The 115,343-nt window shown below is 37.8% G+C and carries 117 protein-coding genes, 1 tRNA gene and 1 pseudogene (2 of these 119 running past the window's edge); 37 read left to right on the top strand and 82 right to left on the bottom strand.

What is annotated here, in order from left to right; genetic code table 11:
• From CZ487_RS27855 to CZ487_RS06035, 6 genes are all read right to left on the bottom strand, one after another.
• Nucleotides 1-392: the 5' portion of a UGSC family (seleno)protein gene (locus CZ487_RS27855; RefSeq protein ID WP_273701393.1), read on the bottom strand. It extends 136 nt beyond the left edge of the window; the window shows 392 of its 528 coding nt (coding positions 1-392); the start codon lies at nt 390-392; the stop codon falls past the left edge of the window.
• Nucleotides 393-446: 54 nt separating this feature from the next.
• The gene (locus CZ487_RS06060) at nt 447-1,487 is read right to left on the bottom strand and encodes a hypothetical protein (protein ID WP_077211232.1); all 1,041 of its coding nucleotides are present in this window, start codon (nt 1,485-1,487) and stop codon (nt 447-449) included.
• Between the two features lie 149 nt (nt 1,488-1,636).
• Nucleotides 1,637-1,709 (bottom strand) — tRNA-Val (locus CZ487_RS06055).
• Nucleotides 1,710-2,204: 495 nt separating this feature from the next.
• Complete coding sequence (locus CZ487_RS06045) at nt 2,205-4,163, bottom strand: TRAP transporter permease (protein ID WP_077211230.1); 1,959 nt, start codon at nt 4,161-4,163, stop codon at nt 2,205-2,207.
• Complete coding sequence (locus CZ487_RS06040; RefSeq protein WP_077211229.1) at nt 4,153-4,677, bottom strand: DUF1850 domain-containing protein; 525 nt, start codon at nt 4,675-4,677, stop codon at nt 4,153-4,155. Before CZ487_RS06040 ends, CZ487_RS06045 begins: the two co-directional genes overlap by 11 nt.
• A 138-nt stretch (nt 4,678-4,815) precedes the next feature.
• Nucleotides 4,816-5,844: a TAXI family TRAP transporter solute-binding subunit gene (locus CZ487_RS06035; RefSeq protein WP_077211228.1), complete on the bottom strand. Its 1,029-nt coding sequence runs from the start codon at nt 5,842-5,844 to the stop codon at nt 4,816-4,818.
• A gap of 188 nt (nt 5,845-6,032) precedes the next feature.
• On the opposite strand from CZ487_RS06035, the gene CZ487_RS06030 reads away from it, so the two are divergent.
• The 4 genes from CZ487_RS06030 (at nt 6,033) to CZ487_RS06015 (ending at nt 8,681) form a co-directional block, all read left to right on the top strand.
• A complete protein-coding gene (locus tag CZ487_RS06030) occupies nt 6,033-6,764 on the top strand; it encodes an alpha/beta hydrolase (protein ID WP_077211227.1) in 732 nt (243 codons plus the stop codon).
• Nucleotides 6,765-6,944: 180 nt separating this feature from the next.
• Entirely contained in the window at nt 6,945-7,460 is a 516-nt protein-coding gene (locus CZ487_RS06025) for a YjcG family protein (RefSeq protein ID WP_077211226.1), read from the top strand.
• A gap of 2 nt (nt 7,461-7,462) precedes the next feature.
• A complete protein-coding gene (locus CZ487_RS06020; RefSeq protein WP_077211225.1) occupies nt 7,463-7,903 on the top strand; it encodes a GNAT family N-acetyltransferase in 441 nt (146 codons plus the stop codon).
• Nucleotides 7,904-8,006: 103 nt separating this feature from the next.
• On the top strand, nt 8,007-8,681 hold the full coding sequence (locus tag CZ487_RS06015; RefSeq protein ID WP_077211224.1) for a DUF421 domain-containing protein: 675 nt from the start codon (nt 8,007-8,009) through the stop codon (nt 8,679-8,681).
• Between the two features lie 22 nt (nt 8,682-8,703).
• Here the strand turns inward: CZ487_RS06015 and CZ487_RS06010 are convergent, their stop codons facing one another.
• Nucleotides 8,704-8,979, bottom strand: a complete 276-nt coding sequence (locus CZ487_RS06010; RefSeq protein ID WP_077211223.1) for a hypothetical protein — start codon at nt 8,977-8,979, stop codon at nt 8,704-8,706.
• Between the two features lie 123 nt (nt 8,980-9,102).
• Between CZ487_RS06010 and CZ487_RS06005 the strand changes: the two genes are divergently transcribed.
• A complete protein-coding gene (locus tag CZ487_RS06005) occupies nt 9,103-11,430 on the top strand; it encodes a UvrD-helicase domain-containing protein (RefSeq protein ID WP_077211222.1) in 2,328 nt (775 codons plus the stop codon).
• A 20-nt stretch (nt 11,431-11,450) separates the two neighbouring features.
• Here CZ487_RS06005 and spoVIF read toward each other — a convergent pair whose 3' ends face one another.
• The 12 genes from spoVIF to CZ487_RS05945 all read right to left on the bottom strand — a co-directional run bounded on the left by spoVIF (nt 11,451) and on the right by CZ487_RS05945 (nt 19,665).
• Entirely contained in the window at nt 11,451-11,705 is a 255-nt protein-coding gene (spoVIF, locus tag CZ487_RS06000; protein ID WP_077211221.1) for a sporulation-specific transcription regulator SpoVIF, read from the bottom strand.
• A 179-nt stretch (nt 11,706-11,884) separates the two neighbouring features.
• Complete coding sequence (locus tag CZ487_RS05995; protein ID WP_077211882.1) at nt 11,885-12,664, bottom strand: enoyl-CoA hydratase/isomerase family protein; 780 nt, start codon at nt 12,662-12,664, stop codon at nt 11,885-11,887.
• Nucleotides 12,665-12,719: 55 nt separating this feature from the next.
• On the bottom strand, nt 12,720-13,496 hold the full coding sequence (locus tag CZ487_RS05990; RefSeq protein ID WP_077211220.1) for an SDR family NAD(P)-dependent oxidoreductase: 777 nt from the start codon (nt 13,494-13,496) through the stop codon (nt 12,720-12,722).
• A 128-nt stretch (nt 13,497-13,624) separates the two neighbouring features.
• Complete coding sequence (locus CZ487_RS05985; protein ID WP_077211219.1) at nt 13,625-14,032, bottom strand: acyl-CoA thioesterase; 408 nt, start codon at nt 14,030-14,032, stop codon at nt 13,625-13,627.
• A gap of 22 nt (nt 14,033-14,054) precedes the next feature.
• Complete coding sequence (locus CZ487_RS05980; protein WP_077211218.1) at nt 14,055-14,621, bottom strand: TetR/AcrR family transcriptional regulator; 567 nt, start codon at nt 14,619-14,621, stop codon at nt 14,055-14,057.
• 53 nt (nt 14,622-14,674) lie between these two features.
• Complete coding sequence (locus CZ487_RS05975; protein WP_077211217.1) at nt 14,675-15,445, bottom strand: SDR family oxidoreductase; 771 nt, start codon at nt 15,443-15,445, stop codon at nt 14,675-14,677.
• Between the two features lie 254 nt (nt 15,446-15,699).
• Nucleotides 15,700-15,837 (bottom strand): YjcZ family sporulation protein, encoded by a 138-nt coding sequence (locus CZ487_RS05970; RefSeq protein WP_077211216.1) that lies wholly within the window; start codon nt 15,835-15,837, stop codon nt 15,700-15,702.
• A 118-nt stretch (nt 15,838-15,955) separates the two neighbouring features.
• Nucleotides 15,956-16,312 carry a stage V sporulation protein AE gene (spoVAE, locus tag CZ487_RS05965; protein ID WP_077211215.1) on the bottom strand — a complete coding sequence of 119 codons (357 nt, stop codon included), beginning with the start codon at nt 16,310-16,312 and terminating at the stop codon, nt 15,956-15,958.
• Nucleotides 16,313-16,358: 46 nt separating this feature from the next.
• Complete coding sequence (gene spoVAD, locus CZ487_RS05960) at nt 16,359-17,375, bottom strand: stage V sporulation protein AD (protein ID WP_077211214.1); 1,017 nt, start codon at nt 17,373-17,375, stop codon at nt 16,359-16,361.
• On the bottom strand, nt 17,375-17,848 hold the full coding sequence (spoVAC, locus tag CZ487_RS05955) for a stage V sporulation protein AC (protein ID WP_077211213.1): 474 nt from the start codon (nt 17,846-17,848) through the stop codon (nt 17,375-17,377). The genes spoVAD and spoVAC overlap by 1 nt, the downstream gene beginning before the upstream one ends.
• Nucleotides 17,849-17,861: 13 nt before the next feature.
• Nucleotides 17,862-18,335 carry a sporulation protein gene (locus CZ487_RS05950; RefSeq protein WP_077211212.1) on the bottom strand — a complete coding sequence of 158 codons (474 nt, stop codon included), beginning with the start codon at nt 18,333-18,335 and terminating at the stop codon, nt 17,862-17,864.
• 976 nt (nt 18,336-19,311) lie between these two features.
• Nucleotides 19,312-19,665, bottom strand: coding sequence for a DUF1360 domain-containing protein (locus CZ487_RS05945; protein ID WP_077211211.1), 354 nt, complete (start codon nt 19,663-19,665; stop codon nt 19,312-19,314).
• A 138-nt stretch (nt 19,666-19,803) separates the two neighbouring features.
• Here CZ487_RS05945 and CZ487_RS05940 point away from each other — a divergent pair, with 138 nt between their 5' ends.
• On the top strand, nt 19,804-20,298 hold the full coding sequence (locus tag CZ487_RS05940; RefSeq protein ID WP_077211210.1) for a CotY/CotZ family spore coat protein: 495 nt from the start codon (nt 19,804-19,806) through the stop codon (nt 20,296-20,298).
• 79 nt (nt 20,299-20,377) lie between these two features.
• On the opposite strand, the gene CZ487_RS05935 is transcribed toward CZ487_RS05940, so the two are convergent.
• The 4 genes from CZ487_RS05935 to mgtE form a co-directional block, all read right to left on the bottom strand.
• Nucleotides 20,378-20,965 (bottom strand): CotO family spore coat protein, encoded by a 588-nt coding sequence (locus CZ487_RS05935; protein WP_077211209.1) that lies wholly within the window; start codon nt 20,963-20,965, stop codon nt 20,378-20,380.
• Between the two features lie 149 nt (nt 20,966-21,114).
• Nucleotides 21,115-21,885 carry an enoyl-ACP reductase FabI gene (gene fabI / locus CZ487_RS05930; RefSeq protein ID WP_077211208.1) on the bottom strand — a complete coding sequence of 257 codons (771 nt, stop codon included), beginning with the start codon at nt 21,883-21,885 and terminating at the stop codon, nt 21,115-21,117.
• A 162-nt stretch (nt 21,886-22,047) separates the two neighbouring features.
• On the bottom strand, nt 22,048-23,907 hold the full coding sequence (locus CZ487_RS05925; protein WP_077211207.1) for a monovalent cation:proton antiporter family protein: 1,860 nt from the start codon (nt 23,905-23,907) through the stop codon (nt 22,048-22,050).
• 70 nt (nt 23,908-23,977) lie between these two features.
• Nucleotides 23,978-25,351, bottom strand: coding sequence for a magnesium transporter (gene mgtE / locus CZ487_RS05920; protein ID WP_077211206.1), 1,374 nt, complete (start codon nt 25,349-25,351; stop codon nt 23,978-23,980).
• A 206-nt stretch (nt 25,352-25,557) separates the two neighbouring features.
• Between mgtE and prpE the strand changes: the two genes are divergently transcribed.
• Nucleotides 25,558-26,298, top strand: a complete 741-nt coding sequence (prpE, locus tag CZ487_RS05915) for a bis(5'-nucleosyl)-tetraphosphatase PrpE (protein WP_077211205.1) — start codon at nt 25,558-25,560, stop codon at nt 26,296-26,298.
• A 53-nt stretch (nt 26,299-26,351) separates the two neighbouring features.
• Here prpE and CZ487_RS05910 read toward each other — a convergent pair whose 3' ends face one another.
• The 4 genes from CZ487_RS05910 to CZ487_RS05895 all read right to left on the bottom strand — a co-directional run bounded on the left by CZ487_RS05910 (nt 26,352) and on the right by CZ487_RS05895 (nt 29,215).
• Nucleotides 26,352-27,254 (bottom strand): RluA family pseudouridine synthase, encoded by a 903-nt coding sequence (locus CZ487_RS05910; RefSeq protein WP_077211204.1) that lies wholly within the window; start codon nt 27,252-27,254, stop codon nt 26,352-26,354.
• Nucleotides 27,255-27,280: 26 nt separating this feature from the next.
• The gene (locus tag CZ487_RS05905; protein WP_077211203.1) at nt 27,281-28,075 is read right to left on the bottom strand and encodes an NAD kinase; all 795 of its coding nucleotides are present in this window, start codon (nt 28,073-28,075) and stop codon (nt 27,281-27,283) included.
• Nucleotides 28,076-28,119: 44 nt separating this feature from the next.
• Nucleotides 28,120-28,752, bottom strand: coding sequence for a GTP diphosphokinase (yjbM, locus tag CZ487_RS05900; RefSeq protein ID WP_077211202.1), 633 nt, complete (start codon nt 28,750-28,752; stop codon nt 28,120-28,122).
• A gap of 94 nt (nt 28,753-28,846) precedes the next feature.
• Nucleotides 28,847-29,215, bottom strand: a complete 369-nt coding sequence (locus CZ487_RS05895; RefSeq protein ID WP_077211201.1) for a UPF0738 family protein — start codon at nt 29,213-29,215, stop codon at nt 28,847-28,849.
• A 182-nt stretch (nt 29,216-29,397) separates the two neighbouring features.
• Between CZ487_RS05895 and CZ487_RS05890 the strand changes: the two genes are divergently transcribed.
• The 4 genes from CZ487_RS05890 to CZ487_RS05875 all read left to right on the top strand — a co-directional run bounded on the left by CZ487_RS05890 (nt 29,398) and on the right by CZ487_RS05875 (nt 32,159).
• The gene (locus CZ487_RS05890) at nt 29,398-29,979 is read left to right on the top strand and encodes a CYTH domain-containing protein (protein ID WP_084783134.1); all 582 of its coding nucleotides are present in this window, start codon (nt 29,398-29,400) and stop codon (nt 29,977-29,979) included.
• A gap of 12 nt (nt 29,980-29,991) precedes the next feature.
• Nucleotides 29,992-30,612 carry a lytic transglycosylase domain-containing protein gene (locus CZ487_RS05885; RefSeq protein ID WP_077211200.1) on the top strand — a complete coding sequence of 207 codons (621 nt, stop codon included), beginning with the start codon at nt 29,992-29,994 and terminating at the stop codon, nt 30,610-30,612.
• A gap of 267 nt (nt 30,613-30,879) precedes the next feature.
• Nucleotides 30,880-31,287, top strand: coding sequence for a globin domain-containing protein (locus CZ487_RS05880; protein ID WP_077211199.1), 408 nt, complete (start codon nt 30,880-30,882; stop codon nt 31,285-31,287).
• The gene (locus CZ487_RS05875) at nt 31,284-32,159 is read left to right on the top strand and encodes a ClpXP adapter SpxH family protein (RefSeq protein ID WP_077211198.1); all 876 of its coding nucleotides are present in this window, start codon (nt 31,284-31,286) and stop codon (nt 32,157-32,159) included. The genes CZ487_RS05880 and CZ487_RS05875 overlap by 4 nt, the downstream gene beginning before the upstream one ends.
• A 520-nt stretch (nt 32,160-32,679) precedes the next feature.
• On the opposite strand, the gene pepF is transcribed toward CZ487_RS05875, so the two are convergent.
• The 5 genes from pepF to CZ487_RS05845 form a co-directional block, all read right to left on the bottom strand.
• Entirely contained in the window at nt 32,680-34,500 is a 1,821-nt protein-coding gene (gene pepF, locus CZ487_RS05865; RefSeq protein WP_077211196.1) for an oligoendopeptidase F, read from the bottom strand.
• Nucleotides 34,501-34,614: 114 nt separating this feature from the next.
• The gene (locus CZ487_RS05860; protein ID WP_077211195.1) at nt 34,615-35,808 is read right to left on the bottom strand and encodes a competence protein CoiA; all 1,194 of its coding nucleotides are present in this window, start codon (nt 35,806-35,808) and stop codon (nt 34,615-34,617) included.
• A gap of 120 nt (nt 35,809-35,928) precedes the next feature.
• The gene (gene mecA / locus CZ487_RS05855; RefSeq protein WP_077211880.1) at nt 35,929-36,588 is read right to left on the bottom strand and encodes an adaptor protein MecA; all 660 of its coding nucleotides are present in this window, start codon (nt 36,586-36,588) and stop codon (nt 35,929-35,931) included.
• A gap of 388 nt (nt 36,589-36,976) precedes the next feature.
• A complete protein-coding gene (spxA, locus tag CZ487_RS05850; protein WP_077211194.1) occupies nt 36,977-37,372 on the bottom strand; it encodes a transcriptional regulator SpxA in 396 nt (131 codons plus the stop codon).
• 397 nt (nt 37,373-37,769) lie between these two features.
• Nucleotides 37,770-38,345 carry a GNAT family N-acetyltransferase gene (locus CZ487_RS05845; RefSeq protein ID WP_077211193.1) on the bottom strand — a complete coding sequence of 192 codons (576 nt, stop codon included), beginning with the start codon at nt 38,343-38,345 and terminating at the stop codon, nt 37,770-37,772.
• 165 nt (nt 38,346-38,510) lie between these two features.
• Between CZ487_RS05845 and CZ487_RS05840 the strand changes: the two genes are divergently transcribed.
• The gene (locus CZ487_RS05840) at nt 38,511-38,696 is read left to right on the top strand and encodes a hypothetical protein (protein ID WP_077211192.1); all 186 of its coding nucleotides are present in this window, start codon (nt 38,511-38,513) and stop codon (nt 38,694-38,696) included.
• A gap of 150 nt (nt 38,697-38,846) precedes the next feature.
• Here the strand turns inward: CZ487_RS05840 and CZ487_RS05835 are convergent, their stop codons facing one another.
• The 9 genes and pseudogenes from CZ487_RS05835 to CZ487_RS05790 all read right to left on the bottom strand — a co-directional run bounded on the left by CZ487_RS05835 (nt 38,847) and on the right by CZ487_RS05790 (nt 49,169).
• The gene (locus CZ487_RS05835) at nt 38,847-40,301 is read right to left on the bottom strand and encodes an IS1182 family transposase (protein WP_077210323.1); all 1,455 of its coding nucleotides are present in this window, start codon (nt 40,299-40,301) and stop codon (nt 38,847-38,849) included.
• A gap of 136 nt (nt 40,302-40,437) precedes the next feature.
• Complete coding sequence (locus CZ487_RS05830; protein ID WP_077211879.1) at nt 40,438-41,364, bottom strand: ABC transporter ATP-binding protein; 927 nt, start codon at nt 41,362-41,364, stop codon at nt 40,438-40,440.
• 21 nt (nt 41,365-41,385) lie between these two features.
• Complete coding sequence (locus CZ487_RS27670; RefSeq protein WP_272914192.1) at nt 41,386-41,742, bottom strand: oligopeptide/dipeptide ABC transporter ATP-binding protein; 357 nt, start codon at nt 41,740-41,742, stop codon at nt 41,386-41,388.
• A gap of 39 nt (nt 41,743-41,781) precedes the next feature.
• Nucleotides 41,782-43,239, bottom strand: a pseudogene (locus CZ487_RS27050) (transposase); the annotation flags it as partial.
• 136 nt (nt 43,240-43,375) lie between these two features.
• The gene (locus CZ487_RS05810; protein WP_077211879.1) at nt 43,376-44,302 is read right to left on the bottom strand and encodes an ABC transporter ATP-binding protein; all 927 of its coding nucleotides are present in this window, start codon (nt 44,300-44,302) and stop codon (nt 43,376-43,378) included.
• 21 nt (nt 44,303-44,323) lie between these two features.
• A complete protein-coding gene (locus tag CZ487_RS05805) occupies nt 44,324-45,364 on the bottom strand; it encodes an ABC transporter ATP-binding protein (protein WP_077211191.1) in 1,041 nt (346 codons plus the stop codon).
• Nucleotides 45,365-45,381: 17 nt separating this feature from the next.
• Entirely contained in the window at nt 45,382-46,407 is a 1,026-nt protein-coding gene (gene opp3C / locus CZ487_RS05800; protein ID WP_077211190.1) for an oligopeptide ABC transporter permease, read from the bottom strand.
• The gene (gene opp3b, locus CZ487_RS05795; RefSeq protein WP_077211189.1) at nt 46,407-47,336 is read right to left on the bottom strand and encodes an oligopeptide ABC transporter permease; all 930 of its coding nucleotides are present in this window, start codon (nt 47,334-47,336) and stop codon (nt 46,407-46,409) included. The genes opp3C and opp3b overlap by 1 nt, the downstream gene beginning before the upstream one ends.
• Before the next feature lie 153 nt (nt 47,337-47,489).
• Nucleotides 47,490-49,169, bottom strand: coding sequence for a peptide ABC transporter substrate-binding protein (locus CZ487_RS05790; protein WP_077211188.1), 1,680 nt, complete (start codon nt 49,167-49,169; stop codon nt 47,490-47,492).
• Between the two features lie 245 nt (nt 49,170-49,414).
• Here CZ487_RS05790 and CZ487_RS05785 point away from each other — a divergent pair, with 245 nt between their 5' ends.
• Entirely contained in the window at nt 49,415-49,774 is a 360-nt protein-coding gene (locus CZ487_RS05785) for a DUF3899 domain-containing protein (RefSeq protein ID WP_084783132.1), read from the top strand.
• Between the two features lie 53 nt (nt 49,775-49,827).
• On the top strand, nt 49,828-50,820 hold the full coding sequence (gene trpS, locus CZ487_RS05780; RefSeq protein ID WP_077211187.1) for a tryptophan--tRNA ligase: 993 nt from the start codon (nt 49,828-49,830) through the stop codon (nt 50,818-50,820).
• Nucleotides 50,821-50,873: 53 nt separating this feature from the next.
• Here trpS and CZ487_RS05775 read toward each other — a convergent pair whose 3' ends face one another.
• The 4 genes from CZ487_RS05775 to CZ487_RS05760 form a co-directional block, all read right to left on the bottom strand.
• Entirely contained in the window at nt 50,874-51,623 is a 750-nt protein-coding gene (locus CZ487_RS05775; RefSeq protein ID WP_077211186.1) for a YjbA family protein, read from the bottom strand.
• Nucleotides 51,624-51,776: 153 nt separating this feature from the next.
• Nucleotides 51,777-51,980, bottom strand: coding sequence for a YuzI family membrane protein (locus tag CZ487_RS05770; RefSeq protein WP_077211185.1), 204 nt, complete (start codon nt 51,978-51,980; stop codon nt 51,777-51,779).
• Between the two features lie 140 nt (nt 51,981-52,120).
• Nucleotides 52,121-53,362 carry a beta-ketoacyl-ACP synthase II gene (gene fabF, locus CZ487_RS05765; protein ID WP_077211184.1) on the bottom strand — a complete coding sequence of 414 codons (1,242 nt, stop codon included), beginning with the start codon at nt 53,360-53,362 and terminating at the stop codon, nt 52,121-52,123.
• Nucleotides 53,363-53,425: 63 nt separating this feature from the next.
• Complete coding sequence (locus tag CZ487_RS05760; protein WP_077211183.1) at nt 53,426-54,358, bottom strand: beta-ketoacyl-ACP synthase III; 933 nt, start codon at nt 54,356-54,358, stop codon at nt 53,426-53,428.
• A gap of 221 nt (nt 54,359-54,579) precedes the next feature.
• On the opposite strand from CZ487_RS05760, the gene CZ487_RS05755 reads away from it, so the two are divergent.
• Complete coding sequence (locus CZ487_RS05755; protein ID WP_077211182.1) at nt 54,580-54,936, top strand: hypothetical protein; 357 nt, start codon at nt 54,580-54,582, stop codon at nt 54,934-54,936.
• 363 nt (nt 54,937-55,299) lie between these two features.
• On the opposite strand, the gene CZ487_RS05750 is transcribed toward CZ487_RS05755, so the two are convergent.
• From CZ487_RS05750 to CZ487_RS05735, 4 genes are all read right to left on the bottom strand, one after another.
• On the bottom strand, nt 55,300-55,488 hold the full coding sequence (locus tag CZ487_RS05750; RefSeq protein ID WP_077211181.1) for a ComZ family protein: 189 nt from the start codon (nt 55,486-55,488) through the stop codon (nt 55,300-55,302).
• A 15-nt stretch (nt 55,489-55,503) separates the two neighbouring features.
• Nucleotides 55,504-56,463: a BMP family ABC transporter substrate-binding protein gene (locus CZ487_RS05745; RefSeq protein WP_077211877.1), complete on the bottom strand. Its 960-nt coding sequence runs from the start codon at nt 56,461-56,463 to the stop codon at nt 55,504-55,506.
• Between the two features lie 110 nt (nt 56,464-56,573).
• Nucleotides 56,574-57,398 (bottom strand): hypothetical protein, encoded by an 825-nt coding sequence (locus tag CZ487_RS05740; RefSeq protein ID WP_139339525.1) that lies wholly within the window; start codon nt 57,396-57,398, stop codon nt 56,574-56,576.
• A 78-nt stretch (nt 57,399-57,476) separates the two neighbouring features.
• Nucleotides 57,477-58,217, bottom strand: coding sequence for a lipase family protein (locus CZ487_RS05735; protein ID WP_077211179.1), 741 nt, complete (start codon nt 58,215-58,217; stop codon nt 57,477-57,479).
• 285 nt (nt 58,218-58,502) lie between these two features.
• Here CZ487_RS05735 and CZ487_RS05730 point away from each other — a divergent pair, with 285 nt between their 5' ends.
• On the top strand, nt 58,503-58,694 hold the full coding sequence (locus tag CZ487_RS05730; protein ID WP_077211178.1) for a YjzD family protein: 192 nt from the start codon (nt 58,503-58,505) through the stop codon (nt 58,692-58,694).
• Between the two features lie 73 nt (nt 58,695-58,767).
• On the opposite strand, the gene clpB is transcribed toward CZ487_RS05730, so the two are convergent.
• Both clpB and CZ487_RS05720 read right to left on the bottom strand, forming a co-directional pair.
• Nucleotides 58,768-61,389 (bottom strand): ATP-dependent chaperone ClpB, encoded by a 2,622-nt coding sequence (gene clpB, locus CZ487_RS05725; RefSeq protein ID WP_077211177.1) that lies wholly within the window; start codon nt 61,387-61,389, stop codon nt 58,768-58,770.
• A 132-nt stretch (nt 61,390-61,521) separates the two neighbouring features.
• Complete coding sequence (locus CZ487_RS05720; RefSeq protein ID WP_077211176.1) at nt 61,522-61,701, bottom strand: YjzC family protein; 180 nt, start codon at nt 61,699-61,701, stop codon at nt 61,522-61,524.
• A 160-nt stretch (nt 61,702-61,861) separates the two neighbouring features.
• Between CZ487_RS05720 and CZ487_RS05715 the strand changes: the two genes are divergently transcribed.
• Nucleotides 61,862-62,674: an undecaprenyl-diphosphate phosphatase gene (locus tag CZ487_RS05715; RefSeq protein ID WP_077211175.1), complete on the top strand. Its 813-nt coding sequence runs from the start codon at nt 61,862-61,864 to the stop codon at nt 62,672-62,674.
• 52 nt (nt 62,675-62,726) lie between these two features.
• On the opposite strand, the gene argF is transcribed toward CZ487_RS05715, so the two are convergent.
• From argF to CZ487_RS05665, 10 genes are all read right to left on the bottom strand, one after another.
• A complete protein-coding gene (gene argF, locus CZ487_RS05710; protein ID WP_077211174.1) occupies nt 62,727-63,686 on the bottom strand; it encodes an ornithine carbamoyltransferase in 960 nt (319 codons plus the stop codon).
• A complete protein-coding gene (locus CZ487_RS05705; protein WP_077211173.1) occupies nt 63,683-66,781 on the bottom strand; it encodes a carbamoyl phosphate synthase large subunit in 3,099 nt (1,032 codons plus the stop codon). The genes argF and CZ487_RS05705 overlap by 4 nt, the downstream gene beginning before the upstream one ends.
• Complete coding sequence (locus CZ487_RS05700) at nt 66,774-67,853, bottom strand: carbamoyl phosphate synthase small subunit (RefSeq protein ID WP_077211172.1); 1,080 nt, start codon at nt 67,851-67,853, stop codon at nt 66,774-66,776. The genes CZ487_RS05705 and CZ487_RS05700 overlap by 8 nt, the downstream gene beginning before the upstream one ends.
• A gap of 76 nt (nt 67,854-67,929) precedes the next feature.
• Nucleotides 67,930-69,087, bottom strand: a complete 1,158-nt coding sequence (locus CZ487_RS05695; RefSeq protein WP_077211171.1) for an acetylornithine transaminase — start codon at nt 69,085-69,087, stop codon at nt 67,930-67,932.
• A complete protein-coding gene (gene argB, locus CZ487_RS05690) occupies nt 69,084-69,857 on the bottom strand; it encodes an acetylglutamate kinase (protein WP_077211170.1) in 774 nt (257 codons plus the stop codon). The genes CZ487_RS05695 and argB overlap by 4 nt, the downstream gene beginning before the upstream one ends.
• 12 nt (nt 69,858-69,869) lie before the next feature.
• A complete protein-coding gene (gene argJ, locus CZ487_RS05685; RefSeq protein ID WP_077211169.1) occupies nt 69,870-71,105 on the bottom strand; it encodes a bifunctional ornithine acetyltransferase/N-acetylglutamate synthase in 1,236 nt (411 codons plus the stop codon).
• 14 nt (nt 71,106-71,119) lie between these two features.
• Nucleotides 71,120-72,154 (bottom strand): N-acetyl-gamma-glutamyl-phosphate reductase, encoded by a 1,035-nt coding sequence (gene argC / locus CZ487_RS05680; RefSeq protein ID WP_077211168.1) that lies wholly within the window; start codon nt 72,152-72,154, stop codon nt 71,120-71,122.
• Between the two features lie 242 nt (nt 72,155-72,396).
• The gene (locus CZ487_RS05675; protein WP_077211167.1) at nt 72,397-73,113 is read right to left on the bottom strand and encodes a YwiC-like family protein; all 717 of its coding nucleotides are present in this window, start codon (nt 73,111-73,113) and stop codon (nt 72,397-72,399) included.
• Nucleotides 73,114-73,238: 125 nt separating this feature from the next.
• A complete protein-coding gene (mobB, locus tag CZ487_RS05670; RefSeq protein WP_077211166.1) occupies nt 73,239-73,754 on the bottom strand; it encodes a molybdopterin-guanine dinucleotide biosynthesis protein B in 516 nt (171 codons plus the stop codon).
• Complete coding sequence (locus CZ487_RS05665; protein ID WP_077211165.1) at nt 73,742-75,007, bottom strand: molybdopterin molybdotransferase MoeA; 1,266 nt, start codon at nt 75,005-75,007, stop codon at nt 73,742-73,744. Before CZ487_RS05665 ends, mobB begins: the two co-directional genes overlap by 13 nt.
• A gap of 242 nt (nt 75,008-75,249) precedes the next feature.
• On the opposite strand from CZ487_RS05665, the gene ric reads away from it, so the two are divergent.
• The gene (gene ric / locus CZ487_RS05660; protein ID WP_077211164.1) at nt 75,250-75,951 is read left to right on the top strand and encodes an iron-sulfur cluster repair di-iron protein; all 702 of its coding nucleotides are present in this window, start codon (nt 75,250-75,252) and stop codon (nt 75,949-75,951) included.
• Nucleotides 75,952-76,084: 133 nt separating this feature from the next.
• On the opposite strand, the gene moaA is transcribed toward ric, so the two are convergent.
• Nucleotides 76,085-77,101, bottom strand: a complete 1,017-nt coding sequence (moaA, locus tag CZ487_RS05655; protein ID WP_077211163.1) for a GTP 3',8-cyclase MoaA — start codon at nt 77,099-77,101, stop codon at nt 76,085-76,087.
• 538 nt (nt 77,102-77,639) lie between these two features.
• Here moaA and CZ487_RS05650 point away from each other — a divergent pair.
• Nucleotides 77,640-78,338, top strand: coding sequence for a Crp/Fnr family transcriptional regulator (locus CZ487_RS05650; protein ID WP_077211162.1), 699 nt, complete (start codon nt 77,640-77,642; stop codon nt 78,336-78,338).
• 50 nt (nt 78,339-78,388) lie between these two features.
• Here CZ487_RS05650 and CZ487_RS05645 read toward each other — a convergent pair whose 3' ends face one another.
• The 3 genes from CZ487_RS05645 to CZ487_RS05635 form a co-directional block, all read right to left on the bottom strand.
• Nucleotides 78,389-79,513, bottom strand: a complete 1,125-nt coding sequence (locus CZ487_RS05645; protein WP_077211161.1) for a TIGR04053 family radical SAM/SPASM domain-containing protein — start codon at nt 79,511-79,513, stop codon at nt 78,389-78,391.
• 188 nt (nt 79,514-79,701) lie between these two features.
• Nucleotides 79,702-80,010: a metal-sulfur cluster assembly factor gene (locus CZ487_RS05640; protein ID WP_077211160.1), complete on the bottom strand. Its 309-nt coding sequence runs from the start codon at nt 80,008-80,010 to the stop codon at nt 79,702-79,704.
• Between the two features lie 78 nt (nt 80,011-80,088).
• The gene (locus tag CZ487_RS05635) at nt 80,089-80,904 is read right to left on the bottom strand and encodes a prolyl oligopeptidase family serine peptidase (RefSeq protein ID WP_077211159.1); all 816 of its coding nucleotides are present in this window, start codon (nt 80,902-80,904) and stop codon (nt 80,089-80,091) included.
• Nucleotides 80,905-81,119: 215 nt separating this feature from the next.
• On the opposite strand from CZ487_RS05635, the gene CZ487_RS05630 reads away from it, so the two are divergent.
• From CZ487_RS05630 to CZ487_RS05625, 3 genes are all read left to right on the top strand, one after another.
• Nucleotides 81,120-81,938, top strand: coding sequence for a Cof-type HAD-IIB family hydrolase (locus tag CZ487_RS05630; RefSeq protein ID WP_077211158.1), 819 nt, complete (start codon nt 81,120-81,122; stop codon nt 81,936-81,938).
• Between the two features lie 116 nt (nt 81,939-82,054).
• Nucleotides 82,055-82,207: a hypothetical protein gene (locus CZ487_RS27045; protein ID WP_202617790.1), complete on the top strand. Its 153-nt coding sequence runs from the start codon at nt 82,055-82,057 to the stop codon at nt 82,205-82,207.
• Nucleotides 82,208-82,393 carry a DUF3813 domain-containing protein gene (locus CZ487_RS05625; RefSeq protein WP_077211157.1) on the top strand — a complete coding sequence of 62 codons (186 nt, stop codon included), beginning with the start codon at nt 82,208-82,210 and terminating at the stop codon, nt 82,391-82,393. It abuts the gene before it with no gap.
• 32 nt (nt 82,394-82,425) lie between these two features.
• On the opposite strand, the gene CZ487_RS05620 is transcribed toward CZ487_RS05625, so the two are convergent.
• A complete protein-coding gene (locus tag CZ487_RS05620; RefSeq protein ID WP_139339523.1) occupies nt 82,426-83,262 on the bottom strand; it encodes a YitT family protein in 837 nt (278 codons plus the stop codon).
• A gap of 122 nt (nt 83,263-83,384) precedes the next feature.
• Between CZ487_RS05620 and CZ487_RS05615 the strand changes: the two genes are divergently transcribed.
• Entirely contained in the window at nt 83,385-84,251 is an 867-nt protein-coding gene (locus tag CZ487_RS05615; RefSeq protein WP_077211156.1) for a DegV family protein, read from the top strand.
• A gap of 93 nt (nt 84,252-84,344) precedes the next feature.
• The gene (locus CZ487_RS05610; protein ID WP_019153283.1) at nt 84,345-84,476 is read left to right on the top strand and encodes a DUF3941 domain-containing protein; all 132 of its coding nucleotides are present in this window, start codon (nt 84,345-84,347) and stop codon (nt 84,474-84,476) included.
• Between the two features lie 60 nt (nt 84,477-84,536).
• Here the strand turns inward: CZ487_RS05610 and CZ487_RS05605 are convergent, their stop codons facing one another.
• The gene (locus CZ487_RS05605; protein WP_077211155.1) at nt 84,537-85,406 is read right to left on the bottom strand and encodes a CvfB family protein; all 870 of its coding nucleotides are present in this window, start codon (nt 85,404-85,406) and stop codon (nt 84,537-84,539) included.
• Between the two features lie 143 nt (nt 85,407-85,549).
• On the opposite strand from CZ487_RS05605, the gene CZ487_RS05600 reads away from it, so the two are divergent.
• A complete protein-coding gene (locus CZ487_RS05600; protein ID WP_077211154.1) occupies nt 85,550-86,041 on the top strand; it encodes a YajQ family cyclic di-GMP-binding protein in 492 nt (163 codons plus the stop codon).
• Nucleotides 86,042-86,131: 90 nt separating this feature from the next.
• On the opposite strand, the gene CZ487_RS05595 is transcribed toward CZ487_RS05600, so the two are convergent.
• Nucleotides 86,132-87,619, bottom strand: coding sequence for an alpha-amylase family glycosyl hydrolase (locus CZ487_RS05595; RefSeq protein WP_077211153.1), 1,488 nt, complete (start codon nt 87,617-87,619; stop codon nt 86,132-86,134).
• Nucleotides 87,620-87,781: 162 nt separating this feature from the next.
• On the opposite strand from CZ487_RS05595, the gene CZ487_RS05590 reads away from it, so the two are divergent.
• The gene (locus tag CZ487_RS05590; protein ID WP_077211875.1) at nt 87,782-89,539 is read left to right on the top strand and encodes an alpha-glycosidase; all 1,758 of its coding nucleotides are present in this window, start codon (nt 87,782-87,784) and stop codon (nt 89,537-89,539) included.
• A 27-nt stretch (nt 89,540-89,566) separates the two neighbouring features.
• On the opposite strand, the gene asnB is transcribed toward CZ487_RS05590, so the two are convergent.
• Entirely contained in the window at nt 89,567-91,417 is a 1,851-nt protein-coding gene (gene asnB, locus CZ487_RS05585; protein ID WP_077211152.1) for an asparagine synthase (glutamine-hydrolyzing), read from the bottom strand.
• 168 nt (nt 91,418-91,585) lie between these two features.
• Between asnB and CZ487_RS05580 the strand changes: the two genes are divergently transcribed.
• Entirely contained in the window at nt 91,586-92,149 is a 564-nt protein-coding gene (locus CZ487_RS05580) for a DUF2777 domain-containing protein (RefSeq protein ID WP_077211151.1), read from the top strand.
• A gap of 41 nt (nt 92,150-92,190) precedes the next feature.
• Here the strand turns inward: CZ487_RS05580 and ppdK are convergent, their stop codons facing one another.
• From ppdK to CZ487_RS05550, 6 genes are all read right to left on the bottom strand, one after another.
• Nucleotides 92,191-94,827, bottom strand: a complete 2,637-nt coding sequence (gene ppdK, locus CZ487_RS05575; protein ID WP_077211150.1) for a pyruvate, phosphate dikinase — start codon at nt 94,825-94,827, stop codon at nt 92,191-92,193.
• A gap of 2 nt (nt 94,828-94,829) precedes the next feature.
• Entirely contained in the window at nt 94,830-95,645 is an 816-nt protein-coding gene (locus CZ487_RS05570) for a pyruvate, water dikinase regulatory protein (protein ID WP_077211149.1), read from the bottom strand.
• Complete coding sequence (locus CZ487_RS05565) at nt 95,635-96,324, bottom strand: transcriptional regulator CcpN (RefSeq protein ID WP_077211148.1); 690 nt, start codon at nt 96,322-96,324, stop codon at nt 95,635-95,637. The genes CZ487_RS05570 and CZ487_RS05565 overlap by 11 nt, the downstream gene beginning before the upstream one ends.
• A 192-nt stretch (nt 96,325-96,516) precedes the next feature.
• A complete protein-coding gene (locus tag CZ487_RS05560) occupies nt 96,517-96,861 on the bottom strand; it encodes a YisL family protein (RefSeq protein WP_077211147.1) in 345 nt (114 codons plus the stop codon).
• An 88-nt stretch (nt 96,862-96,949) separates the two neighbouring features.
• Nucleotides 96,950-97,852, bottom strand: a complete 903-nt coding sequence (locus tag CZ487_RS05555; RefSeq protein WP_077211146.1) for a fumarylacetoacetate hydrolase family protein — start codon at nt 97,850-97,852, stop codon at nt 96,950-96,952.
• Between the two features lie 50 nt (nt 97,853-97,902).
• The gene (locus CZ487_RS05550) at nt 97,903-99,069 is read right to left on the bottom strand and encodes a DUF418 domain-containing protein (RefSeq protein ID WP_237562807.1); all 1,167 of its coding nucleotides are present in this window, start codon (nt 99,067-99,069) and stop codon (nt 97,903-97,905) included.
• Nucleotides 99,070-99,216: 147 nt separating this feature from the next.
• Between CZ487_RS05550 and CZ487_RS05545 the strand changes: the two genes are divergently transcribed.
• The 6 genes from CZ487_RS05545 to CZ487_RS05520 all read left to right on the top strand — a co-directional run bounded on the left by CZ487_RS05545 (nt 99,217) and on the right by CZ487_RS05520 (nt 101,181).
• On the top strand, nt 99,217-99,438 hold the full coding sequence (locus tag CZ487_RS05545; RefSeq protein WP_077211145.1) for a spore germination protein: 222 nt from the start codon (nt 99,217-99,219) through the stop codon (nt 99,436-99,438).
• Nucleotides 99,439-99,452: 14 nt separating this feature from the next.
• Nucleotides 99,453-99,692 (top strand): spore germination protein GerPB, encoded by a 240-nt coding sequence (locus CZ487_RS05540; RefSeq protein WP_077211144.1) that lies wholly within the window; start codon nt 99,453-99,455, stop codon nt 99,690-99,692.
• Nucleotides 99,693-99,729: 37 nt separating this feature from the next.
• Nucleotides 99,730-100,335, top strand: coding sequence for a spore germination protein GerPC (gene gerPC / locus CZ487_RS05535; protein WP_077211143.1), 606 nt, complete (start codon nt 99,730-99,732; stop codon nt 100,333-100,335).
• Nucleotides 100,336-100,341: 6 nt separating this feature from the next.
• On the top strand, nt 100,342-100,521 hold the full coding sequence (locus CZ487_RS05530; protein WP_077211142.1) for a spore gernimation protein GerPD: 180 nt from the start codon (nt 100,342-100,344) through the stop codon (nt 100,519-100,521).
• A 4-nt stretch (nt 100,522-100,525) separates the two neighbouring features.
• On the top strand, nt 100,526-100,900 hold the full coding sequence (locus CZ487_RS05525; protein ID WP_077211141.1) for a spore germination protein GerPE: 375 nt from the start codon (nt 100,526-100,528) through the stop codon (nt 100,898-100,900).
• Nucleotides 100,901-100,962: 62 nt separating this feature from the next.
• Entirely contained in the window at nt 100,963-101,181 is a 219-nt protein-coding gene (locus tag CZ487_RS05520) for a spore germination protein (RefSeq protein WP_077211140.1), read from the top strand.
• A gap of 70 nt (nt 101,182-101,251) precedes the next feature.
• On the opposite strand, the gene addA is transcribed toward CZ487_RS05520, so the two are convergent.
• Nucleotides 101,252-105,010 carry a helicase-exonuclease AddAB subunit AddA gene (addA, locus tag CZ487_RS05515; RefSeq protein WP_077211139.1) on the bottom strand — a complete coding sequence of 1,253 codons (3,759 nt, stop codon included), beginning with the start codon at nt 105,008-105,010 and terminating at the stop codon, nt 101,252-101,254.
• The gene (gene addB, locus CZ487_RS05510; RefSeq protein WP_077211138.1) at nt 104,979-108,491 is read right to left on the bottom strand and encodes a helicase-exonuclease AddAB subunit AddB; all 3,513 of its coding nucleotides are present in this window, start codon (nt 108,489-108,491) and stop codon (nt 104,979-104,981) included. Before addB ends, addA begins: the two co-directional genes overlap by 32 nt.
• A gap of 209 nt (nt 108,492-108,700) precedes the next feature.
• Between addB and CZ487_RS05505 the strand changes: the two genes are divergently transcribed.
• Together CZ487_RS05505 and CZ487_RS05500 are read left to right on the top strand one after the other, a co-directional pair.
• A complete protein-coding gene (locus tag CZ487_RS05505) occupies nt 108,701-108,985 on the top strand; it encodes a hypothetical protein (RefSeq protein WP_077211137.1) in 285 nt (94 codons plus the stop codon).
• Between the two features lie 88 nt (nt 108,986-109,073).
• The gene (locus CZ487_RS05500; protein WP_077211136.1) at nt 109,074-110,231 is read left to right on the top strand and encodes an MFS transporter; all 1,158 of its coding nucleotides are present in this window, start codon (nt 109,074-109,076) and stop codon (nt 110,229-110,231) included.
• A gap of 57 nt (nt 110,232-110,288) precedes the next feature.
• On the opposite strand, the gene lepB is transcribed toward CZ487_RS05500, so the two are convergent.
• The 3 genes from lepB to CZ487_RS05485 form a co-directional block, all read right to left on the bottom strand.
• A complete protein-coding gene (gene lepB / locus CZ487_RS05495) occupies nt 110,289-110,843 on the bottom strand; it encodes a signal peptidase I (protein ID WP_077211135.1) in 555 nt (184 codons plus the stop codon).
• Between the two features lie 18 nt (nt 110,844-110,861).
• Entirely contained in the window at nt 110,862-111,482 is a 621-nt protein-coding gene (locus tag CZ487_RS05490; RefSeq protein ID WP_077211134.1) for a TVP38/TMEM64 family protein, read from the bottom strand.
• A gap of 104 nt (nt 111,483-111,586) precedes the next feature.
• Nucleotides 111,587-112,519, bottom strand: a complete 933-nt coding sequence (locus CZ487_RS05485; RefSeq protein WP_077211133.1) for an LCP family protein — start codon at nt 112,517-112,519, stop codon at nt 111,587-111,589.
• A gap of 329 nt (nt 112,520-112,848) precedes the next feature.
• Between CZ487_RS05485 and CZ487_RS05480 the strand changes: the two genes are divergently transcribed.
• Complete coding sequence (locus tag CZ487_RS05480) at nt 112,849-113,241, top strand: YhjD family protein (protein WP_077211132.1); 393 nt, start codon at nt 112,849-112,851, stop codon at nt 113,239-113,241.
• 30 nt (nt 113,242-113,271) lie between these two features.
• Here the strand turns inward: CZ487_RS05480 and CZ487_RS05475 are convergent, their stop codons facing one another.
• On the bottom strand, nt 113,272-113,826 hold the full coding sequence (locus tag CZ487_RS05475; protein ID WP_077211131.1) for a competence protein ComK: 555 nt from the start codon (nt 113,824-113,826) through the stop codon (nt 113,272-113,274).
• Nucleotides 113,827-114,020: 194 nt separating this feature from the next.
• On the opposite strand from CZ487_RS05475, the gene CZ487_RS05470 reads away from it, so the two are divergent.
• Nucleotides 114,021-114,257, top strand: a complete 237-nt coding sequence (locus tag CZ487_RS05470) for an IDEAL domain-containing protein (RefSeq protein WP_077211130.1) — start codon at nt 114,021-114,023, stop codon at nt 114,255-114,257.
• Between the two features lie 107 nt (nt 114,258-114,364).
• Here the strand turns inward: CZ487_RS05470 and CZ487_RS05465 are convergent, their stop codons facing one another.
• On the bottom strand, nt 114,365-115,343 hold the 3' portion of the coding sequence (locus CZ487_RS05465) for a M48 family metallopeptidase (RefSeq protein ID WP_077211129.1). The gene runs 296 nt beyond the window's last position; 979 of the gene's 1,275 nt are visible here — the last part of the coding sequence; the start codon falls outside the window, past its right edge — the gene reads right to left on this strand; it ends in the stop codon at nt 114,365-114,367.

Here is a 115,343-nt window from a genome sequence, read left to right as displayed (position 1 = left end):
ATCGCTTGGCTAGAAGCTATAAATGGTTCAGTATTCACAACTGCAGTAGGTACACCTAACTTTTCCATAATAATTCCATCGAGCAAACTGCCCGAGCTGCAGGACCCTCAGTCACCGATGCCTGAAATGATAAAATCACATTGACTTGCTATTCTTTTTGCTTCAGCTTCATCAATTCCATGAGAAAACGAAGGCTTTTTATATGCATTGACTTCCTTCACGTTATAGTGTTTCTTTAACTTTTCTCCAATGAAGTTTAGGACATGATCAGAATTTTTCTTTCCGTTATCAATGATCGTGACAATGCTTCCTTCCAATGACTTACCTCTTTTTGCCATCTTTAATTCCTTCAAGCTCGGCCCGCTAGTCGGGTTATATACTGTAATTCCCATATATTCACCTCTATATTTTTTACCGCCAATAAACTATTGGCATTAGCAGTCTGCTCATGTAAAACCTGTTGCAACTGCAATCGATTTTGTTATAGCCCTGGACAGTTTTGAGCTAAACCAACCAGGCATACACGCTGAAAAACGCCCAGCTTCTCCTCCAGCCACGGTTAAAAGGATCTGCTCCGGAGATGAAACAACTTTCTTAAACTTTTGATCATCACCATCTTGAATCTGCTCTTCTATTAATCCACCATTCTTCATATCAGCAACAGATCGCTTTGCATGCTGAAATAGATATTGCTGAACGGATTCCTTTGTCCATCCCTGTTCTTTTAAGTCTTTATAATGCTCTGGACATATAGTAACAGCCATCTCTGTGTCGCTGGCCATATGAAAGGATCCTAACGCTGACATTCGGTCAACTAGTGTTCGCAAAATATTCTCTGCTTTTAAAGCACCATGATTTTGGAATTGATTAGGTCCTTCACATGCAAATACCGTAACAGTGCTATCATTTTTATCAAACCCGCGTTGTACATGTAATGGTGTCCATTCTGTCTCCTTTTCAGCAAAGCAGAAACTGTATTTACCTGGATGCCCCAATGTTGATCGGTCAAACTCAGGCGAACCGCCAGCATTCATTAATAAAAGCCGGACGGCTCTGCCAATGGTAGCGTTTGCACGATTCCCCGGACCAAAGGCATTTTCCCCATCATTCATTCCAATTTGCTTGGCAATGGGTCCATTCACTATGATCATGATAGCTGCTCCATGCGTACTTGCCGTAGGTCCGTGAGCACCAAACTTTGGATCAGTGATTGCTTGAACAGCAGCCATTACAACTGGAAAATACCCAGGTAAACAGCCAGCCATCACAGCATTAATAGCGATAATTTCAGCTGTAAAAGCACGGTCACGTTCAGGAATAGATCCGACTACCGTATCAGGTGACATATTAACACTTTCTAACATTGCTTGTATTTTTTCTCCTGTCGGAGGTACAACCGGCAGACCATCTGTCCACCCTTTTTGAAAATAATATTCAATTGCTTCTAATGCGTCCTTCATCTCAATTTTTTCTGCAGAAAAGCTCATACTTTCACCCCTTTCACTTTTCTCTTACCATAAAATATATATTCGACTGTCGGGGTTGTATACCTTCTTGTTTTTTCGATTCAAGATCGTTTTAACATGACAAAAAAAGCATCAATTCCTAACGCTTTAAGGAATTGATGCTTTTGCGATGACCTGTGAGGGACTTGAACCCCCGACCCCCACCCTGTCAAGGTGATGCTCTCCCAACTGAGCTAACAGATCGTATTTACTAAGTACAAATTTAATTATACTTATTTTATGTAAGAAGTCAAGGTAATATATAAAAATTATCAGTATCTTCAATTGGAAACAAAAAACAGAACAAACGTTTGTGTATCTGTGGTATAAAGAACGTATGTTTGTATATAATAGTAAAAACTAAACAAAGTTGGTGAACATAAATGATTAAACTTCTGCAGCGATCTATAAATGAAAAAATACCTTTAGAGATGATGTATCTCTCATCCCGAAATCAAATTACCCATCGCAAAGTGTTAATTCATGAAATAAAAGGTTCCTCCTTTCGGGCCTACTGTTATGTAAGGAAACAACCTCGACTATTTTCTATCGAAAATGTGCTAGCCTTATCGGTACCTGGTACCAGAGAAAGACAGTTTTCTGCAAATTGTGTGTATGGGATGGACATGGATGTGATGGCAAGCCAATAAAGAAGTTCTCACCTAACAGGTGAGAACTTCTTTTTGATCATCTTTATGTTTAATTAGCCGTCTGCGGTTTAGCTGTGTCTTTTCTTTTGATTACATATTGAAGTGCAACTAAGACAATAAAGACAACTAAGCCGATGATGTCCGAGGCTCCTTCTGGATAAATTAGTAAGAGACCTCCAACAATACCTGCAATACGTTCAAACCAGTATAGCTTTCTCACCCAATAGCCAATGACACCTGCTCCGATCGCCATCATTCCTGCCAGCGCAGTAAAGACGACCCATATGAGGTAGGTCCAGGTTGTATCGATCATGAGCAATTCAGGTGAAAGCACAAACATATATGGAATAATAAAGGCCGCAATGGCGAGCTTCGCTGAATTAACACCTGTCTTAATCGGTTCACCGCCCGACACCCCTGCGGCAGCAAATGCTGCAAGTGCAACCGGTGGTGTGATATCAGCAATAATTCCAAAATAGAATACAAATAAATGAGCTGACAGATCAGGCACTCCTAGCAAAATAATTGCTGGAGCAGCAATGGTTGATGTGATAACATAGTTTGCTGTCGTTGGTGAGCCCATTCCTAAAACAATAGCTGCTACCATTGTCAGCATTAACGTTGGAATCAATACTCCTCCTGCCAAATCTAATAACCCATTTGCAAGCTTTAAACCAAGACCTGTTTTCGTCACTACCCCAACAATGATCCCTGCAGCAGCAGTAGCGGCAGCTACTCCTAGAGCAGTACGCGCACCGTCTACCAGTGCTTCAATCATCCCTCTGAAACCAATTCGTGTTTCTTTTCGAATCGCACTGACTAATATTGTGATGACAATCGACCATAATGCGGCACGAGTGACACTCATCCCCGACATAAGCAAGACGATAACAGCTAGAATCGGTGTTAACAGATAAATCTTTTTCAGTACTTCTTTACGATTAGGCATTTCTTCCTTCGTTAAGCCGCGCAGCCCAATCCGTTTTGCTTCAAAATGAGTCATAATCCAAATTCCTGCAAAATACAAGAGAGCTGGAATGGCAGCTGCTTTTGCGATTTCCCAATAGGTCACACCGCCAATAAACTCAACCATTAAGAATGCCGCTGCACCCATAATTGGAGGCATTAACTGTCCCCCAGTTGAAGCAGCAGCCTCAACGGCACCAGCAAATTCTTTTTTGTAGCCAAGCTTTTTCATCATCGGAATCGTAAACGACCCTGATGTTACCACGTTTGCTACAGAACTTCCGCTAATTGTTCCTTGAAGTGCACTGGAAAAAATAGCAACCTTAGCAGGTCCTCCTGTAGCTTTACCTGCTAAAGATACAGCCAAGTCATTGAAATATTGTCCTACACCAGTTTTCACAAGAAATGAGCCAAATAATAGGAACAAGAAAATAAATGTGGCCGATACTCCCAGCGGGGTCCCTAGTATCCCTTCAGTTGTGAAAAACATCGTTTGGATAAGACGTTCTAATGACAATCCGCGGTGTGCCAAGAACCCAGGCATTTGCTGTCCAAAGATGGCATACAGTAGAAACAGTGCGGCAATAATCGTGATCGGCATGCCAACAGCACGTCTTGTTGCCTCGAGGACCAGAAGCACCGCTAGTAATCCAATGTAAAAATCAACTTGTGTGATCACACCTGCACGCATCACCAGTTCATCAATCATCATCGGCCAGTATGCACCAACTACCACCGACGCGATGGCTAAGATAATGTCATACCATGCAGGCTTGTGTTTGACCCCTCGGTCCTTTTTTCGAGCAGGAAATAATAAGAAAATTAATGATAGCGCAAAACCTAAATGGATAGACCGCTGTAATTGCGCTGTAAGCATACCAAAGATGCCCGTATATAATTGAAATAACGAAAAAGATAAAAGACCTAGAAAAACAATCCAGCCTAATATACCAGTCAGCTTTCTCGTCCCTGCTTCGGGGTCATATTTTTCTAATAATTTCTGCTGTTCTTCTTGAGATAACGTTTCCCCATTATTGCTCAAGGATATTCACTCCCTTCAACTGTTGAAAGAAATTAAGTTTAACAATTTTAATGCGCACCCATGTGCCCGGTTCCATATACTCTGATAGCGCGTATTCACGATTCTTATAGATTACAGTATGATTAGCTACAACCTGGCCGATTCGCAGATCAAAGAATGGGAAAATACGCTTCATATTTTTTATATAGTACTTCCCATCTTTTTGCTCAAATATTTCACCCTCTGAGGCATTAGAAGGCATACCTATTCCATAGTCCTCATACATAAGTTCATACTGCTGTATTTGTTCATCCTTTGTAACGACATAGCTTTCTACTACATCAGAAAGATGGATAGAATGAATATATTTAATTTTAAATTTGTGTTCCTCCGAAAAGGGGATATAGGCAAGAATCTGCTCAGTATTTTGATATTCAAATACTAAGGCATGCTTAAAAGGGATGAATGCAAGGATGATGAATAAAGCCACGAGGGGTACCAAAAAGATAATCGTGTAACGCTTTTTCTTTTTCATTTAAACCCCGCCTAGAAATTGGTGTTTACTATTTTCTATTAATTGAGAAAAAAAGCCTCTATTAAAGGAATTTGACCGGCGTAAATACCTAATTCAGGTCTTACAGCCGGTCATATTTTTTGTGGTTATACCGCAAATTTATTGTGCAGGAGTAATACCTTTTTCATCATAGTATTTTTGTGCACCTGGATGAATGTCGATTCCAACTCCATTTACTGCATTTTCAGCTTTAATTACTTCACCTTTAGCATGTGTTACTTTATCAAGGTTTTCAAAGATAGCCTTTGTAATTTCGTAAACAACATCTTCTGAAAGTGAATCAGTAACTACTAGCATCGCTTGAACTGCTACAGTTGTTACTGCTTCTTCTAATCCATATGTTCCAGCAGGAACTTCGTCTTTAACATAATAAGGATATTTTTCGATTAAAGCATCAATTTTTTCTTGTGTAATCGGTACAATCACAACATCTTCCGTAGCAGATAGTCCTTCAACAGATCCAGTTGGTGTACCTGCTGTAACGAATGCTGCATCGATGTTTCCATCTTGAATTCCCGCAGTAGACTCATCGAATGAAAGGTCTTGCTTTTCAATATCATCTAATGTTAAGCCGTGGATTTCTAAAATCTGTTCTGCGTTTGCCGCTGTGCCAGACCCTGGAGCACCAATAGATACTTTCTTACCTTTTAAATCTTCTACAGATGTGATTCCTGAATCTGCAGTTGTTACAATTTGGATTGTTTCTGGATATAAAGTACCAATTGCTTGAACATTCTCAACTGCATTGCCTTCAAACATTAATTTACCTTCTTTAGCATATGAAGCAATATCTGTTTGGCTGAATGCAATCTCTGCGTCACCATTTTTTAATGTCGTCATGTTTTCTGCAGAAGCACCTGATGTTTCAGCTGTTGTTTGAATACCTGTAGCATCAGTAACCATGTTAGCAAATGAACCGCCAAGTGGATAATATGTACCACCTGTACCGCCAGTTACAATACTAAGAAAATCTGGTTTTTCAGCAGTTTCTTCAGTACCTTCTGCTTCTCCACCGCCATTATCTGTGTTGGTGCCTTCCTCAGTTTCTGAACCGCCTCCACAAGCTGCCAAAAACATAGAAAGCGCTAGCAAAAGAGCAGTTACGAGAAGAAAATGTTTCTTTTTCATACTTTTTCCCCCTTTAAATTAATCTATTTGACCGTTATTAATTTTATACAAGTCTATAGTTAAATGTCAAATATTATGACTAATTACATATATTATGTTTTTTTCCTCAAAATCCCATTACATGCCATTTGTGGGAACGTATGCTAAAATTTTAACAGACCATTTATCTAAAACTTGGAGGGATGAATATGCCATTTCCAAAAGGCAGTATTAATGACAACAGTTTGTACAGCAAAGAATTAGATGAGGACATCCCTTTTCTTGTGTATCTTCCTGCTGCCTTTACGCCGCTAAAGAAATATAATCTTCTAATTGCTCAGGATGGACGGGATTATTTCCAGTTCGGCAGAATCGGGCGTGTGGCCGATGAGCTAATCTATAAAAATGAAATGGATGATGTGATTATCATTGGGGTCCCCTATAAAGATGTTCAGGACCGCAGAAAAAAGTATCATCCAAACGGAAGCCAAAATGATGCTTACATCCGCTTTTTAGCTCATGAACTAGTGCCCTTTTTAGATGAGCAATACCCAACTTATCAAATGGGAGGAGGACGTGCTTTAATAGGTGATTCCTTAGCTGCGACAGTATCTCTTATGACAGCACTTCGATACCCTAATACTTTCGGGAAAGTGATATTACAATCCCCTTTTATTAATGAAAAAGTCTTAGAAATGATTGAGGATTTTGATCAACCGCATTTAATCTCCATCTATCATACAATTGGGAAAGAAGAAACTGAAGTGAAGACAACCAATAATAGCATAGAAGATTTTCTTTCACCAAACCGAGAAGCGAATGTGGTTATCGAAAGCAAGGCTTTTCCTTATTTTTATGAGGAAATGGACGGAAATCACACTTGGAAATACTGGCAGCCAGATTTAAAACGTATTTTAAAAAAGATGATTTCAGTAAAATAGCTAGCGTTAGTATAAACTCTTCCCTTTGTTAAGAATGCTCCCTGTACATTTGGGGTAAACAAATATAGGATGAATCGCTTTCCAAATCCATATACAATATATTTAGAAAATTTGATATAATAACGATTAACTATTATCAGATTCAAGAAGTAAATTGTAAATAAAACAGGAGGTTACGCTATGAAATATGGAATTGTCATTTTTCCAACAAAACAATTACAAGATTTAGCTAACTCTTACCGAAAAAGGTATGACCCCCATTATTCCTTAATTCCACCCCATATCACTTTAGCTAATTCATTTGAAGCTGGGGAAATTGACGGGAAAGAAATAGCTAAAAAGTGTAATTTGGCAGCAAAAACAATTGAGCCTTTCCAAATACATGTAACCAAGTATAGTTCATTTCAGCCGGTTAACAACGTCATTTATATGAAAATTGAACCAACAAAGGAAATTATCAATTTACATGAGTCCATTTATGAATCATTAGGAGGTCAAAACCCTGAATATAATTTTGTTCCACATATTACTGTAGGGCAAAAGCTTTCAAATGATGAACACTCTGATGTATATGGTTCTTTAAAATTACAGCAGGTTGATCATTACGAATTAGTTGACCGTTTCCATCTGCTGTATCAATTAGAAAATGGCTCATGGACCGTATTTGAAACATTTCGACTTGGAAAGGAATCATAAAATTGGAAGTTAAAATCGTAGAAAATCAACAAGAATTAGAGGATGCTTTTTTCGTAAGAAAGATCGTATTCGTTGAGGAACAAAATGTACCGCCTGAAGAAGAAATTGACGAGCTAGAAAATGAAGCAAAGCACTTTGTAGCCTATGATCATAATGAACCAATTGGTGCGGGACGTTTCAGAGTGGTAGAAGGCGCAGGGAAAGTAGAAAGAATTTGTGTGCTTAAAGATAAGCGTAGTACAGGGGCAGGAAAAGCCATTATGATGAAGATTGAGGAATACGCAAAAGAAACAGGAATAGAAAAGTTAAAATTAAATGCACAAACTCACGCGATCCCATTTTATACCAACCTTGGCTATGATGTGGTATCGGATGAATTTTTAGATGCTGGAATCCCGCATAAGACGATGGTTAAAAATATATATGAAGTTAAAAGAACTTGATCGCGTGATCAAGTTCTTTTGTTTTTTGATTTCATCAATATTCTAATTAGAGAAAGACCATACTAGGACTAGATGTATTATACAAAAGTGGGGATTAAGTACAATGGATTTTTTCGAGATTCTGATTGAATTGGTTTTTGGCTTCTTTGCTCTTCTGCTCTTAACGAAAATGTTAGGAAGAACACAAATCACTCAAATTACTGCGTTTGACTTTATTTCAGCCATTGTTTTAGGGGAATTGGTTGGTAATGCCCTATACGATAATGAGACTGGAATCGGCAAAGTCCTTTTTGCAGTTGCAATTTGGGGATTACTGATTTTCAGCACGGAGATGATTACTCAGAAATCAAGGAAGTTTAGAAGAGTGCTGGAGGGAGAACCTTCCATTGTGATACGCAAAGGGAAGATTGACTATAAGATCTTAAAAGGAGCGCATCTTGATTTAAACCAGCTGCAGCATTTATTAAGATCGAAGGACATCTTTTCCGTGACAGAATGTGAATATGCTATTTTAGAGACGGACGGTAAGCTAAGCGTATTAAAGAAACCCAATTTTGCCTCTGTTACGGCGGCAGATTTAAACCTCCCTTTAAATTCCGTAACCTTGCCTGTCACAGTCGTACTCGATGGGGAAATACTATTTGATAATTTAAAGATGATCAATTGGGATACAACAAAATTATTATCAGAACTGAAATCTAACGGAGTACATTCCGTAAAAGAAGTTCTATATGCAGAGTGGCAGGAAGGAAAACCATTACATGTGCAAAAGCATTAAGCTTTTCCTTCTCTGCATATGTTTAAACTGACTCATTAAAAAGTGCTCCCTTCCCTGTAACCTCACTGTAAATTTTATCGATGACTTTCTGAGTCTTTACTTTTTTTATTCCAGCTTTATTTTTATGATTCGTTTTCGTTCTGCTCTCTTCCCGTTTAAGCATGATTGAATGATTTCCATTTGATAATGCCTTTGTCGGGTCAATAGGTACAAAACGAAACGGATCATATTTCTGATTGACCTCTCTCTCTGCATATTGACTGTATTGGTAGTTTGGAACTGGAGCAATATAACCCATTTTCCACACCTCCATCGTTTCGATACTAAAAGGTAAATACAAACATTTCGTTAATTTCCCTTTAGTATATGTATTCGTTTTGATATCATTGTTTTTGTCTTATCTTTTTAAAGGGGATATAGTATGAAAACAGTGATATACAACAAGGAACGCATTCATATCAATAGATTACATAGAGAAAAGTATCAAGAACTTTATTTGGCAGGAAAAAAAGGAAATCTTCACTGCCCTGTTTGTGGAGAAAAAGTGCGTTTGTATTTAGGTATCGAGAAACAGCCTCATTTTTACCATATAATTAAAAATGATACAGCTTGTCAGGATGAGCTAGAAAACGTTGCGAATGAAGAAACTAAAGTGAAAACTGAGTATGTTGAACGAAACGGTTTTAAAATGCCTGTCTCCCGTTCAATCACGGCCGCTCCTCAACCAGAAGCCTTTAAACAAGCTAAGCATGTTAAGGAAATTCCGGCCTTTGAGGAGGAAACCAAACCCAGTCCACCTAAAGAAGGTACACCTTATATTCAACTGCTAGAAGAACATGCTATTAAATTAGATCAAAGTCAGCTAAAGGCTGTTACCAATACGGCTGGCCCCATGCTTGTCGTTGCAGGTGCTGGAAGCGGGAAGACTCGTGTATTGACAACCAGAACGGCCTTTATTCTAACTGAACATGATATCGATCCAAGGACAATCATGCTAGTCACCTTTACTGCAAAAGCTGCAACCGAAATGAAGAATAGACTGATGTCTTATCCAAACCTGAAAAACTCACAAGTTCAACAGCTCGTCGCTGGAACGTTTCACAGTATCTTTTATCGAATACTATTTTTCCATAATCGTGAAAAGTGGCATTCTGAAAAATTATTAAAAAAAGATTGGCAGAAGGAGTTAATCCTTAAAGATGGTGGGAAAGAGCTGAATTTGGATGAAAAAGAGTTTGCTTATGACCTTGCGCTGCAGCAAATTGGCTTTTGGAAAAACTCCTTAATTCTTCCAAAGCATGTCCGGCCAACTTCATCTTGGGAAGAAAAAGTTGCTCATCTTTATAATTATTACGAGCAAATGAAATTAAAACAGACAATGTTTGACTTTGATGATATGCTTATTGGATGCTTTCAACTCTTTCAGGAAAACCCTAACCTTCTAGAAACATATCAAAATCGCTTTCAATACTTTCTCATAGACGAGTTTCAAGATATTAATAAAGTACAGTACCAATTAATTAAGATGCTGGGAGCAAAATCGAAGAATATATGTGCGGTTGGGGATGATGATCAATCTATTTATTCATTTCGAGGCAGCGACCCCAATTACCTGCTTCAATTCGAAAAAGATTTTCCAAATGCTGAGGTTGTCATCTTAAATGAAAATTACCGCTCATCACATGAAATTGTAACGACTGCTAACAGAATTATTACGAAAAATAAAGTGCGCAGAGATAAAAAAATGACTGCACAGTTCTCAAACAAGAAACCACCTTTAATGTTCCACCCCTATGACGAGGAAGAAGAAGCCACCATGATCGTAAATGATATCCAGGAAAAGATTGAAAGCGGATATCAGCCAAGTGATTTTGCTATTCTTTTTCGAATCAATACGGGCAGTCGGGCTATCTTCGAAAGACTGACGAATTCGAGTCTCCCATTCAAGATTGACTTGGATATTGAACCGTTTTATGAGCGATTTCTTGTAAAGGGCATGCTGTCATTCTTGAGGCTTTCACTAAATGAAGATGACCATCATGCGGTCCGTGCCATTCTTCCAGCTTTATTTGTAAAACAAAGCATTTTGCAGGACATAAAAGCGGAAAGCATTCTTAATGATTGCTCCATCCTTGAATGTCTCAGTACAGCAAAGACTGGGTATGCGTTTCAAGAACGAAAACTTAAAAAGCTGCTTCCTGTTATTCGTTCTTTACAGAACCTCCCCCCTGTTGATGCAATTGAAAAAATTGAAAAAGACTTGGGCTTTGGAGATTTTATCAAAAAACGGGGCAATGAGGGAAATAAACTTGATAAAGGTTCTGATGACATTCGTGACTTAAAGGTAGCTGCTAAAGGGTTCTCTTCTATTTTAGAGTTTCTTGATCATGTCGATCATATGACAGCCATGAACAAAGAAATAAAAAGCGCACGGAAAACAGAAGAAAATGTAATCACTTTAAGCACGATTCACCGTTCAAAGGGTTTAGAATACAAGATTGTTTACTTGATTGGCTGTGTGGATGGAAGTATCCCTCATGATTATGCTCTTGATTCCTACAGAAATGGCGATTCAGCACCTCTTGAGGAAGAAAGACGATTACTGTACGTCGCCTTAACACGCTCTATGGAGCAGATTTATATCTCGATTCCTGAACGAAGAAGAGGAAAAAAAGCTCATCCATCAAGATTTTTAACACCCATTAACCAAACTCGAATGTCTGCCACTGAAAAAAGTCGCTTGATTTAACATAAGCGACTTTTCTCAGTTTATTTTTTATTAAGCATTTTAGAAATCGTAGAAAAGTCCAGCTGCTTTCCATCTTTAACAATTGATTCGACAATTTTATTTTCCATCTCTTTTGTTACAGGTTTATTGGCAATTTGAGATACTCTTCTGATTACATTTCTGACAGTTTTCTCGTCACTAAAATTTGCTCCTTGCAGTGAGTTGGCTAAGTCAAACACATCTTTCATATTGACGCCCGTTTTCTTTTCAATATTTTTAAAGAATTGATTATCCATAATTAGAACTGTTCCTCCCTTTTCAAGCTACTTTCATTCTATGAAAACAGCAAGAAAAGGTGATTTCTCGGATAGACCTTCTAAAAAAACCAATCATTGTCCATTAGCCATTTGTCACTCTAAAAGCAAAAGAAGCAGTAATTCACATTGTCTGTGAAGTTCTGCTTCTTTTTTTCTAATTACTTTCCTTTAAAGACAGGCTTTCTCTTTTCCTTAAACGCCGTAACGCCTTCCTTATGATCTTCTGTTAAGTTCATAAGCGGCTGCGAAATGCGTTCCATTTCTAGAACCTCTTCCAAAGTGGCCGTTACTGCACGGTTGATGATCTTTTTCTGTACGCCATGGGCTCTGCTTGGGCCATTAGCTAACTTTTGGGCAAGCTTTCGTACTTCTTCGTCTAAATTCTCTTGAGGGACAATCTCGTTAACCACTCCCAGCTGGTACATTCTCTCTACTGGAATCGGCTCCGCGCTGAAGTAAAATTGTTTCGCTAAATAAGGACCGATTAATTTTGTAAGGTGGTATGAACCCCCTCCGTCAGAAATAAGTCCGACTTGTGCGAAACTTAAAGCGAACTTGCTTCCCCCTGCTGCTAAAATTAAATCCGCTGCAAGCGCCAAACTTGAACCAGCACCAGCTGCATATCCATGAACAACCGCAACGATTGGTTTCTCAGTGTCTCTCATCGTTAAAATACATTCGTTGAGTCTTGCGATAAAATCGTATGTGTTGATTGGTCCGCCTGAACCCATACTTTTCACATCACCGCCTGCGCAAAAAGCTCTTCCCGCACCCCTAATGACAATCGCTCTAATTTCTGGATTTGTCCGAGCTTCCTTAATAGCATTTGTAATTCCTAAAATCATGTCGGCACTGAAAGCATTTAGACTTTCTGGTCTATTTAACGTTAATGTTAAAACCGATTCCGAAATATCCACTAATAAATCTTGACTCATGATAACCACTCCATTTTTATAAATTTTTTAATCTTTATAGATTCAGATATATATAGAATTATTTAATATACCAGCCGCCGTCACAAAGTGCATCCGTACCTGTCATGTATGATGCTTCTTCAGATGCTAAGAAAGCAATAATATTAGCAATTTCCTCAGGCTTGGCAACTCTTCCTAATGCTGTCTTCTTCTCAACAAGCTGCTTAAACTTTTCGTTTTGAAGGCCTCCTTCAGTAAGAGGAGTCTCAACGAATCCTGGAGATACAGAGTTTGCCCTAATACCATGTGGAGCCAACTCTAGAGCTAAAGCTTTTGTGAAACTAATAACTCCCGCCTTAGATGTACTATAAGGAACAAACTGAGCTCCTGCTTTATACCCCGACAATGATGCTACGTTAACAATTGACCGATTTTGTGATCCCTGATCCCTTTCAGCACCCTCGACCATAATACGGCCTAGTTTTTGACAGATTAAAAATACGCTTTTTAAGTTAAGATCATGGGCATGGTCCCATATCTCTTCACTTGCTTCTAAAATTTTTCCATTTGCGGAACCTCCAGCATTGTTAATTATTACATGAAGGTCACCAAACTGTTCTTTTACGTAATCGGCCATTTCCTGAATATCGCCAGGATCTTTTACATCTGCAGTAAAGACCTCTGCCATCGGGATTTTTTTCGTCTCATTAATTTCGCTTGCTACAGCTTCTAATTTTGACCTAGTACGACCAACTAGTATAACCTTAGCTCCTTCATTAGCTAATCGAACAGCTGTTGCTTTCCCAATTCCACTTCCTGCTCCTGTTATTAAAGCAATACTGTCATTAAAACGCATGTATTACACCCCTAAATTTATAATTTTTATCATCCCAACATGATCGGCAAATCGCAGGTAACAGCTTCTTTTTTTACATCTACTAAACTATTAATATCTCTCTTCTTGATGATTGAAAATTGAAAAAATTATTGATGGATAAGTGATTGAGTTAAACCTTCGTACAAATACTCCGGTATGCTGGTACTCTTTTGAGTTTCAAAATCAAAAATGACAACAACTGCATGCCCCTTGGCGATGGGCTTCCCTGTTTGAGCATCAACCATCATGTTCTCAAGTGTAAAACTTTTTGATCCGATTTTTTTTACAAACGTCTGGATTTTAATACTTTGATTAAAGAAAGCTTGACTAAGAAAATCACAACCTACAGATGCTACAACAAAGTTCCAGTTCTTACTCTTATCTTCAATTTTATAACCAAGATCCTCAAAAAATCGAATTCTTGCTTCCTCCATGTATTGAAAATAGCTTGCATTGTTAACATGGCCTAATGCATCTGTTTCACAAAAACGTACCCTAACTTCAATTTCATGCATACTCTACACCCCAACATAAAAATCATTCTACCCCTATACCTCTGAGAACCATCTCAACAAATATTTCAGAGACTTCTTGATCAGAGATGTCACCAAATGGTTGAAACCAATAATAGCTCCAATTGGTCATTCCTAAAATGCCAAACGTTACGATTGAAGGATTCAAATCCGAACGAAACTCTCCTTTATAGATTCCATCGCGAATAATCTCCTCCATGTTGTAGCGAAACTGGTCCCTCTTAGGAATAATTTTCGAAACGCTTTCATCTTTTAAATTCTGGAGCTCCCTATTAAATATTTTTGCACTGGAACCTTGCTTTTTAATACTTTTAATCAACATAAAAATAATGTCATAAAGCTTTGATTTGCAGCTTTTTTCTTCATCAGACAGTATTACTTCCTGATGTCTGAGCAGCTCATTTATGAACTGGAGATGGATATCCATTAGTAATTCTTCCTTGCTGGAAAAATAATAATAGAACGTTCCCTTCGTTACACCGAGTGATTCAACAATATCTTGAATGGATGTTTCCTTGAACCCTTTTTTTTCAAATAATTGGATGCTGCTTTCCGTTATTTTTTGCTTCACAACATAATCCTCACAATCTTAGAATATTGTCTGGGAATATGTCAGAGGAAACATTAAGCGTTTGTTCCACCGTCTACAACAATTACATCACCCGTTACGAAATTGGAAGCATTTGAAGCTAAAAATAGAGCTACACCCTTCATGTCATCATCAGTACCAAAACGGCCTAATGGAGTTTTTTCAAGGAAGTAATCTTTTCCCTTTTCAATTAATACTCTAGATATTTTCGTAGGGAATACTCCTGGGGCAATCGCATTAACATTAATATTATGTCTTCCCCATTTAACAGCCAAATCTTTTGTAAATGTGATGACTGCTCCCTTACTGGTATTGTATCCCAGTGCATCCATAACTTTCGGGTCTGAACCACCTAAGCCTGCTACAGAAGCAATGTTAATAATTTTTCCCGACTTTTGTTTAATCATATGTTTTCCTGCTGCTTGACTCATTAAGAATGTACCGGTCACATTGACGTTCATTACCTTTTCCCAAGCTTCTAACGGCATTTCTTCAGCTGGAGCGCCCCAAGTAGCACCACTGTTGTTAACCAGAATATCAATTCTTCCAAATTTTTCTATCGTTTGATCCACGACATTTTGTACATCTTCTCGATTCGCAACATCACATTTAAGTGCCAATGCTTGAACCCCTAAGCTTCTCAGCTTCTCTGCTACTTCTTCACACGCTTCAACTTTACGTGAGCAAACCACCACATTTGCACCTGCTTCAGCGAATCCTACAGCAATCGTTTCTCCCAGGCCTCTGCCTCCTCCAGTTACAATGGCAGTCTTTCCAGTTAAATCAAACAGTTCTTTAACGTGCATAAATCCCCCTGCTTTCTATATTCATTTCTTAAATGATAAATCCATAAAGCCTATGTAACTTTAACTTTGCTGTTGTTTTTTTATTAACTAACCGGTTAGTATGTTCATTAACTTAATTATAAGTATACAGGCTCTATTAAATTATTCAATAACTATTTAGAAAATTCATAAAAATATGAATTATACATATTTATGGTTATAAATTAAAAAATGCCGTCTCCTAATGGAAACGACATTTTTTTGATCTTTAATTATTAGTTGTAGAAACTAGCTCCAACAATAATTAATAAAATAAACAACACAACGATCAATACGAAAGTTGAACCTCCGTAAGAACCGCCACCACCGTAGCCATAGCCGCCATAACCGCAGCCGCCAAATCCAAAGCCCATATCATCAGTCACCTCACTTTATATGGTTTCATTACAACATATGTGAGGCAGCTCCATAATGTTTGGGCAGGCATCCTTAAAGGCTGCGGCATTCTATGTAAATGATTCTTTCCTATCATTATCCTTTTGGTTTAAAAAGGAGTGCACCGATGAACGCGAATACAATCGCTGCTGAGATTCCAGAACTTGTTACTTCAAACATCCCCGTTAAAACTCCTATTAGCCCATGCTGCTCTGCTTCCTGCATAGCACCATGTGTCAATGTGTAGCCAAAGTTTGTGATTGGCACAGTAGCACCAGCACCAGCGAAATCTGCAAGAGGTTCATACAGACCAAACCCTTCTAAAATCGCTCCTATTACAACAAATAAACTTAATGTATGTCCTGGAGTCAATTTTGCAACATCAAATAACAATTGTCCAATTACGCAAAAGAGCCCCCCAACCACAAAAGCCCAAAAAAACATTGGTAACATTCATAACCCCTCCTAATCTTTCCAATGTCTTATAAAATCAAGTGTTCTATTCATCCATTTCTATCGAAACCGCATGGGCAATGCAAGGAATACTCTCACCTTGCTGGAATGTTAATGGAGATAATAATGCTCCTGTTGCTACCACAAGTATTTTTTTATAAACACCTTGCTTCATTTGATTCAATAAATGCCCATATAACACAGCAGCCGAACAACCTGCACCACTAGCTCCTGCCTGGACCGGCTGGTCCTCTTTATAAATCATCAAACCGCAGTCTTGAAATTTATCTCTTTCTATGTTTAATCCATTCTTCTGAAGCAATTCGAGTGTTGTCTCCCTTCCTATACGGGCCAAGTCACCTGTAACAATAAGATCATAATAGCTGGGATCTCGATTTGTATCCTTGAAATGGGCCATTATTGTATCTACAGCGGCTGGCGCCATCGCTCCCCCCATATTAAAGGGATCTGTTAAGCCCATATCTATGACCTTTCCGATTGTCGCACTAGTAGTAACAATCACTCCTTTTTCATTTTCGTTTGCCCTAAGCAGTGCTGCACCTCCCCCGGTGACAGTCCACTGAGCAGTTGGCGGCTTTTGTCCTCCGTATTCGGTTGGATAACGAAATTGCTTCTCTGCTGCCGCATTATGGCTTGAAGCCCCTGTTAGGATATATTTCGCTCCCTGATAATTAATAATAAAAGATGCTAACGCCAACCCTTCCATTGAAGTAGAGCATGCACCAAATATCCCGAAATATGGAAGCTGAATTGTCCTTGCCGCCAGACTAGTCGGTGTTATTTGATTGATTAAATCCCCAGCTATAAAAAACTGAACATCTTCCTTTTGAATATTTCCCTTCTCCAATGCTGTTTGAGCTGCTTCTTCCATTAACACCCGGTGTGCCTTCTCATAGGATTCTTCTCCCATCCATAAGTCATCATGTAAAATATCAAAGTCTTCAGCAAGGTTGCCATTTGCTTCAAAAGGTCCCCCTGAAACTCCAGTTGCGGCTATTACCGGCTTATTTGGAAAAGCCCATGATTGTTTTCCGATTAACATTAAATAACCCCCCATCGAATTAAAAGGGTCTTAATTAAAGCAACAATAAATGCTGAAAAAACACCAAATAATATGACAGAGCCAGCTAGTTTAAACATATTCCCCCCAACCCCGAGAATAAATCCCTCAGACCTGTGTTCCATTGCTGCGGATATGACAGAGTTACCAAAACCTGTAACAGGCACAGCACTTCCTGCACCAGCAAACTGTCCAATATGGTCATAGACGCCAAAGCCAGTTAATAACATGGAAAAGAACACCATTGTCGCTACAGTTGGATTTCCTGACGTTTGTTCTGTGAAATTAAAAAAGTAAATATAGAAATAGGAAACAGCCTGTCCAATAAAACATATAAATCCACCTACCAAAAACGCTTTTATGCAGTTTTTTACTACTGGCCTTTTCATTTCATGCTTTTTCTCAAGTTCTTGGTATTGTAATTGCTCCGGCGTAGCATTTTTTTTCTTTCCCATCTCGACTCTCCTTTCAAGTTAGTTCATTTTTAAGTTTTATTATTTCTTGCAGCTTTTTTTCTGCCTTTTCATTGGAGTAATTGGGATCCTTCATATTTTCCTCTAACTCAACTGCTTCAAGAAATATTTTGTAATCACTTGAGACGGTGAAAGTTTCTTTCGGATACTTTTTCTTTAACTTTTCTTTCATTTTCTTCTCAATGCTTTTCATATGGAAGCGCTGGAGGTGTTTTACTTTGTAGGCAACAAGAATGTCTTCTTTTCCTTTTAAAACCGCTACATCATAAATTTCTTCAAATCCTTCAATATCCTTTTGAACGGACTGAATGAGATCTTCTTCCTCCGTTGTCTCTTTATCAAAAGACATTGGTTTAGGATGAGTTGCCTTTATTAGCGACAGTCCATCCTCCTTATGACCATCGTTGTTACAAGCAGCCAATAAAGCAAGTATTACGATCATACATGACAAAAACCATTTTCTTTTCATTGGATTCCCTTCCTAACACAAATTTCATTATTGCTATTTTTCACAGAATCAGACTTATTTATGAATGTTTCTTCCAAATAAGATTTTCTTCCAAAATCAAGAAAAAAACCTGCTAACAGAAATTGAAAGGTTTCTGTTCTGAAATACAAAATATGAATTAACATTATTGCTTTCGTATATTAATTCGCACCAAAATTAAAAAGCAATTTGGCAAGAAAATTCGAAAAGAAAAATGCTTGTTGCCCGGTTAGCGATTCTCCAAAATATTTAGGAATTGCTAGCAAATAAAATTAGCTACTAAAATAAGGGGCGAAATTCCTCTTATTAAGGAAATAGCACGAAAAGTAAATTGAATAGAGGGAAAAATTCCCCCTATTTGTTCAAAAAACATGAAAATGGTCCATTTTGCTTTGCATTAACGGGAAAAACTCCCCTTATATCCCCCGTTCCGAGCCCTATTCTGTTGGCTAACGGGAAAAATTCCCCTTATTTATAAAACAGAGGTTACTCAATTAAGGATAAGAAATTTCTGCTTTATTTAACTAGCATGCGAATTTTCATGCCGACAAAAACTTATGACACCATGTTAAAAAGGGGTCGAAATTCAGGGCGATTTATCGGTTTTATTTTAGTAATCCCCATTTACATCAACAAAAAAAAAGCAGTCTAATTCAGTTACGAATAGGACTGCTTATTGGTATGCTAATTTAGTTTTTGCATCCGAAATCCGAACCCGCTAACAGAAAATCAGCAGGTTTTACTTCATTATTTCGTTTTCTTTTTGCCGCAGCCGCAGCTTTTTTTCTTTTTAGCCTTCTTGTTTACCTTTTTGGGCTGTAGTCCATTTGAGGTTGTGGGTTTTTTTGAGTTAAACAATCATGCTCCTCCATCCGTAATGAATTATCGATATGGTAGGTTATGCAAAAAAATTAAGCTCGTGTAAATGTTTCGCCTACTTGTAAAAAATTCTTCCTCTCTAATTCAACCACTTACCTATAAAGGTTTCAATAACTGCTGCTATTCCAGCTACAGCTAATATAATTAAGATGGGTGTTGCGATCGATGGCCAAAAAAGATAAAAAAGGCAAAGTCCTACGGAAGACCAAATACCCGTACACCAATAGCAGCTGATTAGTTCTCCTATGAATCCTTTCATACGTCCTTTTTTAGGAACGAAGTAAACTTCCTCTTCCCCTTCTTCATTTACTTCAAATACTTCTTCAAAAAAGGGAGCCCTTATAAATTCAGTTATCTTATCAAATACAATCAATCTTGTAAGACGAAAGCTCGCAAACGAGATAATGACTAACTCTAACCCAGTAATATTCATATGAATTCAGTCCTTTTTATAGTCAAATCCCCGCCCATTTTTCATAAACAAGGCGATTGTCCGTTACGCAAATGCCCCTAAAGCAATATGTTATTAATGTAGAATTACTTCTAAAGAAAATTAAGGAGGAATAAATCAATGGGTTGTGGAAAAAAAGACGATAAATTTGGCGCAAGAAGCAACTGTGTTTGCGATGTAGTCCGCGCGATTAAAGATATCCAGGATGCAGCTGAAGACCGTTGCGAATGCCCTACAAATTGTTTCCAAGAGCCTCTAGGTTCATTAGTTGCCCCGGCAAAAAGACAAAATGCTGATACTCGTGTATTCGTATTAAAAACAGCAGATGGATCACCATTCCATGCTTTCTTCAGAGGAGATGATTGTGCGTGTGTATCAATCTTCTTCAGAGTAGAAGAGGTATTTGATAACTGCTGTGCAACGTTAAGAGTAATCAAACCTGTTAAGTATGGCGGCGAAGCAGTGGATTTAACAGACGATTGCTGCATCGATCTTAAGAAGGTTTGTCATGTTGAACGCTTCGAAGCAACAAATGACTGTATCACTGTAGACTTAAGCTGCTTCTGTGCAATCCAGTGTGTGGCTGATGTTGACTTAGATATCTGTGAAGACTAATTAAGATGAGTCGATCATAATTGATCATATGAATGAGCCAGTCGTTCTATACGACTGGCTTCATTTTTTGATGAAAAATTTACGAATTAAATCCCATCATTTTTATATCAATTAAGTCTTTTATCGGAATTACGGCTTCTCCTTGATTAGGAAGTGCTAACACAAGCTCATGATCTGATTTTTCTTTGATGATACCTCGAAATACTTCCTGTGTAGTCTGAAATTGACATGGAACTGGTGGTAATTGTTTCGGGAAGTTGTGTAAATACTCAATTTTCTCTAACACATTCATTTCTTTAAAAGGCTTAACACGATTAAAAGATGAATGGGACTGATTTCTTGATTGCGAATCATTTTCACTATTCTCAATATCAGATTTTTGAATGGTTTCCTTTACCTCATCAGTAGAAAGTTTGGCTAACTCTTCCACATTTGGCTTTTTTCCAAACACACTTGTTTCTGCTCCTAATTCTTCCAAAGGCACTTTTTGAGCCTTGCCATCAACCTTCTCTTTTTGATTTTCACTTTCATTTTCTTTCATTAGCTGCTTTTTTTGTGCCTGTGCTTTTTTAGCAGAAAAAGTATCCTGCATTTTTCCATTTGGGGCTTTAAATGGCGGCTGTTGAATATAAAAAAGCGGTTCTCGTTTCTTTTCTGTTTTTCTCATGATGACACCTCCGCAAACGTTAAGATTCATTCTATCTATATGCAAACAGGACTTTATCGTTGCCAAAGACAACTCTTGACGATTGTTCAAAAAACGCAAAAAACCCACTTTTTAAAGTGGGTAGAATGTAATTGCTATTATCAATTAGCTTAGAGAATATGATATCCAGAGTCGACGTGAAGATTTTCACCTGTCATTCCCCGTGATAAGTCACTGAACAAGAACAAAGCCGTATCTCCAACTTCTTCTGGTGTCGTTGTTTTTCTTAAAGGTGCTCTTTCTTCAATTTCTTTAAGGATCGTATTGAATTCCCCAATTACTTTTGCAGAAAGAGTCCGGATCGGTCCTGCAGAGATAGAGTTTACACGGATCCCCTGCGGCCCGAGGTCGTTCGCAAGATATCTTACACTTGCATCAAGAGATGCTTTTGCTACACCCATGACATTATAGTTTTTAATGACACGTTCTCCGCCTAAATATGTTAATGTAACGATGCTTCCGCCTTCCGTCATAAGCTCTCTAGCTTCTTTTGCAACAGCTGTTAAAGAAAATGAGCTGATATTCTGAGCTAAAAGAAATCCATCACGCGACGTATTTACAAACTCACCTTGTAATTCTTCTTTATGAGCATATGCAATACAATGTGCAACCCCATGAATAACTCCCACTTCTTCTTTAATCGCTGCAAAGCATTTAGCTATATCTTCGTCCACCGTTACATCACACGGCAAAATAAGAGAGTTATTATTCTCTAATGTTTCAACTAATTCTTGAACATTTTTTTCTAATCTCTCACCAGCATATGTAAAAATCAATCTTGCGCCTGCTTCATGAAGTGACCGTGCAATCCCCCATGCAATGCTGCGCTTATTCGCTACACCCATTACAACAATATTTTTTCCTTCTAAAGAAAGAGACATAGTATCTTTCCCTCCTGTTATCAAAAGTATCAATCTTTTACTTAACGCAATCTATTATTACATGTTATTAGTACCTAGTGCTAATTCTACAATATTCTTTATTAAAAGAAAAGCAGCAATACAGAAAGTATTACTGCCTTAAAAATTCTTTAGAGAATCAGGTTAGCACCATTCGCAAAATTCTAGCTCCCGCTTAAGTTCATCAACATATTCCTTTGTTCCGGTCACGATTAAACGATCGTTTATTTGCAATTCAGTATCCCCATGAGGAACAATAGAATCTTTTCCACGGAATATCCGGACGAAAATGACATCGCCTGTAAACGGAAATCTTCTGACCGACATTCCTTCATATTCATCATTTAATAAACGAATTTCATACAGCGCAGTTTCCTGGTTCGTTAATATACTTATAACACGTGGTGATTCAATTAACGCACGGAGCAGGGCTTTCGTTGAATTGTAGACAGAAAACACCTCAACTCCTTCTTCTCTCAGCCCCTCCTCTAAGTCAGGGCTCTCAATCCTTACAATCACTCGTTCAATACCTTTATCCTTTAAAGCAATGGCAAGCGTTGCATTTAATTCATCGTCTCCCAAGGAAACAACGACTATATCTGCATCAAAAACATCTGTATTCTCTAATGTTTCTAAAGAATAATCTGGTATTTCAACAATATGAAATAATGATTCAGAATTTTGATGATCAATTTTCGTCTGTTTAGTATGGTACACGACTGGATCGTAGAGTGTAGACTCCAATTCGCGGGAAATCGGTAATGTTAATTGATTTGCCCCAATGAATGCCACCTTAAGCTGCTTTTCTTTAATAATTTCTTTAGGCAGAAATTTTTTGAATACAATAGGAGTGAATACACTTGTTATAACAGCAACTAGAATGAGTGTTCCACTCATTTCAGAGGTTATCACTCCCATGCGCTCCCCAATTGTTGCTGCTGCAATAACAAGAGAAAGTGTAGATGTTAATAGAAAACCAGCTGCCAAAACCGTTTTCGAGTCATACCACACTCTTAAAATGAGAGTTGGCACAAGCTTTGAAATTAACAATGCAATCAATAATAGCGGGATTAAAATAAGTAATCTTGGATCGCCGAGCAATTGCCAAATATTTAAGTCCACACCGACCATTACAAAGAAAATCGGAATAAGGAAACCATATCCAAAAGAATCGAGTTTATGAACAAGCTCTTTGTCTGGGGCTAGTAATGACACAAGAACTCCAGCTAAAAACGCACCTAAAATATTCTCGGCTCCTACCGTTTCAGAGATGGCTACCAATAGGATAATTAATGTAAAAACAGCCCTTGTACCAATCTGAACAGTACCAGTTTTTAAGGCATCGAGAAGCTCTCTTCCTTGAAAACGTTTCGCCACAAAATAAAGAATGATCCCTGCAGCAAATAAGACAAGCAGCAGCCATGTATTTCCTTCTCCCCCATCGTAAATGGAAACGAACACTGCCAACAAAATCATCGTTACTAAGTCTGCAATAACGGCAATCAGTAAAATAATTTGTCCAATGTTGGTTTTCATTAGATGTCCTTCTTTTAAGGTTGGAACGACGACACCTAACGATATTGTTGAAATAATTAAGGTCATTAGAAAAACATTATCTATAAAGCCTGTCAGAACAAAAATATAGGATAAACCTAACGAAACAACAAAAATTCCAACAAAAACAATTGTACCCACAACAAATGTGTTAGGTTCAGCTTTTCCATTTGGAAGTTTTTCTTTCTTTTTCGAAGTTGAAAAAGCAGAAAAGTCAATTTCCAGTCCACTTAAAAACATTAGAAAGATAAAACCAAGCATGGAGAGAGTCTCCAGCCACATATCTTCCTGTACAATATCAAATCCACTTTTACCAATAATTAATCCCATGAGGATTTCTGCCACTACAACAGGTACGAAGTTTAATTTAAACCGGTGTAATAATAACGGTGTTAGAAAAGCAACAACGATGACGATAACAAGCGACGAAACCGAAGCACCATGTTCCATTAACACTCCCCCTTTTTCAAAAATATAATGTTTGTTGTTTTTTTAAAATCATAAGCAATTGCTGCAACAGTTAAATTAAATAACTCATAAAGAGGGTAGCCATGCCGAAATAAATAAATATACTTATGATGTCATTAATGGTCGTAATAAATGGTCCTGAAGCTACGGCTGGGTCTATTTTCAATCTGTGCATAATCAACGGAACGAGAGCACCAGCTAAAGTCGCGACAATTAATGTCGATAAAATTGATATCCCGACTAGTATTCCTAAATAAAAATCACCCTGCCAAAAAAACACAATAAAGGTTACCAGAATTCCGCAAATCGTTCCAGTAATTAACCCTGTACCCGCTTCTCTTAGTATTAACTTAGATTTGCTTTCTTTTTCTACATCCCCAGTAGCTATTCCCCTAACAGCGACGGCTAAAGCCTGCGTTCCGGAGTTCCCTGCCATACCTGCTATCAATGGAATAAAAACAGCCAATATCGCAACTTGATCTAATGTATCCTCAAAACGGCCAATCAAACTAGCTGTCATCATTCCTAAAAAAAGCAGGATAACCAGCCAAGGAAGCCGTTTGCGTGCAGCAGCAAATGGACTTCGATCCAGCGAATCAATGTCTGAAACCCCTGCGAGCTTTGAATAGTCATCTGAAGCTTCTTCATCAATGACATCGACAATATCATCTACTGTTATAATTCCCAATAAATGATTTTGAAAATCAACAACGGGAAGGGCTAAAAAATTATAATCTCTAATTCTCCTTGCAACCTCTTCCTGATCTTCTCCGACTGAAACTGACAAAACACGATCATTCATAATATCTGAAATCATCGTATCATCATCACTGACAATCAAGTCTCTTAAGGAAAGGACGCCAACTAACTTTTTATCCTGGTCCACTACATAGACATAGTAAATTACCTCTGCCCGAGGGGCTTCATTTCTTAAAATATACATAGCTGAACGAACGGTTTGATTTGCTGATATCGCGACAAACTCAGTTGTCATGATACTTCCGGCAGTATATTCATCGTAGTGAAGCAATCCCTTAATTTCATCAGCCGCTTCATCATTCATGATCGTTAAATAACTGGCAACCTGATCCTTATCGAGTTCATTTAAAACATCCACCGCGTCATCCGCATACATATTCGAAAGCATTTCTGCAGCATATGTTGGATTCATTTCTGAAAAGACGTCACGGTATTCCTCTTCCTCAACCTCAAGGTTCTCAAACAGTTCCGCCATTTCCTCAGGAGAAAGGTAATGATAAATCTTCGCCCGAACACTTTCATCTAAATCCTTAAAAAATGAAGCCTGGTCATACGGATGCATTTGCAAGAATTCTTCCCTGAAAAGATCTATATCTTCATTCTCCAAAAACTGGAGCAATAACTCTTTGTCAACATGTACTGTATGATCCTGATTAGTTTCTTGCATCGCATTACCCCCTCTCTATCCGTTAATAAATATAGCAGAAGTTGTTTTTTTTGTCGTTTCATAGCCATTCATTTTATAGACAAAAGAAAAAAATGAGTTTCACAATATGTTATTTATACTGATCTAACATAAAATATTTATGTAGTTAAGTGCCTGAACAATGTTAAAAATATGTAATAATTCAATTCTTTAAAGGAGTTTTTTATATGAATTTAGATATCATTGGAGATATCCATGGATGCTACCAAGAATTTCAAGAACTGACTAAGAAACTTGGATATGATTGGGAAAATGATATCCCAACTCATCCTAACGGACGCAAACTTGCATTTGTCGGAGATCTCACAGATCGCGGTCCCCAGTCCTTAAAAGTAATACAAGTCGTGTGGAAGCTTGTCATTCAGGAACAAACAGCCCGCTATGTTCCAGGGAACCATTGTAATAAACTTTACCGATATTTTCTTGGGAATAAAGTCCAAATCACACATGGACTTGAAACTACTGTTGAAGAGTATCAAGCCTTAGAAAAAGCACAACAGAAAAAAGTTAGGGATATGTTTATGGAGCTATATGAACAAGCACCGCTTTACCAAGTTCTTGATAACGAAAAACTCGTGATCGCTCATGCCGGCATACGCGAGGATTATATCGGTAAAAACAACTCAAAAGTAAAAACTTTTGTATTGTATGGTGATATTACTGGAGAAAAACATCCTGACGGCTCACCTATCCGCCGCGATTGGGCAAGTAAATACAGGGGTGACGCCTTTATCGTTTATGGGCACACTCCAGTAAAAAAACCTAGACTTGTTGGGAATACCTGTAATATAGACACAGGTGCTGTCTTTGGCGGAAAATTAACAGCTCTTCGATACCCAGAGATGGATTTTGTAGATGTTCCCTCCTCCATGCCGTTAACACCTGAAAAATTCCGAGAGATTGAGTAAATTATTCGATCATGCAATTAAATCTTTCAGCTTGAGAAATAAAGAGAAGCCGGCTATTTTCCGGCTTCTCCATTAAGCAGCTTTTGTAGGTCTTCAGGCAGCGGTGCCTCAAAATGAAATTCTTTTTGCAAAATTGGATGGAAGAATTGAAGGTATCGGCAATGCAAGGCTTGCCTTTTGATAAGCTTTACAGGACCTCCATAAAGATCATCTCCCAATAACGGATGACCAATAGAGGCAAGATGAACACGGATCTGGTGTGTTCTTCCAGTTTCCAATTTTAGCTTCACTAATGCAAAAGATGGATACTGATGGATGACATCAAAATGTGTGCAAGCATATTGACCTTCAGGATGAACTTCTCTTTCAATAATGCTATCCATTTTTCTTCTTATATTCTTTTGTATTGTTCCTTTAACCTCATTAAAGATTCCAGATGCAAAAGCCTCGTATGTCCTATTGATTAAGCTTTTTTTTTGCTGTTCACTGAATAGATGATGGATATGCCGATGCTTTGCAACCAATACAATACCAGAAGTATCCCGATCAAGTCTAGTAACAATATGTACGGTTGATTGATAGCCCGAGCCTTCATAATAGCCGGCGATGCCGTTTGCTAGACTTCCAACAGGATGCTCTCTGGAGGGAATCGTATTCATCCCTTGTGGTTTATTTATGATAAGTATATAAGGGTCTTCGTATATAATATCAAGAGGGATTTGTTCGGCAATCATCCCTTCACTCCGGGTTTCCTCAGGGAATTCCACCATTAATTTATCCCCTGTCTCCAGTGATTTTCTTACAGTCACGGGTTTTTCATTCAAAAGAATGCTTCCACCCTTAAATTTAATCGCCGCTAAAGCCCTCTTTGAAATCTCCTGCTCCTTCAGAAATTCTTTTACTAGCTTATCATGATCTTTTTCTTCAATAACCCATTGAATTCTATAACGTGACAACGTAGATATCTCCCGTCGATGTTAATCTAATCTGCGATAAATGAATCGCGTACCCTTTTCCAGAAAGGGAAAGGTCTGAAACGAGCAAAACGTATCTTTTCATCTGCTACTCGAAACTGAATTGACTTAACATCTTTATGAAGAAGAGTCAGGTGGTCAATCGTAATTTGAAAATCCGGCCCATATACTGGTTTGAGCATACAAGTGTGATGAGCTGGCAGGACCAAGGGTGAGCCGACTGTACGAAAAACACGATTATTGATAGAAGCCATTTCTGCCAATTGTATGGCAGGAATGGACGGATGGAGAATGGCTCCTCCGAGTGCTTTGTTATACGCTGTACTTCCCGATGGCGTCGATAGGCATAGCCCATCACCTCTAAATCGTTCAAAATGCTGGCCGCGAATTTCAACGTCCATTACGAGGGTGGCATCCACACTTTTAACTGTTGATTCGTTTAATGCTAAGTAACGGTTTTCTTTTCCGCCGTGCGAATACCGTATAATGACTTCGAGAAGCGGGTATTCAACCACTTGGAAAGGTGTTTTGGCGATGGCAATCACTAGTTTCTCAATCTCATCCGGTACCCAATCAGCATAAAAACCTAAGTGACCTGTGTGAACCCCTACAAATGCGGTCTTATCCAAGCGATTTCGGTAGCGATGAAAAGCATATAGAAGGGTTCCATCTCCACCAACAGAAATTACAATATCTGGCTGGTCTTCATCATAGACAAGCTCGAAATCAAGCAAATAAGACCGCATTTTATGCATAAGAGTATTTGATTTTGTGTCCCCTTTTGAGGTAATAGCAAATTTCATCTTAATTTGGCTCCCCTAACGTTTACTCTGCTTCTTAAAAATTTTTAACCATCCTGCTGCATTTCCTTTTTCATCGTAAAAAAGGCTTGTGCTTCTTGAATTTCGCCACGTATAAGTGACATTTCTTCATCTAGCCTAAAAGCAGCCTCAGCGGCTCTTTGCAGACGCATTTGGATATCTTTTGGAAATTGACCTTTATATTTGTAATTCAATGAATGTTCAATTGTTGCCCAAAAATTCATGGCAAGCGTGCGGATCTGAATTTCAACTAAAATTTTCTTTTCCCCAGTGATCATCTGCACCGGATAGCGAATCACGACGTGGTAGGAACGATAGCCGCTGGCCTTTTTATTAGAAATATAGTCTCTCTCCTCAACAATTTCAAAATCATTACGCTTACGGAGAAGGTCAACCACCACCTTGATGTCATCGACAAACTGACACATCATTCTAAGTCCAGCTATGTCCTGCATCTCACTCTCAAGTCTATCAAGATGGATTCCTTTTTCATTTGCTTTATCTAAAATGCTTGCAATTGGCTTCACTCTACCTGTTACAAACTCAATGGGTGAATGATTTGAGTGAAGTTCAAACTGTCCTCTCAACCCTTTTAATTTAATTTTTAATTCGTCAACCGCTTGTTTATAAGGTGCTAAAAAGTTCTCCCAATGCTTCAAAATATATTCACCTCATCCGATTTTTAATTATATTTGGCTAAATATTATAAGGTTTAAGCCATGTTTTTTTGCCGGATGAATAGCTGTATCTCACTTAAAAGATCGATTCCACTTTTGCAACCATTTCCTCACCGTAATTGCTATTCCCCTTTATATTTTCAATAAGGTAGCTGAGTTCTTCCAGAAAATTCACTAGCTCTAATGTATCTTTTTCGTTTGATACATAAACGGGCATATTTAAGTCCATTGCCTTTTTTAAGTCATTCCAAACCCCATCGCTAATGCTAATATATGTATATTCATCTGCATTTTCTGTCAGGTAAATAAAGGATAATCCATCAGAATCTACTAACATTTGACCCGTTGCTCTTAAATGGTCCAAAGCAATTGACGGCTCTGTATAAAGCAGCAGGGCATCTTCATTTACATTATTTGTTTTTATAATCGATATTTTTTTCCTCATATATATATCCTCCAAACCTTATTTCTATTTTATCATAAGTAAAAATGTTATCCCACTAGCAGAAGAAGATCAAGTTAGCCGTATTATATTCAACACTTTCATATGGATAAAATAGGCCTTATTATAAATGTAGCAAATATCATTATTCTAGGTAAATGATGTCGTAAGAAAGGATGAGGATCGTGAGTCAGGAAATTGAAATAGAATTTAAAAATATGCTTACAAAAGAGGAATTTACCCTTTTAAAAGATTATTTAAACCTGAGTGAATCCATGTTCCACACGCAAGAAAATCATTATTTTGATACTAGTAATTTTTGTTTAAAGGAATTAGGCTGCGCACTAAGAATTCGTATGAAAAATAATAAATATGAAGTAACACTAAAAGAGCCGTTAGAAACAGGATTGTTGGAAACAAACCAACAGTTGAATACTAAAGACGCTGAAAAGATGATGCAGCACGGAATTATAATTGAGGGACCGGTAAAAGATCAGTTATCGAGATTGAACATACCATTGGATAAGCTTGAATATTTTGGTTCATTGACGACAAGCAGAGCCGAGAAAAACTACGATGGCGGTTTAATTGTTTTAGATCACAGCAGCTATTTAAACAAGGAAGATTATGAGTTAGAATATGAAGTAGAAGATTTTGAAACAGGTCAAAAAAGGTTTCATCACCTGTTAAAGAAGCTAAATATTCCAATTAGAAAATCCGATAATAAGATACAAAGATTTTATCATGAAAAATACCGTAACGAATGAAGGAGAACGAGAATGAATGTCGAGCAACTAAGGGCCATGCTGCAGCTGCAAGCATTGCAAAATTTCAATACAAAGAGTTCTTCAAATAATGGATCGTTGTTCCAAGATTTATTAACCGAAATGGTGAGCAATGGACGAGATGACCTGCTGCTTCAGCAATCTAGACTTCAATTAAACCAAGTGTCTGAGCAAAAAACGGCTGCCCTGCCAGTGTCTCTCCCGCCTATTACTTTAACCAAGTTGAATAAGAATACAGATAGCAAATATGAAGATATCATTGAAAAAGCTGCACAAACATATAACCTTCCAGTTAATTTGATCAAAGCAGTAATCAAACAGGAATCTAACTTCAACAGCAATGCTCAAAGTCCAGCTGGTGCTTCAGGCCTCATGCAGCTGATGCCTGCAACAGCAAAAGCTCTTGGTGTTTCAAACATCTTCGATCCAAAGGAAAATATTTTTGGGGGCAGCAAATACTTAAGACAAATGCTAGACCGATATGATGGGAATATAGACTTGAGCCTAGCAGCCTATAATGCGGGTCCAGGTAATGTTGATAAATACAATGGAATCCCCCCATTCAAAGAAACTCAAAACTATGTAAATAAGATCAGGAACTATTTAACTGTTTAGTTCTTTTTTGAAGGAATAATTTCCCACCTTAAAAAATCCGTTAGTTTATAGCCACTAACGGATTTTTTGTGTACATTAGAAGTGTAATTGTAACAATTATGTAACGTTAAAAGAAATGCAATGACAAGATAATCAAAATCTCCTGTAAGCCGATTGTTTGAGATATTATGACCCCATTGTTAAAATAAAGGAAACTTAAAGATTGGCAAATAATTTTCACACTAAATATATATTCTTATATAAGCTCATTAAAAGGAGTTTTTTGATATGGTCGAGAAATTTCGTACACCATTTGAAGAAATCGGGGAATATAAATTACATCAATTAATTGATCTTTTTTATGCAAAGGTCCATGAACACCCCGACCTTAAACCTATTTTCCCAGATGATTTAACAGAGACTGCACGAAAGCAAAAGCAGTTTATGACACAATATTTAGGGGGACCGCCTCTATATACCGAAGAACATGGACATCCAATGCTGCGGGCCCGGCATCTTCCATTCGAAGTTACTGAAACTCGTGCCAAGGCATGGTTAACCTGCATGAATGAAGCAATGGATGAAGCAGGGCTTGAGGGACCGATAAGAAAAGACTTCTTTTCAAGACTAATATTAACAGCACAGCATATGATCAATACACCAGAAAATGGATCCTTAAAGGGTGAGAACCATTGAGAAACGAACGTCTTAAACCATTAACACCACATCATTGCCATGGCAATGAGAAGAAGCCTATAGAAATATATATGTTCCTAGACCCGCTTTGTCCTGAATGCTGGGCCCTTGAACCTATCATAAAAAAGCTGCAAATTGAATACGGACGCTATTTTTCAATTAAGCATGTACTCAGCGGAAAATTAGCGATGCTTAATTTGTCAAAAAAGCAGAATTATGAAGATATTGCAGAGCTTTGGGAAAAAACAGCAACTAGAACCGGGATGTCCTGTGATGGAACACTCTGGTTTGAAAATCCCGTCTCCTCTCCCCATATTGTATCTGTAGCGATCAAAGCAGCGGAATTGCAAGGGCGGAGAGCCGGAATACGCTTTTTCAGGAAAGTCCAGGAAGGTCTTTTCCTGGAAAAACAAAATATCTCAGAACTGGAAGTCCTAAAAGATTGTGCAGCAAGTGCTGGACTCGATGTTAATGAGTTCATCTCAGACATTCACTCGGACAGCGCAGCAAAAGCCTTTCAATGTGATTTAAAAATAACAACAGAAATGGATGTTCAAGAGATTCCCACTCTGGTCTTCTTTAATGAAAATATTGAAGAGGAAGGGATAAAAATCACTGGATTTTATTCCTATGAGATTTACGAACAAATTTTGGCCGAGATGCTGCCTTTTAAACCAGAACGTTCAACTCCACCACCTATTGAATCTTTCCTGAAATACTTTAAGCTTGTCGCTTCCAAAGAGATTGCAGAGGTTTATAATATGACTGTAAATGAAGTGAACCGGGAAATGAAGAAATTACAACTTAAACAATTAGTTGAACAGATTCCAGCAAAATACGGCGTCTTTTGGCGATATAATGACCAATCTTAGCTCCTTAAAACTTTTGGACCATGTTCGCACGAGGTCCCTTTTTTATTATTTAGTATTAAAAAATAACCTTGCAGCTTACCTGCAAGGTCTTTTCTAATTATATATACGAACAAAGGGGATGGGAGAAATTTTTCACGGTCAAACAAGGGGTATATGTTTGCTAGTGATTAACTTCATGACATTAATATATCATGGTGTTACAACCCCGACAATAAGATTGTGTGTTCTTTCACAAATTTGTCATAAACTAAGTCACAAAGAATATATTTTAAGAAACAGCAATTCTACGTAAGAGGAGCAATTCTGCCATGCATAAATTGAAATTTTGGATTTTGCTTTTCATAATCTTGTTTGCCTTTGTGTTCAATTTGTTGGGACTAATGAAGTTGGTTCCTCTGCTCATAACGTCCCCGATTTTATTTATCGCATTCCTGCTTTTCTTTCTTTCCTTGAATGATCGAAATCGCTTCAAAGGGTTTAGAAATTAAAAGAGATGACCTATTTGATCATCTCTTTTAATCTAAAATTGAGATAGCAATCCTTCCATTTCAATTAACTTCTCTTCGAATACTTTGCACGCTTCCTCAATTGGCTTCGAACTCGTCATATCAACGCCTGCCTTTTTGAGAACCTCTATCGGATAATCTGAACTTCCAGATTTCAAAAACTCAATATACCTGTCAACAGCAGGAGCACCTTCTTCAAGAATCTGTTTGCTCAAGGCTGTCGCCGCACTATATCCTGTCGCATACTGGTATACATAGTAATTGTAATAAAAATGTGGAATTCTCGACCATTCCAAGCCAATTTCCTCATCAATCACAATATCTTCTTCACCAAAATACTTCTTATTTAACTCATAATATTCCTTCGTAAATAATTCAGCGGTTAGAGCTTCATTGTTTTGGGCTTTTTGATGGATCAGGTGTTCAAATTCAGCAAACATTGTTTGACGGAACACAGTACCTCTAAATCCTTCTAGGAAGTGATTTAGTAAATATAGGCGCTTTTTCTCATCATCGATGGTCTTTAATAGATAATCGTTTAAAAGTGCTTCATTACATGTAGAAGCCACTTCTGCTACAAAAATAGAATAATCCCCATAAGGATACGGCTGGGTTTTTCTCGTATAGTAACTATGAACAGAATGTCCAAACTCGTGGGCCAGGGTGAACAAGTTATTTACATTGTCCTGCCAGTTCATTAAAATATATGGGTTTGTCCCATAGGCCCCTGAGGAATAAGCCCCACTCCTCTTGCCTTTATTCTCATGAACATCCACCCAGCGATTTTCAAAACCTTCCTTTAACACATTAGAATAATCTTCCCCTAATGGAGCTAGTCCTTTTAATATTAAATCCTTTGCTTCCTCGTACGGAATTTCCATCTTTACATCTTTCACCAACGGTGTATATAAATCATACATATGAAGCTGATCTACGCCTAACACCTTTTTGCGAAGTTTTACATATCGGTGTAATAGCGGTAAATACTTATGAATCGTACTGACCAAGTTATCGTAAACCTCTTCAGGAATATTGTTTGCAGAAAGTGCTGCATGCCGTGCTGATTGGTAATTTCTAATTCTTGCATGAAAATTATCTTTTTTCACTTGTCCGCTTAGTGTACTAGAAAAAGTATTTTTAAATTTCCCATATGTTTCATAAACAGCTTTAAATGCGTCCTCACGCACTCGTCGGTCACTGCTCTCTAAAAAGCGAATAAAGCGACCATGTGTGATTTCTACTTCTTCTCCATTTTCATCCTTAATGCTTGGAAATTCTAGATCGGCATTGTTTAGCATTCCAAAAGTAGTACTCGATGAGTTCATAACTTCTGATGCTTGCGCTAACAAACTTTCTTGCTCTGCAGATAGAACATGCGGCCTTTGCAGGTTTATTTCTTCAATTGCATGTTTGTATAGCTTTAATTCTTCCTTTTCATTTAAAAACATGTTTACTTTTTCTTCATCTATAGAAAGTATTTCTGGAACGATATAGGCCAGGGAACTTGCAGCTTGTGAATACAGATTCTTCATTCGGTCATCTAAACCTTGATAAAACGAATTGGTAGTATCTTGATCATAACGCATATGTGCATATGTAAATAGCTTGCTAAGACGTTCAAGGAGTTGATCCTGTTTCTGGAGTGCTTCATATAACTGGTCAGCACTTTCCCCTAACTTTCCCTGATAATCTTCAACTCCAGGGATTAATGCTTTAACGTCTTGAAACTCCTTTTCCCATGCATCATCTGTAGGAAAAATATCCTCTAATCGCCATGTGTCTTCAACCTTTATTTCACTTCTAGATGGAAGCCTTTTTGCTGTTTCATTTCCCATTCTTCATCCTCCATTCACATAGTACTGTTCAGTAAGCTTATGAGACTATTCTAACGTAAGTAACATAATCATCCAAACTTTAAGCTGGTGATTGCTCATCCTTATATATTATGTTCATTCCTCCGTCATCATTAATAGCAATTTTCTTAAACCTTTTTCCTGTTGTTTCCATTCATCCATCGTTGACGCAGCTTTTAATTCTTTCGCTATTACGAATTCATGCTCTTTTTGCTTTTGCAGCACCCCTGCTTTTCTTAAAAAAATTAAGTATTCATATAGAAGCTCACGCAGCAGCAACTCTCTTATATTGGGCAGATTTCTAAGCTTTATTTGGCCTTTATTGACTCTCTGCCAAGTTGTTTTAACGAGTGCATGAAGATAAAGAGGAGTTCCAATTGATTGATGATGAAGATGATCTATATAAACATAGGCTTGCCAAATAAAAGGAGAACTTTCTAAAATGATGTTATTTGTTAATGGAACACCTACAATGGGATGCAGTAATTGAGGATTTAGGGACTGACGATAAAGTTCCCGAAGAAACGGATAATAGGTAGTGCTCTTATGGGTAAGAAGCGAGATTTTGAACTTAAATATTTCCTTGCTCCATTGTTCAGGTCTAAACTTATAATTCCCATCCGGATTAAGGAGGTCAAGCAAAGATGTTCTTTCCAAAGGTTTCATCTCAATAGCTAGAAAACTATTTCGAACAGAAACAGGAACAATTGTTTTCAGGAAGATAAATTGGTTGATTATTGGACAATAAGAGGGAATGTACCATTGCTGTGAAGAATTCTTATTTGCAAATAAATAATGAAAGCTCGAAAGTGAAGCTAATGAGGAGTTTTTTCTGTTGATTCCTTTACCTGCCAGAAGCCAAATGGGATGCATGGATAATTTACGGTATCCTTCAGTTCGTCTTCTAAATAGTTCCTCAGAAATTGTTGAGCATTGAAATTCAAGACAATACAATTCGTCATTGTATTTGAAGGCGATATCTGCTCTTTGCTTGATATTTGGATAATAAGGTTCCAGCACCGGGGAAAGGCCTTGCTGATTCAACCACTCAAATAGTTTCAGTTTCGCAAGCATATGATACTCTGACTCTCGGTCATATTGTTCTGTACAAGCATCACCCCTGATGTGTGCAAAATGAGGTATTCGTTTGCTGCCCATCTTCAAAATCACCTCTTGTGAGCAGATCGGGCAAGTAAATTTCACCTTCTTTCTAAGATCCATTAATGCAATCTTTTCAGCTTTTGCGTTTAGGGTAATAACTTCTCCATCCTTTATTTTTGCGGTAAGCAATGTGATTCACTCCTTTCTCCTAATGTATTCAACTAAAAGGTCTTCCTCCCTTTTCACAATCTTGTCGTATTGATGAACATTACAAAAAAAATACCGATTTCATATATGAAATCGGTAATATCAATTAAAATATTTTCTTAATTCCTCAAAAACATCTTCAGAAAGAATTAACTTACCATACTCTTCAACTCGATGTATGGTGAGATGTGTTTCATGCCCATATTCAAGCAGCATACTTAAGCTATTATCAATCTCTTCTTCTTCAAATGTATCTTCTGGAAATTCTACGTATAAATAATATTTTCCTTCAAAGGAATACAGCTTTGTATTTAAAGAGTCTAAAATCCGACGATTTGCTAAAGAAATAAGGTCTTCGAAATCTTTAAATGCGATTAAAAACTCCAGTGAACTGTCATAATAAGAATCTTCATCCTGAGGGTTAAAATGTTGATCAAGCAGCTCTTCAATTCGATCATCAACTGGAAGATCCTTTAGTTTATTTTCAGGTATCGGCAGCTCGAACTTTTGCCCATCTTTAGATACCTGAGCCTTCGTAACAAGAATCTCTAAGCCCTTGTCTAATGCTTGTACTTGAATCCAAAGCGGCCCCTCAATCGTAAATTCTTCTTCTTGATGAACTTCATCCATCATTTCCCAAAATAATTCTTCGCTTCTTTCGCGATTATACCAAATTTCCTCACGATCAAAGCCTCTTTCTTCTATATCACCATATGAAATGTAAAACTTTACCGTGTTATCATTGATGCGTTCAATTTCCATCCAGTAACCTCTCCCTTCTTGCATTATTGGAAGGGACATATATACCCCCATGCAGAAAACGTGTTACCCTTTACCCATCATTCTTATGAGGATTGTCATAAAATATGAGGTAAATTGTAATATTACCTTGTACTTATATTTTATGATAAAACAACGAGAAAGGGAAATAAAATATGGCGGAAATCAAAAAACCATTATATGCCTATAGAGTGCCTATAAGAATCTCTCCATTCAACAAGAGAACCTTATATTTTTCATTAAATGGATTTTATTTAAAACCCTATTTGTAGTATCTTAACAGAAAACTAAAACACACTCAATGTTTAAGTGCTCTTTATGGATTTATAAACAAAAAAACCTCCAATACTAATGATCGGAGGCTGTCTTGCTAATTCACAAGACGTTGAGCTTCTCGAAGTTGGAATGTCCGTACTTTTCTAGGAAGAAATCTCCGGATTTCGTCTTCATTGTAGCCTACTTGCAGGCGCTTCTCATCAATAATGATAGGACGTCGAAGCAGACCTGGATTTTCTTTTATTAGTTCAAATAAATCTTGAAGCGGCATTGTCTCTAAATTTACATCTAATTTTTGAAATGTTTTGGATCTCGTTGAAATGATTTCATCTGTTCCGTCTTCCGTCATTCTCAGAATTTCTTTTATTTCGTCAATAGATAATGGTTCTGAGAATACATTCCGTTCAATATAAGGGATTTCATGCTCTTCAAGCCACGCTTTTGCTTTTCGGCACGATGTGCAACTAGGTGAAGAATATAATGTGACCATTAATCTTTCACACTCCTTCAGTTTTGACTTGCATTTGAATCAGAATCTATGTGAGTAAATTTTCTTAAAAGGCTAGGAAAATACATGCACTTTAAAATTACTTTAAATAAGTAATTTATATTAATTATTATACACCACATTTGGTCAGAGTGGTATCTTTTTTTCATGATTTTGAAGGTGTTATAATAAAAATCTACTCTATTAGATTAAACGTATCAACCGTCAAAAAGTTTCATCTTTTTTAACATTTTTTCGATATTTTTTTACTAAAAAAACACAGAGAAACACCTTGTCCTATTTATCCTGTTATATACATTGTTAATACCCAAATGAAACACTAAATAAACCACTATTTATTCTCAATTACGTATTTTGTAATGAAAATAGCATAAGGTTATTAAATATGGTCCATGAGGTTTGACGAACTCCTCTCCTCGTCATAGGTTAATACATCTTCAACAGGTTGATAGGACTCTCCATATATTTGTTCATCTTTATACGTATGTATCAGTTCATAAGTTTTTTTCATAGCTTCATAAACCATGCTTTCACTTTCATTATTTGGAGACCAATATAAAATTTCCATCGGATTCACTTCGTTCGTTGCCAGCGACCTCCTGCGATAGCCGATTGATTTTGCGTGCTTAAACCCTTCGCGCTTGTAAAAATGAAGTCTTTTCTCTGTATCTGAGTCTTCATAGTTTATTGGCTCCACTTCGAGAATGATCGGTTTTTCTTTTGATTTCAATTTTTCAATAAGTTTATGGCCGATTCCTTGTCCACGACTCTCTTTTGATACAAATAAGTAATCTATAAAGACGAAATTCTCAAGCTCCACATACATAAGTACATGATATTTCCCCTCATCTTTATGGTAGATGTCAGATCTTTCTTTTAACAAAGTCTCCATATGCTCCTGAGATTTCATTTCTGCAACCGGAAAATATTGATTCAGCTTCTCATACCAATGCATCGTCTTCCTCCTTTTGACTCGGAATAGCCTTGTTTTAACAGCATATAACTGGATATTGAAAGTATTTGTTCAATTCCCTCTTTTAATGCAGGGAAAGTTCTTTTAAAATAGAGTTAGGGTTGTAAACTAATTCATTCTGGGAAGATGAAGGATGGGGGTTTTATCATGGTTGGCTTTCTACTAGACTTAGCAATCGTTGCAGCACTTGTCATCGGTATTACTGCAACGAATGGAGTCATCGCAAATGGCATTGGGATAAAGCTTTTTGGCGGCAAACAAAAAACAATTCATGTTGACTACACCAAAAAGGGGCAAACAGGCTGGAAAAGTGTAGGCGGTATTAAGAAATAACTCTTTATATAATAAAAAACGATCTCAAGTTAGGAGGGCACTGAAAATCCTTCGGATTTTTCGGAGGGATTATAGAAGTGGATCAAAAAACGACCCAGAATTTTATTTTCTGAGTCGTTTTTTGTGTGGATTGGGGTCTATATCCCCTTATTATTGATTCATTAGCTTCAATATTCTTTTTAGATTTACTGTAAATATAGACATTGCACCTTGTAATTCCATGCCTAATAGACCCGAGGATTTTGCAACATTGTACCCGTGCCTGTGTTTTAATTCACTATTTTTAGCCTCTATTTTATATCGTTCTTTAGATTTTTCTTTAAAATACTCACTTTCCTGAAATTTTGCCTGTTCTGTATGCTCGTTTGATTTGATACTTACAGAATAAGTCTTACTTTTAGCCCCTTCTTTATAACATCCTTCTTTAAACGGACAATGTTTACATTTTTCTATATCAAAATAGTACGTAGTTACTTGGTTTCTACCTTCCCCTTTTTTTCCTTGTTTCGCTTTCCTTATAGCCATATGCCCTGCTTTACAGACATACATTCCAGCATCTTTATTAAATTCAAATTCATCCTCTTTTGGACGAAATCCTTGTGTGACAGAAGGGTTTAGTTTAGCTACTAATTTTATTTCATTTTTATTGGCATATTCTATATTTCCCTTTTCAGAATATGCTGCATCACCAATTACAGTTTCAACTTCCATTCCAGCTTCGATACTTTTTTCAATTAGCGCTTCTAATTGCTTTCCGTCATTCTTTTCGCCAGTGGTTATTGTTGCCGCTGTGATAATTCTCTCTTCACTCATGGCAAGGTGTGTTTTGTATCCAAAAAATGCGGAATCCGCACTTTTATGTCCAACTTTTGCGTCTTTATCTTCTGATATCTGTAATTGTTCAACATCATCGGCAACGGTTTCTTCCAGAAGATTTAACTGTTCTTTTACTTTTGGATATTGAACAAGAACTTCTTCCTTTTTAATCACATCAATGAGATCTTGGCAATATTTGATTTCATCCTCTAGTACATCCGTTGTCGTTTTGGATGGAAACTTACTCTTCATATTTTCATCTATTTGATATATCGTTTTTCTCAGTTTTTTGGAACGGTCCATAAGGACCTCTTTAGGAGTTTTTTGGTTATACCGAGCTTTTGTATGGGTGGCATCAACAATAATAGAATTACTTTTGATGACTTCCTTTTCAATAGCTATTTCTACAGTCTTATTGATAAGCAGATCTAAAAGATTAATATCTTTTAACCGTAATTTTCTAAACTTTGTTAAAGAGCTAGGATCAATTACTTGCTCCTCTGGTGCCATGTTGAGAAAGTATTTAAAAGACATGTCATACTTAGAACGTTCTACTATATCAACATCAGATAGGTCATGGACGGTCTTCAAAAATAAATATTTGAACATACGAATAGGGTCAATGGCATTTCGCCCGTTATCCAAGCAATAGTTATCTTTCAATTCTTCATAAACAAAAGAGAAGTCAATTAGTTCATTAATTTTTCGTAACATATTGTCTGCAGGAACGATTAAGTTATAGAGTTCCATATATGGACTTAATGCCATTGATTGTTGTTTTTGAATCATTGAAACCACCCGCTTAAAATTGTTAACCTAATTATAAAACAAAAAGGGAAGGATTCCTCAAAATAATTGAGAAATCCTTCCCTTTTTTCCTTTAAGGGGCTTTTTCAGTGCCCTCCAAGTTAGAGATCGTTTTTTATTATTGCTTTTTCAATTCTTCGTATTCCTTCTCAGAACAAAGAACAAAATGTCCTGCTGTTATTTCCCTCAACTCGACTTGATCACCTTCACGATAGTTATGTGATGAGGGATCATATGTTTGGCGCTTACGATTTCTTTCATATACTGGATCTGGCAGAGGAATTGCAGATAGTAGAGATTTAGTATAAGGATGCATCGGATTCTTATATAGTTCCTCTGCTGGAGCAAGCTCCACCATCTTACCAAAGTACATGACGCCAATTCGATCACTAATATATTTCACCATAGACAAGTCATGTGCGATAAATAAATAAGTTAAGCCCTTCTCTCGCTGTAGCTTTTTCATTAGGTTAACAACTTGTGCTTGAATCGAAACATCCAATGCTGAAATTGGTTCATCAGCAATTACGAAACTAGGCTTTACTGCTAAAGCACGAGCAATTCCAATCCGCTGTCTTTGCCCGCCTGAGAATTCATGTGGATAGCGGTTTGCATGTTCTTTATTTAATCCAACAGTCTCCAATAGATCATGGACCATTTTCGTCCGTTCTTCTTTTGTTTTTGCTAAGCCATGAATATCAATTCCCTCAGCAATCACATCCGCCACTTTCATTCTTGGGTTTAATGATGCATACGGGTCTTGGAAAATCATCTGCATTTCCCGATTGAATTTCTTCATTTCTGCTTTAGACTTTTTACCATGAACGTCCTCACCATCAAACAAAACCTGTCCATCTGTTGCATCATAAAGGCGAATAATTGTTCTGCCAGTAGTTGATTTCCCGCAGCCTGATTCCCCTACAAGTCCCAATGTTTCACCTTCATAAATATCGAAAGTCAGTCCATCAACAGCTTTCACTTCATTTGGTTTTCCCACATTGAAGTATTGCTTTAGATTCTTGATTTCTAATAGTTTTTTCTTCATTTCCATCAGCATTCCCCCCTTTTACTTATGTTGTTCTTGGTACATCTTCATTCGCTTTTGAACAGCAGCAGGCGGCTCAACTTTTGGAGCATCAGGGTGAAGCAGCCATGTAGCAGCATAATGCGTGTCAGAGACCTTGAACATCGGAGGTTCTTTCTCTAAGTCAATTTTCATTGCGTACTGGTTACGAGGTGCAAAGGCATCCCCTTTTGGAGGATTCAAAAGATTAGGTGGTGTGCCTGGAATTGCGAATAATTCATCCTCTTCTTCTGTTTCCAAGTCAGGCATTGAACTAATTAACCCCCATGTATATGGATGCTTTGGATTATAGAAGATTTCATCTACAGTTCCTACTTCAATGATTTTTCCACCATACATAACAGCTACACGATCCGCAACGTTAGCTACTACACCCAAATCGTGAGTAATGAAAATAATGGAAGTCTCCACTTTCTTTTGCAAAGATTTCATTAACTCAAGTATTTGCGCTTGTATAGTTACATCAAGAGCTGTAGTCGGCTCATCAGCAATTAAAATTTGCGGATTGCAGGCTAAAGCAATAGCGATTACAACACGCTGTCTCATTCCGCCCGAAAATTGATGAGGGTACTGCTTGAATCGGATTTCGGGATTTGGAATCCCAACAAGATCAAGTAATTTAACAGCCTTTTCCCTAGCTTCTGATTTACTAAGTTTCTGATGCTTGATAATCGGCTCCATAATCTGTTTGCCTACTGTCATCGTAGGATTCAAAGAGGTCATTGGATCCTGAAAAATCATTGAAATGTCTTTACCACGTATTTTTTGCATTTGCTTGTCATTAAGCTTAGTTAGATCTTTTCCTTTAAATAGAATTTCTCCAGANCCTTGTGTGACAGAAGGGTTTAGTTTAGCTACTAATTTTATTTCATTTTTATTGGCATATTCTATATTTCCCTTTTCAGAATATGCTGCATCACCAATTACAGTTTCAACTTCCATTCCAGCTTCGATACTTTTTTCAATTAGCGCTTCTAATTGCTTTCCGTCATTCTTTTCGCCAGTGGTTATTGTTGCCGCTGTGATAATTCTCTCTTCACTCATGGCAAGGTGTGTTTTGTATCCAAAAAATGCGGAATCCGCACTTTTATGTCCAACTTTTGCGTCTTTATCTTCTGATATCTGTAATTGTTCAACATCATCGGCAACGGTTTCTTCCAGAAGATTTAACTGTTCTTTTACTTTTGGATATTGAACAAGAACTTCTTCCTTTTTAATCACATCAATGAGATCTTGGCAATATTTGATTTCATCCTCTAGTACATCCGTTGTCGTTTTGGATGGAAACTTACTCTTCATATTTTCATCTATTTGATATATCGTTTTTCTCAGTTTTTTGGAACGGTCCATAAGGACCTCTTTAGGAGTTTTTTGGTTATACCGAGCTTTTGTATGGGTGGCATCAACAATAATAGAATTACTTTTGATGACTTCCTTTTCAATAGCTATTTCTACAGTCTTATTGATAAGCAGATCTAAAAGATTAATATCTTTTAACCGTAATTTTCTAAACTTTGTTAAAGAGCTAGGATCAATTACTTGCTCCTCTGGTGCCATGTTGAGAAAGTATTTAAAAGACATGTCATACTTAGAACGTTCTACTATATCAACATCAGATAGGTCATGGACGGTCTTCAAAAATAAATATTTGAACATACGAATAGGGTCAATGGCATTTCGCCCGTTATCCAAGCAATAGTTATCTTTCAATTCTTCATAAACAAAAGAGAAGTCAATTAGTTCATTAATTTTTCGTAACATATTGTCTGCAGGAACGATTAAGTTATAGAGTTCCATATATGGACTTAATGCCATTGATTGTTGTTTTTGAATCATTGAAACCACCCGCTTAAAATTGTTAACCTAATTATAAAACAAAAAGGGAAGGATTCCTCAAAATAATTGAGAAATCCTTCCCTTTTTTCCTTTAAGGGGCTTTTTCAGTGCCCTCCAAGTTAGAGATCGTTTTTTATTATTGCTTTTTCAATTCTTCGTATTCCTTCTCAGAACAAAGAACAAAATGTCCTGCTGTTATTTCCCTCAACTCGACTTGATCACCTTCACGATAGTTATGTGATGAGGGATCATATGTTTGGCGCTTACGATTTCTTTCATATACTGGATCTGGCAGAGGAATTGCAGATAGTAGAGATTTAGTATAAGGATGCATCGGATTCTTATATAGTTCCTCTGCTGGAGCAAGCTCCACCATCTTACCAAAGTACATGACGCCAATTCGATCACTAATATATTTCACCATAGACAAGTCATGTGCGATAAATAAATAAGTTAAGCCCTTCTCTCGCTGTAGCTTTTTCATTAGGTTAACAACTTGTGCTTGAATCGAAACATCCAATGCTGAAATTGGTTCATCAGCAATTACGAAACTAGGCTTTACTGCTAAAGCACGAGCAATTCCAATCCGCTGTCTTTGCCCGCCTGAGAATTCATGTGGATAGCGGTTTGCATGTTCTTTATTTAATCCAACAGTCTCCAATAGATCATGGACCATTTTCGTCCGTTCTTCTTTTGTTTTTGCTAAGCCATGAATATCAATTCCCTCAGCAATCACATCCGCCACTTTCATTCTTGGGTTTAATGATGCATACGGGTCTTGGAAAATCATCTGCATTTCCCGATTGAATTTCTTCATTTCTGCTTTAGACTTTTTACCATGAACGTCCTCACCATCAAACAAAACCTGTCCATCTGTTGCATCATAAAGGCGAATAATTGTTCTGCCAGTAGTTGATTTCCCGCAGCCTGATTCCCCTACAAGTCCCAATGTTTCACCTTCATAAATATCGAAAGTCAGTCCATCAACAGCTTTCACTTCATTTGGTTTTCCCACATTGAAGTATTGCTTTAGATTCTTGATTTCTAATAGTTTTTTCTTCATTTCCATCAGCATTCCCCCCTTTTACTTATGTTGTTCTTGGTACATCTTCATTCGCTTTTGAACAGCAGCAGGCGGCTCAACTTTTGGAGCATCAGGGTGAAGCAGCCATGTAGCAGCATAATGCGTGTCAGAGACCTTGAACATCGGAGGTTCTTTCTCTAAGTCAATTTTCATTGCGTACTGGTTACGAGGTGCAAAGGCATCCCCTTTTGGAGGATTCAAAAGATTAGGTGGTGTGCCTGGAATTGCGAATAATTCATCCTCTTCTTCTGTTTCCAAGTCAGGCATTGAACTAATTAACCCCCATGTATATGGATGCTTTGGATTATAGAAGATTTCATCTACAGTTCCTACTTCAATGATTTTTCCACCATACATAACAGCTACACGATCCGCAACGTTAGCTACTACACCCAAATCGTGAGTAATGAAAATAATGGAAGTCTCCACTTTCTTTTGCAAAGATTTCATTAACTCAAGTATTTGCGCTTGTATAGTTACATCAAGAGCTGTAGTCGGCTCATCAGCAATTAAAATTTGCGGATTGCAGGCTAAAGCAATAGCGATTACAACACGCTGTCTCATTCCGCCCGAAAATTGATGAGGGTACTGCTTGAATCGGATTTCGGGATTTGGAATCCCAACAAGATCAAGTAATTTAACAGCCTTTTCCCTAGCTTCTGATTTACTAAGTTTCTGATGCTTGATAATCGGCTCCATAATCTGTTTGCCTACTGTCATCGTAGGATTCAAAGAGGTCATTGGATCCTGAAAAATCATTGAAATGTCTTTACCACGTATTTTTTGCATTTGCTTGTCATTAAGCTTAGTTAGATCTTTTCCTTTAAATAGAATTTCTCCAGATTTAAACTCTGAGCTTTGTTCAGGAAGAAGCCTCATAATCGATTTAGTTGTTACGGATTTACCTGATCCCGACTCTCCAACAATTGCAAGTGTTTCCCCTTTATTTAAGTCAAAGCTGACTCCCCGGATCGCTTGAACCTCTCCTGAGAAAGTATGAAAGGAAATCTTAAGGTCATTTACTTCTAAAATTTTCTCCATATTGCTTCACCTGCCTTTTAATCTCTCATTTTAGGATCTAGTGCATCACGAACACCGTCTGCAATCATATTAAATGCAATCATAATGACACTGATAACCACTGCTGGAATTAACATTTGATACGGAAATGCTCTCATTGTTTTAAACCCAGCATCAATTAACGTTCCTAATGATGCTAATGGTTCTTGAAGACCAAGGCCGATGAAGCTTAAAAAGGCTTCGAAAAAGATCGCATTCGGAATTGTGAACATTGTATTAATGATAATAACCCCGGCTAAGTTCGGGATTAAATGTTTAAACATAATCTTTGAATGACTTGCTCCAAGGGTTCTCGAAGCCATAACAAATTCTTGTCCTTTAAGCTTTAAGACCTGAGCACGAACAACACGCGCCATACTTACCCAGCCTGTGATCGTTAATGCAATCGTAATCGAAATAATACCCGGTTCTAGAATCAAAATCATTAAGATTACCACAACCAAGTTCGGTATACCAGAGAGAATCTCAATAATACGCTGCATGAATGTATCAATACGGCCCCCAAAGTAACCTGATATCACACCGAAGGCAACCCCGATGATCATATCGATAGCAGCAGCTAGAAAAGCAATGTACAAGGAAATTTGAGTACCTTTCCAAACACGTGAAAATTGGTCACGTCCCAAATTGTCGGTACCAAACCAATAATAATCCTCAATATCTTTTTGTTCATAAACATTAACCTGTGTTCCATTGTTTAACGTCCTCATCCCATCAAATGGAAGCCATGATATATTTTCGAGAACAGGAATTCTAGGAGGAAGATTGGCATGGGCAGTCTTTTGCCGATCAAATTCATAATTGCTTATCATAGGGCCAATTAACGCTAGTATGGTTAGAAGGATAATAACAACTAAACTAATAACAGCACCTTTATTTTTTCTTAAACGAAGCCAGCCATCCTGCCAAAAGTTTAAACTGGGTTTCGAAATTTCTTCGCTTTTTTTACTGTCGATAATGGCGGGTTCAAATTGGTCTTTACTTATTTTTTCTGTATGTTCCATTACTGCTTACCTCCCGCTAATCGAATGCGAGGATCAATCAGTCCATATAAAATATCCACGACTAAAATGATCATGATAAATAAAAATGCAAATAACAGTGTAGTTCCCATGATGACAGAATAATCGTTCACCTGAACAGAAGTTACAAACTGCTCACCAATACCAGGAACGGAGAAGATTTTCTCAATTACTAAAGATCCTGTCATTAAACTTACCGCTAATGGCCCTAAAACCGTAATAACTGGAATTAAGGCATTCCTTAATGCATGCTTGAAGATAATATCGAAATAGCTTGACCCTTTTGCTTTCGCTAGAGTGATGTAATCCGAACTTAATACCTCAATCATTTCGGTTCTCATAAAACGTGCGGTAATGGCTATAGGGAACATTGCCAGAGCGATCGTAGGAAGTACTGTATATTCTGGTCCTTTCCAGAACGCAACTGGGAACCATCCTAACTTTACCCCTACATAGTATTGAAGAAGTCCAGCGAATACAAATGATGGAATCGACTTCCCGAGAACAGCTACAAAGGTGGAGCTATAATCAGCCCAAGTATTTTGCTTAAGAGCACCGATGATGCCAAGCAAGGTTCCGATAAGGGATCCGACTAGCAAAGCTTGAAAACCAAGCAGCGCTGAAGGACCAATACGGTTTCCAATGAGTTCGGACACTTCAGCATCCCCGAATTGGAAAGAAGTCCCTAAATCTCCTTTAAGTATATTTGTCATATACGATACATACTGAACAGGTACCGGCTTATCTAAATCATATTTTTCAAGCATCACTTCCATTTGAGCATCAGACATTTTTTCACCCATCTTAAATGGTGTTCCTGGTATTAATTTCATTAAGAAGAACGTAAGTGATGCGATGATAAACAGCGTTAAAATCATATAAAATACCCGCTGCGCTATATACTTTACCATCCAAACACCTCCTATATTTTATTGACACTTAAGATTCGACCTTTTTCGACAATTTCAAGAAAGGGAAAAAGAGAGTACATGTATGCATGTCCGCAACCATACTCTCTTTGCCCTTAACATTTTAAATGTTTTTTAGCATATTTTCATTGGTAATTATTTGTTTAATTTCGCAAATTTCCAGCTATACTCAGGACCAACCAAGTGATAGGTAAATCCTTCTAATTTATCGTTAACGAGAATATTTGCAGAACGCTGATATGTTGGTGCGATTGCAGCATCTTCAAAGAAAATCTTCTCTGCATCTTGCAGTGCCTGGAAGCGTGCAGCTGGTTCGTTGGCTAGAGTTGTGTTCGCTTCATTAATTAACTTATCATACTCAGCATTTGAATAAGCCATTTTGTTATTGCCGCCACCTGTGATCCATAGATCAGAGAACGTCATTGGATCTAAGTAATCTGGACCCCAGCCTGAGTGAAGAATATCATAATCCATGTTATTTTCACGATCAAGACGTACAGAGAACGGAACACTTTCAAGATTGATCTTTAGTCCTGGCAGATTATTTTGAAGCTGGTCAACAATATAGGTGTCAAGCGTTTTAGATGTTTCCGTATCACCACTTAATAAACTAAATTCTAAGCTATCTGTACCAAGCTCTTTTAACCCTTGTTCCCAATGCTTCTTTGCCTCTTCAGGATTATATGTGTTCATATCTCCGTTTCCTTCTCGGAAATCGGCATCAGTTTCAGGATGTCTAACAAATTCTGCAGGTACTGCATAGTTCGCTGCTAAAGATCCATTTTGCAGAATATCATTTACCATTGCATCCTTGTCAAATGCAAGTGATAAAGCCATTCGAATATTTTTATTTGCCAGTGCCTCATTTTCTTGATTGAACTTCAACCAGAAGATCGTCGGCTCTAACCATCTAACAAGTCGCGGGTCTCCTTCATACTGCATAATAACAGCAGGTGTTGAAAGCTTAGGTGTAACATCTGCTTCCCCCGCTTCGAATGCATTTGCAGCTGCCTGAGGGTCCTTCGATACGTTATAGTTGATCTTTTCAAGTGTTACATTATCTTTATCCCAATAGTTTTCGTTTTTCTCAATAGTCCAAGATGATGCAGTCACTCCGTTCCAATCTGTCATTTTGAACGGTCCGTTAAAAAGTAAGTTTTCTGCATTTTTCGCATAGTCCTTGCCTTTTTCTTCAACAAATTTTTGGTTTTGCGGATAGAAAGTTGGGAAAGCCATTAAAGATTCCATATACGGAATTGGCTGCTCCAAAGTTACTTCTAGTTCTAGATCACTTAAAGCTTTAACAGCTAACTTAGTTGCATCTCCACTTTCAAATGCTTCTTTTGCTCCTTTAATTTTGCCAACCATCATATAAGGACCATATGGTGATGCAGTATCAGGGTGAATGGCACGCTGCCATGCATAAACAAAATCATGCGCTGTAACAGGTTCCCCATTTGACCACTGCGATTCTCTTAATTTAAAAGTGTAGACTGTTCCATCTTCACTTACTGTTGGATCTCCGTCCACTAGTCCGGGTACCGGATTTTGTTCAGGGTCTAAACGATACAAGCCTTCGTTTACATTGTTAAGCATTGAAAAACCAACAGTATCTTGTGCCATAACAGAATCCATTGATGGAATTTCAGCAGATTCTAAAACGGTTATTTCTTGAGTGTCGGCTAAACCACCAGACTCTTCTCCAGTTTTATTATTGTCTTTTTCAGCATCTTCATTTCCACCGCCACACGCAGCTAAAAATACACTGAGTGCTAGGAATAAGATGAAAAGTAATGTGTGTTTAGATTTTTTCAATGATATACCTCCTTATGATAATTCTGGCAAAAGGCCACAACGATTATTATACATGTATAATTTTAATTGTAAATTTTTTTATAAAAAATTTTACTTTACTGAAATGTTAGGGAATAATATGTAGGTATCACCACCCGATTTATCAACAATTCTACTTTAGTGCTAGTGTTTTCTACCTTCGTTTCGTTTATCTTTAGTAATTATTTCAATATAAATTCATTTTTTATTATTTTGGGGTGAGTTTCATGAAGAAACATTGGATGCCTGCCATTTATTTGTTTGCATGCAGTCAAATAGCCATTGTCCTATTTTCATTTATCCTTTACCAGAAGATTACCTTGCTTTTCTATATTAATATTTCGTTTTATCTAGGTAGTTTATACATCTTTCTTTCCTTGATTTTTTTTACGGTGAAAAGCGGCTTTTTTGATTTTGTAACGAAGTCCTTCCGATTGATCTTTGCAGGAAAAGATGTAACAAAGAAACAAGTCGAAGAGATGCTGCCTCTTTCAAAAGTGATTTCCTTTAATTATTCTCCATTATTTATAAATGGACTATTGGTAACATTATTAATGCTTGTGGCGTTGTATTTATATTACTTTTAAATCACTTTATAAAGATGGTATAATATAATAATTGAAATAGGGAGGAAAATTCGATGCAAACCATTTTTTCAGGTATTCAGCCAAGTGGCACGATCACACTTGGGAACTATATTGGAGCCTTAAAACAATTTGTTGAGTTACAGCATGAATATAACTGTTATTTTTGCATAGTTGATCAACATGCAATAACGGTCCCACAAGACCCCATACAGCTTAGAAAAAATATCAGAAGCCTTGCCGCGTTATACATAGCCGTTGGAATTGATCCAGAACAAGCAACACTGTTTATTCAGTCAGAAGTTCCTGCTCATGCACAAGCGGGATGGATGCTGCAGTGTGTTACATATATTGGTGAGCTAGAAAGAATGACTCAATTTAAAGATAAATCAAGCGGGAAAGAAGCCGTTTCAGCTGGATTACTAACATATCCACCACTTATGGCAGCAGACATTCTTCTCTACAGTGCAGATTTAGTACCAGTAGGCGAAGATCAAAAGCAGCATTTAGAATTAACACGTGATATAGCAGAGAGATTTAATAAAAAATACAATGATATCTTTACTATCCCTGAAGTACGCATCCCTAAGACTGGTGCAAGAATTATGTCTCTGCAAGATCCGTTGAAGAAAATGAGTAAATCTGATCCAAACCAAAAGGCTTTTATTTCCATCCTTGATGAACCTAAGCAAATCGAGAAAAAAATCAAAAGTGCTGTCACAGATTCAGAAGGAGTCGTTAAATTCGACAAAGAGAATAAACCTGGCGTTTCTAACCTTTTATCGATTTATTCAATTCTTTCCAATAAATCGATTGCTGATCTTGAGCAGGAATATGAAGGAAAAGGGTACGGGGAATTCAAAGGTGATTTGGCACAAGTTGTCGTCCAAGCCTTAGAACCGATTCAAAAGAAGTATTATGAACTAATGGAATCAGCTGAACTCGATGAAATTCTTGACCGCGGGGCAGAAAAGGCCCATGCCGTAGCCGGCAGAATGGCTAAGAAGATGGAAAATGCCATGGGTCTAGGGAGAAAGAAAAGAAGATAAAGAAGTAAAGCATTCAAAAAACGCTTACCTTTTGGTAAGCGTTTTTACATTTTTTAATTTACTTTTGATCCATTTTCCATTTCCCAAAGCTTCTCAAAAAATGGCTGTCCTTTAATTAAGTTTTCACAGAAATGCTCATGCTTGCTTGTCCAACCATATTGTGTTTCTTCGTATAACTGCTCCCAAGCTTCTTCAAAATCTAAGTTTTGAATTTCTAGATAACGTTCTGGTCTCCACTCTGTATACCAATATCTAATTTCAGCAACATTTTCACTAGAACGCAATTGATCAAGCGCCATAAAGAGGAGCTGTTTTAACTGCCTTTCTTTTCGCGTTAGTCCAGACATCAAACCAGGAGAAGGAGCGAGAATGTGAAACTCCTTTGAAGTTGTTGGTTTTTTTTCAAATTCAAAATTCATCGTGTCATGGTTTTCCACCATTTCATAGACTAATTGTTCCTGCCTCGGAATAAGCCGGCTTTTTCGAATCGGAATATTATAACCGATTGTATCAACGACAATAATCCCTGTACCATCTGTTGCTACAAAACAATAATCAAGCTGAATGCGTTCATGGTTTTTTCTTAAATAGGCCTTTTGGTAAATCTCATCTAGTAATGATTGAGGTAACTCTGCCAAATCATTTTCTATGTAATTAAAAAGACAAGAGTCCAATTTTAAGAGTGGTACTTGATCAAGCAATTCGACACCATCGTCTTTACGCCATTCATGAAAATGGCAAACATTGTATCCATTCTCTTCACCTTCAAACCAATTAACCCAAACATCATGAAGATATAACATGAATCTACCCCTCACTTCATTAACTCTTTGTCACTCAGTATGGGCAGTAAACCTTTAATTTATTCCTAAAATACCACCTTAAACCAATTTGTTTTAACGATTTCCCTACACACGACTCCTAGTAAATACTCGATTAATGTTGACAATTATATGTTACCAATCACTCGGTAAATAGATACTAATCCATATCATCATGATTCCAATTGGTAGCAATAAACATTCGACACGACTGCTGACAAAATGAAGGAAAGCATAAAGGTCATAGCCTGCAGTTAGTAAATTCAAGTAGGCAATCACACTAATCCCGCCTATGACAGCAATTCCAAATCCAGTTAAAATCATAAATAATCTAAACATGGAAGACTTCGACTTTCTTTGAACAAACTTTCCTGCCCATAGCAGACACCCCAGGTCTTGTCCTATTTATATATAGGTATGAAAAAAAGGACAAGATATGCCTTGTCCTTTAACATCTGTTTATAATTTTTTTACTTCGGTTATGATTGATATTTTCTAAATGCTATTGTTGCATTATGCCCGCCAAACCCAAGTGAATTGCTCATAGCAGCTTTAATGTCCTGCTTTCTTGCTTCGTTCGGTACATAATCAAGATCACATGCTGGATCTGGAGTTTCATAGTTAATAGTAGGCGGTAAAATTGAATCTTGCATAGCTAATACTGTAAAAATCGCCTCTACTCCTCCTGCAGCTCCAAGAAGATGGCCGGTCATTGACTTTGTCGAGCTAACCGCAAGCTTGTAGGCATGGTCTCCAAAAACCGATTTAATCGCCATTGTTTCAAATTTATCATTGTAATCGGTACTAGTTCCATGTGCATTGATATAGTCGATATCCTCAGGGCTAAGGTCAGCATCGTCAAGAGCCATTTTCATAGCTCTTGCTCCACCTTCACCTTCTGGAGCAGGCGCTGTAATATGATAAGCATCTCCTGTAGCGCCATATCCAACAATCTCTGCATATATCTTTGCACCGCGTGCCAATGCATGTTCCAGCTCTTCTAAGACAATAATCCCTGCACCTTCACCCATAACAAAACCATCACGATTTAAATCAAATGGACGGCTCGCTTTTTGCGGATCAGGATTAGTTGATAATGCCTTGTTCGCACAGAACCCCGCCATCGCCATTCTAGAGATAGGCGCTTCCGCACCACCTGTAACCATCGCATCAGCATCGCCCCGTTGAATGACCTTAAACGCGTCTCCGATTGAGTTTGTTCCTGTTGCACAAGCTGTGACCGTACAGGAGTTAAATCCTCTAGCACCAAGTGTAATTGACACTTGGCCTGTCGCCATATCAGGTATCATCATTGGAACGAAGAAAGGACTTACCCTGCGATATCCTTTATTAAGGAAGGTCTCAAATTGATTTTCAAATGTTTCCATTCCTCCGATACCGGACCCAATCCAAACACCTACACGATGGGAGTTATCATCGTTAATTGCAAGACCAGAATCCTTCACTGCCATTAAAGAAGCAGCAACTGCATAGTGGGTGAAGCGGTCCATTTTCCTTGCATCTTTTTTGTCGATATATTGTTCAACATCAAAATCCTTTAATTCTGCAACTACTTTAACTGGGTAATCCTCTGGGTCAAGTCTTGTTAATTGCCCGACACCCGATACACCAGAAACGATATTTTTCCACGTTGTTTCAATGTCGTTTCCAACTGGAGTAACAGCCCCTACTCCTGTAACAACTACTCTTCTTTTCGTCATTATTGTAATCTCCTTTGCGAGAAATTTTTCAAGAAGCTTTCAAATCATTTTTTAATGTTTTAATTATCTTCCCCAACGTAAAGCGATGGCACCCCACGTTAATCCTCCGCCAAAACCAACCATTACAATTAGGTCATCGTCCTTTATTTTACCAGCTTCTAGTTCTTCAACAATAGAGATAGGAATTGAAGCGGATGATGTATTTCCATATTTATGAACTGTTTTTGACATTTTCTCAACAGGAAGCTCTAATCTTTGTCTTGAAGCTTCCATAATGCGTATGTTCGCTTGGTGTGGGACAAGCAGATCGACGTCTTCTTTTGTTAAACCTGCTTTCTCTAACACTTGCAGGGAGCTTTCCCCCATCTGCCTTACAGCAAATTTAAACACTTCTCTGCCGTTCATCATAATATACTTTTCCTGATATAAATATTGTCCACCCGTTCCATCAGCACCAAGTTCAAAAGCTAATACACCTCTGCCTTCTGATACTGGTCCAAGTACAACAGCACCTGCTCCATCTCCAAAAAGAACAGCAGTATTTCTATCTTCCCAGTCTGTAATTTTTGAAAGCTTCTCAGCACCAACGATTAGTACGTTCTTATAGGCACCACTTTCAATGAATTGTTTTGCTGTTACAATTCCATACATAAATCCCGCACAAGCTGCACTAACATCCATTGCCGCAGCTTTTTTTGCACCTAATTTTTCTTGAAGCATACAAGCGACTGATGGAAAAGGAGTATTTGGGGTAACTGTCGCCACTAAGATTAAGTCCAGGTCCTCTGCTGTTATATTTGCATTTTCTATCGCTACCTTAGCTGCCTCAAATGCTAAATCCGCAGTATCCATATCATCACTTGCGATTCTGCGTTCTTCAATACCTGTTCGTGATGTGATCCATTCATCTGAAGTATCAACTATTTTCTCTAAATCAGCATTTGTCAGTATTTTCTCTGGCAGATATCGTCCAATTCCTATAACTCCTGCGTTCATGAAGCCATCTCCTTTGATTTTTATCCCTTTTATCTAGAAGTTCAGATACAACTATTTATTATCAATTATTAAGACTTGGTACTAATAATATTATCAAACCCTCCTCTCTCTCTGCAACTTTTTTCTGTTTTTACGTCAATTTACTTTCACTAAAAGAAGAGTCCATACATGATTTTCTTATCTATCATACCTTGGATAGTGAAGGGAGGGGAAATACGGCTATGGAGGAAAAATCAAAAGATGTGCAGGAAACAGAAAAAATTGATCCTTTTACCAGATTTATGTTTGGGAATAGGAGATCCATTAGAAAGGAACAAGATTCTTTTGAATCACAGAATTATGACGATGACAAAGATAACCTTCATGTAAACGAAAGAGATTGGTTATTTGGCGGTCGTGGTGTTTCTTCAGCTAACAAAGAGAAAAATGAAAAACAAACTTTTACGGACTACCTCAGCAACGTGGACTATATTGAACTCATGCATCATGTCAATACTTTCATGAATTCCACAAAAGAATTAAAACCTCTAGTAAATAAGTTAAAGCCCTACCTTGAGGCGTTTCTTCATAAAAAATAACTTACGATGAAGCATGGTAATTTGTATAGAAAATTTGCCATGCCTTTTAGGGGATAATTTCCCGCTAATGTAAAGAGGGGAGGCTTAAGAAGCAGATATAAAGGGAGAATTTACCGTATCCTCTCTAATTATGGCAAAATCCAAAGTTTTGGATCATATAACCGGAAAATCTCCCTTTATTTTTTAGGAAATAAGGGCATTTCCTAATTTAAAGGGAATTTCTCCCTTTATTTTTCAAACACAGTGAAACAACATTTAGTTAATTACTAAGTGACTGGTTGTACGATTTTATATCCTAATCTGCCCACAAAAATAAGGTGAGAAATTCTCACCCTACATTGCGATATACTAGATGTGTTTTAATTATTCTTTTTGACTGTCTGCTTTACCTAATTCATAAGCTTCATTCATTACTTTCGTAAAGATCTCCATAAACGGCTGAATTAAGTCCATGGTAAGTTCAATGCCAGCTTCCTCAAGCTGCTCTTTTGCTTCAGGTATGTACTTCATAGCAATTTGCATAAATTCCATTGTTTTATCTTGATTTGTCATCTAAAGACCTCCTATTTATTTTACCGGAAGTTTCCCGGTTTCTTTATACTTTTTAATTAATTCTTTTATATCCTTTTGAAAACTTTCATCCACAAGCGGACTGAATTCACCTAAAGATATTACATCATCTTGAAAATCAAAAGATTGGTTTCCTGCTTTAAGGGTGCCGTCATTAAATTGTTCAGCCACCAATTCATAAAGAGTGTCAACATGCTGTACAGTACTAGTTAATACAGTTGACTGGCCAAGGTCAGACTGGTCAGAAACATAACCAATCGCATACAAACCATTCCCCTTCATTTTTTCAATAACAGGAACATTATAGCCATCACCTGCAGGGTATACAACATCAATACCTTTTAACAACATATCATCTAAAATTTCCATTGCGATATGATCATCATCCCATTGTGATACATATTGGATGGTGACCTCAGCATCTTTATTTTCATAAATGGCACCTTCGTAAAAGCCTTCTACCTCTGGCTGCCATTCATAAGCAGCGATTATTCCCACTTTATTGGTTTCCGTCATATGTCCTGCAACCATGCCACCAAAGAATCCCATAGCATATGCCTCAAAATTTAAGCTTGTAGTATTTTTCTCGTTGGCATCACCATTGAAACTGATAAAATGAATATGTGGATAATCTTTTGCTATTTTGTTAAAGTATCCCGCATATTCATTGCCATGACCAAAAATTAAATTAACTCCCTTTTGATCAAATTCCTTCACCGCACGTTCAACAATAGCTTGTGAGTTCATCCCTTCTTTATAATAAACATCCACATTAAATCGCGATTGGATTTTGAGCATACCCTTATAGCCTTTTGTACCCCAAACTTGGTCATTAACAGATTCTGGTACCAAAAGTCCTACTTTATCCAGTTGTCCTGTAGAGATAGCTTGTCCACATGATGATAATAAAAAAAGGCATAAAAGAAAAACTCCAAAACGTGCTGATTTTTTTAGCATTTCTTTTTCAGCCCCTTCAAGAAAATAGTAATAATTCCCAGCCACTTTAAAATAGTGATATAGTCTCTTTCATTCTACCTTTAACAAAAAAATTTTAAAAGAATTTTTTGTCATTCCGACTTTAGAATCACTTTGATTACTTGTGCATGCCGTTTCTGATGAGCTAATCTCATTTGGTATGGTTTGGAATCATGTACTGCTATTTTCTCGCCATCAAACGATAACAAAGTCTCTCTCTCTTGTTTCGCGTCCGGTAAAATATCCAAGACCCTTGCACATTTCGTCCACTTATCTGCCTCACTGCTTTCTAGAAGATAAGCTTTATATTTGTCAGACAGAAAGGATAAAATAGAATCAATAACATCCTCAACATGAAGCGCATCTCCTGTCCATTCTCTTTCGTGAATCATAAAATGGTCGTTTTCCATCAAGAAATACTGTTGAAAAGCAGACTCAATATATTGCCACGGTCCATAAACAGTTGGTAAATAATAAACATTAAATGCAATTCCGTCCCTCTTAAAGGAAGATAATATTTCTTTCATTTGTGACTGGTGTTGCTCATATCGCCCTTGCATCAGTAATTGTATGGGCATCAGAAATAAAACTTTTCCTTTTCCATTCTTTAAACCTGACAGCTTTAATTTCATTGATTCCCAGTCTAGTTCCTTTTCAACATTTCTAATAAATAAATCATAATAATCTAGAACAAGAAGAACCTCTTCTTGTTCATCAGTGACCGTCCATTTCTCATATTTCTCTTCAACAAAGTTTGCGTTTCTCCCGATTTCCATGCGTTTTTCTTCTGTAAATAGATCATTTTCTTGAGATAAGGAATGAACCCCTATAACTTCCATGCCATCGTCCAAAAACTTCTTGCAAAAGTGAAACGCTAAAAATTCATAAACACCGACCACAATTGCCTTGTCCATCATGAACGCCTCCCTAAAAAGCTATAATCCATCCTATGCTTAGGGAGACAGTAATATTTCTTACCACTAAGGCTCAGGCATTTATAAAACTGATTCATTTTTCTTTAAAAACTTTATCGTGTCTATTTCTAATTGATGCTTCTTCTCAGGTACAAGATAGGTCAAGGTAACCGGTGCATTCTCATTTTCCCATTTCATAGACAAGTCATTTAACTGCTTTGACTCATTAAATGCTTTTTGCCCAGATAACACATGAATGACCTTCATTGGAATAATCGGTATTACGTCTAACCACTGTTGTTTTTGATTGTTGATGACTTCCAACAACTGATCTCCTTCTAACTCATAAGAATAAGAAAGTTCTTTTAGCAATTTTTTATAAAAAAATTTATGCTCTTTCTCTTGTTCTAATTGATCCTTTAGAGAAAGCACAGGGTTTATTAATACGGTAGAACGAATTTTCTCTTGCATTTCTTCAATCAGCCTTAACGCTACAAGAGAACCCATTCCTTCAGCAATTAAATGAATTTTATCATTAATAATTTCGGTTCTGATGATAAATTCATAGAGTCTTTTAGCTAGCTCAACTGCTTTTTCGCTACCCCAATTTTTCCCATAGAGATTTGAATAAAAAATCGTGTATCCTGACTGTTTTAAAGCATCAATAAATGCTAATTTTCCCTCGTTATGTGTCCAGAAGCTGCCGTTACTATCAACATAATGTCTTTCGTCCCCAATGATTAGGATACCGAAACCTGTTGGTCTTTCGGGATAATGTATCATATTCCATTCGGTATCCAATTTAAAGTTCCGGCTCTCCATCCTAAAAACTCCTTTAGCAATTTACTCTTATTTAATGTATGAAAGAAGAATTAAAGTGAAAGGGAGTTTGCCTATAGTTTGTCTAAATATAGTGGAAGTTTCACTTTATCGCAGATTAACGGACAGTAAGATCCCCCTTCTCTTGGGGATCAACTGTCCGTAAAAGCCCGATAGGCTCAACTAATCATCATTGGGAAACCCCTCCAATGATGAAAGTTTCACTTTATCATTGTTTGTCGTTATGATAATATAGAAAAAGATGTTAAATAGTAAGAGGTGAATACGGTGAGATACTTTTGGACTTTATTTTGGACGTTCCTTCTAGTTCAAATGTTAACTTATGTTGCGAGCTCAATGATTGGTACTGCATTTGATTTTGCAACCGGTGCCATTCTTGGTGTAATTGCTACTGTCTTAATTTTAATTGTACCTTCCATTATTCCTAACGAACCAAGCGGAAAAGAAGGACTGCATTAAAGAGTAGTTTATTTATGAATGCGTTTGGTCAAAAAAGTCATCCATGAAAAATGGATGACTTTTTTTGCTGCGCTTATATAGGTGAAGTAGGTTGAGACTGCTTCAGCAATTGTATGGTGTTTTCTTTTAAAGCGATTTCGACTGTACTGTTTTCTACTATCTTTCCAGCTATAATATCTCTTGCTAAAAGTGTTTCAACATTCCTCTGTATAAAGCGTTTTAATGGTCTAGCCCCATAAACAGGATCAAACCCATTTACTGCAATATATTCCTTTGCTTCATCCGTTATACGTAAATGTATTTGTTGATCTTCTAAACGAATTTGCAAATCTTTTATCAGCTTCAACACTATTTCCATTATATCGTGAATCGATAACGGCTTAAACATGATGATCTCATCAACACGATTGAGAAACTCAGGACGGAAATGACTTCGAAGCTGTGACATTACCTTATCCTTTACTTCTTCCCTTATGGATTCCGTCTCAGACTGCCCTTCCAATAAGAAATGCGATCCAATATTTGAAGTCATAATGATTACCGTGTTTTTAAAATCAACAGTTCGTCCCTGTGAGTCTGTAATGCGTCCATCATCGAGCATCTGCAGCAGGATATTAAATACATCAGGATGAGCTTTTTCAATTTCATCTAGCAATATAACAGAGTAGGGTTTTCTTCTTACCGCTTCTGTTAACTGACCTCCTTCCTCATAGCCGACATACCCTGGAGGCGCACCCACCAGCCTTGAAACTGAGTGTTTTTCCATATATTCGGACATGTCAATTCGTATGATTTGCTCATCGCTGTCAAATAGAGAGTTGGCTAGCGCTTTTGCAAGTTCCGTCTTCCCCACTCCTGTTGGACCTAGAAAAATAAACGAACCAATCGGCCTATTAGGATCTTTAATACCAGCTCTTGCTCTTAACACTGCATCTGACACTAACTCTACTGCCTCATTTTGTCCTACTACACGTTCATGAAGAATGCTTTCTAGGCGAAGAAGTTTTTCACGTTCACCTTCTACGAGCTTGGCCAACGGGATTCCAGTCCAACGGCTCACAATATTCGCTATTTCTTCCTCTGTAACCTCTTCCCGAACTAAGCGTTCATTAGATTTATTGCTCACTTCTTCTTCAAGCGCCTGCAATTCTTTTTCAACTGCAGGAATCCTGCCATGACGCAGTTCAGCGGCTTTATTTAAATCATAATTATTTTCAGCATCCTCAAGTTCGCGACGCAGCTTTTCAAGGAGCTCCCGCTTTTCACGTACAGCTTGAATTCCTTCTTTTTCGGCCTGCCATTTCGCTTTCATCAAATTGGCATTTTCTCGTAAATCCGCTAGTTCTTTTTGAAGATTTTGCAGCCGGTTCTTGCTCTGTGTATCCTCTTCTTTCCTTAAGGCTGCTTCTTCAATTTCTAATTGCATCACCCGCCTTGTTACTTCATCTAACTCTGAAGGCATGGAATCAATTTCTGTGCGGATCATAGCACATGCTTCATCAACTAAATCAATTGCTTTATCCGGCAGGAAACGATCTGTAATATACCGATCAGATAAAGTAGCTGCTGAAACAATAGCACGATCATGTATATTTACTCCGTGGTGTATTTCAAACCGTTCTTTTAAACCGCGTAAAATAGAAATAGTATCCTCTACATTCGGTTCGTGAACCAATACCTGTTGAAAGCGTCGTTCAAGAGCAGGATCTTTTTCAATATATTTCCGATGTTCGTCTAGTGTAGTCGCCCCGATGCAATGAAGTTCTCCTCTCGCCAGCATCGGTTTTAACATATTACCTGCATCCATTGCACCTTCTGTTTTACCAGCACCGACAATGGTATGTAGTTCATCAATAAATAAAAGAATTTTTCCTTCGCTTTTCTTTATTTCATTTAAAACGGCTTTTAATCTCTCTTCAAATTCTCCCCGGAATTTAGCTCCAGCAATAAGGGAGCTCATATCAAGAGAAAATATCGTTTTATCTTTTAATCCTTCAGGAACATCTTTACGGACAATCCTTTGAGCCAATCCTTCTACAATAGCCGTTTTCCCAACACCTGGCTCGCCAATTAAAACAGGGTTGTTTTTCGTTTTTCTAGAAAGAATTCTGATGACATTCCGGATCTCCGCATCCCTTCCAATAACAGGATCTACTTTCCCAGATTTCACTTCTGCTACTAAGTCACGCCCATATTTTTTTAATGCATCATAAGTGGCTTCAGGATTTTGAGATGTCACTCTTTCGTTCCCCCTCATTTTCTTAATTGCATCCAGCAGTTTTTCATAAGTTATGTGGTGTTTATTTAATATTTCTCCGATTTCAGATCGCGCTGCTTTTACGGCTCCGAGCAATATAAGCTCTACAGAGAGATATTCATCATTAAAGCTTTTCATTTCTTCTTCCGCTTCTGCTAATAGTTTTTGCAGTTTGTTTGTGATATATAATTTCCCTTGTTCTATGCCGCTTCCAGATACTTGTGGTTTCTTTTTTAATAAGGAATCTAATTCATACTTGAAGTCCTCAACTGACATTTTAACTTTTTCTAAGATCGCAGCAACTAAACTATCTTCCTGTTCTAACAAAGCGCTGAATAAATGTATCTCGTCTACTTCCTGATGCTCATGGGCAGTTGCAATCGATTGGGCCCGGAGTATTCCGGTTTGCAGCCGTTCTGTCATTTGGTTCAAATCCATATTAACCCTCCTCTTTGACCATTTTTGACCTTTATAATTTCATTATAATCCATTCTTTTCATATGTAAAGCCATCCTATTCAAGGATGGCCAATAATTTATTTACTTAAGTTTTTTTATCATTTCAAACCTTTTATGGCTTTCTTTTGTAAGTCCATTTACGATTATGATTTGAGTTTTCAGGGAAACGGTCTCCAGCTTTTAGCTTTATTTTTTTCGGGTTCATTACTCCGTCGCCTTCTTCACCTATTTCCATATATATTCCATTGTTAGGCGCTTTTTGTCCGGCACGAAATTGATGGCTTTGCCCCATTAATACCCCTCCTTTCCGAGTCTTCCCTTGTAGTATTTCCTGATATAAAGCATTCATGAATGAAACTTTTTCTTTTCATATTCGTCAATACTTTACAAAGCGTGCTTGTTTATCATTTAATAAAATAGTACGTGTATTCATTATCTATCAGGAGGTTGTCGTGGAAGAACTGCTAGAATCATTAAAATATTTATTACTGGGACTTTTTCAAGGAATTACAGAACCCATACCGATTTCCTCAAGCGGTCACTTGGAAATCGCAGAACATTTTTTGGGCTTACAAATCGAAGGGATGAGCTTTGCCCTCCTAGTTAACACTGCTTCGTTATTAGCAGTTTTAATCATTTATCGAAAAGATATTATTCGATTAATCGAAAATGGACTGAACTTTCTAAAAACTAAAGATAAAGAATCTGAAGCTGACTTTCGCTTCATCCTTTATTTAATTGTAGGAACCATTCCCGCAGGCGTGATAGGAATTCTTTTCGAGGATTTCATTGAAGAACATCTAGCCTCGATTAAAACTGTCGGAATCACTCTTTTAGTGACAGGGATTGCATTATGGCTAATACGCAACCTGCGCGGCCGTAAAAATGATGCAGACCTTTCTTATAGAGATGCGATTATTGTCGGTCTTGCCCAAGCCGTTGCCTTAATACCCGGGATTAGCCGCTCAGGTGCAACCATTGTTGCAGCAATGGGATTAGGAATGAAGCAGGAAACAGCACTTAGATATTCCTTTTTATTATACATTCCTGTAAGCGTCGGAGGGATGATACTAGGATTTAGTGATATATTAAATGATCCATACATCGGTGATTTAGCTATTCCTTATATATTAGCCTTTATTGCTTCGTTAATCGCTTCTTATATTTCACTTAAGTGGTTCATGAATATTATGGCAAAAGGAAATTTAAAATATTTTGCTGTCTATTGTTTTATTGTCGGACCATTAGTTTATTTCTTATCTTAAGCAAATAGACCTGCATCAAAAAATGCAGGTCTTTTTCGTATTCCTATTATTTTTATTTTAATACTTCCACTAATAAAGCTTTTTGTGCATGCATACGGTTGCCTGCTTGCTGGAAAACGTAGGAATTCTTGCCGTCAATTACTTCTGCTGTTACCTCTTCTCCACGATGAGCTGGGAGGCAGTGTAAAAACATATAGTCTTCCTTTGCTCCTTTAACAAGCTCTTCATTTATTTGAAATCCATTAAAATCCTTTAATCTTTGTTCATTTTCTTCTTCCTGCCCCATACTCGTCCAGACATCTGTATAAATGACATCTGCTTCATACACTGCTTCACGCGGATCATTTGTAAGAATTACTTCTGAACCACTTTCTTTCGCAAAGGATTTTGCAAGCTCTGTGATTTCTTTGTTCGGCTCATACCCTTCAGGTGTTGCAACTGCCATATGAATTCCTGTTTTTGCAGCAGCGATCATCAAGTCATGTGCAACATTGTTCCCATCACCAATATAAGCGATCTTTAGGCCTTCTAATGTACCTTTAACCTCTTGAATTGTTAATAAATCAGCTAAAGCCTGGCATGGATGATAAAGATCTGTTAGACCATTTATCACTGGGATTGTAGCGTGCTTTGCCAATTCTTCCACATTTTCATGTGAAAATGTTCTTATCATGATGGCATCAACATACTCCGACAATACCTTGGCCGTATCTGAGATCGGTTCGCCTCTCCCCATTTGAGTTTCTTTCCCAGAAAGGTAAATTGCTTGACCGCCAAGCTGGAGCATTCCTGCTTCAAAAGAGACCCTTGTTCTTGTTGAATTCTTATCAAAAATCATCCCTAGGATTTTACCTTTGAGCAGCGGCTTTTCTTCTCCTGATAAATGCGCCTTTTTTAGGTCTGTTGCTATTTGCACTAAACCTTTGATTGTCTCAGGAGTATAATCAGCCAGCGATAATAAATCTTTTCCTTTTATATTTAAATCAAGTTCATTCATCTGAACAGCAGTCATGCGATTGTCACGTCCTTTATTAATGTAGAATGCCATTCTTCAATGGCGCTTACTGTATAATCATGAACCTTTAAAGCCTGCAAAAATGCTTGTAAGCTCTCCTTTTCTGTAAATGTAATAATCCGCCGTTTTGTTGCATATTCCCTTAATGCCTCATCATTAGTGGACTGATAGGGATTGTAATAGGCAATTGCATCTTCTGTCAGAAGTGATTCATCAGCAGAAACATCTAATTTAAAGCTTTCATGAGTAAAATCGATGTCATCCATTGCTTCTTTTAACACAACTGTTCCGGAAGCTTTATTCTTAATATAAGTATGGAACGCCTTCCTTAGCGCTTCATCTAGATTATTTCCTAAACAAATCCCTTCACCTGTCGATCTCATCTCTGGACTTACTTTAGAGTCTAAGCCTTTTAAAGCGTAGTTAGAGAATACCGGGTATTTCACAGTTACAAACGGAATTTCCATCAAATTCTTCTCTTCATCATTGCTCGACAATGTATATTTCCCGAGCAATATTTTTGTCGCAATTTGAACGAGCGGAACTCCTGTTACCTTGCTGACGATTGGAGCTGTTCTGCTGGCTCTCGGGTTAACTTCTAGAACATAAACATCTTCATTATCTACAATAAACTGAATATTCATCAGACCTTTGTAGTTTAAATGCTGAGAAATTTGTTTTCCGTATTGTACCATTTTTTCCTGTACAGAACCTGACATTGTCAATGCAGGAAGCACGGACATACTGTCGCCAGAATGCACACCTGTTTTCTCGATATGCTCCATGATTGCAGGAGCTAAAATATATTTTCCATCTGTTACTAAGTCAATTTCAGCTTCCTTTGCATGCAGGAACTGATCTACTAAGAATGGATACTTAGCAATATCTTTGTCGATATAAGATTTTAATTCATTTTTATTGTTAATAATTTCCATTCCTCTTCCGCCAATTACGAAGGAAGGTCTGAGCAGTACTGGGAATCCAATACTCTGAACCGCATTTAATAATTCTTGTTCATTATTAACAATGTCACCCTTTAGACGAGGAATGTTAAGTTCGTCAAGGAGTTCATAAAATAACTTACGATCTTCTAAAATATCAATAGTTTGTGATTTTGTCCCTAAAATATTAACATCGTACTCTTCTAATTGTTTTGCTAAATTGATTGCCGTTTGTCCGCCAAGCTGAATAATAACATCTGTTATTTCTTCTGCTTCCATCACATTTAAGATATCTTCAATTATTAATGGCTCAAAATATAAGCGGTCCGCTGTTGCAAAGTCTGTACTGACTGTTTCAGGATTATTGTTAATCATGATCGTTTCAATACCTTCATCTTTAACAGCGAACACTCCGTGTACCGAACAGTAATCAAATTCAATACCCTGACCAATCCGAATCGGACCGCTGCCGATGATCAGCACTTTTCTTTTATTAGAAGGCACTTGTTCATTTTCACCAAAATAAGTTGAATAATAATAATTTGATTTTGCCTCAAACTCTGCTGCACATGTATCCACCATTTTATACGCAGGTTTTATATTAAAGCTCTTTCTTTTGCTTCGCACTTCTTTTTCAGACGTGTTCCACACACTTGCCAAAAAGCCGTCGCTGAATCCTTTTTCCTTATAGTGTTGAAGTTCTTCTTTTGAGATGCTCTCTAAGTTTTTCTCAGCCAATTGCTTCTCTAAATGAACAAGCTTCTTTAAATAGGAAAGGAAGAAATGATCAATCTTTGTCAGTTGATGGAGTTCATCCGTACTTACATTTTTACGTATAAGCTCCAGTAAGATAAAGAAGCGTTGATCGTCCTGTTGTTTGAGCATTTCCATTAATACAGGTACCGTTTTCCCTGCAAGATGAGGTAACTGCAGATCATTCGAATCAATTTCCAAAGAGTGAACTGCCTTTAACAACGCCCGTTCAAAATTGCGGTCAATCCCCATAACTTCACCAGTTGCCTTCATTTGTGTGCCTAGTTTGCGGTCAATAGTTGGAAACTTATCAAAAGGCCATTTTGGAATTTTGACTACCACATAATCTAAAGCAGGTTCAAAGCTAGCAAAAGTATCACCAGTTACCGGGTTAACGATTTCTGCTAATGTATAACCCACAGCTAATTTAGCAGCCATTCTTGCAATTGGATAGCCAGTAGCCTTGGAGGCAAGCGCAGAAGAACGGCTTACCCTTGGATTTACCTCAATTAAATAGTAATTCTTGCTTTTTGGATCAAGCGCAAACTGAATATTACATCCACCAATAATTCCAAGGGCTGAAATGATTTTAATAGATGCTGCACGGAGCATTTGGTAATCTTGATCAGTTAAAGTTTGTGAAGGAGCAACAACAATGGAATCTCCCGTATGGACTCCAACCGGGTCAAAATTCTCCATATTACAAATCGTGATGCATGTATTGTCAGCATCCCTCATTACTTCATATTCTATTTCTTTGTATCCTGCAATACTTTTCTCGACTAAGCATTGGTGAATAGCACTTTCCTGAAGACCCCCAGAGACTAGATTAGCTAGTTCATCTTCGTTTTCCGCGATCCCCCCACCAGTGCCTCCTAGTGTGTAAGCAGGTCTAACGATAATCGGAAAATCGATTTTTTCTGCAAAAGCTAATGCTTCTTCAACCGTATGAACGATTTCACTTTCAGGAACAGGCTCATTTAATTCTTTCATTAACTGCCTGAAAGCTTCACGATCTTCCCCTCTCTTGATTGAATCAATCGAGCTTCCGAGCATCTTTACACCATGCTTGCTTAATATTCCCTGTTCGTGCAATTGAAAAGCAAGGTTCAAGCCGGTTTGCCCTCCAAGTGTTGCAAGAAGTCCATCCGGTTTCTCCTTTTCAATGATTTTTTCTACTGTGTCTACCGTTAATGGCTCAAAATAAATTCGATCCGCAAAATTTGAGTCTGTCATGATGGTTGCAGGGTTGTTATTCACGAGAATTACTTTGTAGCCCTCTTCTTTTAAAGCAATACACGCTTGCGTGCCTGCATAATCAAATTCTGCTGCCTGCCCGATGACGATCGGTCCTGACCCTATAACTAGTATGGATTGAATGTTAGTATCTTTAGGCATAAGCAATGGCACTCCTATTTTTATCATTTATCATTTGTAAAAATTCATCAAAGACATATGCACCTTCCGCAGGACCTGGATTTGCTTCAGGATGGAATTGCACTGTCTGAATTGGCAAAGTTTGATGAGCTAATCCTTCGACCGAGTTATCATGCAGATTATAAAATCTTACACTAAGGCCCGTTCCCGGAATGCTCGCTTCATCAACAACATAACTATGATTTTGTGAAGACATGAAGACAGCCTTTGTCTCTTTATCTTTTACTGGATGATTGGCTCCCCTATGTCCAAATAACAGCTTCTTTGTGTTTCCGCCTAATGCTAAGGCAACAAGCTGATGGCCCAGGCAAATCCCTAAAGTAGGGTATTGCTGAATAACTTCTTTCACCGTCTCGATATGCTTTCCTAATTGCTTTGGATCCCCAGGACCATTAGAAAGCAAAATACCGTCTGGCGCTAAGTTCTTAATAGCTTGAGAAGTTGTGTTATAAGGGACAACTGTCACTTTACATCCTCTTTCTAGCAAAGATGTTAAAATTGACTTCTTTTTCCCGTAATCAATTAGAACGATATGTTTATTACCATCGCCAAATGTCTCATATTCCTCTGTTGAGACCTTTGGAATCTTTTCATCGCTAACGAAAGTACAGTCAGCATGATTCACTTCTATGGAAGAAAGCATAGCCGGCATTGAGCCTTGATTGCGGATTTTCTTAACGACTGCTCTCGTATCAATATGCTCAATTAACGGAATGTTCCACTTCTCCAGGTATCCTTTAAGAGAGTAGTTTGCTTGATAATGAGAACCCTCCATGTTTGCTTCATAGACAACCACACCAGCAACATGAGGCTTTTTACTTTCAAAGTCTTCCTCATTGATTCCATAGTTTCCTATTAACGGATAAGTAAAAACAATGATTTGATCTTTATAACTTGGATCTGTAAGAACTTCTTGATAACCAGTCATTCCTGTATAAAAAACGATCTCTCCATTAATATCGTGAGTTGGGGAGGACGTGACCCAGTTTCCTTCATAGATATCCCCTGTTTGCAAGTGTAGATAACCCTTCATTTTTTACACCTCAAAATAGTTGTATATTTATATTAACAATTTAATATTTATTCATTTTAGCGTATAAAAGTTCAGCCTATAAGGCTGTTCCACAAAAATTTCTAACTACTTCATTAATTTTTTCTGCTCCTTGCTTCAATTCATCTTCCGTAACCGTCAGCGGTGGAAGCAATCGCAGAACCTTTTCTCCTGCCGAAAGAGCAATGACTCCCTGGGCTCTTAACTCAGTTAATATATCTCCAACAGGTACAGTCAGCTCAATTCCAATCATCAGTCCCAGCCCTCTAATTTCAACGAGAAGCTCCAAGTCACTTAAAGCGGTTTTTAACTGATTTAGTACATATTCACTTTTATTCAGTACCTCTTGAAGAAAAGCTTCTTGAAAGATTTCATCCATGGTTGCAGAAGCTGCTGTTACAGAAAGTGGATTTCCGCCAAATGTTGAACCATGGCTTCCCGGTCCAAAGAATTCATTTAATGATTCTTTTCCAATAACCGCACCAATTGGAAATCCGCTTCCGAGCCCTTTTGCAGAAGTAACAATATCCGGATCTAAATCGAAATGCTGAAAAGCAAACGGTTTGCCCGTTCTTCCTATTCCCGTTTGGATTTCATCGATGATTAACAATGAACCATACTCACGGCAAAGCTGCTCTGCACCTTGCAAAAATTCAGTTGTTCCTATATGAATTCCACCCTCACCCTGAATCACTTCCAGCATAACCGCAGCAACGTCACTACCCATTGCTTGTTTCAAACTGTCAAGATCATTAAAAGGAACATATTCAAAAGTTTCAAGCATTGACCCAAAACCTTGTTTTACTTTATCCTGGCCTGTTGCTGCCATTGTAGCAAATGTACGTCCATGAAATGATTGCGTAAAGGTAATAATTTTATTTCTACCTGTAGCTTTGCGCGCTAATTTAATCGCACCCTCATTTGCTTCTGCTCCACTGTTTGAAAAAAATACAGCATCCATTCCTGCAGCCTTTGCTAAACGTTCTGCCGCTTTTTCCTGTTCGTTCATTGTAAATAGGTTCGATACATGCCAAAAGCGATCCAATTGTGTTTTTACTGCTTCTTTAACTGCTTCAGGCTGATGTCCAAGGTTGCAAACGCCAATACCTGATGTGAAATCCAAATAAGTTTTCCCATTTTTATCGGTTAACAGCGTCCCAATTGCTGTATCGGGTTCAACCTCCCAGCGTGCATATGTCGGAAATAAGTAGCTCATTTGACGACCCTTTCTTTCTCAAAAATTTGTGTACCATACCATTTTTCTTCTTGGAAAAAGATTTTCTTACCTGAGACGATCCGAACACTTTCAATCCCTTTTTCTATAGCTGAAAGAGATGAGTTCACTTTCGGAATCATTCCCCCATAAATCTCACCAGATTCAATATACTGTTTCACTTCGTCAAGTGTTAATGATTCCTGAACTTTCCCATCGATCATAATCCCCTCAACATCTGTAACGAATAAACAATGGTCGACTGCTAAGGCGTTTGCAACAGCTGCTGCTGCGTAATCTGCATTTACATTTAACTTTTGACCTATATCTGTAATCGCAATAGGTGTGATGACAGGTATAATATCTTTTTCAATAAGCATTTGCAGGATATCTGTCTTGACTTCTTGAATATCCCCTACTAGTCCGAGACGATCCTGGTCAACATAGTCTCCCTTTAACATTTCTAAATCACTGCCATTCAAGCCAATTGCCTTAAGACCGTTCGTCGTCAACTTTTGAACCAGCTTTCGGTTCGTTTTCCCCGATAGCACCATTTCGACAACATTAAATGTTTCTTCATTTGTCTTGCGTAGTCCATTAACATACTCGGGTTCAACATTTAATTGTTCTAGCATGTTATTTATATCTGGCCCTCCGCCATGGACAATAATGATGGCATAGCCATGATTTTTTAATTCATGTAAGCTCGTGAAAAAGTCTGTGGACAATTCTTCTAAAGTACTTCCTCCACATTTCATTAACACCTTTTTCATGATTCTCTCTCCTTACGTCCGGTAGCTTGCATTAATTTTTATATAATCATAAGAAAGATCACAGCCCCAAGCTACGCCCTTCCCATCACCAATATGAAGGTCTACGAAAATCTTCACAAAGTCTTTCTGTAAATATTCAACCGCTTCTTCTTCTATAAATGAAAGAGGATTACTATTTTCAAGCATTTTGATTGGCCCAATTGAAACACTTACATTATTGGGATCAACCTTTGCATCATCTACTTGACCAATTGCTCCAATAATTCTGCCCCAGTTGGCATCTGCTCCGTATAACGCCGTTTTCACAAGGTTAGAACCAACAATCTGCTTTGCAATTTTTCGTGCATCACTGTTATTAAAGGCACCAGCAACTTCTACTTCTACTAGTTTCGTAGCCCCTTCTCCATCTTTTGCTATCTGCTTGGCTAAGCTTTCGCATGTTTTCTTAAGAAGTTCAACGAATCCTTCCCACTCTGGATGGCTCGGTGTCAATAATTCATTGCCAGCCTTTCCGTTTGCCATCACCAGCACCATATCATTTGTTGAAGTGTCTCCATCTACGGTGATTTGATTGAAAGTATTGTCCGTCACTTGTCTCAATGCCTGATGCAGATGCTCTGAAGAAATATGTGCATCCGTTGTAACGAATCCGAGCATCGTTGCCATATTTGGATGAATCATCCCTGATCCCTTCGCTGCTCCACCCATTTTCACGGTTTTGCCATCAATCTTCATACTGTACCCGCATGATTTCATACAAGTATCTGTTGTTAAGATTGCTGTCTGAAAATCAGCAGCGTTTTCTTCTTGGTATCCCAGCTCCACTTTCTGAATCCCGTTGGAGATCTTCTCCATTGGCAGATACACACCAATCACTCCGGTTGAAGCAACTGCAACCAAATGTTCTGAAACAGCCAGCTTTTCAGAAGTTAGCTTTCTCATTTCGTATGCATCCTGAAGTCCTTTATTTCCTGTACAAGCATTTGCACAGCCGCTATTGACAACAACTGCCTGTAAAAGTCCTTCCTGACCAATACTCTCCTGAGTGACAATTAAAGGAGGAGCTTGAAAATGACTTTGCGTATAAACTGCCGCACTGCTTGCCGGAACGTCACTTACAATCATACCGATATCTTTTTTCGGATATTTGATAGCAGCTTCTGCAGCGCCAGTAGAAAAACCAAGCGGCGAAACAATACTGCCGTTCTTTATTTCAATAAGTTCTGTTACACCAGTTAACGTTTCCATTCTGTTTCCTCCTCTTAAGGATACAACGGCATAAAATCAAGGCCTGTTTTTTGATCTAAACCGTACATGATGTTTGCATTTTGAACTGCCTGACCCGCAGCTCCCTTCATTAAATTATCAATAACAGAAATGATCGTAAGCCTGCCTGTTCTTTCATCAACATTTAATCCGATGTCACAGTAATTTGACCCAGCCACTTCCTTAACGGAAGGATAGGTCCCTTCCGGACGAACTCTTACAAATGGGTGATTCTCATAAACTTGTTTATATAAATCTACGATTTGAGTTGTTTTATAGTCAGATTGCAGCCCAACATAGATTGTTGTCATAATCCCTCTTGTCATTGGCAGCAGATGAGTGCTAAAGGTAATCGGCTTCATATCGTTATTCCAGTCTGTCAGCTGCTGTTCAATTTCTGGTGTATGCTGATGTTCATTTACCTTATACATTTTAAAGTTTTCATTCACTTCAGCATATATTGATGATTTCGAAGGTGATTTTCCTGCTCCAGATGTCCCTGATTTCCCATCAATCACAACTGATCGTGGATCAATGATCTTTTCCTTAGTTACAGGCGCGAGTCCTAACAAAGCACAAGTTGAATAACAGCCAGGATTAGCAATTATATTTGCGGACTTAATATTTTCCTCATTCCATTCACTTAAACCATACACTGCATTCTCTACAAGACTGGAATCTGCGGGCTCCTTTTTATACCATTGCTTATAATCTTCTTTATTAAGAAGGCGAAGATCACCTGATAAATCAATTATTTTAATATCTCTCTTTGAAAATTCTAAAGCCAAACTGCTGGATACCCCAGACGGAGTTGCTAAAAAGACGAGATCACTTTCACTAGCGATTTTGTCATAATCAATTCCTTCAATGTTTTTATCTAGGATATTGTATAAATGCGGATACTCACTTGAGATGGAAACTTCGTTCTTTGTTGAGTGTATAGATTGAATTTCAAATACAGGGTGAGTATGTAAGATTCTAAGTAATTCTAATCCGCCATATCCGGTTGTTCCAATTATCGAAACCTTCATATCAAATCCCTTTCCTTTATAGGATTGTATAATTAACCAACGAAACTAATTTTTATAAATTATGTTTCTCTTATTATAAGAATACATTTCTATAAAAGCAACCAATTTTTTAAAATATAATGAAGACTTAATAAACTTTTCGTTAGCCTCTTTTATTCACAACAGTAGGATTTGAGATATGCTGAATGCAAAAAAGCGCAGACACCCAGAGGTGCTTACGCTTTACAAAAAGGTTACCATGTTTAATTAATAGCAATGACGATTAGGATAAAAAAGACAGCTGCATTGATAATTTCTAAAATACCTACTTTTTTCATTGTCATTGGTTTTCCGTAGTAGTAAATGGCTCTTACAAGACTGGGTAAAAACGCAATCGCAACAATCCAGAACCCAGAGATCGCAAACAGGATTGGCACAATAATATGATAACTCCAAGAAATTCGCTTATAGACAGGGTTATTCTTTTCCCTAATCATTGTTTTTACATAAAAAGTACTGCCAATAAAGAATAAAACGGATGAAGTTATAACCAGAATGGCATCTAAGGAAAGATTCCCCTCTGATAAAAAACTGCTAGCTAAACCAGCGAGCCCAAATGCCATGATTGCACTAATATCATTTAGCAATGCTCGATCATTTTTTTTCCAAGAAAAATAGGCATTTAACAAGAAAAATGGAATCATCGCAAACCCAAACACAATAATCGCTGGTCTCGCCCATAATGGAATAAGTAAAAATAGAAGCGCTGGGATTGAATAAATAAGTGTCCATTTTCTATAGAAAGAAATCTTCTTTCCCTTAAACAGCAAGAGCATCGGGTATGTAGCTAAATACAATAAGAGCCAGCCCATAAAAAATGGGATATGCTGCCATTGGAATCCAGATGCGGCAACACCAGCCCAAAAAGGAATAATGAGCATCGCCCATGCACCATGCTGTTTTGGTAAAAATAATTTCATTAGTATTCACTCCTTATTTTCCCCTGCCCCCTAATCAAAATATAATGGATTAGCAGATTAAAAGAAGTGAATGTCATCACATCATACTTGATAATTCGCGATGGTCACAAAAAATTCAAATTAGCCTAGAGTTTTTGTTTGAGTATATTTACAGCATAAATATATCCGGCTTGGTCATCAATATGAAAGGAAGGAATATCGATACCCTTAATAAGTGATGGCTCCCAGTAATAAATGACTTCAATGTTTTCCAGCATGCTCAATAGTTCAGCATCTTCCTGTTTTCGCACGATGACTCCTTTAGGAAATTGTGCAAACTTATGGCCTTCAACTAAAATGATCTCCGGTTGTAGTAGTGAAAGAAGCTGAATTTGTTCCTCTATCTTCCACTCTCGTTTTTCAGCATGCAGGATTAGCCGGCCATCACCTTCGACTAACGAAGCAAGAGCACCAGCCCCTATATGCTCAGTTGAATCTTTTTCTTGTGCTATATCCGGTTTCCCTCCGTGACCATGATGCTTCATCGTGACAACAGAGATTTGCTCTTTTCCTAATTCAGAAATGAGTTTCTTCATAAAAGTTGTTTTTCCGCTGTTCTGATATCCGACTATTTGAAAGACAAAAGGCATTACCACGGCCATTCACTGCCATCATAATCCTCCAGCAGCAAGACATCTACTTCATCACCTGAATGGAACCCCCTTGTCCCCCCAGGCAAAATGACGAAGGAGTTAGCGCCTGCAAGACTCATGACAATGTTGGATTTATCCAGCCCGCTTGGTGAAACAATAAGCCTGCCATTTGAGACGGTTAAGGAACTTCTTACAAATCGTGTAAATGGATTTGCTTTTGGAAAATCGACTTGTAGAATTGCCTTTTCTTTTCGCAAATGAGGCTTTGCTGAAAATAACATCGTTCTGATAATCGGTCTTGCAAACAACTCAAAGCCGACATAGCATGCTGAAGGGTTTCCGGAAAGCCCAAAAAGGAATTTCCCTTCAAATGTGGCAACTGTCGTTACACTTCCTGGACGCATCCCAACTTTATTAAATAACACTTCAGCACCAAGTTTTTCGTAGATGGCTGGCATAAAGTCGAAGTCTCCAACCGAAACCCCTCCGGTAGTCACAAGCAGATCTACTTTTTGGACAGCTTCCTTTACAGCTTCAAAGCAGGTATCAAATTCATCTGGCAGCAGACCAAAGTAGATGACCTCAGCACCAACTCTTTCAATTTGAGCACTGATCATATAAGAATTACTGTTTCTAATTTTTCCTGGTTCAAGCGGGTCTTTTACATCCAACAACTCTGTACCGGTTGCAAATAAGCCGACTTTTGGTTTTGCAGCAACAGGTACATCAGCGTATCCAAATGTAGCTAACATTGCTTGAATTCCAGGATTAATTTTCGTTCCTTTACCTACCAATATCTCGCCCTTTTTAGCGTCTTCTCCTCTAAAAGATACATTATCACCCGGGTTATGCTTGCGCTTTGTTGTCATAAATGTTTTCCCGTCACGTTCCGTCGTTTGAGTCAGTTCAAGCATAATGACAGCGTCGCACCCCTCGGGCATTTGTGCTCCAGTCATGATCCTAACAGCTTGAAAAGGTCCTACGCTTTTCTCAGCTAAAGCCCCCGCACCGATATGATCAACCACTTCAAATTCAACAGGGTTATTAAGGGATGCCCCTTCAGTATCTACTGAACGTACCGCGAACCCGTCATATGGTGCCCGGTCAAAATGAGGTACGTCGTTTGTTGCAACCAAATCCTCTGATAAATAGCGTCCAAAACTCTCATATATCGAAACATATTCTGTTTTTCCCATTAACTTATGGTCCATCACTTTTGTGACGGCTTCACCAATCGGAATTGGCTTTCTAAATTCTAGCATTAACTATCAGCTCCTATGTACAAATCGCAAAACGTACTAATCTATTATAAACCTACATCAATTTGTACCACATGACAAATATCACAAAAACCTTAGTGAGAAGAACCATATTCACATTTCTGCCCAAATTATCGATAACTTAAAATGAAATTTTTCGCTCAAGTGTGATGCTTATCACCTAGTTATTTAATAAATTCCTTTATTCTTAAAAAGTAGAACAAGAATTTTAGGAGGTTTTTTAAATGACATATCCATTTTCAAATACAACATTAGTGAAAGATATTGTTAACGAAATGCCAAAAGCTGCTGATCTTTTCAAACAAAGACGCATTGATTTCTGCTGTGGAGGCAATATCCCTCTAGAACAAGCAGCAGCAGAAAGGTCAGTAGACATAGATGAATTAACAAATGATTTAGTTCAGCTTTACAACACTGAGGAAAACTCAAAGGATAACCCGGCCGTTTGGACTGATTCCGCGTCTCAAGATATCATTAATCATATTCAAAAGCAGTATCATCTTCCTTTAGAAGAAGAGCTTGCTCAACTAAGTCCATATGTAACAAAGGTTGCTAAAGTACATGGCGGAAGTCACCCAGAGTTATTAAGAGTATATGACTTATTTTATGAATTAAAAAAGGAACTTTTGGAGCATACATCTAAGGAAGATGCCGTTGTTTTCCCTATGCTAAATCTCTTAGACGACCCAAATGTCGAAAATAAAGATGAAATGATTAATCACATTATTGAGTTAGAAAAAGAGCATGATCATGCTGGTGCTATTTTAAAAGAACTAAGAGATATTACTTCCGATTTCACACCGCCGCTTGATGCATGCGGAACCTACCGCTTAGTTTATAAAAGGCTGGAAATGCTTGAAGCAGATACCTTTATGCATGTACATCTCGAGAATAACATCCTATTCCCAAGGTATATTGGAGCATAAGTTACTAGCTATTAAACAGTTATTAATAATTAAAAACTTTATTCTCATTCACTCTCGAAGCTGTAATTTAATTACAGCTTTTTTAATTTAATAGAACTCAAATAAAACAAAAAAACTCCCCCTAAAGGAGAGTTTATCCACCGATGTATGACATTTCAATTTTCTTTCGATTTGCAACTGTTTCTTCTGTTCTTTCATCAGAATAGCGATCAGTTCTGCCATTCCAAATCGAAGAAATACGGTCTGCAATTTCACCATCGCTCACACCAGTCCTCATAAAATCTCTGATGTCATGACCATTTCCATTGAACAAACATGTAAACAACTGACCATTTGCAGATAATCGGGAACGGGTACAGCTAGAACAGAAAGACTCCGAAACAGATGTAATAAACCCTACATCTAAATCTGAACCCTCATAACGGTAACGCTTAGCAACCTCACCAAAATAATCTGGGTCAACAGGTTCCAGAAGATAATGCTTACTTAAGAGATCATAGATTTCCTTCTTCGTAACCACATCATCCATTTTCCAGCCATTTGTACTGCCGACATCCATAAATTCTATGAAACGAAGTTGAAGGTTATTTTCCTTGCAAAACTTAGCCATCGGCACGATTTCAGAATCATTTAGGCCTTTCTTTACAACCATATTAATCTTAACGCCCAGCCCCGCTTCTTGTGCAGCCTTAATCCCTTTGATAACAGGCTTAACCCCAACATTACGGCCATTGATTTCCCCAAATAGCTCATCATTCAAGCTATCTAAGCTGATATTCACACGCTTTAATCCAGCTTCCTTTAATTCTTTGGCGTACTTAGGGAGCAGAACTCCATTCGTCGTTAATCCAATATCTCTCAATCCGTTTATTTGAGATAGCAGCTTTACTAGCACTGGCAAATCCTTTCGTAATAAAGGCTCGCCGCCAGTTAGGCGAATTTTTTCAACGCCTAACTCCACAAATATCTTAGCTAATCTCTCTATTTCTTCATATGTTAATAACTCACTTTTAGGTAAGAAAGCAAAATCTGGTCCAAAAACTTCAGCTGGCATACAGTATTGACAACGAAAGTTACATCGATCAATAACAGATATTCGCAAATCCTTAAGTGGTCGATTTAACTGATCCTTTACATACTTTTTATCCAATATACGTCAACTCCATATTTAGAGTGCACTTACTAAATAATCCTATCAATTTTACTTCTTGACTGCTGTTAACTAACTCACTAATTCTTAAATAAGTAAATGTTATAATTTATATGTTCATTAGTGAATTTCTATTACAACACAAATTCAGGGTAAATACTACAAAACACTCATTTTGTCATATATTTTTCAAATATAGCACCCGGTTTATTTCTAATTATTTACATTGTACACTATTACGGCAAATACAAAAAATAAAAAACCTTATAAAAGAATTGATCTTGTCATTTTATCACAAGACGAACTGCTTTTCTCTGTATAAACCTTCCATTTGAACATGTCAATATGCAACAATGCTTTATGATTTAATATGGTTTAAAAGGTGAACATATTGTTAAATATAAACGGATCTCATTGACACTTTTTTGGTAATCGGGCATTCTAAAATCAATAGATTACAAGAAGTAAACAAAGATTTGATTTGTATTTCCTTTGCCTAACACTTTTAATGAAAATTTACTATTAAGGGGCGATTTTAATGCCTAGCCAAATAAAACCTACACACTCAATCGAAATTAAGGAATTACTTCAATTTGCAGACCGTCATATTTCCGTTAAGAAGAATAAGTTTATTTTTCAAGAGGGAATGGATGCGGAAGAACTATATATTATCCTATCAGGAAAAATTCAAATTAGTAAGATAACAGCTGATGGCAGAGAGCTCTCTTTGCGTATTTGTGGCGAGAATGATATTTTTGGAGAGTTAACGTTATTCACGAGTTCTCCAAAATTCCTGCTAAGCGCTAAAGCAATTGAAAATGCAGAAATCGTTGCAGTTAAAAAAGATGTTATTGAAAGAGAAATATTTAATAATAGTGCTCTTGCTTTTGAGTTTATGAAATGGATGAGTGACCATTTTCGAAAAACACAAACTAAGTTTCGCGACCTTGTATTGAACGGAAAAAAAGGAGCCCTATATTCAACACTAATTCGAATGACTAATAGCTACGGTGTTCAAAAGAATGATGGAATCCTTATTGATTTACCACTTACCAACCAAGAATTGGCTAATTTTTGCGGAACGTCCCGCGAAAGTACGAACCGCATCTTAAATGAACTTAAGAAAGAATCTGTTATTTCTATTAATAAAGGAAAGATTGTCATTCATGACTTACAGTTTCTTAAAGACGAAATCGGCTGTGAAAACTGCCCTGCCGTTTATTGTAATATAGAATAATGGTATTTAAAGTAAGAAGGAGCGCTGGCTATCAGCGCTCCTTCTTTTTATTATTGCGCTTGCTTCTTTCTTAGTGCTTTTGGTACGTAGATACAGAATGGTTCACTTTCGAGATAATCCCCAGTCATTGCATATGCACGTGAGCGAGAACCTCCACAAACATGCCTAAACTCACATACGCCACATTTTCCTTTGTATTTATCAGGATCCCGCAAGTCCTTAAAGATCGGTGACTCTCGGTAAATTTCAGCTAACGGCTGCTCTTTGACATTCCCCGCTTTAATCGGAAGCAGACCACTTGGATAAACATCACCAGTATGGGAAATAAATACAAATCCATTCCCATCATTAACACCTTTTGGTGCTCTTCCCAAACCATCAATAGAACCCGTTAATCCCTGTTCTGTGAGGGCGTCCATATAACGAATTTCGTCTGCCTGTCCTTTTGCTTCCTTCATCCGCTGTTGGATAAAGACACGGCGGTAGTGCTGTGCTGCAGTAGTTTTTATATCAAATTTAACTCTTTTACTTAAGTCCTGAAGCCATATAAATACCTTTTCATGTTCCACAGGAGAAATCATATCTTTTTCTTGCCCTCTGCCTGTTGGAACTAAGAAAAATACACTCCATAGAACACAATCTAATTCCTCAATAAGTTTTGCCATTTCATCTAAATACTCGTAGTTATAACGAGAAATAACGGTATTAATTTGGATAGGGATTTCAAGTTCATGTAAGTATTTAATTCTTTCCATTGTTAAATCAAAAGAACCTGCTGTTCCACGAAAATGGTCATGGATCTCTGCGTTATGTCCATCCAAGCTAAAAGCCCAGCGAGATAGTCCAACATCCTTCGCCTTTTCAATCGCCTCTTTCGTTACATTTGGAGTAGCACTTGGTGTCATTGAGACACGCACTCCTTTTTTGACCGCATATTCAGCAATATCAAATACATCTGGTCTCATCAGAGGATCTCCGCCTGTAAAGACAAGCATAGGATTATTCATGTCATATATTTGATCTATTAAGTTCTTACCTTGTTCAAATGTCAGTTCACGCGGATCTCTTTTATATTGAGCTTCTGCACGGCAATGTAAGCATTTCAGCTGACATGCCCTTGTTAATTCCCAAATAACAATGAATGGATCTTTATTGTAATCTCTATTAAAATTCATGAAAAACGCCTCCTAGGGTTTGCCTAAAAGAAACTTCGATATGATTTATAAAAGCCCGAACTTTAAAAAGTTTCAATACCTGTATTATAATGGCTGTCAAAATGAAAATAAGTGAAGAATCTCACAAAAAGGCGTTTTTCAAGAATTTATATTTTTTGTCACAAAAAAACAGGGAAGTGCTCCCTGTTTTAGCGAATCCCTAATGCAATTTTTGCATATCTTGACATTTTGTCTTTTGTCCATGGCGGATTCCATACAATGTTAACATCTACATCCTTCACTTCAGGAATGTCAGCAACTGCTGATTTAACCTGATCAACAAGAACTCCTGCTAAAGGGCATCCCATTGACGTTAATGTCATCGTAACTTTCAATTCACCCTCATCACTCAATTCCACGTCATACACCAAACCGAGATTCACGATATCTATTCCAAGCTCTGGGTCGACAACAAGTTCCAGCGCTCCCATAATACTATCTTTTAAATCTTGATCCACATTAAACACCCCTTTATTGTTATTCCATTCATATCTTAACAAAAAAAGAAATAATATAAAAAGAATACACTTATTTTATTATGTCCGATTATTTACTGAAGTGACATACATCATATCATTAGAAGGATTTAAATACTTTTCAAACCATTCTACTAACTTTAACACACCTAACCGGCTTACCTTATGATCAGCTTTTTCATCTGAAATAAACTGAAGTTTTTCTGGACTATTACTGTACTTCGGTCTAATGGTTTCATAAAATTGGTAGGTTAACGAGTACGGCACAATAGGATCTTTCTGACCATGCCAGAACAGCAGCGGCCGTTCATTAAGAACTTCTGGGTTTTTGCTTATATCGAAGACCGATAGCTGTTCAAACAAACCTTGCAGTTCATCATCATTAAAAGGTACCGATACCCCATTTTGGCTCAAGTGCTCTAGCTGCATTTTTGCATATTTTACGTATGACGGCATTCCCATTAAACTAACGGAAGCCTTAATCCACGGATACTTCGTTAATGCACCGAACGTTACTATACCACCCATTGATGTACCAGCTACACCAATATTATTACTGTCAACCAGGTCTTTATTTTCAAAATAATCCTTTAAGACTTCTAATTCATGGATGGTTCTCAGGACGATCTCCCAAAAGCGTAAATGTAGTTTTTTCCCACTTAATCCCGATTGTCGTTCCCCATGATGAATTGCTTCGGGAAGTACCACTCTAAAGCCCTTATCAGCCAATAAATAAGCATAATGAAGATTATTTTCTTTCGCACTCTCAAAACCATGAACAAATAGAACTAGAGGCAGCCGTTTATTTATCTTTTCTTTTTGGGCAACATGCAGTAATGGAATACCACTGACTATTTTGTTCTCTACCAATATCATTATTTTGTCCTCCAAACTACATTACAGAAACAGATTGAAAAATTGGACATATTCTATAACAAGTATTAATGTAAATAGATAACATATGAATCATAATATGTTTGATAAATACTGTCTCTGTGTAAAGTCTTCAATCAAAATAAGTTTATCATGCAGACAATTATTTTCCTAAAGCTTTACACTAAAATATAAAAAATGAGTGAAAAGGAGAAGTTATGGGAGAAAAACACTTAATTGTTTTAGACTTAGACGGCACGCTCTTAAAGGACGATAAAACGATCTCTTCAAACTCCAAAAAAGTACTAGCTAAAGCTCGTGAACAAGGGCATATGGTTATGATTGCTACTGGAAGACCATTTAGGTCGAGTGATATTTATTATCATGAGTTAGGTTTGGATACACCAATCGTTAACTTTAATGGCGCTTTTGTACATCATCCGCTGCAAGACAGCTGGGGAATCCACCATAATCCAATGGATATAAAAGTGGCCAAAGAAATCGTCGATATCTGTCAGACCTATGATTTCCATAATATTATTGCAGAAGTGATCGATGATGTTTATTTTCATTATCATGACGAAAAGCTTATGGACATTTTCAGTATGGGAAATCCAAACATGAAAACCGGTGATCTTCGCCGTTTCTTATCAGATTCGCCTACTAGTATGTTGATCCATACAGAAGAGGAATATGTTAAGACAATAAGAAAGCATTTATCCGAAGTTCACGCAGATGTAATTGACCATCGGAATTGGGCTGCTCCGTGGCATGTTATTGAAATCGTCAAGTCAGGATTAAATAAAGCCGTTGGTCTAAAGTTAGTTTCGGATTATCTCAACATTCCTAAAGAAAGAATTATTGCATTTGGCGATGAAGACAATGATTTAGAGATGATTGAGTATGCAGGATACGGTATTGCGATGGGAAATGCCATTGACCCGCTTAAAAATATCGCTAAAGAAACAACCTTATCCAATGAAAAAGATGGAATTGCAGTCTATTTGAATGATCTTCTTAATTTGAAAGCACTTTAAACTTCTTTTCCAACTTGCCCAATAAGTTCCCTTTTTAAAGTGGCAGTGACTCGGCTATACTAATTACCGAAGCAGCAAAGCGCTGTTTCCACAAGCTCATGTCTGGAGGGATTGCAATGGGAAAACGCAATAAGTCAAGACGCTTTGTTCAAAGAGGGGTAGACGCTGTAACAAAGCATGATGAACGCATTCCTTATCACACAACCTATGCAGAAGCTGAGGCACAGAAGATGTCTAATGTCAAAGAATCCTCTCTAGGAGGAATCTAAATGGGCAACCGTCTTTTCCAGGAAGCAAGGCAGTCAGTAGAGTTGGCTAAAAATGCATCTGGCAGCGGACAGCACTCTGCAGTTGAAAAAGCAAAAAATGCTTTATCCTCGGCATTCGCAAATTCGACTGATGCTGAAAGAAGACAGCTAAGTCAAATGCAAAATGAGCTTGATGAATTAACCTAAAAGTAAACTGGCCCGATTACGGGCCAGTTTTTTTAATCCTTTCGGAAAAAACCAAAAATGCCAGCTGTTTCCACAATGTTCGTAAACGCATGCGGATCTACCTCTTTGATGATATGTTCAAGATCGAATAATTCGTACCGGGAAACAACGATCATCATCATTTCCTTCGATTCGTTAGTAAATGCTCCTTTTGCGGGTATGGTGGTAATTCCCCGCATTAACCTTGAATAAATGGCTTTCTTCATTTCTTCTGCCTTTTTCGTAATAATCATTGCTGTCAGCTTTTCATGCCTTGTATGAATGGCATCAATAACTCTTGTTTGAGCGTAAAGAGCGACGAGTGTATACAATGCTTTTTCCCAGCCATATAGAAAGCCGGCCGTTAAAATAATAATCGCATTTAAAGTAAAAAAGTATGTACCTACAGGACGGTCCTGCATCCGGGACAACACCATAGCAATAATATCCATCCCCCCGGTGGACGCCCCCCATTTTAACGTCAAGCCCACACCTACAGCTGCAATGACGCCTCCAAATACAGCATTCAATAATATATCTTGGGAAACCTGAACAATCGGGATCACTTCAAGAAAGAAGGTCATTAAGGCTACACTGACAAAGCTGTAAATAGTAAAAGATTTACCGACCTTAAACCAAGCTAAAATTGTTACAGGTATGTTCAAAACAAACAATAAAATCCCTGTTGAAATCGCCCCCCCGGTAATGCTGGACAGCAATTGTGCTACACCAGTAAAACCACTGGCATACACATTGGCAGGTATTAAAAATAAGTTCATGGCAATTCCATTTAAGATCGCGCTGATTAATACGACGAACACTTTTTTAATATGGAGAGAAATTTTAAGCACCCCCTAAAATCCGTTACTATTTCTTTTCCCTATTTTCCCGATTCTCAATACTAATAATTGAGTTTTTATCACAAATTCTATAAACTAAGGGAAAATGATCGTTGAAAGCAGGTGCATGATCTATGTCAGTCAGAATACTAGCTGACAGTGGAACAGATTTACCATTAAACTTTTTTGCTGAAAATAATGTAGCGTTCTTTCCACTAAAAGTACATTTGGAAGATAATGAATATGAAGATTTAATTGACATCACTCCCGCAAAAGTCTATCAAGCAATACGTTCAGGCCAGATGCCTAAAACTTCACAGGTATCGCCACAGAAGTTTGAGGAAATTTTTAAAGAAATGGCATCAAACAAAGAAGATGGAATTTATATTGCTTTTTCATCTGGTCTTTCAGGGACATACCAGACCGCTGTCTTAATTCGGGATCAAGTGAAAGAGGAGTACCCTGATTTCCAACTTACAATCATAGATAGCAAAGGAGCATCTCTTGGACACGGATTGATCGTCATGGCTGCTGCCGAGATGGCAAAAAGCGGAGCTTCAAAGGAAGAAATCATAAAGGATATTGAATTTCGCTGCAACCACCTAGAAAGCCTATTTACAGTGGATGATTTGGATCATTTGGCGAAGGGCGGCCGTGTATCGAAAGCTTCTGCCTTTGTTGGTGGACTTTTAAATATCAAACCCCTGTTGAATGTCGAGGATGGAAAACTGGTTCCGATTGAAAAAATTCGAGGACAGAAGAAATTGCTGCGTCGCATTATCGAATTAATGAAAGAACGAGGCACATCATTAGACAAGCAAAGAATCGGCATCAGCCACGCCGATAATATGGATACAGCGCTAGAAATGAAAAGAATGATTACTGAAACTTTTAGCCCAATGGAAGTCGTTATAACGGATATTGGCTCGACCATAGGTTCACACACAGGACCTGGGGCTATTGCGATATTTTTCTTAAATGAGATTCCGCCATCATCTTAAATATCTTCAATACATACTCCTTATGAATACAACAAACAATAAAAGTGAAGCTGTCATGGAGCTTCACTTTTATAATGGAAAGGAGTATTTTTCATGCCGCATACTTCTGATAATGATAAAAAAGCTCAAGACAATAATGCTCTTCGTCATGAAAAAAACATGATGAGAGAGAAAAACCGTAAAGCAGGCAAAAGACAATATTCGAAGAAGACGGATCACCTATAAAAACATTAGATACACAGCCTTGACCACTTACGATAAAACTGACTTGCAGCTTTTTGCAAGTCAGTCTTTCTTTTGTCTAGTATATGTCCAGCCTTCCTCTTGATAAATAAGACCTTCCTTCATCAGTCTGCCAACAGCCCGCTTAAAAGCACCTTTACTCATTTGAAAGCGATCTTCGATATCCTCCGGCATGCTTTTATCCCAATAAGGCATTGCACCGTTTCTGGATTGTAAATATGAATATATTCGATCTGCATCTTCCCCTAAAGCCTCGTGACTTCTAGGAATTAAAGAAACATTGATCGTCCCATCTTCCTTAACATCAATAATTCGTCCTTCTACCTTCTCCCCTAATCTTGGCTCTACTGACCGCTGAGATTCATGAATAAAGCCTTTAAAACCCTCTGCGGTATAAATCCAGCTCCCTACTTTAGCGGTTCGATAAATATACCCTTGGATATTTTTATTAAAATCCTTTTGTGTTGCATGGATCCGTTTTTCATCAATAATAGGATCTGTCGCAAGTTTTACATAAATTCGATTATTTCTATTTACTCTTAATGTGATATAAAGCAAATCCCCTGCTTGCGGCCATACTGATTTTTTCATTGGAAGATCCTCTTCTCCCAGCAGCATCTCCTTATTAATACCGATATCAAGAAATATCCCAATACCTGCTTTTGTATCAGAAACCTTTGCCCAATCATATTCACCTACTCTGACAGATGGAATCGTCGTTGTTGCGGCAGGCCTTCCTCTAGAATCCGTATAGAGAAATACTTCTGCTTCATCCCCTTCTTCAAATTGTTGATTTGTTTCATTTTCATGAAGCAGCACATCTTCTTCTCCGTCTGTTAAAAAGTAGCCAAACTCTGCAATACGCGCCACCGTTAACTGTGTAACCTGTCCAATGTAATCACTCAATGCCATAAATATCCTCCTCTATTTAAAAATGTCTATTTCTTATTGTTCCTAAAAATAGACAGAATCAGTCCAAAAGTTGTTTGAACTGCTATATTTTACTATAATGAAGCCATGATGGGAAATTTAAGGGTACAATTTGGGAGGTTATTATGGCAAAAGAGAGCTCATTTGATATTGTGTCGAAAGTAGACTTTGCGGAAGTAACGAATGCTATTAACATCACCATGAAAGAAATCTCAACTCGTTACGACTTTAAGGGAAGTAAAAGCGATGTTAAACTTGATAAAGAAGAACTTGTACTGGTCTCAGATGATGAGTATAAACTCGAACAGCTGAAAGATGTATTAATCGGGAAACTGATCAAGCGCGGTGTTCCAATTAAAAATCTCGACTATAGTAAAGTTGAAGGTGCTTCTGGAGGGACTGTTAGACAAAGAGCTAAATTAGTTCAAGGTATTGACAAAGAGAACGCCAAAAAAATTAACACAATTATTAAAAACAGCGGCTTAAAAGTAAAAAGCCAGATTCAGGATGATCAAATCCGTGTTACTGCGAAAAGCCGGGATGACCTGCAAAGCGTTATTGCAGCGGTTAAGGATGCTGATTTAACTGTTGATGTTCAGTTTGTGAATTACCGTTAATAGAGTGAAACCCGGTGGTAAAAACCTGCTAATGCAAATGAAAACCCGTCCATGTTATCGTTCTGGACGGGTTTTCATTATTTCCCATTATCATGGTGCCGTTCTTCTAGACCTTATTTTCAACAGGATTAAGAAAATAACAAATCCAACAGCGACCGATGATGTCGCAGCAATTAAAGGGATATTTACCCCAGTTTTTTCAGCAAGAAGATAAATCTCTGCCTCATCACGATCAAGAATGATTTGATATTGCCCTTCTGCGCTGCGAACCAAATCACCATTCAGCAGACCTCTTAACTCCATATTATCTTCTAATTCAGAAGTAATTGTCACTGATTGAGAGAAAGTTGAATTATTGAGAGCGACGACAACTGTTTCATCTTCAAATTCCCTTTTATACACTGCCATCCCCTGGTCTTCATGAAGCAGTTCAAAGGTCCCGCGCGTTAATGCAGGATGGCTGTTACGGAGCTCACCAATGGATGTGATATGATCGATTAATTCCTTGTCTGTTCGAAAATCCATCTGGCCAAAGTTATCTGTTCCTCCCCCGCCATCTAATGCAATCTCACTTCCATAATAGACAATAGGAATTCCCGGAACAGTATAAAGATAAGTTAGCGCCAGCTTCCAGCGAGGACCTGGATGCTCGTTTTTGGTAATACTTTCTCTAGTAAATCTAGTCATATTATGATTATCCATAAAGGTCCCTGCAAGATATGGATTTTCAAAGGCAGCTTGTCTTTGTTCCCATGACTTAAACAGAGGTTCTAATGCTTGATCTGCTGTAGCAAATACTGACCTTGCATGTTTGTTAAGCTCATAGTCATAAAATCCATCTATCCCAGTTCCTTTATATTTTTCAACCATTTGAGGATCATCTGATGTTAAATCTCCTAGTAAATAAAAATTCTCCTTAACCTTTTTTACCTCAGCAGCGAAGCTAGTCCAGAAATCTGCCGGAGCCTCATCGACAGCTTTTAAGCGATAACCGTCAAGATTGGTCTCCTCTATCCACCACTTTGCTGCTTCTATTATGTAATCTTTCACTTCATTGTTTTGCAGATTTAATGTAAGTGTGTCATCTTCATTTACAGAGTCTGCCAACCAATCATCTTTTTCAGGATCGGCTGCCCAAGGGTGATTAGGTCCGACAGTATGGACAACAAAATCTACCATCACTTTCATATCTCTTTCATGTGCCTCCGAGATAAGTGCTTTGAACGTATCAATCGTCCCATAGTGCTCTTCAATCTCATAAAAGTCCTTTATCCAATAACCATGATAGCCGTTGTCTTCATTATCAAAAATAGGGTTGAGTGCAATAGCAGTAAATCCCATATCTTTTAGATAATCCAGCTGATCAATAATCCCTTGGAAATCTCCTCCATGGTAACGGTCGGGGTCTAAGATATCGACAGTATAGTCATTGTTAACGTCATTATTATTAAAACGATCCACCATTAAGTAATAAATAGTTTCATCCTGCCAAGTCCGTTCCTCTATACCAGCAGCTGATGCCGGCAAACTAGAAAAAAACAGAATCAGAACAGTGATGAAAAAAAGCAATTTTTTCATTTTACTATCTCCTCACCATTAATATACCCCTATAAGATTATCCTTTTCTCTCCCTTAACGTCAACCGTTAGTATCAAACAGAAGGTCAATTGATTGATCCTTTTGAATCTGTTAGTTTTATTAAAAGCGGGACAATGAATAAAGGAGGCTTATTCGTTTATGATTGAACGATCATCCGTGGTTCACCGTGCTGTCGATCAGTTTGTATACCCCTTTACAGAAAACTCACTGCATATCAAAATCAAAACAAAAAAGAAAAATATTAGTACAGTTGAGCTTATATATGGAGATCAGTATGAATGGATTAATGGAAAATGGGTGACACATCAGGAAAAGCTCGAAAAAACAGGGACTGATTCAATTTTTGATTATTGGCAAATAGAAGTTACACCCGAGCACCGTAGAATCCGATATGGTTTTTTGCTTTCCAATGATGGAGAGACACTTTTTTACACAGAGAAAGGATTCTTTCCCCACCCGCCTGAAGACCCTAATCAATGGTTTTGTTTCCCCTACCTGCACAGCGAGGAAGTGTTCCGTGCACCGAATTGGGTCAAAGAAACTGTTTGGTATCAAATCTTTCCTGAAAGATTTGCAAATGGTGATAAAAAATTAAACCCAAAAGAAGCAAAGCCTTGGGGTAGTGAACCTCCCTCAACGACTAATTTTTTTGGAGGAGATTTTCAAGGGATTCTTGACCGCCTAGATTATTTAGTTGACCTTGGAATTACAGGCATTTATCTTACACCAATTTTCAAAGCCTATTCTAATCACAAGTACGACAGTATCGATTATTTTGAAATTGATCCTCAGTTTGGTGGTAAACACCTATTTCAGAAACTCATAGAAAAATGTCATGGGAATGGAATAAGAGTGATGCTCGACGCTGTTTTCAATCATTCAGGCTATTATTTTGAACCCTTTCAGGACGTACTCAAAAATGGAACAGCTTCTGCCTACGCAGACTGGTTTCACATCAAAAACTTTCCACTGCAAGGGGGCAGTACCCCTAACTATGCAACCTTTGGTTTTGTCGATACTATGCCAAAGTTGAATACGCAAAATAAAGAAGTGAAAGAGTACCTTCTAAACGTTGGACGCTATTGGGTAAAAGAATTTGATATTGATGGCTGGCGGCTCGATGTCGCAAACGAAATCGATCATGCATTTTGGCGGGAGTTTCGAACAGAGGTAAAGAAACTAAAGCCTGACATCTTCATACTTGGAGAAATTTGGCATGACTCTATTGCTTGGCTCCGGGGCGATCAATTTGATTCTGTCATGAACTATCCGTTCCTACTAAATGTTGTCCGTTATTTTGCAAAGAAGAGTATCACTGCGAAAGAATTTGTTGAAAATATCACGTCTTGTATTCATCAGTATCCAGCGACCATCAATGAAACACTGTTCAACTTAATCGGCAGTCATGATACTCCTAGAATTCTTTCAGAATGTGGAGGCAGAGTCGAGAGAGTTAAATTAATCTTCTCTTTTCTTCTGACGTTCTCGGGAACACCTTGTATCTTTTATGGTGATGAAATTGGTCTGCAAGGAGGGATGGATCCTGGCTGCAGAGCTTGTATGCCTTGGGAACAAAACAAATGGAATTTAGAGATTTTCAACCATGTAAAACGATTGATCAAGGTGCGAAAACAGGAAAAACTCCTTTGCGGTGAAGGAGCTATATCGTTTATCGATGCTTCTGACAATCAGAATTGGATTGCTTATGTAAGAAGTAACAAAACAAAAACAATTTTTGTTTTGTTAAACTCATCTGACCAAAAAATAAAGTATCATCTGCCATTTTCTTTAAAGGGGAGAAAGATTACGAATCTCTTAGATGATCGTGAATTTGCGACTGAAGCTGATCAATTAAGTGTTGAAGTGGATCCGTTTGAAATCTGTATTCTTAAATGGTAGGCCGCCTTCAAAGGGCGGCTTTGATCATTAGTCTACAATCTGGACCCCATAATCATTAAACCAGACATGTACCTGAACAAGATATGCGAGCAGCTGCGGCCCTGTCATTAACTGCCCAAACCACGGTTCTTTAAATGCATTGCCCTCCGACTCAATAATTTCTTTCAGCTTTGTTTCATCAAAAAATTCATAGAGAACTGAACTGCGATTTTCCATAATCTCGTTCAACATTGACTTCACCGCTTTTGTATAAGCTGGATTATGAGTCTTTGGATATGGGCTTTTCTTGCGGTAAAGAACTTCTTCTGGCAATATTCCTTCTAATGCTTTTCGGAGCAGACCCTTTTCACGATTGCCATGCATTTTCATTTGCCATGGGATGTTCCAGACATACTCTACCAAGCGATGATCTGCAAACGGAACACGAACCTCTAAGCTTGCTCCCATACTCATCCGGTCTTTTCGATCTAATAAAGTCGTCATGAACCATAGCATGTTCAGATAGAACAACTCTCTTCTCTTTGCTTCAAGCTGACTCTCACCATCTAGTTTCGGTGTTTCACGAATTGTTTCTTGATACTTTTCCATCATATAATCTTCAAGACGTAATTTTTGACGCCAATTTTCCTTTAAGAGATTCTGACGTTCATGAATCGATCTCATCCAGGGAAATCCTTTCCTGTTTAGATCATCTTCTCGATGAAACCAAGGATATCCGCCGAAAATCTCGTCTGCACACTCTCCCGAAAGGCTGACGACATAATCTTTCTTAATTTCACGGCAGAACCAAAGCAAGGAGGAATCAACGTCTGCCATTCCCGGCAAATCCCTTACATGAACAGCCTCAATCAAATGCTCAGCAAGCTGTTCCTGAGTAATAACAGAATAATGATGAGTAGTACCAAACTCTTTCGTAACTTTCTCAATAAAAGCAGCATCTGAATTTGGCTGGAATTCGTTTGCTTTAAAGAATTGATCATTGCCCTCGTAATCAATCGAATACGTATGAAGCTTACCTTTCCCTGCTTTTTCATACTCCATTGCCGCAATCGCTGTAATCGCACTGGAATCCACGCCGCCTGATAGGAATGTACATAGAGGAACATCCGAGACAAGCTGCCTTTTAACAGCATCTGTAAATAAGAACTGTACTTTCTCTACTGTCTGTTCGAAAGAATCCTCATGTTTTTTACTCTCTACATTCCAATATCTCCAAATTTTCAAACCATTGCTTGGCGATAGGGTTAGGGCATGAGCAGGTCTTAACTCTTTAATCCCTTTAAAGACACCAGAACCAGGAGTACGGGATGGACCTAAGGAAAAAACCTCAGCTAGACCAATGCGATCGATTTCTGTCTTCATATTAGGATGGGCAAGCAGCGCTTTTAATTCTGAGCCAAAAATCAAGCCTTTTTCCAGTTCAGCAAAGAAGAGTGGCTTTACTCCCAATCGATCTCTCCCAATAAAGAGTTGATTCTTTTTCTCATCCCAAACAGCAAAAGCAAATATCCCATTTAAGTGGTTAATGCAATTTTCTGCCCATTCTATATAGGCAGTTAATAGAACTTCTGTATCAGAATGACCCTTAAAGGAATATCCTTTTAATAACAGCTCTTTCCGTATGTCTTCCGTATTGTATAACTCGCCATTATAACAAATCGTAAAGGAAAAACCATCTTTCGTTTTTGTCATTGGCTGCTTTCCACCTTCAGGGTCAACGACAACAAGCCTCTTATGGCCAAAGCCGACATGTGTGTTGGTCCAAATATTCGTATCATCAGGACCACGTTTCGTTAATGTTTCAGTCATTTTACCAATTGTAACCACTTCACGAGTTAAATTTCTTTGAAAGTCAACCCAGCCCGTTATCCCACACATTGTCATCATCCTTTCTAAGTGGAACATTTGTGTATTCATTTTTGAGCATATATCCATCCTATGCTGGGCGAACGAAATGGTTAATCGTCCTAATTTACATGAGGCAAGTTTAAAATAAATGGAAATTGTCTACTAATGATGTTGAGGATTCATATTTGGAGGTACACAATGAATAGACAGCAGCGTTTAAAATTAATTGAATTTCAAACCCGTGCATACACTGAAGGAACGATCGAATACATCAATGATCAATGGGTTTTTTTTGATGACGAAACTGAAGAAGCATCATTGTTAGATGAGTTCCTCCATCAAGAAATTGAAGTATTACGCTATACGCATTGGAGAAAAGGAATCTTATTTGAGGATGGAAAAGTCAGTTTAGGTGACGAGATCCTTTTATTAAAGGATCAAGATACGATCCGCATCCGCAAACATCTTATTTATTCTTTAGAGAGATTACTTGAGGAAATTCCAGATGATGCCTTTTACCAGTTTGTCATCCATCTAAATTCACTTAAATTTTCTATCTATGATTGCATCTATTGCTATAATCATTTAACCTTTCTTAACGACGGAAAGAGAAAAGAAGGAGTAAATTTTATCATTTTTGATAACCAAGAGGATATCTGCAGTGTCCAGCATCATTTCTGTTATTATGAAAAAAAGAGTGATCGATTTGAATATACATTAAATAATGGGAAGCGAACGATCATTGAAAAGCTGTCATCTTAAAAAAGGACCGTTCCATACAATTATGGAACAGCCCTTTTTTATTAATTACGAATAGACGCTTGTGCAGCAGCAAGTCTTGCCAATGGTACTCGATATGGCGAACAACTTACATAATCTAAACCTGCTTGATAGCAAAATTCAATCGAACTTTTCTCTCCGCCGTGTTCTCCACAAATTCCTGTCTTGAGCTGAGGCTTCGTCTTTCGTCCAAGTGAAACTCCTGTACTGACGAGCTTTCCAACACCGTCTTGGTCCAAGACTGCGAAAGGATTATCTGGGAGTACTTTATTTTCAATATAGGCTTGTAAAAACTTTCCTTCTGCATCATCACGGCTGTACCCAAAGGTTGTCTGTGTTAAATCATTTGTACCGAATGAGAAGAAGTCAGCTTCCTCAGCAATTTGGTCTGCAGTTAGAGCAGCACGCGGGATTTCAATCATTGTTCCGATCGTATAATCGAATTCTTTTCCTGTTTCTTCTTGAATTTGAACAGCAGCATCCATCACAAGCTGACGCATTTTCTTCAACTCATTTACATGTCCAACAAGCGGGATCATGATCTCAGCTTTGACATCGAGACCTGTTTCAGTCGTTTTTGCAATTGCATAGAAAATTGCTTTTGCCTGCATTTCATAAATTTCCGGGAACATTAATCCTAATCGGCAGCCGCGAAGTCCAAGCATTGGATTAAACTCTTCTAATTGTCGAACTTTCTTAAGCAGTTTTTCTTTTTCCATTAATTCAGCAGCATTTGATTCTGTTAGTTGCAGCTTTGTTACTTCAACAAGCAGCTCCTCTTTATCTGGTAAAAATTCATGAAGTGGAGGATCTAGCAATCGGATCGTTGCTGGCAAGCCTTGCATCGCTTCAAAGATCCCTTCAAAATCTCCCTGCTGCATTGGAAGAAGCTCCTCTAAAGCTTCTTTACGTTCCTCATAGCTCTCTGCCAGAATCATTTTTTGAACGATCGGAAGCCTGCTTGTATCCATAAACATATGTTCAGTTCTGCACAGACCGATTCCATCCGCTCCAAATTCAAAAGCTTTTTTTGCATCAACTGGATTATCGGCATTTGCACGTACACCGAGCTTTCTTGCGCTGTCGGCCCATTCTAACAGCAGCTGGAATTCATCAGAAAGCTGAGGGTCAATCATTGGAATTTCTCCTAACATGATTTCTCCTGTTCCGCCATCAATTGTAATAATATCCCCATGGTGGACAACCGTGCCGCCAACAGTAAATTGTTTATTTTTCAAATCAATTTTTAAAGGTTCACATCCACAAATACAAGGTTTTCCCATTCCTCTTGCAACAACAGCTGCGTGGCTTGTCATTCCGCCGCGGCTTGTGACAACAGCTTGAGCTGCAACAATCCCATGAATATCGTCTGGTGTCGTTTCAGCACGAACAAGGATTACCTTTTTCCCATCATTCCCTAATGCTTCTGCTTCATCCGCATCAAAGACCACCTGTCCTGTTGCAGCACCAGGTGAAGCAGGCAAGCCTTTTGCTAGCTGGTTCCGCTGATGTGAATCATCAATACGGCGGTGCAGCAATTGATTTAGCTGATCAGGGTCTACGCGAAGAATTGCTGTATTCTTATCAATAATTCCCTCTTCCACCATTTCAACTGCAATTCTAATTGCTGCTTGTGCCGTTCTTTTTCCCGTTCTTGTTTGAAGAATGAATAGCTTGCCTCGTTCAACCGTGAATTCAATATCTTGCATATCTTGATAATGCTGCTCCAGTCGTTCACATGTATCAACAAATTGCTGATACACTTCTGGCATTTCAGCTTGGAGAGTGTGGATCGGCTGCGGTGTACGGATTCCCGCAACTACATCCTCACCTTGTGCATTGATTAAGTATTCACCGTAGAGGATGTTTTCACCAGTGGACGGATTACGAGTAAACGCAACACCGGTTCCAGAATCGTTCCCCATATTTCCAAAGACCATACTTTGGATATTAACCGCTGTACCAAGATGATCTGGAATTTTATTTAGGCGGCGATACACAATCGCACGCTGATTGTTCCAAGAATCAAATACGGAATTGATTGAAAGAAATAACTGGTCTTTCGGTTCTTGAGGAAAGTCTTTTTTCGTATGCTTCCTTACAATCCCTTTATAACCCGCAATTACTTCTTTCCAGTCTTCTGCAGTCAATTCAGGGTCTGACTGATACCCTTTGCTTTCCCTAAACTCCTCTAATAACTGCTCAAAGAAGAAGGTGTCTACATCAAGAACTACATCAGAAAACATTTGGATAAATCTGCGATATGAATCATAAGCAAATCGAGGATTTTCTGTTAATTTGGCAACACCTTCTGCTGTTTCATCATTCATACCAAGGTTAAGAATGGTGTCCATCATCCCAGGCATGCTGAAGACGGCTCCTGAACGTACAGAAACTAACAGTGGATTACTTGGATCGCCAAGACGCTTCCCCGTTTGTTCTTCAAGTTTCTTTAGTGAAGCTAACACTTGTTCCTGAAATTCAGCAGATATCGTTTTGCCAGCCTCATAATAGTCATTGCACGCTTCCGTAGAAATCGTAAAGCCATAAGGAACAGGCAGACCGATGCTTGTCATTTCTGCAAGGTTAGCCCCTTTTCCTCCTAATAATTCTTTCATACTGCTATTACCTTCGTTAAACAGATATACAAACCTTTTCATTTTTAGGAGCTCCTCTCTTTTTTCAAAACATCCAGTATATAGTCAGCCGTTTCTTCTACTGCCTTATTTGAAACATTGATAATTGGACAGCCAATTCGTTTCATAATTTTCTCGGCGTACTCTAATTCCTCAAGAATTCGTTCAAAGCTTGCATAGTTTGCTCCTGATGTTAACCCTAGGCTGCGCAGACGTTCTTTTCGGATCATATTCAGCTTATCTGGTGTAATAATCAGCCCGACACATTTGCTTCTAGGAATCTCATATAATTCATCTGGCGGTGACACCTCTGGCACTAGTGGAACATTCGCTACTTTATATCTTTTATTTGCTAGATACATAGACAATGGTGTTTTCGAAGTTCTTGAAACTCCGATTAATACGATATCAGCTTTAAGAATGCCTCTTGGATCGCGTCCATCATCATATTTAACCGCAAACTCAATGGCTTCGATTTTACGAAAATAAGAATCATCCAGCTTTCTCATGAGCTTCGGCTGATTCTTTGGGTTGCGATGAAAGGTTTTAGCGAAGGCATCGATAAGTGGATGCAATAAATCTACAGCCGCAATTTTCTCTTCCATTGCCCTTTTATCCAAATAATCCTTTAAGGAAGGGATCACGATTGTGTAGGCGATAATAGAAGGACTTTGTTTGGCCATAAGAAGAACATCTTCAATATCTTCTATATCCTCCACATATGAACTTCGTACAATATCGACGTTGCCTCCATTAAATTGTGTTGCTACAGCTTTTACAACAAGTTCCGCCGTTTCCCCGACAGAATCAGAAATGATATAAACCGTTTTTTTACCTTCCAATATGACTCTCACTTCCCTTTATTGTTGAATGATGTTGACCAATTTCGATAAATGCTTTTGAAATGGTCGTCTTTGTGATCCTCCCGACCACCTTATATGTTTCTTCTTTTAGCTGGCTTGCTTGTACAACAGGCAGGGAGTCTATATGGTGATCAATCATTTTCTTAGCTGCATCAAGAAGAGTTTCTTCAGGCTGAACCATAATAATATTGGGCATTCTAGTCATGATCACACTAACAGGCAGGCCATGGAGACTTTGATTTCCAATTGAAGCGCGCAAAAGATCTTTTCTTGAAATGACACCTTCAAGATGACCATCACCGTCAACAGCATAGATAGTCCCGACATCATGGAGAAATATCTGAACGATCGCATCATAAACGGATGTTGACTTATTTAACACAATTGGATGTGCCTTATATGCGCTAACAAGATGAGTAGCAAACCAATCTGTTAATTGGTCTATCTCAATCCCCTTATAGGAATATCCTACACGCGGCCTAGCTTCTAAATTTCCTACCATGGTTAAAATCGCTAAATCTGGACGAAGAGTGGCTCTTGTTAATGATAATTTATCTGCAATTTGTTTCCCGGTTATTGGGCCAAATTCTTTCACAATTTGAAGAATCTCTTCCTGTCTTTTTGTGAGTTTAATAACTTCCACCACCCTTCGAACCATAATTAGGTTATATTTTTTATGTAAAACGCCAAATGTGTTATACCTTTTGATTTATAGTATATAACATTTAGCAGAAATTGAGAAAGATAATTTATCATTTTTTGTGACAAAATGTGCAATAAATTATTATTGGATTTGAAATGTAATGAAAAAAGCCGCCAAAATGGCAGCTTTTTAAGGTTTTATAATGTTTTAGAAGAAATCAAATCCCTGTGGCAGGGAAAATCCTAGGTATAATGTTACGATCAAAGACACAACGAACAATAACCAGAAAGCCGTCGTCTTTTTCTCCTTGTTCGTCCGAACTAACACCATTTCCATGAAAACAATAACCAAAATTCCAAAAACTAACTTTAACGCATATGCAGAGAAAGATGTAATTAACATACCACCTGTAGCGATTGTTAGTAAGTAGAACAATCTTAAAATCATATGTACAACTTTTTGTGCTCTTAACTTCCCGCTTTTATGAAGTGCTAAAGCGGCAAAAAACAGGATGATAGTTAACACCCAAGTGGTTATATGGGCATGTGTCATTGCTTTGCCTCCCTCAAAATTCAGTCAAAAACATCTTATCATACTTATTTTTAAAAGACCAAAGAAAACATTGTAACTTTCATGACGTTTACTCCACATCATTTCGAAGGGTACCAATGCCTTCAATCGTAATCTCCATTTTATCTCCGGCTTTCAAGAAACGAGGCGGTTTAAAACCTTTGCCTACACCAGCTGGTGTCCCCGTCGCTATGATGTCACCAGGTTCAAGTGTCATGCCTTTTGAAAGAACAGAAATGATTTCTTCTATCGGAAAAATAAAGTTCTCTGTGTTAGAGTGCTGTCTTACCTCTTCATTAATACGCGTTTCAATATCCAAATTATTTGGATTATCTATTCTAGAGCTATGCACAATCCATGGTCCCATCGGACAGGTTGTATCTAGACTTTTTCCAATAAAGAATTGTTTATGTCTCGCCTGCAGGTCTCTTGCTGTAACATCATTGATAATCGTATATCCGAATACATAATCAAGTGCCTCTTCTTTTTTTATCTCCTTCCCCTTTTTGCCAATCACTACCGCTAGTTCCCCTTCATAGTCAAGCTGTTCTGTTACTTGATGATGACTATGTACCTTTTCATTTGGCCCGATAACAGAAGTGGGCGCTTTCGTAAACACCATCACATGCTCAGGAATATCCTCTTTGCTTCCCATTTCAATCGCATGCTCCGCATAGTTTTTTCCTACACAGAAGATATTCTTAGAGGGTCTTGGAATAGGAGCAAGTAATTTCACTCCACTTAGAGATATCAACAATTCTTTTTTATCAGGATGTTGATCAACCCATTCCAATAGTTTTGAAACCCTTTCAGCAAATTCGGCTCCCAAGCCTATACAATCAATCATTGTTTCTGGGAGATTGCTTTCCCCTTTCCAAACTTGTTCCATTCTTTTTATAGGTAGTACGTATTCTTCTTGATAGAGAACTCCTATAAAAGTACCTTGATTGTCTTTCGCACTTACAAATTTCATCTTCCCCACTCCTTATCTACATGATTTATTATCTCATATCATTTATTTTTCTAAAATTTTCTGCCCTTTACTTTCCATGGCTGAAGCTTTTTATAGGTCAAGCTGCGCCAAAGCCATTCTACTGGACCATATCTGTGTCCTTTCAGCCAATATCGGCTCATCAAAATCTGACCTGCATAGATCAGTATGACTAAAATTGTCCCAATAATCACTGAAATTTTATCATATAAGCCAGCTCCATAGGAATAAAAAAGAAAAGTTGATAACAATGATTGAATTAAGTAATTGCTAATCGACATTCTACCGACTGGTGCAAAAATAGCAAGCCGCTTCGCCATCTCTTGTCTGCATAGGATTAATGAGATCAAAATCCATAATGCGATCGCAAGCAATGGACCACCGAATGCATCTTGTATATATTCAAGTGCTATATTGCGGTCTAGAATATAAGGAAGTAATTTCAAACTAAACCCTAACGTGAGGAAGAAAATTAAAGCTAATTTTAAGGGCTTTCTCAGTTCCACTATTCTTTCGACGATTCTTAGCTTCGCTGCCCCTCCGCCAATTAGAAAAAAACTAAAAATAGAAAATAACATAAAGATTCCATTGGCGGGGTTATTTACAGCATACCAGTCTGCCATTCTCTGTTCTGTAATTTCCATAAAGCTTCCTTGCTGATAAATTTCAACAGACTCTCTGGCTTCCATTTGATTATAAATCGGTATATCCCCTCCAGAGGCCAGCAATAAAAAAGATAAAAACAGATTCGGCACTAACCATAAAATAAAACCTGTAACCATCATGCTTTTTGCCGACATTTTAATGAAGAGAAGAAAGATAAAACCAAAAACGGCATAATTGACCAATATATCTCCATGCCAAATGAATATGGCATGAACAATTCCTATTATGAGAAGAATCGAAAATCTTCTTAATGCCAGCGGAATAAAGGACAATCCTTTTTCAATTGTTCTATTTCTTAATATGATTAGGCCGTAGCCAAATAAAAGAGCAAATAACGGATAAAAGCTGCCTTGCGCAAAAATATCAATGAGTATATATGTAAATTGATCACTTGGCGACTGCCACCAAGAAAATGGGTCTAAATAAAGGAAGGGGGAATGAAAGGAAAGCATATTCACTAAAAAAATCCCAAAAATAGCAATGCCTCTCATCACGTCTAAGGACATGATTCTATTTTCTTCAAACGGGTTCAAATGCCATTTCTCCTCTTTATATTTTTCAATTCCTATCTAGTATAACCTGTCTTCTTAGGCGTTTTAATCACATCTAGCCTAAAAGGACATATGATAAAGTAATTCTCTTCGTTTATCTGATAACTAATTAAGAAAAGGGTGTCATTCATGCCAGCAATTGTTGGAATTGCTCAAGTCATTTCAATCGGAACAAGTTCCGTCTTTAATATTGGAGATGTATATAAAATCATGCCGGTAGCTTCAGTAAAGACCTTTTCTGGTGCTGGATCGTTCAACACAGGAGAGGTCTTAGAAGTGCATAACCATATTAGCACAACCAACACTTTCGATCAGGATATGGCTGATCAAAGTATTTTTCTAAACACTTAATAGTAGGTGGTACTATGAATTTTTATATTCAGCAATCTATTCAAATTAATATGATTAAAATAGAAGGGATATCGAATTCATCCGTTTTCCAAATAGGGAGCGCCGGACTCATAAAACCTGTCTCCCACCTTTATAATACCGGCGGATTTACCCAGCCTGCACCGGAAGCAGAAAAACCGGGTACAACAAGTCCGCAAGGTTTAATTTCACAGCCCGCTGTGCCTTTAGGCCCGCCTGCAGCACCAACTGTATAATTCTTTTAAATTTACAACATTTGATGAGGTGGTTTGTTTGACACAAGATTTGTATACCTACATTCAACAAATGCATACACTAGTCCATTCACAGGAAAAAAGAATACGCGAGCTCGAGAAGACGTTGAAGAATCTGCAACAGGAAGTAAACAATCTTAAATCCCGTCCACCTGTTCATGTTGATACCATACAATATAAATTTGATCAACTCAAGGTTGAAACTTTAGAAGGAACGTTAAACATCGGTTTAAACCCATCTGACCTCGAAGGAATTGAAGATTTTGAAGTTGAAAATAAGAATATTGCAACTCCCAGCTCCCCTAAAGATCAGATGGAACGGACAATGGAAATCGAGGATCGAATCTATCAATATCTAGAAACGGACTTAAAACCCCTAATAAATAAGTATGAGGAACAGCTTGATAGGAAAGTAGATGATGCCTATATTGATTTTATTAGGGAGGATATCAAAAAACAGCTTCCAAATCGAATTGATCATTACTTAAAACAAATCCCAATCAATGAACGTTCTGCCGAGGCAAAAGGCAAAGTGAATGACCATATTGAAAAGCAAATAAAACAAGATATCGAAAAGGCTGTTCTTACTTTTCTGCAAAACCTTCCAAATAAAGAAAAGGACTGATCATATATGAATTTTCAAGTATATAATCGAGAACTCGATGTCGGGAATATTCGAATTAGCGGTGTAGCGAGCTCTTCTCTCGTTTTAGTCGGCGATACAGAAGTGATTCAATTGGCGTCGATTTTTGATACCCCTGCTGAATCATTAATTATAGGACCATTTGTCCCATTAAACCCGCAAGGTTAAGGATATGTTAAATAAGAGAACTTCCTATGTAAATCACATCACGATTGATTCACTTGCCACCACTTCGACTTTTGAAATTGGAGATTCGACGGCTATTCATGCATTTTCAAGAGCTATTGCTATTCAGAGAGAACAAGAACTATTTTTTAGTAACGAAGCAAACTTTGATGACTTTGAAATATTCAAAAGGGAAATCCCTTTAGATCCCATTACAGAGGAGCTCACTTATGAATCCTCTCCCATTAATTCATTTATTAAAGTTAATCGAATTGATATTATAGGGGTATCAACTTCATCTATCCTTCATATTGGGAGCAGCAACAATGTTTTTCTTGAAGCTCGAGTTAAGCATATTAGACAGTTAAATGGAAGGAAATAAGAACGCACGCTGATTTGCCCAATGCATACACTGTTATCAGTAAAAAGAAAAGGATGGTATAAATGCCAGCTATTGTAGGTCCTGTGCAGATCGTAAATGTCGGAGGGGGAGTTGTCCAATTCGGGGATACGCTGTTTATCTCTCCTAAAAGTGCTTCGAAAAGTACTTCAGGCTCTGGGGCTGGAAATACCGGAGGATTCATTATCACCAATAATGCCTTCAGTGCAAGTAACAGAGTAGATACAAATGTGGTAGATCAGCCTATTACTGGAAATAATTAAATATACAGATTCCAGTTGAATAGTAATATAAAAACCGATAGAGCTTAAATAGCCCTTATCGGTTTTTTTGTTATAATTTCACCAAGTGTCCACCGTCAAAGAAAAATAGATAACGTTCTGACACTTTCTTCTTTAAGATTTGTTCCAATGCCTGTGTATATAATTCAATTTGAACACGGTAACGATCTTCGAGAATAGGTCTAGCCTCTTTAAATCCACCTTTGTAGCGGTCAGTGATTCCATCTGTTTTATAATCAACCAAAACGAGTCCATGCTCATCCTCAAAAATACAGTCCATTACCCCTTGAATAAGGATATGTTCGTCATTTCCTTCCCAGTTTGGATATGCGGCACGAGCTGAAAAAGCGGCACTAAACGGAACTTCCCGCTTAACATTTTCCGCTGCAAGCAATCTTTCTCCTACATCGCTTCTAAAAAACTGAACAATTTGTTCACAATCAATTACATCTTTTTGATCATTCGTCAGTAATTCCTTTTCAACCATTTCTTCAATCAATAGTTGAATGGCCTTTTCGTCGATATGCTGAGAAAAGTCAATATGCTGCATCACCATATGCATGGCGGTTCCTCTTTCGGCAGGAGTTAATGTTTTTTCCTGCATAAAGCGCGGACGATTTAATAATGGTTTCTTGAATTTAACCATCTCTTGACCACTGTCCTCAATACTCATCTCTCTAGCCCTTTTCATTTCCGAAACGGATTGCTTCGACCGATGAGTAGCCGCGTCTTTAAATGAATATTCCCAGCTTAGCTGCTTCTCAACTTGATCTTTCCACTCTGAATAAATGTTTACAGGTTCACCGCGGAACACTTGATCCAATACAGCTTCCCCGCCTTCTTCCGCAGCTTCATCATCCTTTGAAATCTCATTGACATTCATGATTTCCACTTTCCATTCAGATGGGTGATTTACTATATCTGATGTAAGAATAGACGGGATACTTTCATTTAGTCTTAACTGTTGGCATTCTCTATGTCTAACCAACGCAGGGCCAATCCAATCGAGATAGCTTTTGGCAGAATAGCGGTCATAGTCTTTAAGAAGCCAGTCGTAAGAATTTAGCTGCTGTGTCCATTCCTCCAGCTTTTTTTCAAGCTCTTTAACAGAGGCGATTAAATATAATTCCTCTTTTGCTCTTGTTAAAGCAACATATAAGACGCGCATTTCTTCCGCAAGCATTTCAAGCCTCTTCTTTCCTCTGAACGCTAATTGGGGAAGAGATGGATACGAAATTCTCTTTTCTGCGTTTACATACTTCGCTGCAAATCCATATTCTTTATCAAGCATATAATTCTTTTTCAAATCCATCATATTAAATTGGCGCCCAAGACCCGCAATAAAGACTACAGGAAACTCAAGTCCCTTACTGGAGTGGATCGTCATAATTCGAACAACATCCTCTTGCTCACCAAGAGCACGTGCGGCTCCCAAATCATCTCCACGATCTCTCATCCGTTCAACAAAGCGGAGGAAACGGAACAATCCTCTAAAAGAAGTTTCCTCATATTGCCGCGCCCGATCGTACAGTGCTCTCAAGTTGGCCTGTCTTTGCTTCCCGCCAGGCAGTCCGCCGACAAAATCAAAAAACCCTGTGTCACGATACAATTGCCAAATGAGTTCGGAGAGCGCACCTTGTCTCGCTTGAGATCTCCATTTCTCCAGCATTTCTTGGAATTTACTGATTTTCTCATGCAGTTCTTCTCTTTGAGGAGAAGGCTTCGACTGATGGAAAGATACCACCGCATCATAATAGGCACCACGCCGATTTTGAACGCGGATTAAAGCTAGTTCCTCTTCTGATAAGCCAACAATCGGAGACCTCAGAACAGAAGCAAGAGGAATATCTTGATATGGGTTATCAATAATTTTTAATAATGACATGATAATCGAGACTTCTGTTGCTTCAAAATAACCGGCAGATAAATTAGCATAAATCGGAATGCCTTGTTCTTTAAATTCTTCCATAATTTGCGGCGCCCATGTCATCGAGCGGAGTAAAATGACAATATCTCTGTACATGATTGGGCGATTTGTATTGCTTTTTGAATTGAAGACCTGCTTTCTCTCTTCAATCATCTTTTTTATCCTAGAAGCTATCACTTTTGCTTCAAGCTGTGATTGTTCAAGATCGGCGGCGTCGAATTGGATTGACGCAGCATCCTCATTTTCCTCTTCCACACTTTCTTTTCCTTCTTGATCAATCAACAGTAATTGAATGGGGTGATTCTCGTCTTCCGGATAATTGGCACCTTTTACAAGCTCTGCGGCCTGATCATACTCTATTTCGCCAACCTTAACCCCCATTAGTTGTTTAAAAAGAAAATTAGTGCCATCTAAAATTTCTTTTCTGCTTCTAAAGTTTTTCGACAGATCAATCTTTAAGCCTGTTTCCTCTCCATCCACAGTAAAGCGATTATATTTCCCTAAAAATAAATTCGGCTCTGCTAGACGAAAACGATAAATGGACTGCTTAACATCCCCTACCATGAACAAGTTCCCGTTCTCTTCACTTTCCGCTGTTACAAGTTGGAGAATGGCTTCTTGCACCATATTCGTATCTTGATATTCGTCTACAAAGACTTCTTTAAACTGATTTTTGTAAGATCTGCCTGCATCAGAAGGAATGAGGTTTCCGTCCGTATCCTTTTCTCCTAATATCTGCAGACAAAAATGCTCTAAATCAGCAAAATCAACAAGTCCTTTTTCTTTCTTAACAGCATTAAAAGCGTCAGAAAATCGGTTAATCAGCTCTGCTAAAGTTTCTATATGTGTTGACATTTCCTTCATATCGCGCAGGAAACTTTCCGGTTTTCGCGAAAAGAACTCCCCTTGAATACTTTGAACGGCCTTTTTGGCTTTATCACGCAGTTTTTGAGCCCGTTCTATTAACTCTTTATCGAATTCATCACCTTTACACGGTTTAGCTCTTGAAAAGGAAATTGCCTGCAAAGCAAAATATAATCTTTCCCATGACTCATTCTTTGCCTCCAATAAGCTGTCGATGATTCGGATATCGTCGAGGAAGTTCTCTGCCCGCGGCGCAGGACCTCCGGGCATCTCACTTAATTGGAGGGCACGCTGAAGCAGCTGCTTCGCCCCCTCTAGCTGGAGCTCTATATGATACATTAATGAATGCATAAAGGGGAGTTTCTCTAAAGGAACAGACTCGTCCACCTTATACATCTGTATCATGGATTGTAAATATTGTTCAGGTTCTGGATTCGATCTGGCAAAATCATAAATTTCTCGAACAATATTTTGAAGTGCTAAATCACTGCGATCATTCGAAAAAGTGTCAACGAGAGCATAAAACGATTCATTGTCCTTCTTCCCATACTCTTCCTCAAACAATTCTTCCATAACTTCATCCCGTAAAAGCTGAACTTCCGTCTCATCTCCAATCCGAAATCCCGGGTCCACATCAATTCTGTAATAATATTTACGTATTACCTCAAGACAAAAGGAGTGCAGGGTCGAAATGGACGCTCTATTTAAAAGAGTCAATTGCTTCCTTAGATGCTTGGATGATGGATTTTCGTTAATCGCTTTTTCCAATGCTTCTCCAATACGGTGTTTCATTTCTGCGGCTGATGCATTAGTAAACGTCACGACCAATAATTGATCTACGTTAATGGGGTCGTGTGAAGAAATAATTTTCTTAATAATTCTCTCTACAAGTACAGCCGTTTTTCCTGACCCCGCTGCAGCAGCAACGAGGATATCCTGTCCGCTTGCAGTGATTGCTTTCCATTGATCATCCGTCCATGTTGCCCCTTCAGGCTTCGGTGGCAGGATCATTCTCGTCATGTTCCTCCTCCTTTCTAATTAGCTCCATAATACGTTCCTTCGGTTGTATCAATAGCTTACGATACTGATTTCCTTCCATTGATTCATCGAATTGACAAACTGTTTTATACGAACAAAAAGTACAAGGAGATCGGTCCTTCATTTTATAAGGTGAAATTTCCACCTTCCCGTCCACGATTGCATTTCCCGTTTGAACATACTTACTTCGCACAAAACTTCTTAGTTCGTTAAACTCTTCTTTTTTTGCCACCTTAGAACGCTGCGAAAGTGTACCATCCTTCTTTATTCCTGCAGATATGATCTGCGAATCTCCGGATTCCAGCGTATTATCCATCAGTTTAATGACTCTTTCATCACCCAGCATAAGGCCATTCATTTTAAATTTCTTCAGGAGCTCCTTCTCAATTTCATCTAATGAAAGTATCTTTGTGCTATTAACAATCGGATTATGCACGTGAAAATAAAGAACTCCAGCGGGGTCAGCTTGTTTTCCTACTAACGCGAAAGAGTTTTCGAGAATAATATCTAGATAGGTTAACATTTGCAGGGCAAGGCCATAATAAACTTCATTAATGTTTAAATCTCTCTCACTTGATTTATAATCTATAATTCTTAAAAACACCGAATTATTGTCCTCTGCCTTATCAACTCGGTCAATTCTTCCGATCAACTCCATCTTTGTTCCATTTTTCAATGAGAACTTCATCGCAGGAAGTTTTTGTTTCGGCCCAAACGGAATTTCAAGTCCAACAGGTACAAAATCACTAGCGACCGCATGCTCTTTTAACACATTTGAAGCTCTGCTAATGATTTGCTGAAGCTTTCTTTTAATATAATGATGACGGTTCGAGCTAAGTAGAATTTCATGCTGCAATTTCGGAGCCAATAATTCAACGGCTTCTTTTGCCAGCTTTTCAATTTCTTCCTTTGTCATCTCATTCCATGAAGTTTTGCTGACCATCACCGTTTCCACGATATACTTCAATGCGCCATGAAACAGTTCGCCTATATCGGGAGCTTCTAATCGAAATACCTGTCTTTCGCGAAGCTTTAATCCATGCTGCGCAAAATGGGAGAACGGACAGCTATTAAATAATTCCATTCTTGAAACACTTGCTTGAATACTGTCTCCATATAAATCCTCGGTTGTTTCAGGTGAAAGCGGCGTGGATTGATTTTTATAATTTAAACTAGATAATATTTTCTTAGTCTTTTCACGCCAATTGGGTGAATGCAAGTAATGATTATATACATCCCACCAAATATCATGTATTGGGTAATTGCGCTTCTTTAGCTGCAGCTGTGCCGTTAAAAAGGAAATTGCCGTTAATTCATTAGAAATAAAATCGAGCTGTTCGACTTCACTCATCTCTGACGGTTCTGTCATATAGACATGATGAAGAACATTAGGAAATAAAGATGTAATTCTTTTAATATAAGGTGAGGGCAGCAGCGCCTTTCCTTCTTCATTAGCTAAAGGATAACTGATATACAGCCTGTCTGACGGTGTCGTAAAGGCCGTGTAGGCAATAAACTCTTCATCCAAAAGCTTTATAGTACTGCTCGCTGATATCTTTAGCCCTTTCATTAACAAGTTTTCCCTATCTTCATCCGCCAATATTCCATCATCAGAAAACTTTGCAGGTAACACCCCTTCATTTAATCCAATGACAAAAGCAATTTTCACATCATCTAAACGCGATTTTTCTAAATCTGCTGCCAATACTTGGTCCATTGCCGGCGGAACAAGTGAAAACCTAAAAGATTCCAAGCCTGCATCTAAAATGGAAGCGAATTTTTTCATCGATAGCTGCTCATCACCAAGCATTTCTACAAACTGGTCTAAGAGCTCCATCACCGCATTCCATGCTTGATCATGTTCCCTTGCCTTAATTAGATTTCCCTTTTCTTCTTCAGCTTGTTTCCAAGATTCAAGTTTGGTTGGAATCTCGATTTCTTCTAAAAATAAATAAAGTGCTTCACAGTACTCCCGGCCCACTTCAGCCTTTTTCAGCCTTCTCGATAACCTCAGAATAGGCGAAGTAATCATTGTTCTCAGTTCATTCAATTCGTTCTCCATCTTTAATTCCTCATCGGTTTGGACGGTAGATTCAAATTCAAGACCTCGAAACCGCTTATACTTAAAACGATCGCGCTTTGTCCACTTTTCACCTTGAATTCCATAGGCGAGCACATAGTTCTCCAGCACATCCATTTTTTCTCTGATAAGGGTACGATTTGCTTCTACTGGAAACAATAATTCTGTTTTAACAGCCCTAAAGACAGGCTCATATCTCCAAAATCCATTAATGATTTCTAGACTAGAACGGATTAGTTCCATGAGCGGGTGGTTCAGCATTGTTCGTTTTTGATCGATAAAAACAGGTATTTCATAATCTTCAAAGACCGTCTCAATCGTGTCGTGGTAGTCATGCCCATTCCTCATTAAAAGGGCGATATCACGGTAACGATAGCCTTCTTCTCTAACAAGCTTCCGGATTGTACGGCTAATCCCTTCAATTTCTGCTCTCCTATTTACAGCTTGTCCTAAATGAATCAATGGTTCCTTTGTGTAAGCAACCGCTGGACGGCTGTCAAAATGAGTTTCTAAATGCTGTAAAGAGTCATGAGCCATCCTCATTTGTTCATGCAGCACGAACTCTTCCACTTCAATACCATTTATTCTAGCAATCTCATAAATTGTCTGACATGTTTCACCTGACATACGAAAAAGATGAAGTTCATCAGGAGACTGTTCATAAAATGGCTTATCTAGTGTCAAAGCAATGGTAACACGTCTGCAATGATTCATAAGTTGTTCTACAATCATATATTCTTGCGGCGTAAAACTATGGAAACCGTCAATATAAATCTCCGCACTTTTTAAATATTGTGACTGGCTAATCTTTTCTGCCAGCAGCTTTAAATAATCTTCTGTATCTATATATTTACCAAATAAAGCTTCTTCAAAAGCCTGGTAGATCAATTCCAGGTCATGCAGCTTATCCTGCAGTACTCTTTCTGCACTATCCTGCTCAGATAGAAAATGCTGTTTTTCAGCGAGCTCTTCAGGACGGATGCAATATCGTTTAAATTCAACTAAGATTTGTTCCATTTGTTGAATAAACCCATTTTTATCTGATGCTTTTTCAAAAAGCTTTAGTTCATCTTTTTTGTCATCAATAATTTTTTGAATCAGCATGCTGATCCCTACATTATTTAAATGATATCTGCTGATACCGCCTGTTTCCTGCAATATCCTCCAGGCAAGTCTGGAGAAGCTATACACTTGCGTACGAATCATTCCACTTAATCCGGAGGCTGAGACTAATTTATATTCCGATAAAAAGGTCATTTGATCAGGAACTAAATAGATTAATGGATGACCGTCTGGTTCATGAAGCATATGATTTTGCAGTTCATTCAAGCATACTGTTGTTTTCCCCGTACCAGCTCGTCCAATTAGTAATCGGATTGACATTTGTGAACCTCCTTTATCATTTCTGACCTTTTGTTTTTCACTTAAACATCTTAACACAGAAAATGGTCAAATTATCATTAGACAGTCTTATCATATTTTTCTTAAATTGAGGTAATCTATAAAAGGTATTTTATATATTTGCTAAAACACAATTATAAAGACTATACTTTCTCTATAACTAAAAAATTTCTTAAAAAGGTGACGAACAAATGAACAATGATTTTGAAGTATTAATTGAAAAAGCGATCGTAAATGCCCCTGATTGGCTATCTGAAGACCTTGAAAATATAATGAATAAAACAGAATCACCTATTAGAGAAAGCTACATCGTTACAGAACTCTTTAAAAGGTATACCTTTGGAATAAAGCATATTACTTCAGCTATGAACCGCGATTCTGAGTGGTCCCAGCTTGCACATGATCGGTTGAATTTTATTGATAATAATTTAGATTTGATTCAGTATATGGTCAAGAAACTAAAAGCCGCAAAGTAATACGTTAAATCGGCTAGAACCATCTACATATATACAACCTGCCAACAGTACGCCCTGAGCATATAATATATGGTGGGTGGTGTTAGCAATGGTTTCAAATACTTTTCTAAAGCTTACTGCATTGTTCTTAACGGTAATAGGGGTTTTTGTAGCTAGCAATATTTACACATTAATCCCGCTCTACGGGGCAATTTCACAATCCTTGCAGATCAAGGAAACTCAAGTTGTTCTCGCAGGAAGTTTATTTACAGTATTTTATGCCATTGGGTTATTGTATTTCGGCCCCGCCTCTGATCGATACGGGAGAAAAAAAGTAATAGTAGTTGGACTACTCGCCTCTGCTATCTCTACGTTAGCAGTTGGGCTTTCAGATAGTCTGGTAAGCCTGTTGGTTTCCCGATCGATACAGGGTCTGACCCTTGGCAGCTTCGCACCAGTTGCTTTTGCCTATTCCTTCGATTTATTTTCCCATCGAAAAAGAACCTTATTACTTGTTTTTATTAATACTGGCTTTCTAATGGCTGGTATTATTGGACAGTTAATAAGCTCAACACTCTCGATCCATTTTCAATGGGAATATGTGTTTTACTTTTTTGCAATTTGCTACTTCCTTCTATTTATCTCAGCATTTATTATTTTCCCTAAAGCGCAGCAGCCAGAATTTGAAAAAAAATCTGTGGTCATGATTATGATTAGGCTATTGAAGAACAAGAGCCTCTTAAAATGTTATGGGATTACTTTTACACTTTTATTTTCATTTGTAGCTCTTTACGAGGGGTTCAGCCGGTTTTACGATGGAACAACTGAAGAATTATTCGTCCTTCGGGCTGTGGGCTTAACTGGAGCAATACTATCTCTCTTTACAGGTAAATTAATTGACAAGTTTGGTACAGACAAAACGTTGTTTGCGGGTTTAACTCTCAGTGTGACTAGTATAGTGTTAATGGTTGTTTTCCAAAGCTTATATGCCCTTATGTTCTTTTCAGTCCTATTCGTTGCTTCCATTTCTCTTCTCATTCCTACCATTATTAGTTTAATCGGGATGTTAGGGGCTCTTCATCGTGCAAAAGCTCTTTCCTTATACTCCTTCATTTTACTGATTGGTGCCAGCGTGGCCCCGCCAGTTGCCATGGTCCTTAACTTTCAAGTTCTCCTGCTGCTTTTAGCCGTGTTCTTTTTCTTTAATATGATCTCAGGATATTTGATTTCAAAAGAGCTCAAAGCTAAGTGGAATTATCCTATTTAACGGTACAAAAAATAGACAAAGGGGAGCGAGTAAAAACTCACCCTCCTTTGTCTAGCATTAAAACGAAACATCTACTTCATCTATCGGCCAGTAACGAAGATTGACCTTACCGACCACTTCATCTGCTGAAATAAATCCAAAGTGGCGGCTATCCCAGCTGCCTAAACGATTGTCCCCTAATACAAACAGTTTTCCCTCTGGCACCGTTTCAACCCCGGTAATCTCTGATAACGTGAAGTCTCCTGTAAGCCTTCCAATGATAGTTTGACTGCGGTATTTCTCCAAGAACGGTTCTGCGACCTTTTCGCCATTGACTATTAATTGATCGTCCTTATATTGTATTCGGTCGCCAGGCAAACCAATGATACGCTTCACATAATCCTCATCTTTATTAGCGTGAAAAACAATAACATCAAATCTTTCGAGGTCACTGATTTGATAGCCAATCTTGTTGACAACCAATAAATTACCATCTTTAAGTGTCGGCATCATGGATTCTCCTTCAACCTGATAATTCGAGAAAAAAAAGACGCGTATAAAAAGGATAATAATTAAACCAATTCCTAGTGCTTTAACCCATTCCAAGCCCTCTTTTTTTATCTCCTCATTCATCATGGACACCTCCAATCATTAGTTGCTTTTTTGTTTTTCTTTTTGAGGATGCTGATTTAACCTGCTCTCAATTTGTTTTCCGACCAGCCATAAAATAAAGATAACGACTCCGACAATGATGGTTCGGGTCGGTTGTGTAATAAGTGATCTTACATCATGACCAACAAAACTAATCGTAAAAATCATAACCATTTTTCCTGTCAATACCGCGAGCATATACTGCGCAATGCTTATTTTCGATAATCCGGCTACAATATTCACAATCGCTGATGGTGTAAAAGGAAAGCATAATAACAGAAATAATGGACCAAACCCATGGCTTTCAACCCATAACATAAGCTTTTCAACTTTTTGATGCTTTTTCAAGACATTTAAAAACTTTTTTTGTCCGTATTTACGGATCAGTAAAAATACTAATAATGCCCCAAGCGACGCTCCAATCCAAGAGAAAAGGAAGCCGAACCATAATCCGAATGCGTTAGCGTTAGCCATTACGAATAATACTAATGGTAAAAAGGGGAGAAAAGCCTCTAACAAAGGAAGCAAGATTCCGGGAATAGGCCCTAATGATCGATATTCTGCGATTAACTCCATAATATTCTCTAGTGTAAACCATTCTTTCAGTAATTCTACGTCCACCTAAATAACTCCTTTTACGAAAAAGCACAAACGACCTGCTCCGTATAGTAGTTTCTAATAATTATTGTACACTTTTTTCTTATAACAAGAACATATGGAAGCTTCTATTCAGAAAGAAACTCACCCAGTGCTGCTTTATTTGCTTCAAGGTCAATTGACAACACAGAGGCCCCATTTACTGGTGCATCGTCCCATGAACCATCAACAGGTATTCTCAATGTATCAATACTGCGATTTTCTTTTGATAAAAAGTCCTTCCCTATATATAAAATATCACCGGTACTCATATTCGTATTAATAAAAGGGGTCACAACTCCAATCAACTTTGGCAGCTTAGGTATTGTCTGCAGACTTGTAAGCTGGTCCCCAATTTCCTGGACAACCTCTTGCTGCCTTTGAACCCTTCCGAAATCTCCAATAGCATCATGCCGAAAGCGAACATAACCTAGAAGATGCTCACCATCTAAACGCTGCAGTCCTGGTTCAATCGTAACGCCGATATTATGAGACATTTTTTTCTCCACATTTACTTCTACTCCTTCTGGAAAAGCCTCATCAATTAACTGGACAAAACCTTCAAAATCCACAATGGCATAATACTGAATTTCTAAATCAAAATTTTCCTTAATCGTTTCTCTTAATAATTCAGGGCCGCCATTTGCAAACGCAGTATTAATCCTGCCTTTTCCGTAACCTGGAATCTCTACAAAAGTATCCCTCATGATCGAAATTAACTTGTATGTTGCCGAGCCAGGATGGTACCTTGCAATCATGATTGTATCCGTCCTAGCCTTGTCTTCCCCTCTTGAATCACTTCCGAGCAGCAGAATGTTTATTCCACCGTATTGATCCTTTTTCCCATTAAACTCATACTTTTCCTGTTTTACCGGAACGCCAGTATTCTCTAATGATTGTGAAACCCCTTGATTATACTGGGAATAACTATATATAAACACACCCGCGATCATTACTAAGAGTATCAATAAGAAAAACTTCCATTTTCTTTTCTTTTTTTGTTTATGTCGTTCATATCTCATTGGCTTTTACCTTCCGTTCTGAAAAATAATATCATTCCAATCTATATATATGACTGATTTTTTTAAAAGAAGTTTCTCTTTATTATCTTTCATATTAATACTTTTGTATTAAGGGTATCAAACGTGAACTTGTATTTCTAATTTTATTTAGGAATATTTACTTGACCCTTAAAAATAAAACTGCACCTTTTATTACAAAAAAGGTGCGGTCATTTTTTAAATTTATCGTGATGGTCTAACTGTACAGTACTTGCAAAAGTGATCATTTTTTTATAAAATTAACAACACGAACATTTGTTCTTAACAAAAATACTGAAGGAGATAGGATTATGACTCGAATCCCCGATGAAGATAGAGATATCATTGAAAAAGCGATTTATTTGCCAATGCTTCTCACGATCTTAAATAAAGATTTGGTCATTATTAATAACGGTCCATTCAAACTAAAACAACCTTACCTGAATCTAATCGAAAAAACGATGAAAATGGTTCAAGCGGAACTTACAGAAGTGAAGAGGTATATGAACAAACATAATCTGAAAGTATATGAAAAAAATCGAGATGAAGCCTTCACCATGTATACATTCTTTTATAAAGGCTACGAAGAACATCATAATTACTTTAATCCAAGGATACGAAATAAGGTACAGGAATTATTAGATTACTACTTTGCCAATCACAATAGGGCAAATCCTTCTCAAAATCAAAATAACTCCTGCTAATATTTCGGAGACTAACGTTATATAAAGCGCTTACAGTTTGTATTGATTAGATTTCTCTGCAGAAGTTGATATCCTTAAATAATTTTTAAAATTGGAGTGTTGATTGGTTTCGTCAATATGCTGGGTCAGTTTCGACTTTAACATGACTGTTCTTACAAGCTGATTTTGAAATGAACTCGTTGAAATTGGGACTTGCAGGAATTGATTATTCTTGAACTTTATGATGGTACTGTTCTGCTCCCCTTTTTTATAATCAAATATATGATGATATGCAATCCAAATACAGTCCATATTTTCAGGTGAACTCGTTGGGAAAAAGTAGATAAAGTTTGAAGGGGAAATTGCAATTGGGACCTTATGTGTAACTCCAGTGAGCTTACGCGTTCCCTCTTTCCTGCCTTCGAAACTACTTCCAAAAAACCCACAGCTTTCTTTTATAATCTCGAGTGGTTTAAAAGGAGAAATAAACTCTGCTTCAAACTCAAAAATCTTTGAATACACCTTACTGCCGTATGATAATGGCATTACGGTCATAGTAGAGGAATTAATTTCATATTTATCAACTAAATGATGCGTTTGGTCCATTTTTTCATCTCCTGTGAAAATTATTTCTAACCTATCCTATCATATCAGTAATTTATTTTTTTTTTATGTTTTTTTAAAATTATTCAAAAATAATTCAAAATTTCACTTAATAACTTTTCTAAATTTTTTAAAAATTCTGTTGATTATTTTCTGAAAATTCCATATAATATAAAAAAGCATCCGAGGTGATTTCGATGAAAGAAAAATCTTATTCTGAATTAATGAAATCCGGTGCAATGAATCGCAAGAAGGAAAAGGAAGCGTATGTTTTAAATCTTTACATTGACATGATTTTGTCTGAGGCATTGTTAAACACTGAAAAAGAAAAGTTGACTAGACGCATTGATCAAGCCATTGATAACAGAGACAAAAAAGCATTTCTTCAGTTGTCCTCTCAATTTAAAGAACTTAACAAAAGGTTTGGAACGTAGAATTACTATATCGACAATGTGAAGAAGTCCCTGCCTATTGCGGCAGGGACTTCTTCACGTGAACCATACCGCTCATAAAAAGGAAAAAGGCCCAAAATGGACCTTGCTTACTCTTGATTTCTTTTTTCAATTTCGTATTCCTCAATCATCGAAATACGTTCTAACATGGTTGGATGACCATATCGAAAGATCTTGACTAAAAGCGGGGGATTCACCTGACTTAAGCCAGCTTTTGTAAGTTCTTGGAATGTGGCTATCCCTGCCTCTGAATTCTCGGTCATTTCAATAGCATAACGATCTGCTCTCGTCTCCTGATACCGCGAAACAAAATTCGAAAGAGGACTTGATACAAACAAAAGCATTGACAAAATCATGAGGAACAGCGGTAAAGAGCGAATGTCGTTAACTGCAGGGATTTTTAATGCCTTTCCCCACTTATGAATGATAAGATTCATAAATCGTGATGTTAAGTAAAGACCAACTAAGGATAAAAGAAGATAGCCTCCTATTCCTATATACAGATGTTTCTCGACATAATGGGCCATCTCGTGGGCCATGATAAAAAGAATTTGATCGTCGGTTAATCTATTCAAAGTCGTATCCCATAACACAATCCGGGAATTTGCTCCAATTCCGGTTACATAGGCGTTCAACGCATTCGTTTTTTCCGCCATATTCACTTCAAAAACATGCTCAGCTGGAATATCAGCAGTGCTGGCAAGTTCTAAAATTTTCGTCTCTAACTCCTTGTCCTTTAATGGATAAAAATCATTGTAAAGCGGATCGATAACAACGGGCTGAAGAAACATCATAAATAAAGTGAATGGAACCGATAACAGCCATGCATAAAGCCACCATCTTTTTGTACTTTTGTTCATCAGCCAATAAAGAACAGCCACAATAATAAACATCGTTCCAAAATTTATCCAAAAGTCAATTAATTCATCTTTCATCCATGATGCAAAAGTTTGAGTTGAAATGTTATAGGATTTCGATAATGAATACCCGATATAACTCAAAGGAAATGTTGCAATAAAAGCAAAAAAGGATAACCAAACGACATAGATTGCAGTTCTTACAAGCTTA

The sequence above is a fragment of the Robertmurraya dakarensis genome (genome assembly GCF_900156875.1).
GTDB lineage: Bacteria > Bacillota > Bacilli > Bacillales > Cytobacillaceae > Robertmurraya > Robertmurraya dakarensis.
The sequence above is the reverse complement of the archived record's forward strand: the minus strand, read 5'-3'. Positions and strand labels throughout refer to the sequence as shown.

Bases quoted from the DNA above. Each gene is read 5' to 3' on its own strand.
- CZ487_RS05975 (WP_077211217.1), bottom strand. From the start codon at position 15,445: ATGCACGTTAAAGAACTGTTTGATTTAACTGGAAAGACTGCCATTGTA.
- CZ487_RS05705 (WP_077211173.1), bottom strand. From the start codon at position 66,781: ATGCCTAAAGATACTAACATTCAATCCATACTAGTTATAGGGTCAGGA.
- CZ487_RS05480 (WP_077211132.1), top strand. From the start codon at position 112,849: ATGACTCGAATCCCCGATGAAGATAGAGATATCATTGAAAAAGCGATT.
- argB (WP_077211170.1), bottom strand. From the start codon at position 69,857: ATGAAAAAGGTGTTAATGAAATGTGGAGGAAGTACTTTAGAAGAATTG.
- CZ487_RS05760 (WP_077211183.1), bottom strand. From the start codon at position 54,358: ATGAACGCAGGAGTTATAGGAATTGGACGATATCTGCCAGAGAAAATA.
- CZ487_RS05695 (WP_077211171.1), bottom strand. From the start codon at position 69,087: ATGAGCTACTTATTTCCGACATATGCACGCTGGGAGGTTGAACCCGAT.
- CZ487_RS05580 (WP_077211151.1), top strand. From the start codon at position 91,586: ATGAATAGACAGCAGCGTTTAAAATTAATTGAATTTCAAACCCGTGCA.
- trpS (WP_077211187.1), top strand. From the start codon at position 49,828: ATGCAAACCATTTTTTCAGGTATTCAGCCAAGTGGCACGATCACACTT.
- CZ487_RS05560 (WP_077211147.1), bottom strand. From the start codon at position 96,861: ATGACACATGCCCATATAACCACTTGGGTGTTAACTATCATCCTGTTT.
- CZ487_RS05595 (WP_077211153.1), bottom strand. From the start codon at position 87,619: ATGAAAAAATTGCTTTTTTTCATCACTGTTCTGATTCTGTTTTTTTCT.
- CZ487_RS05945 (WP_077211211.1), bottom strand. From the start codon at position 19,665: ATGAATATTACTGGGTTAGAGTTAGTCATTATCTCGTTTGCGAGCTTT.
- argJ (WP_077211169.1), bottom strand. From the start codon at position 71,105: ATGGAAACGTTAACTGGTGTAACAGAACTTATTGAAATAAAGAACGGC.
- CZ487_RS05700 (WP_077211172.1), bottom strand. From the start codon at position 67,853: ATGAAGGGTTATCTACACTTGCAAACAGGGGATATCTATGAAGGAAAC.
- CZ487_RS06040 (WP_077211229.1), bottom strand. From the start codon at position 4,677: ATGAAAAAGAAAAAGCGTTACACGATTATCTTTTTGGTACCCCTCGTG.
- mobB (WP_077211166.1), bottom strand. From the start codon at position 73,754: ATGGCCGTGGTAATGCCTTTTGTCTTTCAAATAGTCGGATATCAGAAC.
- CZ487_RS05755 (WP_077211182.1), top strand. From the start codon at position 54,580: ATGGAGGAAAAATCAAAAGATGTGCAGGAAACAGAAAAAATTGATCCT.
- prpE (WP_077211205.1), top strand. From the start codon at position 25,558: ATGAATTTAGATATCATTGGAGATATCCATGGATGCTACCAAGAATTT.
- spoVAE (WP_077211215.1), bottom strand. From the start codon at position 16,312: ATGTTACCAATGTTTTTTTGGGCTTTTGTGGTTGGGGGGCTCTTTTGC.
- CZ487_RS05940 (WP_077211210.1), top strand. From the start codon at position 19,804: ATGGGTTGTGGAAAAAAAGACGATAAATTTGGCGCAAGAAGCAACTGT.
- CZ487_RS05925 (WP_077211207.1), bottom strand. From the start codon at position 23,907: ATGGAACATGGTGCTTCGGTTTCGTCGCTTGTTATCGTCATCGTTGTT.
- CZ487_RS05830 (WP_077211879.1), bottom strand. From the start codon at position 41,364: ATGAAGAAAAAACTATTAGAAATCAAGAATCTAAAGCAATACTTCAAT.
- CZ487_RS05605 (WP_077211155.1), bottom strand. From the start codon at position 85,406: ATGGCATTGAGTGATTACATTGGACAGGTTACACAGTTAACGGTGGCG.
- CZ487_RS05735 (WP_077211179.1), bottom strand. From the start codon at position 58,217: ATGGAGAGCCGGAACTTTAAATTGGATACCGAATGGAATATGATACAT.
- CZ487_RS05505 (WP_077211137.1), top strand. From the start codon at position 108,701: ATGAACAATGATTTTGAAGTATTAATTGAAAAAGCGATCGTAAATGCC.
- CZ487_RS05935 (WP_077211209.1), bottom strand. From the start codon at position 20,965: ATGAGAAAAACAGAAAAGAAACGAGAACCGCTTTTTTATATTCAACAG.
- mecA (WP_077211880.1), bottom strand. From the start codon at position 36,588: ATGGAAATTGAACGCATCAATGATAACACGGTAAAGTTTTACATTTCA.
- CZ487_RS27045 (WP_202617790.1), top strand. From the start codon at position 82,055: ATGGGAAAACGCAATAAGTCAAGACGCTTTGTTCAAAGAGGGGTAGAC.
- CZ487_RS05885 (WP_077211200.1), top strand. From the start codon at position 29,992: ATGAATGTCGAGCAACTAAGGGCCATGCTGCAGCTGCAAGCATTGCAA.
- CZ487_RS05745 (WP_077211877.1), bottom strand. From the start codon at position 56,463: ATGCTAAAAAAATCAGCACGTTTTGGAGTTTTTCTTTTATGCCTTTTT.
- CZ487_RS05835 (WP_077210323.1), bottom strand. From the start codon at position 40,301: ATGATTCAAAAACAACAATCAATGGCATTAAGTCCATATATGGAACTC.
- CZ487_RS05555 (WP_077211146.1), bottom strand. From the start codon at position 97,852: ATGAAATTTGTAAGTGCGAAAGACAATCAAGGTACTTTTATAGGAGTT.
- CZ487_RS05485 (WP_077211133.1), bottom strand. From the start codon at position 112,519: ATGAGATATGAACGACATAAACAAAAAAAGAAAAGAAAATGGAAGTTT.
- fabI (WP_077211208.1), bottom strand. From the start codon at position 21,885: ATGTCTCTTTCTTTAGAAGGAAAAAATATTGTTGTAATGGGTGTAGCG.
- CZ487_RS05985 (WP_077211219.1), bottom strand. From the start codon at position 14,032: ATGCATGAAATTGAAGTTAGGGTACGTTTTTGTGAAACAGATGCATTA.
- CZ487_RS05775 (WP_077211186.1), bottom strand. From the start codon at position 51,623: ATGTTATATCTTCATGATGTTTGGGTTAATTGGTTTGAAGGTGAAGAG.
- asnB (WP_077211152.1), bottom strand. From the start codon at position 91,417: ATGTGTGGGATAACGGGCTGGGTTGACTTTCAAAGAAATTTAACTCGT.
- CZ487_RS05990 (WP_077211220.1), bottom strand. From the start codon at position 13,496: ATGCGTTTTAATGACAGTATTGCTTTAATAACAGGAGCAGGAAGTGGA.
- CZ487_RS05810 (WP_077211879.1), bottom strand. From the start codon at position 44,302: ATGAAGAAAAAACTATTAGAAATCAAGAATCTAAAGCAATACTTCAAT.
- argF (WP_077211174.1), bottom strand. From the start codon at position 63,686: ATGACTGCTGTTCAGATGAATGAACTTGATTTAAATATAAAAGGAAAA.
- CZ487_RS05650 (WP_077211162.1), top strand. From the start codon at position 77,640: ATGCCTAGCCAAATAAAACCTACACACTCAATCGAAATTAAGGAATTA.
- CZ487_RS05645 (WP_077211161.1), bottom strand. From the start codon at position 79,513: ATGAATTTTAATAGAGATTACAATAAAGATCCATTCATTGTTATTTGG.
- spxA (WP_077211194.1), bottom strand. From the start codon at position 37,372: ATGGTCACATTATATTCTTCACCTAGTTGCACATCGTGCCGAAAAGCA.
- CZ487_RS05565 (WP_077211148.1), bottom strand. From the start codon at position 96,324: ATGGTTCGAAGGGTGGTGGAAGTTATTAAACTCACAAAAAGACAGGAA.
- CZ487_RS05805 (WP_077211191.1), bottom strand. From the start codon at position 45,364: ATGGAGAAAATTTTAGAAGTAAATGACCTTAAGATTTCCTTTCATACT.
- opp3C (WP_077211190.1), bottom strand. From the start codon at position 46,407: ATGGAACATACAGAAAAAATAAGTAAAGACCAATTTGAACCCGCCATT.
- CZ487_RS05895 (WP_077211201.1), bottom strand. From the start codon at position 29,215: ATGAGGAAAAAAATATCGATTATAAAAACAAATAATGTAAATGAAGAT.
- CZ487_RS06010 (WP_077211223.1), bottom strand. From the start codon at position 8,979: ATGGGTTATATTGCTCCAGTTCCAAACTACCAATACAGTCAATATGCA.
- CZ487_RS05530 (WP_077211142.1), top strand. From the start codon at position 100,342: ATGAATTTTCAAGTATATAATCGAGAACTCGATGTCGGGAATATTCGA.
- CZ487_RS05720 (WP_077211176.1), bottom strand. From the start codon at position 61,701: ATGGGGCAAAGCCATCAATTTCGTGCCGGACAAAAAGCGCCTAACAAT.
- CZ487_RS05600 (WP_077211154.1), top strand. From the start codon at position 85,550: ATGGCAAAAGAGAGCTCATTTGATATTGTGTCGAAAGTAGACTTTGCG.
- CZ487_RS05610 (WP_019153283.1), top strand. From the start codon at position 84,345: ATGCCGCATACTTCTGATAATGATAAAAAAGCTCAAGACAATAATGCT.
- CZ487_RS05665 (WP_077211165.1), bottom strand. From the start codon at position 75,007: ATGCTAGAATTTAGAAAGCCAATTCCGATTGGTGAAGCCGTCACAAAA.
- CZ487_RS05630 (WP_077211158.1), top strand. From the start codon at position 81,120: ATGGGAGAAAAACACTTAATTGTTTTAGACTTAGACGGCACGCTCTTA.
- CZ487_RS06005 (WP_077211222.1), top strand. From the start codon at position 9,103: ATGAAAACAGTGATATACAACAAGGAACGCATTCATATCAATAGATTA.
- addA (WP_077211139.1), bottom strand. From the start codon at position 105,010: ATGACGAGAATGATCCTGCCACCGAAGCCTGAAGGGGCAACATGGACG.
- CZ487_RS05525 (WP_077211141.1), top strand. From the start codon at position 100,526: ATGTTAAATAAGAGAACTTCCTATGTAAATCACATCACGATTGATTCA.
- CZ487_RS05970 (WP_077211216.1), bottom strand. From the start codon at position 15,837: ATGGGCTTTGGATTTGGCGGCTGCGGTTATGGCGGCTATGGCTACGGT.
- addB (WP_077211138.1), bottom strand. From the start codon at position 108,491: ATGTCAATCCGATTACTAATTGGACGAGCTGGTACGGGGAAAACAACA.
- ric (WP_077211164.1), top strand. From the start codon at position 75,250: ATGACATATCCATTTTCAAATACAACATTAGTGAAAGATATTGTTAAC.
- CZ487_RS05470 (WP_077211130.1), top strand. From the start codon at position 114,021: ATGAAAGAAAAATCTTATTCTGAATTAATGAAATCCGGTGCAATGAAT.
- CZ487_RS05770 (WP_077211185.1), bottom strand. From the start codon at position 51,980: ATGTTTAGATTATTTATGATTTTAACTGGATTTGGAATTGCTGTCATA.
- CZ487_RS05545 (WP_077211145.1), top strand. From the start codon at position 99,217: ATGCCAGCAATTGTTGGAATTGCTCAAGTCATTTCAATCGGAACAAGT.
- CZ487_RS05845 (WP_077211193.1), bottom strand. From the start codon at position 38,345: ATGCATTGGTATGAGAAGCTGAATCAATATTTTCCGGTTGCAGAAATG.
- spoVAD (WP_077211214.1), bottom strand. From the start codon at position 17,375: ATGTTAATCGGAAAACAATCATGGGCTTTTCCAAATAAGCCGGTAATA.
- ppdK (WP_077211150.1), bottom strand. From the start codon at position 94,827: ATGAAAAGGTTTGTATATCTGTTTAACGAAGGTAATAGCAGTATGAAA.
- CZ487_RS05635 (WP_077211159.1), bottom strand. From the start codon at position 80,904: ATGATATTGGTAGAGAACAAAATAGTCAGTGGTATTCCATTACTGCAT.
- mgtE (WP_077211206.1), bottom strand. From the start codon at position 25,351: ATGCAAGAAACTAATCAGGATCATACAGTACATGTTGACAAAGAGTTA.
- CZ487_RS06060 (WP_077211232.1), bottom strand. From the start codon at position 1,487: ATGAGCTTTTCTGCAGAAAAAATTGAGATGAAGGACGCATTAGAAGCA.
- CZ487_RS27670 (WP_272914192.1), bottom strand. From the start codon at position 41,742: ATGTATGGTGGAAAAATCATTGAAGTAGGAACTGTAGATGAAATCTTC.
- pepF (WP_077211196.1), bottom strand. From the start codon at position 34,500: ATGGGAAATGAAACAGCAAAAAGGCTTCCATCTAGAAGTGAAATAAAG.
- CZ487_RS05740 (WP_139339525.1), bottom strand. From the start codon at position 57,398: ATGATGGACAAGGCAATTGTGGTCGGTGTTTATGAATTTTTAGCGTTT.
- CZ487_RS05615 (WP_077211156.1), top strand. From the start codon at position 83,385: ATGTCAGTCAGAATACTAGCTGACAGTGGAACAGATTTACCATTAAAC.
- CZ487_RS05750 (WP_077211181.1), bottom strand. From the start codon at position 55,488: ATGACAAATCAAGATAAAACAATGGAATTTATGCAAATTGCTATGAAG.
- clpB (WP_077211177.1), bottom strand. From the start codon at position 61,389: ATGGATTTGAACCAAATGACAGAACGGCTGCAAACCGGAATACTCCGG.
- CZ487_RS06015 (WP_077211224.1), top strand. From the start codon at position 8,007: ATGGATTTTTTCGAGATTCTGATTGAATTGGTTTTTGGCTTCTTTGCT.
- CZ487_RS05785 (WP_084783132.1), top strand. From the start codon at position 49,415: ATGAAGAAACATTGGATGCCTGCCATTTATTTGTTTGCATGCAGTCAA.
- CZ487_RS05905 (WP_077211203.1), bottom strand. From the start codon at position 28,075: ATGAAATTTGCTATTACCTCAAAAGGGGACACAAAATCAAATACTCTT.
- spoVAC (WP_077211213.1), bottom strand. From the start codon at position 17,848: ATGGGAAAGAAAAAAAATGCTACGCCGGAGCAATTACAATACCAAGAA.
- CZ487_RS05950 (WP_077211212.1), bottom strand. From the start codon at position 18,335: ATGAAAAGAAAATGGTTTTTGTCATGTATGATCGTAATACTTGCTTTA.
- CZ487_RS05500 (WP_077211136.1), top strand. From the start codon at position 109,074: ATGGTTTCAAATACTTTTCTAAAGCTTACTGCATTGTTCTTAACGGTA.
- fabF (WP_077211184.1), bottom strand. From the start codon at position 53,362: ATGACGAAAAGAAGAGTAGTTGTTACAGGAGTAGGGGCTGTTACTCCA.
- CZ487_RS06030 (WP_077211227.1), top strand. From the start codon at position 6,033: ATGCCATTTCCAAAAGGCAGTATTAATGACAACAGTTTGTACAGCAAA.
- CZ487_RS05625 (WP_077211157.1), top strand. From the start codon at position 82,208: ATGGGCAACCGTCTTTTCCAGGAAGCAAGGCAGTCAGTAGAGTTGGCT.
- argC (WP_077211168.1), bottom strand. From the start codon at position 72,154: ATGAAGGTTTCGATAATTGGAACAACCGGATATGGCGGATTAGAATTA.
- CZ487_RS05840 (WP_077211192.1), top strand. From the start codon at position 38,511: ATGGTTGGCTTTCTACTAGACTTAGCAATCGTTGCAGCACTTGTCATC.
- CZ487_RS06025 (WP_077211226.1), top strand. From the start codon at position 6,945: ATGAAATATGGAATTGTCATTTTTCCAACAAAACAATTACAAGATTTA.
- opp3b (WP_077211189.1), bottom strand. From the start codon at position 47,336: ATGGTAAAGTATATAGCGCAGCGGGTATTTTATATGATTTTAACGCTG.
- CZ487_RS05675 (WP_077211167.1), bottom strand. From the start codon at position 73,113: ATGAAATTATTTTTACCAAAACAGCATGGTGCATGGGCGATGCTCATT.
- spoVIF (WP_077211221.1), bottom strand. From the start codon at position 11,705: ATGGATAATCAATTCTTTAAAAATATTGAAAAGAAAACGGGCGTCAAT.
- lepB (WP_077211135.1), bottom strand. From the start codon at position 110,843: ATGAATGAGGAGATAAAAAAAGAGGGCTTGGAATGGGTTAAAGCACTA.
- CZ487_RS05880 (WP_077211199.1), top strand. From the start codon at position 30,880: ATGGTCGAGAAATTTCGTACACCATTTGAAGAAATCGGGGAATATAAA.
- CZ487_RS05475 (WP_077211131.1), bottom strand. From the start codon at position 113,826: ATGGACCAAACGCATCATTTAGTTGATAAATATGAAATTAATTCCTCT.
- CZ487_RS06035 (WP_077211228.1), bottom strand. From the start codon at position 5,844: ATGAAAAAGAAACATTTTCTTCTCGTAACTGCTCTTTTGCTAGCGCTT.
- CZ487_RS05540 (WP_077211144.1), top strand. From the start codon at position 99,453: ATGAATTTTTATATTCAGCAATCTATTCAAATTAATATGATTAAAATA.
- CZ487_RS05520 (WP_077211140.1), top strand. From the start codon at position 100,963: ATGCCAGCTATTGTAGGTCCTGTGCAGATCGTAAATGTCGGAGGGGGA.